The sequence below is a fragment of the Novipirellula rosea genome, assembly GCF_039541335.1.
Lineage (GTDB): Bacteria > Planctomycetota > Planctomycetia > Pirellulales > Pirellulaceae > Novipirellula > Novipirellula rosea.
In genome coordinates this window covers 576,714-668,742 of record NZ_BAABGA010000035.1, presented here as the reverse complement: position 1 = coordinate 668,742, position 92,029 = coordinate 576,714, and the positions used below count along the sequence as shown (strand labels likewise).

Here is a 92,029-nt window from a genome sequence, read left to right as displayed (position 1 = left end):
TCTCCTGTCAGAGAAGTCTGACATCTTCCGGTCCACTGTCAACTTTTCGTGGGCAATTCCATTCAGGTAGACGCACTGGTAGTCAGCTGATTGAACGTATGCATTGGCACGCTCAAACACTGAAGCCAGCATCTCTTCAAAATCGCCGATGTTTGGCTTGTGGTGGTGCGTCAGGAGCTTTGGTTTTGTCGAGTTCTGCATCAGTTTTCTTCCAGAGGTGGCTCAGGGGTGATTGGCTTGCATTGTCGCAAGGTTTCTGAAATAAATGTTGTCCAGGAGATTTCCGACAGAAACGCCTGGGCCTTGGCATGGTTAAAGACCTTCTCAGGCACAATCACATGAACAACGCGATGCCCTTTGGCAACTTTCCGGCCTGCCCCATTTTCCTTACTCATCGTCTGGTCCTGTTTTTTCGGGTTCTTACCGTTATTCTCGTTCTCTGATTTCACGATGATGTTGCTGGTTTTGGTTTGTTCAGTGGAATTGGCCAGCGATAGAAGGCATCGCCCTGGGCCAAGATGGCTTTTCGGATTGTTTCCGTTCCATACGTTGCCCCGTTACTAAAGTGCCTCTCATCCCACTTAGATCGAAATAGGCCACTCTGTCTAAACAGGTGGTCGATCTGTTGATCATTGGGACCACACCAGAAGGCTAGGAGACGACAGAGGCCAAGGTCTGCTTGGCTCTGATTTCCATCATGGCCCTTTGTTTCTCCGTTCCAAAGCTGAAGAAACTTTGAGCCGTTCCGAGAATTCGTCGCTTTGTCTAGGATTTCCTCGTCAGTGACGGTTTGTCGAACTCGGTCAAGCACCATCTGAGGCTGTGGAGAGGGTGGTTCAGGAAAGTAGGTGTCGGCCATAACTGCCAGCTCCTTCGTCCGATTGTTTATCTCTGGATTCGCTCCGATGATGCTGCCGGTAATGGTAAAGAACCGTGAGGAACTATAGATCTCGATTCCAGGTGATGATCGCCGACGGCTTCGGACTGGGCTATCCGTAGTGGCAATGGCCTTCACGCCCGTACCCGAAGGTGACACCTCGGTGTAGGTGTCGAGCGAGTCAAGAACACTTTGAGCCCAGTGAACAATCTGAAGTTGGACAGGATCGATCACGTCATCAAGATCGATACCGACAAACGGATCACCGTCAGTAAAAACGAACCCCACTCCTTCGAGTTGTTCTTTTGATGACAAAGCAAACTCCACGGCTTCATCAAAGCATGTCCATGTAGTCCGATCCGTCACCTTTGCGAAGCGTCCTGTCTTCGGGTTCACAGGTACCTTTCTTTTACGATCTTGCCCATTGCTTATGTCTGAATGGTACTTCCAGCCGACCCATTGATCGTATTGTCGAAGTTGACCAGGAATATTTCTGGCTTTCATCTGAATTGCAGCTGTCATTCTTTCTCCTTTGATGTTGTGTGCTTATTCATGGTTTGGCCTGTCTCTCTACCCTGTGAATTACTGTTGTTTGAACTGCTTGAAATTTTGCTAGTAATGAAAATGCTTTTGTTTTTTCAATCTCTTTGAATTGTTCTTCTTTTGCTTCTAGTTCTTTGAATTTTTCTGATTGATCAAGTTCGTTTCGAGTTGTGAGGCATTTGCCTCGCCATCCTGAGGCTGCTGTGATTGCACAAGGCTGTGTTCTCAGAATCCCTTCGCCAACATTCTTGATACCTTTCATTTCATTCCTTCACTCGCTTGGAATCAATGAAACGAAAAAGCCCCACCAGCCAATTTGACTGATGGGGCGGTGACAACAATTGACGTCGTGCAGCTTGACTCTCAGTTTTCAGAGTCGAGTTCTTCAAGAACAGCGAAAATGTTGCCATCTTCCGGTTGCACGGGATTCGCCGAGTAGACCTGCCACTTCCTTGCATCGCGTGTACGAGGCAACTGGCGTACTACTACTCCACGTTCATCCAGAGAGGAGATGAGTTCGCTGAGTCGCGAACTGAGCCATCTTGCCGATTTTGGTAGATCTGAGACAGCGAGCCTGTCAGCCGCATTTTCGGCGGCGTAGCGAAGACTTCGTAGGAGCGAATCTGCAGTCCCTTCCCAGGGTCTGTTTTCAGAATATTCCTGGGACATGGAGTACAGGGCGTTGGTCATCGGACAAGCTTCGAGAATTTCCTGGTGCTGGCATCCAATGTTCAGATCATAGGCCTTGTCGAAGTCATCCATCGGGCGGCCGAGAGCCATCGCCATCGCCCTGCCAAATTGTGCAAAGTCAGCCATTCTAAATGGGCTTTCTGGTGGCACGTCAGGCAGTTTCGCTAGAGTGCTGGACAAAAGGTCGAGCAGTGATCCAAAGATTCGACTACGTGCGTCCTCAAACTCTCTGTCTAATTCTCTGATCGCCTTGAATTCGGTAAGACGTTTGCAATGAACGACGATGCTTCGGTCGATGAAGTCAGGCCTCGTTGTCGGCGTATCAATCCCGTTGATGATAATTGGACGCTTGAACGAGTAGAGAACTTGATCAGAGTTGGTGAAGAGCTTTCGCCTTTCCACGCCATTTCCCGTGACTGCTCGGCAGAACATGTCTGCTTCTGAGCGGCTGAATTTCCCAACATTCTCGAAGCATGGGACAGCATGATGCTGGAATGTCAAAAACAGGGTAGACTTTTCCATTTCACCTAGCAGAGGCGTAACGCTAGGATCGATTACATCACGCAGACGTTTCGACCTAGTTGTCTTTGCCGATCCTTGGGGACCTGTGAAGAGTAGAATTGGGTTCGAGACATTCGGGTGAAATGCAGCGATCGCCCAGGCCTGGACTAGCATCCTCTGCTCTTCCGATTCGATTTCTACAAATCGGAAGAGCTCATTGGGGTCAGTTCCTTTAGCGGGAATGGGCAAAGGCTTTTGGTGCTTCATCCTAGTGAAGTGCGACTCTCGCTGAGGGGCGATGCCCCAGCCGCCCTCGTTCAGCTCAATGCAGTTCCAATCAGCATCCCCTAAGTCAACAAGTAACGTTCCACTGTCCAGCTTCTTGAAACGGTTACCGAGTTCAACCTGAGGCCATTGGTGACTCTGGAGTTCCGCCAATTCAATAGTTTGCTTCAGAGTTTTCGCCAGTAACTCTCCGGCAACATGTGGCCTTAGCAGCTCCAGCAAACGAGACCGGAACTCCTTCGTCGAAGTCATCAGGCTACATCTGTTGCCACACGCCGTGGGAATGTTCGCGAATTCGTCCATGTGTTGATTTCGGAAGAAGTTGACACCAAGTTTACACGCACGATCCAGAAGCTTTTCAGGTGTGGGCTTATGAATTCGCGGTAGCTCAATAGGCTCCTCGGCTGGTAGCGGATCGGACGTCTCCATTGCGAAAACTTCCAAAGGTGAAACCGCTTCGTCTTGCTCTTCGATAATCGTAAATCCAAACTTCTCTATCAAATCGTCCACCTTAAGACCTGTATTCTTGGCCAAAGTTTGTTCGTCTGCCGAACCATTCACTTCCGATGCTTTGCTTGCGTTGTCAGTAGGATGCTCATGCACGTCTGTGATGAGCTCCGACGAAGTCGTGCTGGTTTCGTTTGACTCGATAAAAGTTGACATTTTCTTCTCCAATAGCTAGATCTCGAAGCACCGCGGTCAGAATGTACTGACGCCTTTTTGAAATTGAAGCTCGGTAGTCTTCGGGATCTACCTATGGCTGCGATATGCCTCACCGAGGATAAAGAAACCCGAGAAATGAATTCCCAACCCCGTGTTTCACGGCTCTTACGCCAACTAATTTTTTGAATCAGATATTCCAGAGCGACCAGAACTTGGAATATTTTTTCGCCATGGTGTTGACGATTGGCTGCCATCGATTCGCCGGTTAGGCTCAAAACAGCAGTGAAGAGGTCCAACGAACGGTAAAGACGACGAGGAAGTTGAACGGACTTAACGTCACTAACGTCACGAATCCATAAGTCAATACGGGAAAACGACTTACGGTGTGACGCTATTGCTGGATGGCTTGTCACCTGTTGCGTCATGTTAGCGTCACACTTGCCCCGGCTGAATCACTAGATCAAGAACTGTCCTAACACCGACTGGTTAAGCTGTTTGCCTTCCCCGAACGCATTTCGCAGGCAACCACGATTCGAAGTCGTCGTAGTAGCGTCACTTGCGTCACAGAGTCACGTACTACTGTAGATTGGTGACGTTCGGCGTGACGCTAAATCTGAGCCTCGTGTCATGCATTGCATCACCGTGGCGTCACGCTCTGAGGTACGAGAATCGTCGTCTATATGGAAGCAAGTACTATGGGTACAGGAAGTGGAACTGTACCCACTTTCGCACTGAAGACGGCCTGGTGGGTTTCGGGCGAACCAAAGAGACCGCATAAAATTCCGCGTTAGCAACCTATCTGAAGTGCATCCGTGAGTGGTAAAAGCACTACGGAACCGAAGGTTAGAGGTTCGAATCCTCTGGGGTGTATTCTTGTGTGCTTCCACAACCATAAGCACCAATCAAGAGCCCAGTTTTGCTGGGCTTTTTTTGTGTCCTGATTGGCGTAGGGGCTTCCTGCTGCCCTCGTGATTGCCCTTCGTTTTGCCCCTCTGGATCAGGCTGCCCCTCGGGTATGCTCCGTCTTTGATGGCTCGAGGGGATCGCCAAGGGCGTTGGATGTTCCACGCCTGTTGCCTCCGTATAGTCGGCCTCAGTTGTCTGCAGGTAGTGCGTCTCCGCAATAGCCCCTGAATGTCCGAACCAGTCATTCAAGACGTGATTGGCAAAACGACCTGTTCGTTCGAGCTCGGTTCGGCGGCTAGCCCGCAACGCCATGAAAGGCTTGGGAAACACTCCTACGCCAGCCCGCTCTACGATTTTATTGAACGTCGTCCGCAAGTTAGCCTCTGAGTCACGGTATCGACGGATCACATAGGCATCCGAGGGGCAGCCAAGGCCTGGCTCGGCCAACGTCGAAAGATCATCCAACTCCGCCCGCAACTCGGGCCACAGCGGAACGATTCGCTCCCCCTTGCCGTAGCGTTCGGTTTTGGGAGCAGTGACCTTGAATCGTCCACGCTCCCATTGGATGTCTGACCAACGCAATCGCAGCACCTCCGATGGGCACCGAAGCCCGCCGAACCGGGCTAACGCGAAAATAGTTCGCCACTCTTGATCAGGACACGCATCGAGAATTGTTGTCGCCATTTGCTCGTCGACGAACCGGTTCTTGGACGTGTCACTTCGCAGGTCGATCTTGATCCCTTTAAAGGGATTGGACTCAATGAGTCGATCGTCAATTGCTTCCTTCATCATCTGCCGGCAGCGCTTGACGTGTTGCCCAGCTGTGTTTGGTGAGAGACCGGGGCCCTTGTCGGCGTCCATCATCCAGCGATGCCAGCGCTCCGCTTCTCCTTTTGTCATTGCGGTAAGCGGAATGTCTCGCTTCAAGAACGTCTCTAAGTGGTCGGCCGACTGTCTGTAGTTTTCGGGTTTCTTCCAGTCAGTGCGGCTTTCGATGTATGCCCGCATGTAGGCAAGTACCGTTCGCGGCAATTCGCAACGCTCCCGTGTTTCGCATAGAGCCAACGCGGAAAGCCGGTCGTGGATCTCGATCGGCAACGTCTCTAGCCAAATCAACGTCTTATTGCTTGGGGGGCGGTTCCTTTTCTGCTGGCCAATCAAATGCTCAACATGTTCTTTAGCTAACGCCGCAGACGTTTCGTCGAAGTCACCTAGCCCGATTGTTTTCCGTCGCCTGTCCACCATGAATCGTATTCTGTAGTGGTTTCTACCATTTTTCCTCACGTGTTCAATTGTTGCCATTGGTTTCGAAAACCCTTCCAAATCATAAAGAAACACCAAGCCTAAGACTGGAAGGACTGCGTTCCAGCCGATTCCATAACACCTTTCTTCCAATTACATTCGCGACCTGTTCAGCGTTGACCGAATGCTTGCTGCGCAACCGCATGCATCTGACTCACGATAATTATCGAACATGTTTGCTTCAACAGCCCCTTATCGCATTCAGTGGTTCCAACTAGATGAGAGGGCCATGTCCGCCTATTAAATTAGCCTCGATCTGTCCACACTCTTTCGTGCCTAGCGAATCGAGAATACGCGACTTCCTTTGTAACAGCTCAGACGTTCGTCGACGGATCGCCTCGACACCAGGATCGCAATACGAGCATCGCCAGCTGTCGTCCATGAGTTGCACGTCGCAGTACTGGCTGCAGCGTTTGCAGACCGGCACCAATTCAATGTCAACCTCGTCACACTCGAACCATTTTGCGACACTATCATCTGCTGAAAGACCATTTGCCACCCGCAATTTGCGAATGATGTCACGCTTGCTCTGCTGCAATGCATTGATATCGTCGTTGGATAGCGAATTGCGCGGCGCATCAATTTCTAGTGATTCACCACTGAGCGTCACGACCACGTCGCGAGCCGCCAACTCATCAAGCAGTAGTGCGGCACTCATATCTTAAACGTTGACCTTTCTTGTCGTGATATCCCAGAATCCGGTGACAATGGTGACAATGACGCTATCGGTACATTCGACGATTCCGCACGAAAACGCGGAGATACGTCGTAGGTAACTTTTCCCCCTTTCTCAGCGGACGACCGCCTCCTCAAATAATTAGCCTGCTCAAGCAGACTCAGGACGTTATCGAGTCGCGTAGCGTCGTTGTTGAACCGACTTTGGCCGTGCCTTTGAATATTGCGTCGCGTCACTGTAGAGGGAATCTGGGCACTGTCTTTCGTCAGAGAGCGGATAACGTGTACCGCATCACCGACGCACTCCGGCACGATATCGCACGACAACAGCTCGAACGTTGCTGCGGCGTGAGGTATCGCCCATTTGGCGATGTGTTGCGCGTTGCGCATGGTTTCGACATCGATTGAATTCGATAGGGGATCGGAGTTAGCATGCTTGACGCAGTGCATAAGACCGGCAATGCGAAGCGTCAAACCTGCCAATTTCCCTCCCCAATCCCGCATCATTTCCAACTCGCCTGCCCCAAGCTCGTCCTCGATCCAGCGACAATACTCCTCAAACTCGTTAGCCGCCTCGTCATTCAACCTAACTATATTTGGTGATCCATCAGGGCGGGGCTGTATTTGGAACAATCGCTTGATTAGCGACTGATACTCCAACTCCAACGCCTTCGGCATCGGTACTGTTCTGATTTTCCGTTTTCCGATCCAAGATTCAGGATAGGCATAGATGAAACGGCCAAGCAGTCCACGGCCTCGAAACGCACTTTTTCCGGCCAATCCTCGAATGACTTCCGGTTGTATTGCAAGCCCAATGGTTAGGGCAGGGCTCTCCAAAACGACTGGGGAACGACTTATCCGGTGCACTTTACTTGAGTCACCGGCATGAGCCTTTAGGTACATCTCGAAATCATCCGCTCCCCCCTTTGCCGAGTACCGGCCGCCCATGGCAGCGAAGATGCCTCCTTCCGCGGACAGAACCGCCAATCGTTCGCCATTTTCATGCATGAGCAAGGCAAGTTTCTCAGTGGTTGTGTCTTCCACCACTAGTGTTGGCATCACTGGTTCTGGAGTCGTCGCCAACTTCTTCGCTAGCGTGGACGCCTCCTCACTAGCGGCAACCCGTTTCTCAGGATCCTTTTCATCTGCGGTCTTCTTTTCCAGTTTGTTGAGCCGGAGCTGGTCCTGACGACGTTCGCTCTGTCGCTCCGCGACGGACTGCAAGGCTGCGTCGTGCAATTCTTGTTCGATCAACTCGATGGGCCTTTTGGCATCAGCAAATACCGCGCTTTTGCGATTCGCGGGATCCAGCAAGGTTGCCGAGTAGATATTGACCGGTTCGCGGTACCCAGCCCATGGTTCAACCAGAACCTTTTTCGCTAGGACAACAGAGGTAGCCGTCAAGGCTAACAATGTGGCCATATCGGGTGGGGTTTGCGTCGCTTCCGATTCAGATGACACCCATCCACGAAGTGGCTCAGGTAAGGCATCTATTGGGAACCGTTGTAGCGGGGGCGGCCCGAACCGCTCCAACGGCGGCCATTCGTCCGCGTCAACGTCGACACAAGTCACGCCAACTTTAGCGATTGTTTCTGGTATGCAAGAAATAGCGTTCACGAGAGTTTCTCCCCTTTATTTCGAGTCAAAGCTTCAATGGTTAATTCCGGGATATAGACACGACGTCGATTGAGGAGAAAACTCGGAGTCTTCCCCTCTCGGGTCATGCGATCCAGAGTGGCGACACCAATGCCCAGCCATTCAGCCATTTCGTCACGACTCTTTGGTCTTTTCAAAGAGTCTGAAAGCATGGGTTCGATTGCCTTAACCACGCGAGCGGTGATTTCAGCGCAAACCTCGTCCAGATCTACGTTCTGAATAAGTAACGAATTACTCAACGGAGCCCTCCCGTTCGACAACGTGGGCTGAGCTTGCAACGTCATTGCAATCGGTTCTTGACCGATCGCTGTACGACCTCGGCTTTTGACTAGCCGCTACAGATTTGCACTTTTGCCCACCGGAAGTTTCCGCAGCAGCTAACCATTCAAGAAGTGCATGACCGAGCACAAGACGAACGCGGCCCAGGCGGATGATACGGATCCGCCCATTGCGAATCTCGTCGTCCAGACGAGCTCGTGATACACCGAGTTCGCCAGCAACATCATCGATCGCATAAAGGGCTTCAGGCTTAAATACATATTCCAACACATTCACGTAACCAACTCCTATGTGGTATGAGTTGGCCGAATCGTAGAACGTTTTTGTTGGAATTCCTAAGCTAAGAGGCGTCCAATGAGGCTGGACTTGTCAAGATTTGTCATTTTCGATTTCTGCGGCATTCTCAAGCCAGCCCACCAACTGCGAGGGATGGCAAACATCACGCCAGTCCTTGCGTGGATTGAGACCAATTTTCGGCTGGTCGTTGATCGCCTTGGTGACCTCATCGCTATACCAAGTCTTCTCGCCAAACGGCGAGGGTGCGGGCCACCATTCGGCTTTCCTCCAATTGCCAACCTGCTGTCGGCTCACATCGTAAACACGCTGAATATCACGGTGACGAACCCAGAATCGTTCACATGCGACAGTCGACCCGATGGTCTCGTAGAGATTTCCGAGATAGCGTTTCAGCCGTACTCGCAGTCTCAGCTTCATTTGCTTGGTCAGAGGCAAGACCCCTTTCTCACTTGTCGTTTGCTCAAAAGATTGATCCCAAATTGCGAAATTCACGCGTAGCTCGGAATCCGAAGTCGATGTGACTGGGGACTCGATTTCCTCCACCCCCATTGCATCCTGGCATAGCTTCCAGATCAGCAGATCAAGTTTCTCGTCTGGGAGTTTGTCATCATCCTGCAAAGCGTCTGGATAGCGAAGGGATTTGCGAGCAGACTCCATTAATTTTGGCCGAATTACGTCATTGTTGTAGCAGCGGGTTGCGTTCAGTCGCAATTCGTCGATATGTGGTTCAAGCATCTGCGCGGTGAGTGTCGGTGATCGATCAGTGAGGTGGTTGGTGAAAGTGGTGCTAGTCCCATTCGCTCGATTGAAAGCCCAGAGACTTCGTGTTCTCAGAGAGGAATTTCGGCGATGACCATGAGGGTTCCCCTCAAGACACCGTTCGGGGCTCCCGCGAGAATGGTGAAGATTTCATCCGAGATGTTGGTCATTTGCAATTACGCTTCTGAGGGGGAGTGTACGACCCCGATATACGGTTTTGCGGTACTAGGAGCCAGCTTCCTTGATTGAAGCAACTGGTCGCTTAGGGGCGAAGCCAAGCTTCAATCGACTTTTCGATCAAATTGATCCAAAATCGTCCCACATCAATTGTCACCATTGTCACCACGTTTTGTAGAGACGCAATTTAGTGAGGCACCACTATGAGATCATCACTCCTTGAGGAAGGACCGATTCTGGGGTCTCGATCATGGACACCCAAAACCCGTTTATTGTGAGGAGGGTGGGCTGTTAGTCGCTGTAATGGAAGAGAACCAATGTCTATAGAATCTAATTTGCTTTCGGTTCGAGGCAGCGTTTTGCAAAAAGCGGTGACAATGGCGACAATGGATGCGAGAAGCTTAACAAAGCGACTCGCATTGTCCTCCGATCTTCGTTCTGGCATTGACGAATACCGAGTGACCTTCCGAATGCACTTGTTGCTAACAGCCCCAATGTTCGTGCCGGACAGGAAGCCGATTGAGCGCGTCGCGTCGAAGTTCCCAGTTTGGCATGCGCTGCTTCATTAGCGATTAAAACCGTGCGTTGTGCGTTGGCTCGATGAGGTGAAGCAGCCCACGGAGCACGATGTACTCCAGACACTCGATCGGCCTTTTCGCAAGTTCCATAATGAGCCGAACGGTTCGTCGCTGCGAGTTCCTGACGAATTGAGCGACACGCACCGAGACTGCGAATCCCTCAGGATCTGTCTTGCACTATGTGGGGATTGGCATCGGTCAGATACGTAGAGGTTTGTTAGAGGAGGACGCCCGGTTGCACTGAGAGGAACGCAATTGAAAGGGCAACTCGCCGCACTGCGACAAATGCGTCGACACCAGCTGTGATTGTTGAATCACTATTTCGACCAATCGTTCAGTCTTGAAGAAATCAGTGGCACAGTTTCAATCATTGACTGGTAAGAGGCTTGAACGTCGGATTCTTGTAAGACTACTTTTTCACCGCTCCCTGGAACTGGGCTTCGAGCGAAACTGCTGCCGCTCCAATTCCTGGTCTGTTCGTTGGCGAATTTCTCATCGACTCGACCGTTTCCGTGTTCAATGAGATGCCGGACACCGAAGGTTATTGCGATTTGAGGCCAGAGTCTGCCCGCTACAGACGGCAACTTGATATCGGTAACGTCCTCAAGGGCTCTGCCAAGACGTTGGAGTCCGTGCTGAGGGACTAGGCCGTCAACAAACTCCTCGATGTCTTCTTCCGTTACAAGAGCACCGACCTTTCCCATCATGACCTCTAGTGGTCGTTTCCTCGGAATCTGACTGAGATACTCCAGCCACACCTGTCGCAGACTTCGCATAAGGAATAGCTCGAAGTTCGTCTTTAGAGCCACAAAGTGAATATCATTGACAAGCTGCTTCCTTTTTTCTTCGTCAGGGTTTTCTAGCGTTGACGCTAGTACGTCGCTTGGCGCAGCGAAAGCGCAGGCGTGCGAGATCATCACACGGTCGAGATGCTCCAGACATTTGTCTCGATAGTAGTCGTGAGATTTGAGCATTACTTGGACCCTTCCAAGATTTGATGGATAAGGGCGGTGAGGAGGGCGTCGGTGGTGGACTGGCGGGAACGCAATCGCGCGGACAACTCGTCGAGCTGCGACAAGAGGACCGACACCTTCGACACGATCCGCTTTTGTTCGGCGCTGCTAGGTAGCCCAAAGCCAAGTGCCTTCATGTCGCGCAACAAGAGGTTACGCACTGCCGACCCTTGGGCGCGACGCAACAGCACATCCAGTCCGGCGTTTAGTACGATCTCCAAATACCGATTGTCGAGGTACTTTCGGACTGGCTTCAGGATTGCGACGCTCTTTTGAAATGTTGTTCGTTCGGTCTTGGGATCATCGGGGACGATGGCGGTTTTGCCAATTGTCGCTCCCGTGTTTACGACAACAACGTCACCCGCTTCCAGTTTCGTTCGCCGGTGGACTTCATCGAACTGTTCGGCGACGATCTGCCGCGCGTGTTCATATCGTAATGAACCATCCGATACATCTTTTGCGCTCAGGAAGTAGTAGCCGGAGTCAGTCTCGTTCTCGCAATCACCATGTTTCCCGTCAGTGACAAGCGTTGTAGCTTCGTGAAGCGAGACTCGCATCCATGACGAAGGTACGGTTCCGATGAAGTTGGCGTCGTTAGAGGTTATCAATTTGCCAGTCTGCCGAATTTCGCACCGCTCCATTTGTGAAGCCCGTGCATTCAAGAGATTCTGTTTTTCCTCGTCGCCAAAGTTCTCTTGAGGAACGAGTTTGCCTTGGACGGCGAGCTGGAGGATGGACTGGCGGAGGTGGGCGGGGCCAGAGGGCTGGTCGAGCAGGACCTCGAAGTGATCGCTCAGACGCTGCCACGCACTGGCGAGCGTTTCCACTCCACTGGCTTGGCGCTTAGGAGCGGCTTTGGGCCGCTCACGCGTGGAGGCTGTGCGGGGCGCGCTGGTCAGGCTCGCAAGCACGCTGCGGCTGGCTCGCTCTCGCACACTCTCTCGCGCCCGCCGATGCGATTCCAACGTATCGCATAACGACATCAGACCCTCCACCTTCGACACGATCCGACGCTGTTCGGCTAAGGGGGGAAGTGGCGCAGCGGTGCGGACAATCTTCTCTTTGGAGTAGTTTGGCTGTGCAGCGCCAGAACTCTTCTTAATGAAGTGGCTCTTAAACGCTTTAAGCAACAAGAATAGATACTCATTGAAAACACCATCGAAGCAAGTGCATGCGCAAACGGCTTGGTTCGTAGTGCATTCAACCCCAGCAATAGCGAGCTTGCCAATCGTTGCGCCGTACATAGCGATGAGTACGTCGCCGGGTTGGTTTAGACGAAGCGAACAATCGTCCATTGCCGCCTGAGTGACTTTCTCCTCAGAGTCGGTGACGATCCCGTTATTTAGCTCGCCAGACTTCAGCCACACAATGTCGCCGTCGTAGTATCTCGCATCTCCTCGTCGTGGCGTTGAACCAGCGCCCCAATCGCCGAGTTCACCAAATTGGACCCATTCCCATTTTGTCGGAATAGAAAAGGTATGTTCGCCCGGATTGATCGCTGGTGGTTGCTTGCCACGACGAATCTTCTTCTCCGCAATAAGCCGTTCTCGTTGTTCGCGAATTTGGGTTACTAGTTCTGCCGCGGAAGGATCGTCTGGAGAGCTGGTTAGCAATTGTCCTCGAACAGCCAAACGCAAGATCATCTCGCGCAGCTTTTTAACTCCCTCCGGCAACGCCACAAACGACTCAAGGTTGTCGAAGAACGGCTTTAAGCCGGGATTCTGGCGGACCGCTTCCTGCCACTCCGGCGACTCCCACGGTGGAGCTGACGTCTGAATGGATGCGGTGGCGGATGCCTGGCTTCGCGGGGCTGCGGCGGATTCGGGGGCGACACTCATGCTGACTTGCCTTCTTCCTCTGCAGGCATCAGCTTTTGAAAGACGCTGACGTAAGGTTGATACTGATACAGACGATTGCGTTCTTGCCCGGTGATCTCGCGAAGCAGGCCCATCTTCTCCAATCGCTCGACAACGGAGGATGCCGTCGCGAATGCACATCCCATTGCTTCCTTGGCTTGATTGATCGAAAACGTTGGTTTCTCGAACATGTGGTCAAGCAGTTTATGAGCATTGGCTGCCGAAGTGATTTCGGTTGAAATCAATTGGCGATGCTGCTCACGCATTTCCATGATCTGGCGAGCAACATTCGTGGCCGAGATACTAACTTCATAAACGCCACGTAGGAAAAACTTCAGCCAGCCTTCCCAATCGCCGCTGACGCGAATCGCCATCAGTCGATCGTAGTATTCGGCTTTGCGTGCTTTGAGATAGTAACTCAAATACAACAGAGGACGTTGCAAAATCTCTCGCTCGCAAAGCAGGAAGGTGATCATCAGGCGCCCAACGCGACCGTTGCCATCAAGGAACGGGTGAATGGTTTCAAATTGGGCATGGATCAAACCGCATTGAACCAGCACTGGCAAGGAGTCGCGGTCATGAATGAAGTGTTCAAGGTTGTCGAGAGCCTGCATCATCTCATGAGGTGGCGGGGGCACAAAGTCTGCAGTGGCTAATGTGCAGCCTTGTGGACCAATCCAATTCTGGCTTTTCCGAAAATCGCCGGGTGACCATTCACTTCCACGAACCCCGTGAAGAAGCTTTTCGTGAATTTCTTTCATCAACCGCAGACTCAGCGGTAGATCGGGTAGTCGCCGAAGACCGTGGTTCATCGCCGCGACATAGTTGACGACTTCCTCAACATCGCCCGGTTGCGTTGTTTGCTCCGCATCGGCTTCATAGGCGAGAATGTCCTGCAAAGTACTTTGCGTTCCCTCGATCTGCGAACTAAGCACAGCTTCCTGCCGAACAAACATCGCAACAAACAGGTCTGGATTGGGTAGTACAGTGGCAACACCATCTAACCGGCCCATCGCACGATCCGCGTCTGAGAGCAGTTTTATCAGCTCCGCATCGAGGTTAATGGCTGGATTGGGGGGCAGGTTCGCCGGAATAAATGCCCGGTAGTCGGTCGGCTGTTTGACGTAACTGCCTGATCTCATTGTGGTTATGCTTCTGTGGTCTTAATGGGTGTATCGCTTATTTCAGGCGCCTGAAATACTGGTCGCCAACCGCCTAGCTTATTTTAAATTACGTCGCCATTTTAAAATAAGCGTCAGTTTTGATTGGCGAGCGCTGCTGCGAGTTCACTCTTGAGCTGGTCGAGCGTCTGGCTGCTGGCGGTACGGATCGATTCCAGTTCAGCCAGCAGATCGTCGGGATCGCCCGGGCCGGTGTCGGAGTTGTGCGGGTTCTTGATGTCGAGGTTGTAGCCGTTCTCTTTGATCTCGGCGGCTGAGACTTTCCATGCTCGCTCGCTTGCCTTGCGGCCTTTGAATCCGCCTCGTGTGTCGGGCTGGCCCCACCACTTCTTCTCCGCGTCAAACTCTTCGATGCGGATCGGCTTGGTTTTGTTGTAGCTCTTTGCGCCAGGCGGGTAAGGATGCTCGTAAAACCAGATGTCTTTGGTCGCGCCTTTCTTGCCTTTCTGCCCCTTGGTGAAGAACAGCAGGTTGGTCTTGATGCCGGTGTAGGGAGCGAAGACTCCGTTGGGCAGGCGGACGATGGTGTGCAGGTTACACTCGTCCAACAACCGCTCTTTGATCCGCGTTTTCACGCCTTCGCCGAACAGCGTGCCGTCGGGCAGTACGATGGCTCCGCGCCCGCCATCCTTGAGCAGGTGCGTGATGAGGACGAGGAACAGGTCGGCGGTTTCGCGGGTTTGAAATGCTTTGGGGAAGTTCAGCTCGATGCCGTCCTCTTCCATGCCGCCGAAGGGTGGATTGGTGACGATGACATCCACGCGATCTTTCGGGCCGTAGTCTCGCAGCGGTCGGCTGAGTGTGTTGTCGTGTCGGATTTGCGATGGGACGTCGATGCCATGCAACAGTAGGTTGGTGGTGCAGAGGATGTGGGGCAGGTGCTTTTTCTCGACGCCGTGGATGCTCTCTTGCAGCGTCTCTTCGTGGGCTGGCTTTTTGACTTGCCCGGATTCTTCGCGGATGTAGTCGATGACGGCCGTCAGGAAACCGCCGGTGCCGCAGGCCGGATCAAGGACTCGCTCGCCCAACTGCGGGGCGGTTTGCTGGACCATGAACTGGGTGACGGCTCGCGGTGTGTAGAATTCGCCCGCGTTGCCTGCGGATTGCAGGTCTTTGAGGATTTGTTCGTAGACGTCGCCGAACAGGTGCCGGTCCTTGCTGTTGTTGAAGTCGATCTCGTTGATCTTGTTGACGACTTGGCGCATCAACGTGCCGTTCTTCATGTACTGATTGGCATCATCGAAGGCCCCACGAATGACTACGCTTCGCGGATTCTTTGTCGAAACCGGAAGTGACTTCAACTTCGGTATCAATTGGTTGTCGATGAAGTCCAACAAGGTGTCGCCGGTCATGCCTTCGTCATCGGCTGCCCAGTTGCGCCAGCGGTACTTTTGCGGGAGTGGCGACTTGAAATCGTCGTCAAGTAATTCCTCTTCGGTCTCGCGGTCATCGAGAATTTTAAGGAAGAACATCCACGCAAGTTGCTCGATCCGCTGGGCGTCCCCGTAGGTGCCCGCGTCCTTGCGCATGATGTCTTGGATCGATTTGATCGTGGTGGATATGGACATGTTGTGTTACTTCCCTGCATTACTTTCGATGCCAAATGTTTGGCAAACTTTGTCAATCGTATTTTGGTCTTTTAGTTTGCAGGCGGTATGAGTGGTGGCAAACAAGCCGGTCTCCCAAAATGCCTGATCTCTCGAAACGGTTTTGATCCATTCCACGCGAACGAGGTTGGAGCACATGTCAGGGTCTCCAATATTGCCGCTCATATCCTTTGCCAATAGCGGAAGTTCAAGCAGGCATTTTGCTTCAGTTCCGTCCTGCACCATAAACTTGTCGATGGTTTGGTTTTTCTCTTTGACGATGCCTACGCCGACGTAACCGCGTTTAGGGATGAGTACAAAAACGCGTGCGCCGACAAATAAGTGGTCCAAAGTCCGGGTGTACCAACGCCCACCGCTGCCGGCAACGAAGCCGTACTTTCGACAATCGTCCCAATTGGCATCGTCGTATTCGCCCAGCGACACATAGAAGTCATTCCCGTTCCAAACGGAAACTGCGCTGTTATCCTTAGCTGCTTGCTTGTGCCGAATTTTGATCACATACGCTTCCGCTTCCGGAAGTGGAATGATGGTCTGGACATCTAAAAAAAGTTCGTCCTTGGTTCCGTATGGTTTAATTCGTATACAGGTAATATCGATCCCCTGTTCACGTAACCACAGGACTGACGTCGTGATCTCCCTCGAAAACTCTGCGGATGCCAACACGATTCGCACCTGGTTTCCGAACTCATCTTCACGGGGTTCATCCCAACCAAGAAACTTGAGGATTGCGTCTCTCGCAACACGTTTGTCTCCGCGTTTCGCAAGGTAGTTCGCGAAAGTCTTTTCCGCATCCGTGAAGGTCATCGCACTGACCATTGCCGCGTATCGGAGTGACTGCAGCTCCATATGTCCGCCGTCTTCGGTTCGCTTGAGTTCAACGACAACGACGTTCGCATCTCGGTCGATTGCAAGAAGGTCGATTCGTCGCTTGCTATCGTCCCAATCGCTGAATTCCTCCGAGATCACGAGTAGGTTTGGATCGAGGATTTCAATTCGATCTTGAAGCAAACGCTGCAGATCAGCCCGTTCAGAGATTGCGACTTCAGCAAAGTTCGTTGGCGTTAGAGCCACGATGTCGTCTTGGGTGTATCGATAAATTGACATTATTATCAAGTCGCACTTGCGTAGAGTTGAGCTTCTAGATCTTTGATCGCGGCGAGATAGGCGTTTTTTCCGCCGAAAAACTTTATGATCTCTACCGGTGTTCCGAATGCGTCCAGCGGATCGACTTTAAGCACGTCCATACTTTCGATGCTCAAGATTCCTTGATTGGCATACTTCTCTAGCAGTGCTTCGAGGACGGCCCGTGCCTGATCGCCGTACTTGGTAAAATAGTCTCGTTTCTTGACGTCATCGGCCCGTTCACGGCGGGTTTTCGGCGGTTGATCGTAAACGACATGACATAGCAAATCGAAGGGGTCCAGGTCAGTGCCAATTTCGTCCGCGAGTGCTTCGAACAAGACGCCTTGTTCCTCGAACTCCGCGACCACGACGGCCTTTTTATTGGCTTCCGTCCATGTTTGCAGAAACTCATCCAACGATGCGAAGCGGGAGAGTACCTTCTTCTTGGTGTAGTCTTTCAACGATTCGGTGATCAGTTTACCGTCGGGGCCGTAATACTGGACTCTTTCAGCAACCACCATCACGGGAGCGTTGTGAACGTAGTATTTCTTAGGTTTGCCGCCCTCTTCCCCGCTAGGGTCACCAGAATCGTCTCCGCCATCGCCGGGATCACTTTCGCCACCGTTCTCCCCACCGGGCTGGAAACTGTCGTCAGGGATCGGGTCGCCATCAAACTCAGGATCGGCAAACAGTTCGGTTGCCTTCTTGAAATCCATGATGGTGAAAAACAGCTTTCCGTAGTCTTCATCGATCCGTGTCCCGCGTCCAATAATTTGTTTGAACTCGGTCATTGATTGGATGCGTTGATCTAGAACCACCAGCTTGCATGTTTTGGCATCGACTCCCGTGGTCATCAATTTCGATGTCGTCGCGATGACAGGGTAACGCGACTCGGGGTCGATAAAGAAGTCGAGTTGAGCCTTGCCTTCCTCATTGTCCCCTGTGATTCGGACGACGTATCGATCGTCTTCCTTCGCGAGTTCCGGATTGCAGTTGATCAGTGCTTGTCGCATCCGTTCGGCATGGTCAATGTCCTCGCAAAAGACGATCGTTTTGTCGTAGGGATTCGTCGAGTGAAGAAACTCCGTCACCTTCTCTGCAACCAACTGAGTTCGATGCTCCAGAACCAATTGCTTGTCAAAATCACTTTGGTTATAGATGCGATCCTCGATTTCAATTCCGTGTTTATCGAGTTGGCCTTTGGTTGGCCGCCAACCTTGTAGGTCTTTGTCAAAGTCGATGCGAACGACCTTGTAAGGAGCGAGGAACCCGTCGTCGATCCCTTGTCGGAGCGAATATGTGTAGACGGGCTTGCCAAAGTAGTGACTGTTCGAAACGTATTCGGTTTCTTTGGGCGTAGCGGTCATTCCGACGTGGGTGGCCGAGCTGAAGTAGTCGAGGATTTCGCGCCACGCCGAGTCGTCTTTGGCACTTCCACGGTGACATTCATCGATGACGATCAAATCAAAGAAGTCTGGCGAGAATTCTTTGTAGACTTTGTCGGCCTCATCGGGTCCGGTGATCGCCTGATAGAGCGATAGGAAGATCTCGGACGACTTGTCTGCCTCACGGTTGCGGATCTTGGTCATCGCACTACCAAACGGCTTGAAGTCGTTCGTTTTGGTTTGATCGATCAGGATATTACGATCGGCGAGAAATAGGATTCGCTTCTTCGCACCTGACTTCCAAAGCCGCCAAATGATTTGGAATGCGGTGTACGTTTTTCCTGTGCCCGTCGCCATGACGAGCAACACCCGGTCTTTGCCGTTTGCGATGGCTTCGATCGTGCGGTTGATCGCTTTGAGTTGGTAGTAGCGAGGGGCCTTGCCCAGCCCGTCTTCGTAATAGTCCTGGGTGACGACCGGTTCCGCTATATCAGTGATCCCACGCCACTTTCGGTAACGATTCCAAAGATCTTCGGGGCTGGGGAATTCATTGAGCGGCAGTTCGAATTCGGTCTTGGGGAAGGTGCCCGTACGATCATGGATTAGAAAACCGTCGCCGTTGCTGCTGATCGCAAATGGAACGTCGAGACAATCGGCATGCGTGTAAGCCAACGCTTGCTGCATCCCGTCACCGACGCTGTGCGTGTTGTCCTTGGCCTCGACGATCGCGAGCGCGATTCCTGGTTTGTAGTAAAGGACATAGTCGGCACGTTTTTTCGGGCCACGGGATGTTGTCCGTCCGCGCACGATGACTCGCCCGTCAGTGAAGGTAACTTCTTCACGAACTTGAGTTAGCAGGTCCCAGCCGCCGTTTTCGATCGCTGGGGTGATGAATTTTGTGCATATGTCGCGCTCGCTCAGCGCCCGCTTTTGTATTGAGTCCATAGTTCCTACCTGATAAACCGGGCAGAGCCAGGGCGGTGGCGCAGTCAGGTAGGTCTGCGTCAATTCGCCGTAGGCTCACGTTTCAAGCATCCCAGTGGCCAACCGGAAGCTCCCGAGGCGAACAGTCTAACGGATCCGCAGCACGTTGTGTTACGGGAGAGCGATCCCCCAGACCGCGGAAATAAGCTTGGTAGGCCCCTAAGCTACTTCCAAAGAAGATCGACTTCTGCAAACGGCATGGGGTCGCGTTCATTCCGACTCGCATGCAAACACCACGTCACACGAGAAAGGTCGAGCTTGGAGTCGGCTACTCACTGCAGCACGCCGTCGACTTCGTCACTGCCAAGCACGGCGGGCAATCGCTTGGATCGCTTGCCGAATGGGATCCTTGCCACCGGCCACAGCTTGAGGGAGGTGGTCCAGCAGCTGTATCCGCAATTCAGTGAAGCAACGCATGACGCTTCGCCATTCGCGTAGGTGCTATCATGGAGTCACATTTCCGAGCCAATTCCAATCCACCTGAACCAAAGACGCCACGCATCAATTGTCACCATTGTCACCGGTTTTTGCGGAGACACAATTCAGTGAGGCAATAACATGAACACCGCTCACCCCGTGGACGGACCAATTCAGCGGTCTCGGTCATGGATACCCAAGTCAGTCATTGTGGGGGAAGCAGATGCTAGTCTTTGTAATGGGGGAATCCCAATGCCTAGGTCCCCCAATATGATCACCAAATGAATCGTGGTTTTACAATAAGCGGTGACAATGGCGACAACAGGCCTTCTCGTCGTTCATTTCCTTAGAGCTGACTATCCGAAACAAAGCGTTGATTCAGACGTGCCGAACGTTTCATCAACCGCTGTGTTACAAAGGACCTCGCTTATTCACTGTCCAACTCGGCAGAATGAGCCTCACAATGAATCGGTGCCTGAATCCAGCAGAAGAAGCCACGACCAGATCGACTTGCACCTTCATCCAGGCGGGGTCTCCCCCTGCTCGTCAGTCAGACTTTGACATTCCGCAAGAGCATGTGATGATTATGTGCCTATTGCGGTCTAAACGTCTCGGGAAAGGCGCAGGCGATAGTGTCGCGAAGTTCTGGGTAATGAGAGTAAACCAATCTCAACCAATGTTCAATTTTCGTGAGTCGAATGTATTCGTGTTTCTGCTGCCAACTGCTCTGGATCGCAGCTAACTGCGAAACACCAGGATGCCATATTCCAGACGTGTCCAACCGGTGAACCCAGTAACCACCTCCACTGAGCCCGTGGGGATCAGGCAATGTGGATCTAAGCCCCTTTTCGTCACGGATTGTGTCGTTGTCGTTTGGGTATCGTGCGATGATGTCAATTGCGGCATCGAACGGATTCGTTACGTTAATCTTTGGCCATGCATCTTGACGCAAACCCGCCGTCGTGAATCCAGCCAAGATCCCACGGATACCATTCTCAAACACCTTCACTTCTTCACTCGGAGCGCCCATAACCGTCGCAGGATACTCGTCAGGGCAATCAACAACAATGTTGTCGATGGTCGAAACGGAGTGTGAGTACGCGGATTGAAAGCGAGATCTATCTAGCTCCAATATGCCGACATCTGGGCGATCGTTGTCCATAGCGATAGTCCGTCGAATCACGGAGGCATCGACCGCATCAAACCGACCGTCGTGCGACATCAACATGAATCGAGTTGGATTCTCGAAGTTATCAATGCAGTGTGAAGCAGTCGCAAAAAGAAGTCTCTCACCAAAGTCGACGACGGTGCCACTAAATATGGACCACCGGTCTTTTTGCGATTGCGGTTTGTCTTTCGTGTCGATCACTACGACTGTGCGGTCATACAAAAACGGAAGCATCATGTTCCCGATTTGATGAATCAGTTGGGATGATGAATCAAGCGTCATGGCAATTCAAGGATCTGACGAGATTGGATTACAGCGGCATACGGCACGGGCTGTGTTTTAAATTGACGCTGACTCGGATTGTGTCGCATAAGGTTGGAATTCACGGGGTTGCGGGAGTTGATCATCGACTCTGAGAAGCACGTTACCGCCACTCCCGTGCAGTTATATGGTCAGCCGCCGCCTTGGTTTGGGGGCGGTGTGGTAGAGGATTGGATTGCAGAGTGGACGCCAGATAGCCGAGCGTCATAGACAGCTTTTTCAACACGATTGTTGACCTCACGCTCGAAAGAATCAGGGAAGTCCGACGACCCCCAGAGCTTTGGAGGCGCAATCGAAGAAATGATGCATTCAGGAGATTCGCCGTTTTTAATCCGTAAGATTGCATCATCGTATGCCAAGCGTTGCACACGAGCGCGTTTGTGGCGAAGCTCCGATTCGACGCGGGTCTCGATGTCCTCTCCGCGGGCCTCGCGGCCCCAACTGGTATTCGGGTATTTTGGTTGCATTTTACGAGCCATATTTGAACCTCAGTCGGATAACTTCCAGGATCACGCGGTCCGAGCGGTTGAGCAACCATTGTCCAAGAGGCACTCGAGGACTTGGCGTGCATCCATTGAATCGCCGCTCCGATTTGTAGTTGCGTGAATCAATCAGGCCACACCACGGCTTCAGCAAAACCAAACTCATCGGCAATCGCATCGAAACGATCACGATCCATCGAGCAGAAAGGAAGATAGCCGAAGATTTGGCGTCCAAAGTCAAGGTTGCGTGGTTCGTCCCTCCAATCCACGCCGATGTGGTTGGGATATGCGATGTCGTCAGGAAAAACAGAAACAGTTAGTTGGTCGTCATAATAAGGCATGCGATTGACAGTGCCGATCGCCGCTAGCACTTTCGTTCCACGCCGGGCGAGAACGACATCGTCCAATTGTATCTCGGAATAGAATCGAGCAACCTGGTGAGCGTCGCCGCTTTCGCGGCCCTCCCAGTCAGGGTAGGCATCGTAATGTCGTTTGATAATCGTATCGACATCAAGCTCCGAACAGTCGCCCAGCTTGCGGAAGCCAAGAGACGCAATTCCGTACTGAAGGTTGAATTGCAAAACACGCTCCCATTCTTCCGGATACTCGTGAGAGAATGGAGAGATTACCCATATGTTTATCATGTGTCGCCCCAATTTTATTGTGTCGGCGAACGTCCGCGATAACCGAGTTGCGGGAGTTGATTGACCATAGCGAAATCGCCCGGCTACCGCGACGTCGGTTCATCGCAAGGTTCGTTGCCTATGTGGCCTTAGGTTACGAAGCCTGAAGCCTTCCATGCTCGGGACACTCACCGTTGTCACATTCTGCACCACACAGCTCACAGTATCTTCGATGCGGCCATCCTCCTGAACCGTCATGAGAATGCGGACCACAGGTAGTCTGGTTGCAATGAGGGCATGATTCTTCGCGTGCACAACCCACCGTCATGTTGTTGAAGATGATGGTCTCACCACAGCACCGACAGAAACGTCCGCGCCAGTAGTCTCGGACCTGTTGCCCACAGCATGGATTTGGATTCGTCATGTTCAACCTTTAGTTGGCGTCGAATCTTCTTCGTTCTCATCCAGCACAAATACATATTTGTGCACTGTTCGATTCCCAATTTCGCGCCGCGTATCCACTACTGATTCGAGACGGTACCGATCCCCATTGCAGATGTGGTCGGACATAGGGAAATTTGCCTCGAATACAAGGGTGCGGGCTGGTGCGTTTAATTTTTCGTTCATGTGTCATCCTTGATTTGCGTACGGTTTAAATTCAGTTTTTGACGAACGCCCGGCATCACCGGGTACGAAGAGTAAAATCAGCCAAAAGACATCGCCCGCAAGTCGTGCTCCGTTTTTTATGCCTTGGTTATCCCACAAGTTCGCTAAGTTGCGACCTAAGCTCGCCGACCAATCCACGCTCCATCGCTTGAAGTATTTTTCGTCGAGCCCGAACCCGGGTCCGAAGCCGATAGTTGATCAAGAGAATGGCAAAGGCGAAAACAAGGATCCAGACGGGGAGCCACGAACGAACGTAAGCCGTTGGTCCGAAGATTGCATCAACGTAATACTCAGCTCTCGCGTCGTATAGGATTAGCGGGATTAGCAGAATCAAGCAGCCAATATGATAAACTGCAGAATTGATTTCCATGACCGTTTGGCTGAAACGCCTCTGCGACAGCATAGACTGGTAATAGATAAACAGGTCTTGGCGTTTCCCCTGCGTGGTTGCCTTTCTAACTCGTTCGGCAATGGACTCAGTAGTCTGCAGAAGCTCAGAATTAAGCTCAGCTCGCTTCTCCGATGCACTTCGGATCAGGCGGAGTCCAAATGATACTGCAGTCGCGAATACGGCGAGGATCGACGCAATGCCACCCCAGAAACTAACGTTGTCGAGCAGATATTGAGATTCAGGCATTCTTAGTTGGGATAACTTTTTTTCTGCGGTGGGTGAGGGTGAGAACATGTCTATTTGGGGGGTCTCACCCTGGGCCCGGACATGCCTCCAAGACCTGCTCCTTTCGGAGCAGGCGCCTGCGGTTACCAGTATGCCCCTCTGCAGAGATGGCGTCAAGGTTGTTCTAACCGCATAGTACATACTCGGGTGGAATGATTGGACACAGGCCGATCCGCATGGAATCAGCATGCTGAACCATCGAAAGAGAGATGCAATGCACCAAAGTAGGGCAAGGGTGCGGTGACCACCTTGATTTTTGCGCGTGTGCCACACGGGGACGCCAATTTCCGAGCCCTTGACCTTGAAGCGGGGAACCCATTGGATGCAAGTGCTGAAAAACCTTGGAGCGATACACTCAGAATAACCAAGTACCCGAATAGCAGAGGGAAGGGGGCCCGGGTCAAAAAAAAACTGGCGATGGATCAGTCAATTGGATCGTCGAAATCGTCGCGGTGGCTGGCTGATGTTCCCCCGGACCAAGACGGAAGTCGAGCGAACGGCGTTCCTGTGGCCTGAAACGATCGCGGCCATTGAAGCGAGTATCGAGCGGCGTCCAAAGTCAAAAAAGGGATTTGAGGATTTGTTGTTCGTCCATCGCGATGGCGCCAGTTATGATCGTACAGACAACTGCATCAGTAAGTCTTTCCGATCTGCGGACAGTCGGGCTGGCTTGCTTGCGTCAACACACGTTCTACTGGCTCCGTCACAAGCTTGAAACGATCTCGGGTAATACCGGCGATCAAGATGCGGTCAACGCCGTGATGGGCCGTGTCGATGCGTCGATGTCCGCCGTCTATCGGCATGAAATCGATGGCCATCGAGTCGTAAAGGTTTGCAACCAAGTAAGGAGCTGGCTCAATGACAACTAACGAACTGATTATATTTACAATCGACGCTGCCTTTCGTTTTGTGCACGCGATGATTATCGTTCCCGTTTTGTTCGGGGTCGGGCTGCTGGGCGTGTTCGCGATCAAGATACCGATCGTTCTGACATTCGCGTATTTACTGGACTCGCCGCTGAGCGATGACGCCGCGTCTAAATTGCACTATGGAGCGATTTACGTCACCTCGGCGTTCTTGCTCGCGTTTTTGGTTCCGAGTTTCATCGAACCAGAAGCAAAACGAGTTTAGCGCGCACCACTCCCACTTCCCCGTGATCTTAGAGACAAGACTCTCAGTTCCTGAGTGCAGACGCGGGGGAGGGTTGGTGGGGCAGCGAACCACGGGTTTAGGCGTTGTCGTAGCATCGCCTAATTGAGCACGACGGTCGATCACGGGGACAGTTCGACAGGCTGTGCGCCAGACTTCAAACGGTGTTCCCTTGGGGAGGTCTTGTTGTTTACGGTTTCTTCCGCTTACGACCCGATAGACACCGAGCCTCTTCGCCCGTGTTCCACCATCACCACAGAAGGTAACAATGTAGTCGCATTTGCCGAAAATGTCCTTCGACTGGTGTGCTTGGTAGAGATCGAGCCAGCCACAGCGACTCCCTGCTTTCGTCCTAACGCGATTTGTTCGCCATCATGGCTCGGGCAGCCTAAGTCGCCCGAGGCTCACCAGGCTGCGTCGAGAGCCGCGGTACCACTTGATAGCTTCGGTTGCCACATCTTTAATGGAGTGACGCGTGATGTTGCAACTGCGTCATAGAGGAGGCCTCCTAGCCAAGCCCCTCGCGATCGCCAGCAGATCGGCTTGAGTGCCGATGTCCATAGACTTCATTAGCGATAGCGTTTCAGACTGCAGATCGTTCAAGATTGCCACTGATTGCCCCTCCCATTGCCCCTCGAAACACTCTTTTTCGCGATCAGACAATTCCTGCGTTATTGGTGTCGCGTCCTCTGGGGTGTACTTGCCGAGAAGCCATGAACCGTGAAGGTTTATGGCTTTTTTTGTTGGGCGACCGGTGGCTCAGGAAAAATTTTTCTGAGCGTCTCGCTGTTCCGTCGCCATTGGAATCGACGGTTGCGGTACTGTTTCCAGTAGGAACGGCAGTTCTGCGGACGGGTGCCGATCCTCGGCCGTGACTTCGCTGAATGGGCAGCAGTTGGAAAATATCTAAGCCCGGTTTAGCGACGGCTTGAGTTCTTGCCAGCCGCATTTGTGATCAGCAGCGGGTCGATTTTCGTGTGATACCTTCTGCCACAACTGCATGGTGGTCTAGTTGCGGCTGTCCTGGTTTCCTGCGGTACGCTGCTTGGTAACGCTATTCTTGACGATACTCGCGGATCCACTCCGAGTGACTCTCCTTCCAGCGACGACCCTAATGAAAAATCATGCATGATTCGTCGGTGTACTGCACAAGATCAGTCTCGCGAAGGAAATCTTTCATGCCTTCCTCGGAGACTTTTTCAGTTCCAGAAAGCCAAAATCGTACACTATCGCCGTCGAGGTCGAGTGACAATGAAATTCCACCACCCTCCTTCCCTCCATTCCAGTATTGCGCATAGGGGACAACGCCTCTGGGAACGAACGATGATTTGCTACTGAGAAAGTCGATGGCGGAATTCGTAGGGAACCCTTGAAATTGATATTCGTATGCAGCCTCTCGATGCACGAAGGTCTCACGCCAGGCTTCGTAGTGATCTCGTAAAAGGCTCATGCGAACAACGACCCTTCCTGTAAGTTGAAATTGCCTGATATAAGCTTTCAGCGCATCGACAAACAGCGGCGTCTCTCGGTTTTCAGCGCGTATGACGAGGCGGTGCTGCATTCTTGCATCGCCAAATCCGAGATTCCCATCGTCACAATATACCCGCGGGTTTGGCCCTGGGTGAAACTGCAAGTGGCCGTCAACGATCTCGAAGTAGCACTCGCTCTGACCAAAGGGTCCCGCTAACGCTCGGACAAGTCGGTCGAACGCTTCTTTCTGCGATTCGACGGAGACACTTCCCCTTCGAATGGCTTCGTTAAAAGTATCCGTATAACACTTCCAACTCCGATTGTCTCTTGATCGTTCGACGCCAATAAATGGTGCGATAGACCCTTCAAACATGATGCTGATGTTTATCGAAAAGTCGCTTTGCTCCCATCGCAAAACCTCATCGACAGTCGTTAACAACTGATGATCTAGGTCAGCGGGGGCCGCTTGCCGATGGCTGTAACGCATGAGCACCACGAGATCTTCGCTTTCATCCGCAAAATTTTCTAGGGGAATAGGTTGAATAAAGGCACCTGTGAACGCAGTCGTGGCATTAACCAGTTTCTCAGAATCGGCAAAGCGAATATCCTCTGTGGTTCCCCTATTGCTATTGGCGATTAAGTGGTTCACTCGTTGTAAAACACGAAGACTTGAGTCGATCGGAACGCCGTGACTTTTAACGATAATATGATACGGAACGTCTGCCATGCTGTAAATTAATCTCACTAAGAGTATTCATATCCCCGTCCCCTTAATCGGCCCAAACTGATTTGTGTCAGCGAGAAGCGAGACTTTTTAAGTCAGTTACAAGAGACTGATTCTGGGTAGTAAAAGGCAACGTTCGTTGACGAATTCTAAGATTGACTTGCTTGCAACGATGACGAGCTTGTGACAACTTCAATCGTCTGGGGATTGGTAGTAACGCGTTGTAGCAAATGCCAGCAACGCCAGAATCGTGACGGTGACGGCAATTGTCGGATGCGAATTCTAGAGCGGCGTACGGACACGTAAACTCCATTGCCAACGTTGGCATTCACGGGGTGGCGGTGGATGGGGCATCCATTTCGACTGCAGATGCAATGACTGGCTGCTAGCACTGCGCCGCTAAAACGTCTGCCGGCAGACCATTCGGATTTAGCTCTCCAAGAGTTAACTATTTTGTTGACAGCCAAATATCCGTCTCCTATAAAAGCCCAACCCTCCTCTCAGTCCGTTTACAACAGGATACGGTTGTATGTCGTTTTTGAAAAATAGTATAGGTAAGTCGCTCCGTCAAAACACTGCCCTGAACCGGCTCTCACGCAAACCCCGTGCAATCAAGCGCACACGCCGACGGCTGCGAATGGAATCGATGGAAAGTCGCCGTCTATTGGCCGTGATGGTCGACACCTTTGACGACATTGTCGATGACAACGATGGACTGACGAGTCTCCGTGAAGCAGTCGCCGTGGCGGCATCGACTGCTGGGAATGACCAAATCCACCTTCCCAGCGGAGTGTATTCGATGACGATGGGGACGCTGGTGATCGATGACTCCAGTGGATCGTTAACAATCAAGGCGCCGCAAGGTACGGCAACCATTGATGCCGCTGGTCCGTGGCGAGCGATTTTGGTCACCGCGGACAGCACGGTAACAATGCAAAAAACAGCTGTAACGGGAGGTTTAGCCGACTTCGGTGGTGGCATTAACAATGCGGGGAACCTCACCATCAAGCAAGGAACGCTATACGGAAATGTTGCCGGACAACGCGGCGGCGCGATCTTCAATAGTGGACAATTAACCCTGAAGCAAACTGCGGTCGAGGCCAATTCCGCGGGAATCGATGGCGGCGGAATTTTCAATTCCGGACAACTCTCAATCGCTGACTCAACATTCCTCGGCAATTCCTCGAACTCAGCCGGTGGCGCGATCTTTACCGAAGGTGCAACGTCGCTAGCGACGGTTAAGTCGAGTACATTCGACGGAAATCAAACTAAGTTTGCTGGCGGCGCAGTGTTCAGCGTGTTTGGAACACTCGACATCAAGAGTTCGGAAATCACCAATAATACTGCGACCAATGGAAACGGTGGCGGGGTGTTGGCCATCCGGGGACTCGAAGCATCCATCAAAGACACGCTGCTGGATGGGAACTACGCCAACGATTCCGGTGGCGCCATTTCGATTGAAGCAGGTTCGATGGAACTAAAGGACTTGGTCTTCACACACAACGAGGCAGGAGCAAACGGTGGCGCGGTCGCGGTCCGATTCGAAGCCTCGGTCACCATGAAAGATGCGATCTTCGAGGACAATCTGGCTGCTCAACTTGGCGGCGGATTGTATCTAGAAGATTTCAGCACAGCTGATATACGCGATACGTTGTTTACCAGCAATCACGCCGCTGACGGAGGCGCCATCGGGGCATTGAGCGACAGTTCTTATTCAATCAAGGATTCGGCGTTTGTCAGCAACTCGGCTGATTCCAGTGGCGGCGCTATCCATAATCGTGTTCGTGTGACCCTTGATGTAACGGACAGCTCGTTCATTGATAATGAAACCAGCCAACGCGATGGCGGTGCAATTCTGCAAGAAGATGACAGTTCGTTATTGGTCGACGCGGTGCTTTTCCAAAACAACTCTGCGAGACTCGCTGGAGGCGCAATCTCGAACAAGGATAGCATGTTGGAGTCCATTGATTCTGTGTTCGCCGACAATGAGTCCAGAAATAATAACGGTGGGGCGATTGGCAGTAATGCAGGCAACGTCGTCGACGTAGGAAGCGTATTCACCGGGAATCGTGCGGCGAATCTGGGTGGGGCGATCTGGAGTGTTCGTGCGTCTGCTGAATTGACCGATAGCGATTTTTCCGACAATCAAGCGATCGGTGGTGCCGGTGGTGCAGTCTTCTCTGGCAATAGCAATACGTTGGATGTCAGCGGTGCGAACTTCCAAAGCAACCAGTCAGCAACCAACGGAGGCGCGATCATGAGCAACAATAGTGATTTAGCAGTCGCAGACGCGTCATTTGCTGACAATGATGCCGTCGGAGGATTCGGCGGTGCGATTGGCATCGTGCGTGGAGCTTCCATCGTCTCCGGCAGCAGCTTTCTGCGCAACCATTCGTCCGGTAACGGGGGAGCAATCGCATTGGTCAACGGCGGCACGCTAGATCTTTCCAATAGTCTCTTCGACGCCAACGAAAGCGATCGATGGGGGGGAGCGATTTTTACCCAGGGGGATGTTTTCGTTGTTGAATCGATATTCAAATCGAACGTTGCGACGCACAACGGAGGCGCTATCTTCATCGCCGACGGAGCGAGTGTTGACATCGCCGATTCGTCCTTCGACGGAAATGACAACTTGGGTTCTAATCTAGGCACGGCGATCTATATTCGACCAATGGGGCTATTGGACGCCGACGCTGCCACCACGTTTATCAACCACACCGGGGTCGCGGTTTATCAAGAGCCTTGAACCTAATCCAGACTGAGAAGCGTGAGTCGCAGTTGGGGAAAGCGGTGACGGGCGAGTGGCCCAACCGCTGCTGGACGCTGACGCTGCAGTCACGTCGTAGCACAATCAACGGCCTCGCGTGAAACGGCGTATCGGCTATTTCGTGGCACGAACGGCGACCCTTACTGGGGTCGGCGTGTTGATTGTCCCTACAAAAAAAGCCGATGCCGTCCTCCGTATGCACGGCATTGTCGTTCGCCGTCTTGGGATCAAGACGTGCGGTCACCTTGAGTCCCACCCTCGCTTCACGGTCATCCTCTCGCCAACGATCAGGCTGCACGAGTTGTCCATTCAGAAAACAAAATGCATGTGAATGAGAAGGTTTGATCAAAGAAGCGGTGCCGCTTGGACATTCGACCTTGATCAGGATGTTATTGACCGACATTCTAACGGGACTGACGGGTATTCGAGCTTGAGGCAACCTTACACGAATTTGCTTACCATTTCTTGAACGCTACGAAGAACTCTTGGCGAAGCTCTTGACTACGACGCGACTCCCGCTTCCAACGGTCTTGGGTGCACCCGCAGATCGGCATTCGGTGGATACCACTTGTTGTCCTTCGAGGGATCTTGCAACCAAGTCGTAATGCGACGACGGCAATTCGATGCGTTCAACTGCGGCGGTTGGGGGTAATTGCTCCGCCGATCAATAGACGGGGGCGAGGCCGGCGTTTAAAATTAGCGGCGGATCGGGCGGCCCGAGTTCCGGTTTCTCGCTGCGCCAACTCTCTTCGATGGATCACTGACATGGTTCGAGGGTACCTAATGCGTCCTGCCGTGCTGGCTTGTTCAGTTCTCCGTCTACTCGGCATGCATTTGGCAATCACGCTGTTTGTCTTCTCTGCGATCGGCACGTCGATCAACGTCTTTGTAGGTGGCTCAAGATTTTGTCATGCAGACGAACCGGTTGTAGAGCAGCTTACGCCGGAGGAGAGCAACAGCGATTCGCGGGTTCGCCGCGCGGAGCTGGCAGCACGTCAAGCACGACTGCGACAGTACGCTTCGGACATTGCGCTTGCGCAGCTCTGTTGGCAGCAGGGCCGCTTGGATCGAGCCGTCGCATTGCTCCAGCGTCATCGGCCGCTAGCCGACGGTGAAGACTTGCGAGGTATCGAATGGCACTTGCTGTGGAGACAGATGCACGCGGAAGAGAAAGTCTTTGGCGGACATGCCAACCCGGTACGCGCGTTAGCGTTTCTGCCGGACGATTCCGCTGTGGTTGCCAGCGATGCGTCCCACACCTATGCGACGGCTGGCGAGATTCGCGAATGGTCGCTGTCAGCAAACTCGGCCAACTCGATGATCTACAGACAATCCCCGCCCCAACCAGCGACGGCAAACTACTACAGCGGTTTTCGTTCGCTCGCCTTAGCCCCGGATGGACTTTCGGTCGCGGTACCGGATGGTTCGAAACTGCAAGTTGTTGATCGCAAGACACGACGAATGAAATGGACAGCACAAGGACACAACGATTTCGTGATGGCGGTGGCGCATTCGCCGGATGGCCGGATTCTTGCTTCCGGTGGACTCGACAAGGTTGTCAAATTGTGGGACTCGGGCAGCGGGAAGCTGATCGCCACGCTGGCTGATCACGAGTGGGGTGTATTGACGCTGGCGTTCTCACCCGATGGCCGAACCTTGGCGACCGGCTGTGGTGACGACCGCGCTCCCGACTGGAGTCGACGCACCCACGGCGAACTCCGGCTATGGGACGTGCCGACGAACCGCCTTTCTCGAACGATCCCGGTTACCTCATCGGTCGGTTCGGTTGATTATTCCAGCGACGGTCGGTGGCTTGCGGTCGGCATGTTCGATGGTTCGCTGGTGGTCGTCGATATTCGCGACCATCGCACCACCAGGATCGAAGCTCCGTCGTCCAGTCCGATCAATTGCGTGCGTTTTTCACCCGATGCGACGTCCTTGGCCAGTGCCTCCTCCGACGGCCGGGTACGCCTGTGGGAAGCCGGCAGCGGATCCAAAATCGCGACCTATCGAGGCCATCGTGGATCGGTCGATTGCTTGGCCTTCAGTCACGACGGTCAAGCGTTGGCCAGCGGTGGATCCGATTGCTCCGTCCGCCTATGGGACACCCAGGTTTATCCAGATCGAACTCGCGTTCGCCTGCCTGCTATGAGTCTGCACACGGTTGCGTTTACCGCGGACAGTCAGACGTTAATCGCGTCGGATTATCACCGCGTGTGGCGGATCGACGCGATGACGAATCAGGTCCACAGTTCGTGGGCAACGGAACACTGGACCCAGACCATGGCGATGTCGCCCGATGGCACCTTGCTGGCCACCGCAGGACAACGAGATGCGAAAGGTGGAGGCGGTCCGATGTTGCAGTTGTGGAACGTCCAGCTCGCCGCGCCGATTCGCGACATCACTGTCGAATTGGATGCGGTCGATCGGGTTGCGTTTTCACCCAACGGTCAGCTGATTATGGCTCGATGCTCTGGTGACAAACGAAGTCCGTCAATCACCGGTGTTTGGCTGGTGGATTCGGGACAATGCATCGGCACTTGGAACGATTCGCATGGCGTTGTGTTTTCGCCCGATAGCCGCTGGTTGGCTGCGATCGACTCAGATCAGATCGAATTGTTTGATATTGAGATGCAACAATCGATGGCGACACTCCGCAGCGATGCAGCGCAAGTGCTCGCGATCCAGTTCTCACCCGACGGATCTCATTTGGCATCCGCGTGGGACGATCACTCGGTAAACATCTGGAATGTCGAAACACGGCAGATCATCAGCACGCTCCGGGGTCACAAGGGGCGGGTCGAGCGGTTGCTGTTTAGCCCTGACGGACAGGGGCTGCTCACATCCGGTCCAAGCGAAACACAGTTTTGGAACTTGGCGGGTAACACGTTGCGATTTACCATCCCGCATGGAAATTGCCCTCTTGCATTCACCCCTGACGCTCGCACGCTGATTTCCGCTCCTGACGAAGTCTATTTTTGGCAGGTGGCAACGGGCGACGAGTTGCTGGTCTATCCACGCTACGGCTACGATTCTCGTAGCCTGGCAGTTTCAAGCGACGGCAACTCGGTCGCGCAAGCCGGTGGTAATCGCGATGAAACCGCTGGCGTTTGGCTGTGGCAGACGAGACGCCATCCCTTAGCCAAGAGATCTGAGGTAGATGGGGTACCGGACTAGCGGAACGTGTGTGCACGATGCAATCTACTTGAGGTAGGGTGAATCGGTTCCTGAATCGGTGCCAGCCACCACCTTGATTTGTTCGCTGTCGCTATTGCGATCTAGGGCATCAGGAGCGAATCGTCGTTGACACGAGTGGATTGCTCTGTTTCGATCGGAAGCATTGGCAACGCGAGTACAATGATGGAAAGAGGGAGCATGTCGGGTGCTCCTTCGAATGTTTTTTGCGTGGCCGTTGCGGTTGGGGAGGAGAGTTCGTTTGCCTGCGAAGCACTTAACGAAAGCGTCGATGATGTGCGAGCTATGCGAGGTGGATCATGCGTTTAACGAGCACCATCTGATCCCTCGACATTGCCATCGCAAAACGTGGTGGAAACGTCGATTCACGAAAGAGCAGATGCAGCAAACGATCTCGGTTTGCAGGATGTGTCACCGTTCGATCCATGATTTGATTCCCGACGAAAAGGAGATCGGACGGCACTATTACTCGATTGAGAAACTCAAATCGCACCCCGCCATGGCAAACTACTTGGCTTGGAAACGACGGCGGCTTCGCTAGTGGCGGATGGGGGCCTGCGAGCCTGGGGGTTGCGCCGGCACTCCATCTCTCTCTCATCTGCCTTCGCCGTTTAAGCTCGATGCGACTCACCCTCCGAGAGGAAAATACCGTGGCAGAGACCTGTGAATCCTAGCGTGATTCAAGCTCGTCTGGCCGACGCATGGTAGGCGTGTGGAATTACCCACACAAAGTTGACAGTGGACAGGAAGTTCGGATGCCCCGGCATTCTTTGATGTTCCTGCCCCATCCATCTTCCTGCCCAGCGCGTCGGCGCCGCTGGTTGGATGCGGCGGAACTGGGAGTCGACTGAGCGGCGGCGTTGCGTCACCGAGGGCGGCGTTGGTGACTGATTTGGGCAGGAAAATGACGGGGCAGAAAGATGGGAAACCGCAGGGTGCTCTGGCTTTCTTTTATTTTCCTGCCCCTTCCATATTCCTGCCCGCCGCTGTGGCGGCGCTGGTTGGGTGCGGCGGAACCGGGGGAGTCGATTGAGCGGCGGCGTTGCGTCACCGAGGGCGGCGTTGGTGACTGATTTGGGCAGGAAAATGACGGGGCAGAAAGATGGGAAACTGCAGGGTGCTCTGACTTTCTTTTATTTTCCTGCCCCATCCATATTCCTGCCCGCCGCTGTGGCGGCGCTGGTTGGGTGCGGCGGAACCGGGAGTCGACAGAGTAGCGGCGTTGCGTCACCGAGGGCGATGTTGGTGACTGATTTGGGCAGGAAAATGACGGGGGCAGGAAGATGGGATTCCGCAGGGTGCTCTGACTTTCTTTTATTTTCCTGCCCCATCCATATTCCTGCCCGCCGCTGTGGCGGCGCTGGTTGGGTGCGGCGGAACCGGGAGTCGACAGAGTAGCGGCATTGCGTCACCGAGGGCGATGTTGCTTACTGATTTGGGCAGGAAGATGACGGGGGCAGGAAGATGGGATACTGCAGGGTGCTCTGGCATTCTTTTATTTTCCTGCCCCATCCATCTTCCTTTCCGCCGCTGTGGCGGCGCTGATTGGATGCGGCGGAACCGTGTGTCGACTGAGCGGCGGCGTTGCGTTACCGAGGGCGGCGTTGGTGACTGATTTGGGCAAGAAAATGAAGGGGGCAGGAAGATGGGATACTGCAGGATGCGCCGGATCTGTTTTTATGTTCCTGCCCTTTCCATCTTCCTGCCCGCCGCGTTGGCGGCGCTGGTTGGGTGCGGCGGAACCAAGTGTTGTGCCGTGGATTGTGTGCAGCGCCATCCTTGTGTAGCGCAGATGACTTGACTTTCGCTTGCTTCGATCGTCTCGATGCGGCAAAACGACCCTGGTCGCGAATCGACCGTGATTTACTCTTGCGTCGTTGTGGTTTGTGTACGTCTATTGATTAATACGGTGGCGTGGTATCACCAAGGGGCCATCATCAAGCCATTGCCGCTGTATCGTGATGTTAAGTTTAATACGCAGGGTAAGCTATGGGATCGTCAACCAAACACAAGTTGGACTTTCATACAGGTGATGAAGTTGTCGCGGAGATCGAGCGACTGCGACGCGGCGGATACACCCGATCGAAGAATTGGAACTTGACGCAAATTTGCGAACATCTGACTCACACGATGACCGGTGGCATGGAGGGATTTGGTTTTCGATTGCCATGGATTTTGCGGGCAACGATCGTCAACTGGATTGTCAGACGAATCCTGCGGACGCGACGGATGTCCAGTGCACCAACAATTGAGCGTTTGAAACCCAAATCGCCATCCGGTGCGGATGACGATCGCATCATCGATCACTGTATCGAAGTCATCAGACGAGCCGAGAAGTACGAAGGCTCCTTCGAAGACTACCCGTTTATTGACAACTTTACGGCGGACGAGTGGCGGCAATTCATGTGGTTGCACGCAGCCCACCACCTCGGCTTCTTGATACCCAAAGACCAAGCGAAATCATAAACAAACGCGATGAGGCTGCGAATCGACGCCAAACAACGCGGTCTATCGGCCGGTTTAAACGGTGCAGGCTCGATGAATCGTTTCGAACATTTCTGGAGAACCGAATGTGAGCGATCGCAGCCGTTTCGGCGGTCGCGAAATTTGTCTATTCCTCGAGCACGGTTTTCAAGACGCGATAGGCTTCGATACTCTCTTCGACTGCCGCTTTTCCGCCAGCCTGTTCGACGTGTTCCAAAATCAACAGCAAGTTTTCGCTGCCGCCGGCCGCCAGAACCGCCGCCTTCAGATTTTCAAGTTGCTGTTCGGAGGGGAGTAGTGAACCGTTTTTCGCAGCGGTTCCCGTTTTTTTCGAGCGAGCAGGACTCTCTTTCTTAGTCGTGGTTGTGGTCGGAGTCGTCTTTGCGGGCTTGGTCGCCGCTTCTTTTACGGGCTTTTCCTTCGCGGACGTTTCTCGGGGCGGAGTTTGCTTCGCCGGAGTTTCTTTGCCAGCTGGATCTTTTGCAGCCGTTTCTTTTGCTTCCGTCTCGGATTCGGGTTTCGTTTCTTCGGCAGTCGTTTCTGATTTTGGTTGTGGTTTTGCCATAGGAGTTTGTGTCGAGTCCGATTGGGGGTCTGAGGAAATCAGGGTGCGAAATAACGGGCGGAAACATTGCGGCGGTTCATATCAACATCTGGAAGCTCGAGCAAGTGAAAATGGTGAACGCTACCACGGCCGCCGTCGCTGTGGTGATAACACCCTCGATCAAAGCACTCTTCACAAAACTCGCGTCCACTGTTTGATTTAGCACTGCTTGTGGGTGGTGGAGGTGAGAGTCGAGGGAGCAGCGGCGCTGCACGATTGGTGGCGACGTCGCCAATTAGTTTTGGCAGGAAAATGTGGAGGGCAGGAAAATGGGATGCCGCAGGGTGGGGCAGTGTGCTTTATCTTTCTGCCCAAATCTATGTTCCTGTCCGCCGATTCATCGGCGTTCGTTGGGCATGGCGAACGCGAGAGTCGAAGGAGCAGCGGTGTTGCACGATTGGTGGCGACCTTGGCAATTAGTTTTGGCAGGAAGATGTAGAGGGGCAGGAAAATTTGATGCCGCAGGGTGGGGCAGTTTGTTTTATTGTTCTGCCCAAATCATATTCCTGCCCGCCGATTCATCGGCGTTCGATGGACATGGCGAGCGCGAAAGTCGACGGAGCTGCGGAGTTGCACGATTGGTGGCGACGTCGGCAATTAGTTTTGGCAGGAAGATGTAGAGGGGCAGGAAAATTTGATGCCGCAGGGTGGGGCAGTTTGTTTTATTGTTCTGCCCAAATCATATTCCTGCCCGCCGATTCATCGGCGTTCGATGGACATGGCGAACGCGAAAGTCGACGGAGCTGCGGCGTTGCACGATAGGGGGCGACGTCGGCAATTAGTTATGGCAGGAAGATGTAGAGGGGCAGGAAGATGGGATGCCGCGGTGTGGGGCAGTGGTTTTATTTTTCTGCCCAAATCATATTCCTGCCCGCCGATTCATCGGCGTTCGATGGACATGGCGAACGCGAGAGTCGAAGGAGATGTGGCCTTGCGCAATTGGTGGCGACGTCGGCAATTATTTTGGGCAGGAAAATGAAGGGGGGCAGGAAGATGGGACGCCGCAGTGGGGCAGTGTGTTTTATTTTTCTGCCCAAGTCATGTTCCTGCCAGGCGATTTATCGTCGTTCGTTGGACATGGCGAGCGCGAAAGTCGACGGAGCTGCGGCGTTGCACAATTGGTCGCGACGTCGGCAATTGGTTTGGGCAGGAAGATGAGGGAGGGCAGGAAGATGGCATGCTGGAGGGTGGGGGCAGTATCATCTTTTCTCCTGGCACGCTTTTTGGGGATTCTGTAGTCCGAATTCGATGAGTGCGCGATTGGCGACCAAACATCGACTCTTGGGGCTTGTTTGCGAATAATTGGAGACAGACCTCTAGCCTCGAGGGTTGTGAAACGGAAGCAAAATTCAATGCCAATCCTGTTGCCTATCGACTTGCCGCGAATCACTGAGAGTCAGATGCGTGAGATCGACTACCAAGTCATGGGCTACGCGTTCTCGATACACAACGAGTTGGGGCGTCTTTGTGATGAGCAGGTCTACCAGTCCGACTTCGTTCAACGCATTTACGAGGCCAGCTTGTGCCCTGTTTACCGAGAGCTCCCCGTTGTCACTGCGTTCAGGACATTTTCGAAAACGTTTAAACTCGATTGTATTGTTGCCGGTGGCTCAATCTACGAATTGAAGACGGTTGCGAGGCTCAATCGCAATCACTTTGCTCAATTGCTGAACTACTTACTGTTGACCAATACCACTCGTGGGAAACTAATCAATTTTCGGCCAAAGCGGGTGCAAACGAGATTCGTAAACACGTCGCTGACTCTACAAGAACGTCGAAGGTTCTCGATTCAGACAAGTGATTGGCAGGGGAATGATTCGCTGGTAGATCTCGTCGACGATTTGTTGTCGGATTGGGGCACTGGGCTGGCCACCAGCCTCTATCGTCAAGCGATCTTGCATTTCCTGGGCGGTTCGGAAAATCTCTATCGCCTTGTCCCGATGAGCAGAGGAGGCCATTCGCTAGGAAACCAGCACTTCTATTTGATTGACGATATTAGTGCGTTTTTCGTGACAACGATGAATCAAGCCAAGCGTCAGCAGCATTGCGAGCACTTGGTTTCCTTATTGCGGCATAGCCCCATTCGCTATGGCCATTGGGTCAACATCGACCTTCATGCTGTTCAGTTCACAACGCTGGTTTCAACCTAATTAGCTGAACGCGATTGCGGTCAGCAGCACGGTCCCCGAAACTCTATTGCCTCGCCTGCAGATACATCGGCGCTGCTAGTGCATGACGGATGCGCGAGTCGAACACGCTGCGGAGTAGGACGATTGGCGACATCGGCAATTATTGTGGGCAGGAAAATGAAGGAGGGCAGGAAGATGGGATGCCGCAGGGTGGGGCAGTGTGTTTTATTTTTCTGCCCAAGTCATTTTCCTGCCCGACGATTTATCGTCGTTCGTTGGACATGGCGAACGCGAGAGTCGAAGGAGCTGCGGCGTTGCACGATTGGTGGCGACCTTGGCAATTGGTTTGGGCAGGAAAATGTGGAGGGGCAGGAAGATGGGACGCCGCAGTGTGGGGTAGTGTTTTTTATTTTTCTGCCCAAATCTATGTTCCTGCCCGGCGTTTTATCGTCGTTCGTTGGACATGGCGAACGCGAGAGTCGACGGAGCTGCGGCGTTGCGCTATTGGTGGCGACGTCGGCAATTAGTTTGGGCAGGAAAATGTGGAGGGGCAGGAAGATTGGATGCCGCAGGGTGGGGCAGTGTGTTTTATTTTTCTGCCCAAACCTATGTTCCTGCCCGCCGTTTCATCGGCGTTCGATGGACATGGCTAACGCAAGGGGCGACGGAGTTGCGGCGTTGCACGATAGGGGGCGACGTCGGCAATTATTTTGGGCAGGAAAATGTGGAGGGGCAGGAAGATTGGATGCCGCAGGGTGGGGCAGTGTGTTTTATCTTTCTGCCCAAATCTATGTTCCTGCCCGGCGATTTATCGCCGTTCGTTGGAAATGGCGAACGCGAGAGTCGAAGGAGCAGCGGCGATGCACGATTGGTGGCAGCGTCGGCAATTAGTTTGGGCAGGAAAATGATGGGGGCAGGAAAATGGGATGCCGCAGTGTGGTCCAGTGTGCTTTATCTTTCTGCCCAAATCTATGTTCCTGCCCGCCGATTCATCGGCGTTTGTTGGAGTTGAGGGAGGTGAGAGCCGAGGCAGCTGCGGTACTGCAGAACTGGTGGCGACCTCGGCAATTGGTTTGGGCAGGAAAATGAGGGGGGCAGGAAAATGGAATGCCGCAGGGTGGGGCAGTGTGTTTTATCTTTCTGCCCAAATCATATTCCTGCCCGCCGATTCATTGGCGTTCGTTGGGCATGGCGAACGCGAGAGTCGACGGAGCTGCGGTGTTGCACGATTGGTAGCGACCTTGGCAATTTGTTTTGGCAGGAAAATGAGGGGGGGCAGGAAGATGGGACGCCGCAGTGTGGGTCAGTGTGTTTTATTTTTCTGCCCAAATCTATGTTCCTGCCCGCCGATTTATCGGCGTGGATTGGAGGTGGTGGATTTGAGAGCCGAGGCAGCTGCGGTACTGCAGAACTGATGGCGACGTCGGCAATTGGTTTGGGCAGGAAAATGAGGGGGGGCAGGAAAATGGGAGGCCGGTAGGCTTGGCTTCTTTCTGTTACTGCCAGCTGTTTTGGCGGGGTTTGCTCGATAAGAGGGCGTCTTGTGGACGGACGACAGTTGCTACGTTGACCGCTGGATCAATCTGCAGTTTTCTGAGAAAATGCGTTGCATATCTGATAAGCCGGGTAACCGTGGTGCAACTTCCTCTGTGCAACAGCGTGATGCCGTGGTTACAACGTGCTTTATTCTTCTTATTTACGCCTCATCATTCACGAGATATACGCTATGGGTCGAAGCTTTGAAGTTCGCAAGGTGTCGATGGCCAAGACTGCGGCACAGAAAACAAAGGTCTACTCAAAATACGGAAAACAGATCTATGTAATGGCGAAAAATGGCGGCGGGCCAGCCGCGAATTCGTCGCTGCGTAGTTTGATCGAGAAGGCGAAGAAAGACCAAGTTCCAGCGCATGTGATTGAAAAGGCACTCGACAAAGCCAGTGGCGTCGGTGGCGAGGACTATGTCGCGGCTCGTTACGAAGGGTTCGGCCCCGGCGGATGCTCGGTCATCATCGATTGCTTGACCGACAATAACAATCGCACGATCACCGATGTTCGCAACTGCTTTACCAAAACGAGTTCGAAAATGGGAGCCCCTGGATCGGTCGCTCATGCGTTCGAGCATTTAGCAATTTTGTCCTTCAAAGGCGATAGTGCCGATGAAGTCCTCGAAACGCTGTTGATGGCGGACGTCGATGTGACGGATGTCGAGTGCGAAGAAGGTCAGGTGACCGTGTTTGCTCCGACCACCGAATTTTATAAAGCCAAGCAAGCGATTTTGGACGCACTGCCGGAAACCGAGTTCGATGTCGAAGAAATCACCTTCGTCCCGCATACACGCACCGAACTGCTTCCCGACGACATGCCGATGTTCGACAAGTTCATGGCGATGCTGAACGATTGCGACGACGTCCAAGAAATCTATCACAACGCAACCCTGCCGAGCTGAAAGCTGTTTTTCTATCGACCGACTGCCGTCGCCGCAAAAATCGGCGAACCTGTTGCATCGTGATGTGTCTGTAGACGAGACATTGTTTTCATGTCAACTTGAATGAAGGTTCTCAGGCAACGGATAAGGGCTCTCACCATGGCGAATGGGCGTCTCGACAAGTTCAAGGCAGTCGTTACAGGTGGTAGTGATGGTATCGGATTAGCCATCGCCACCGCGTTTGCAAGCGAGGCGGCCGAGTTATGGCTGATCGCGAGGAACGGCGATAAATTAGCGGCCGCAGCAGATGATCTCCGCGCCAACGGCGCTACCGTCAACTGCACCGCTGCCGATCTTACGGACCCCGCCGCGATTCAACAGGTTCACGCTGAGATCACGCGGTCTTGGGATGCCATCGACGTGTTGGTCAATAATGCGGGGATGGCTCGGTTCACCGATTTTGCCAACGTCAGCCACGATGAGCTCCAGGCCCAGGTGCAGCTGAACCTGTTGACACCGTTTCTGTTGACCCAAACGCTGTTACCGTTGCTGGTCAAAGCACAAGGCAACGTAATCAACATCTCCTCCACTTCGGCGCATCGGTTGATCCCTGGACGTCCCGCGTCGGTCTATGCAATGACCAAAGGAGGACTCAATTCACTGACGAAAGCACTTGCGTTGGAACTCGGCCCCGTCGGGGTGCGTGTCAACGCGATCGCCCCAGGTACGATCAACACACCGTTGACACAAAAGATGATCTCGTCGTTCTCAGAACAACGCAAAGCCGAGTATGACGCGTTTGTTCGTCAATCGTTCGCGTTAGGACGACTTGGGGAGCCCGAAGATGTGGCGAAGCTGGCTGTTCATTTGGCGTCAAGTGATGCAAAGTGGATGACCGGATCGGTTTGTCTGGTTGATGGCGGTTTGAGTACAAACTGATTCTCGTGGTGAAACGCTTGCGGTCTTGCCCGCGCAAGTTCGGTTGCAGCGGTTGTCCCTCGGTTCCGCTAGAATAGACCTACAGATTCCGATGGGTTGCAAGGTCATCGAGAAATTGCGACCGTCGTGACACGTTCATTGATTGCGAGGGTGCGGCATCATGCTAATCCAGAACGCTTGTGTGCTGGTGACTGGCGGCAGTTCCGGTTTGGGGGCTGCCTGTGTAGCCAATTTAGCTCGGCAACACGCACGTATTGTCATTGCCGACATGAAACCACCCCCGGATACTGTGCTTCGCGAATATGAGGGGCGAATCGTGTTTTCGCAAACCGATGTGTGCAGCGAAAACGAGTTGCAGTTGGCAATCGATGCTGGCCAGCGGCAGTTCGGCCCCCTACGAGCCGCGGTGACATGCGCAGGAATCTTGCACGCTGAACGTTTATTGCCGCGTGAAGGAGTCGCATCGCTGGATGCATTTCGGCGAGTGATCGATGTCAACTTGGTTGGCACGTTCAACACGCTGCGGTTGTGCGGAGCCGCGATCGCAGCGGGCGAAGCGGATGCGGATGGCGAGCGGGGCGTGATGGTGACGACGTCATCGGTTACCGCGTTCGAAGGCCAGGTTGGGCAAGCTGCCTATGCGGCATCAAAAGGAGCGGTGGCGTCGTTGACGCTTCCGCTGGCACGAGAACTAGCGCAACATGGAATACGGGTCGTGTCCATCGCGCCGGGAGTGTTTGAGACTCCGATGATGCAGGCCGCCCCGGAGAAAGTTCGGCAATCGCTGATTGACCAATCCGTTTTCCCTAAGCGATTAGGTCAGCCTGCCGAATTCGCAGCATTGGTATCGCATGTTTTCGAGAACGCCATGATTAACGGATCGACGTTGCGGCTTGATGGCGGGGTGCGGTTGGCGGCGAGATAGAAAGTTATTTGTTAATTATAGTTCTCGGGCGGCCGCTAACAAACGCTCGTCATCATTGTCACGCAGGCTGGCAAAACAGTGGTCGACGTGCCGCAGCGAATCGGCGATGAAAAATTGGGCGGCGGCATCGCGGCTGCGATCGCCATTAACCCATTCGCTATCGAGCCGACTTAGCGTGCACGCCGTGGCAAACAGTTCCATCGCGATCCAGGCAATCCGTTCGAGAACGAGTTGACGTTCGAGGACCTCTTCGCGGTGTCGCACCAGTGTCGCTTGGACGGTCGTTCCCAACCGTTTGACCTGCTTTCCCAAGCGGTGGGCGATTGGCTTCAGTTCGGCCGAACGTACCGGTACGGGCGGGGTGCGCAGCCGCATCCGCACCGCGGCCGTTGCAAAGTGGGTGAACGTTCCGAAGCCACTAAAGGGATGTTTCATCGCATCGTCGACCTCCTTCATCTGCATGCCGGGGCCCCGCATCCCGGTCAGTGCGATGAAGGACATCAGCACTTCGTTGGCTCCTTCGCCAATCTGGTTGATGCGATGATCGCGGAGCATGCGCTCGAGCGGTTGATCGGTAAAGTAGGCGGCGCCGCCATAGATTTGAAAAGCATCGTTGACGATAGTCCAGAGACGCTCCGTGCTCCAAACCTTCAGCATCGCCGTTTCCAACATGTAGTCTTCCAGGCCGCGGTCGATCAGCCCCGCGGTCACGGTCGTGGTCGCTTCCATCGCATAAGTCCAAGCCGCCATACGTGCCAGTTTTTGCTGGACCAACTCGAATTCGGCAAGCGATCGACCAAATTGATGGCGTTTTCTCGCATGCTCGGTTGCCAAGTGCAGACACGTTTTCGCCGCCCCGGTACAGCAGGCACCAAAGGTGGTGCGTCCAAAATCGAGCACCGTCAGCGCGACTTTCAAGCCTTTGCCGATCGGACCGAGAATGTTTTCCCGTGGCACGTGCAGATTATCGAACGCCAACCTTGCTGTCGCTGTTCCGCGAATCCCAAGCTTTTCCATCCGCGGCTCGGTGACTTGGAATCCAGGCATGTCTGGCGTCACCAAGAATGCGGTGATCGCAGAGTCGTTTGTCCCTTCGACTGGCGTGCGTGCCATGACGGTCAACACGTCTGCGATCGCGCCGTTGGTGATGTAGCGTTTCTGGCCGTTCAGTACAAAATGGCTGCCATCGGCGGTCGGCGTCGCGGTGGTTTGTACATTCGACGCATCGGACCCGGCATCCGGTTCCGTTAAAGCAAACGCGGCAAGTTTTTTGCCAAGTACCAAATCGGGCAGCCATTTTCGCTTTTGCCCATCGGTGCCAAACAGCAATAAACCACGCATCCCGATTGAGTGATGGGCATTGACAAAGATCGAAGTCGAACTGCATCGCGCTCCGATCACCTCGAGCAACCGGCAATACTGTTTCTGCGAGAAGCCGCGTCCTCCGAACGACAACGGGGCTGTCATCCCAAGCAGTCCCAATTCCGCGAGACCGTCGATCACGTCACGAGGAATGTCGGCGTTGCGATCGATTTGCACTGGGTCCAGGTGTTGGTCGCAAAATTGGCTCAAACTGGCTACCGCCGCGGTGACATCGGCATTCTGTTGTCGCGACAACGATGGATAGGGAAACACCCAGTCGTGGATAAATTGGCCATGGAATAGTCCCTTGGCGACGCCGGTTGCTTGCGGCAGTGACCCTAGCAGCTCTTCGGCCTGCCGCATCTGTTGCTCGCGTTGTTCTAAACGTTCCGTTGTTTGGGGTGGATGTTTTAGGGCCATTTTGGGTCTCGCTTTTCATTAAACGCCGCCAACCCTTCGCGAGCTTCGTCGCTATGTCGAGCGGCTAAGTGCAGATCGATTAAATCAGGTTCCCCGGCGGAGTCATGTTCTGCAAAGGCAGCACCGAGCAATGCCTTCGTCTGTCGTATCGTTTCGGGGCCGCCGGCCAACACCGAACGAGCGACCGCGACAGAGGCGTCTCGCAGTTGTGCCGCGGGGACGATGCGTTGGACGAGTCCGATCTGTTGTGCTCGCGCCGCATCGACAGGTTCACCGACAAGCAGCAAATCGCTGAGGTCACCTGCGCGAACCTTGTGCCGCAACACCTCCATCACCAGCGCGGGCAACAACCCTCGGCGTGCTTCGGGAAAACTGATGCGGGCATCCTCCGCAGCGATCACGATGTCACAAGCCGCCATCACGCCAGCGCCGCCAGCAAACGCACCGCCGTGTACCGCGGCGATGACGACAAGTGGTGTTGACCGCAATTGGCTCAATGTCTGTTTGACTGCACTGGCCGAACGCTGCACGAGCGTCGTGTCCGCGGCCTCACGCAAATCCAAACCGGCCGAGAAAACTTTTCCCTCGCCGCCGAGGATGACAACGCGGTTCTCTTCGTCTTGCTCGAGCTGATTCAATTCGAGACAGAGAGATTCGAGCAATTCAATACTGAGTGCGTTGCGCCGATCGGGTCGGTTGAACGATACCGCTCGGACGCCCCGAGTGATACGTTCGCTAAGAATCAACTTCGCCATGGTGGTCGTCTCCGTCGTTTGAAACATCAGAAACCGAGGCTGAGTTTGGCAAGGGCATTTCCAGCACGATTTGACCGAGCGTCTTGCCTTGTGCGTCGGTCCGCAATCCCTGACGCAAGATGCCGCGAATCACAAAGTTGAGTGCTTGCAGATTCGCCAATTCAAAACGCTCGACGGATTCGATATCTCTTTGACAAAAAAATTCGGCGATACGTTCCGCGGTCAGCCAATCTTGCAGAAACTTCCACGCAGCGTCGTTTCGTGCAATCACGCCGATATTCGCACCGGTGCCTTTGTCTCCGCTGCGGGCGATTGCGATATCGTATAGATGGGCTGCGTCGGAAATGTCGAAAGCGGCGTGCTCGGGTATTCCCGATGCATTAAAGGTGCCATGTTCCGGCGGTCGCGACGCAGTCGTCGTCATCGCATCAGCCTGTGGCCAAATTGATTTTGTGTCTGGCGTGCTTTGGGTTGGCTTGGTCAGCAGCGATTCGACGATTGGCTGAACCGAGTCTCGCGAGATCAAGCAGGGCCAATAGCGAATCACGGGACGGATTCGCGGTCGTCCCTCTGCATAGCCTGTCGTTCCTTGAGCCCCGGCGGTGACCAGCGGAATCAGCTCGCGAGCGAATCGTTCTGCGTCTTGTTGTGTGTCGACTTCGACGGCGACACGCAGGACCACTTCGTCAAAAGAAGTTGCATCAATGACGGGAGACTTCCCGGTGAACGCTTCGACGCATGCCCCCGATCCGAGACATTCGATCAGGCTATTGCGAATTGGGACGTCGGCGTCACGCAGTCGGTTCAGCACGATCTCGCCCGCCCGTTGCGTTTTGGCGCGGGCACCACGACCGACGATGGTTAGCATTCCGGCCGCTCGGAAACCGTCACGAAACGTTGCGCTGACCTTGTATTGGGATGGCGGTGGTTTTCCGATTGCACCACGGACTCGCACTTGATCCGGCCCGATTTGCTCGACATTTAACTCGCGAAACGATACGGTCACATCGGGGCTGAGATAATTTTCGGGGTCGCCGATCTCGTAAACCAGTTGTTCCTTGACGGTCCACGGTGTCACTCGGCCGCCTGTGTTTGCTGTTTTTGTCACAATGCAATGACCGTCTTCATAGACTTCGACGATCGGGAATCCGAGATGCGTCGGGTCGGGCACCTCCATCCAATCGGTGCTGATCCCTCCGGTGACTTGAGTGCCGCATTCGATCAAATGCCCGGCCACGGTGGCACCGGCGAGGCAATCGAGATCATCGTCGTTCCATCCAAAATGGTGGACGCAGGCGGCTACGACCATCGACGGATCCGCGACACGTCCGGTAATCACGACATCCGCCTGCTGCGTAAGTGCGTGGGCTATCGGTGCGGCGCCGAGATAAGCATTGGCGGTGACGAGCCGGTCGGCAACGGTGCCGAGTGAATCGCGATTATCCAGATTGACGAACGAGTCCGCGCTGGAATGACGTCCGGCGGCGCGAAGGTTTTCTAACACATCATCACCGCTGACGATTCCAATGCGAAGTGATCGGCAACCGGCATTTTCGATCACTTCGCGGCATGCACGCGCACATCCGCTTGGGTTGAGCCCACCTGCGTTCGCGATCACTCGGCATTTTCCACCCGCCGCCCAATACGGCACCAGTGATCGGACGACGTCAACAAAGTCTTTCGCGAACCCGGCTTGCGGATCACGTTGCCGCTGGGTCGCCAAAATGGACATCGACACTTCGGCCAGGTAGTCGAGTGTTAGAAAATCAAGCTCCGGTTCACGCGCGAGCATCTCGGCTGCGGCGATGCTACGATCACCCCAAAAGGCTTGCGCATTTCCGATTCGAACCGAGCGAACCATTTTTCAAAGTCCAAGTGGCTGGGATTGAGTTAACGTTTCCGACTTCGATGACTTATTTCTAAACCTGCAAGACTCCGGTTTTAAATTCACGATTTGTTGACGGGGGAAGGAGTGCGAGGGCGGTTTGCAACCACAGCCGCGTGTCGGCCGGAGGGATGATGGCATCGACCCATCCTCGTGCGGCACCGAAACGAATATCGGTCTGCTCTTGATAACGTTTTTGAATCGATTGACGTAGTTCGGCAACTTCGTTTTCACTAAGCGTTCGTCCCGCTCGCTGTGCGTCACGCAGCTGCAACGACAACAAGGTCTCCGCCGCCTGGTTGCCGCCCATGACCGCATACTTTGCCGACGGCCACGCTAGAATCAGTGCCGGATCATACGCTTTGCCGCACATGGCATAGTGTCCAGCCCCAAACGAACCGCCCACGATAACGGTGAACTTTGGCACGACTGAATTACTGACGACATTGACGAGTTTCGCGCCGGCTCGAATGATTCCCGCCTGTTCAGCCTGCTTGCCCACCATGAACCCTTGCACGTCTTGAATGAACAACAGCGGCAGCTTTGTTTGGTTGCAATCCATCACAAAGCGTGCCGCCTTGTCGGCCGCATCGGGATAGATCACGCCGCCCACTTGAATCTCGCCACTCGCAGTACGGCAGCGGCGTTTTTGATTCGCAACGATCCCGATCGGGTAGCCCGCAATTTTCGCAAACGCGGTTACCAGTGTCTGCCCAAATTCGGCCTTGTATTCCTGCAGCGTGTGTTCGTCGACGAGACAGCGAAGCAGATCACGGACGTCATATTCATCGCGTCCATCCGCCGATACGATGTCGTACACTTGGTTATCGGACGCATGGTGATCGAACGCGTGGTGATCGGACGCGTGGTGATTGAAGGCGTGGTGATCGGACGCGTGGTGATCGGACGCGTGGTGATTGAAGGCGACGTTATCCAGTGTCCCTGGTGGTATGTTCGGTGGCAACAGATCGACTAAAGCACGGAGTCGCTTCAAGCAGGATGGGTCATCGGCTTCGTGGAAATCCACGGTGCCGCTGATCGCCGCATGCATCGACGCGCCACCGAGTTCCTCGGGATCGACCACCTGTCCGATCGCGGCTTTCACGAGTGCGGGGCCCGCCAAACAGAGTTGACTGCCGTCGGTCATGAGCATTTTGTCGCACAGCACGGGCAAATAGCCGCCGCCCGCAACACAGTTGCCCATGACGGCGGCGTATTGAGGAATCCCGGCGGCAGACAACACCGCGTTGTTGCGAAAGATCCGACCGAAATCGTCTTCGTCCGGAAAGATCTCGTCTTGCAGCGGCAGGAATACTCCGGCGGAATCGACAAGGTAGATCAGTGGCAAGCGAAATTGGGCAGCAATCTTCTGAGCTCTTAGCAACTTTTTCACTGATTGCGGAAACATTGCTCCGGCTTTTACCGTGGCGTCATTGGCCGCAATCAAGCAAGTTCGGTCGGCAACGAAACCAATTCCGGTGACGATGCCGGCTGCGGGAACGCCTCCCCATTCCTGGTACATTCCATCCGCAGCCCACAACCCAAGTTCAAAGAAGGGGCGATCTTTATCAAGCAGCAAATCCAAACGAGCACGCACGGGTAAACGTCCGTGTCGCAATTGCCGCTGCTGGCCATCTTCGCCGCCTCCTTGACGAAGCGTCTGCTCTTGGCGAATCAAATCGTCGGTCAGCTCACGCAAAGTAGGCACCGAATTCTCCTGAGCATTCCGCAGCACGGTCCTCCCCTGAAATTTCGCTTATGACGCGATCGCCGTCGCTCGCGTCGTAGCCATGCGAGTGACGCATCGTGTTGATAATGCGATTGTTAAAACGTCACGATTCTGTCAGGGGGAAAGCGGGCTGTCTTGATTAGTAAACGCGGGGGACGTGATGAGACGCTCGCGGCGTATCCCACCTCTGCCTATTGTATGTTTCAGCTCAGCGAACCACAAACTTGTCGATAAACTCGTCGACCGGTAGGTCGTCGATCGCATCACTTGCAAACAACGATTCCAGTGACGCGGCTCGCACGCTATCGAATCGGGTCGCGACGTTGTTGCGGAATTTTTCTCGAAGCAACGGTAACGCTTCGTCACGTCGCCGCCGATGTCCGAGCGGGTATTCGATTTCGACCCGTTCACTGTGCGATCCGTCGCTAAAAAACAGCTGAACCGAGTTTGCAATCGATCGCTTTTCGGGATCGAGGTAGTCGGTGGAATAGTGAGGTTGCTCGACCACCTGCATGCATTCACGCAGCTTGTCGATTCGCGGATCCTCGGCGGCCGCTTGTTCATAGTGATCCGAGTCGAGGCGACCATGCAACAGCGCCGCTGCCACGATGTACTGCAGACAATGATCGCGATCGGCTGGATTGTTAAGCGGACCTGTTTTGTTGATGATTCGCATCGCCGATTCCTGCGTTTCGATCCGAATTCGATCGATCTCGTCCCAACGATTTCCGATTTTGGGATGCAGGGCGATTGCTGCTTCTGCAGCGGTTTGGGCATGAAACTCGGCGGGAAAGGCGACTTTAAACAGGATGTTCTCCATCACGTAATCGTCAAGCGAACGCGTGAGCTGGATCGCCCGCCCGGCGAACAAGACGTCCTCGAAACCCCAGTGTTCTGCGGTCAACGCGGTTGCATAACCCATTTCGCCCGTCAAGCTCCACAACGCTAATTGGACACCACGCCGCGTGGCATCTCCGGCCGCCCAACTTTTGCGTGAACCGGTGTTGGGTGCATGTCGATAGGTCCGCAGCGTCCCACCGTCGATCCATGCGTTGCTGAGGGCATTCATCACTTGGTCACGAGAACCGCCCAGCAGCTTTGTCGTGACCGCGGTCGTGGCGACTCGCACCAGCAGTACATGATCGAGTCCGACTCGATTGAATGAGTTCTCGAGTGCCAACACTCCCTGGATCTCGTACGCTTGGATTGCCGCACGAAGCACGTCACGGATTGTGACGGAGTCACCGAGGCGGCTGCGATATTCGGCGACCGCCAAGATGCCGCCAAAATTGTCCGACGGATGTCCCCATTCGGCAGCTAACCAGGTGTCGTTGTAGTCGAGCCAACGGATGATACAGCCGATATTGAATGCTGCCGTAACGGGATCGAGCTCCAACGATGTTCCGGGAACACGAGCGCCTGGTGACAATGTCGCCCCCGGAACGACAGGCCCGAGCAGCTTGCTGCACTGTGGATAGTTCAGTGCCAATAATCCACACCCGAGGCTGTCCAGCAGACACAAACGAGCGGTGGTCCAGGCTTCGTCGCTGAAATCGGTCGAATCACAAACATAGTCGGCGATTTGCTGAAGCACGGCATCGGTATGACGTTGGGATTCGGACATGTTGGATCTGCCGGACGGGGAGGATGACGGGGAGGCGGGTAGGGATGTGCGACTTCCATTTGATCCGTCATCATCGCGTTCCTTAGCAGACCGATCAACCAAATTCTGCATCCGTTTTATTGTGTCACAGAGTGCCAGGATGCCGGTGTCTTGGGCCGAGGACACTTTGGCGATTGGAACCGAACCGCCATCTTTTGCGGGGTTCTGTGCTTGAATTTCGGCAACCGTTTGGTCGGCGCCCGCTAGATCGGATTTGTTTACGACAATCAGATCAGCGATTTCGAAAACGCCTGCCTTTTCCCACTGCAGTGCGTCGCCGGTTTGCGGCTGCACCACCAATACCACGCTATCGGCGAGCTCTCGCACCGCGACGTCGCCTTGGCCGCTACCCACGGTTTCGATAAAGATGCGGTCAAAACCAAAGGCTTTCATGATCCTCAGCATCACGGCAAGGTTGGCGGCCACCCCTTGCTTGCCCGATTCGGTCGACAAACTGCGAATGAAAACGCGATGGGACATTTGTAGCGAATTCGTTCCGCCTGCGATGCGGCAGCGATCCCCCAGCACGGCGCCGCCTGTGAGCGGGCTCTCAGGATCGCAAGCGAGCACCCCGACGTACTCACCTTGTTCAGCAAACTTGCTCGCCAATCGGGATAGCAAACTACTCTTGCCCACTCCGGCGCTGCCCGTCACTGCGAAAACCGGCGCGTCATTGTCCGCTGTGATGAGCGAATCGTCTTTCGAAAGCTCAGCCATCAATTCCGAATGCAAATCGGGTGACAATGCCAGCGTCAACAGACGTGCTAGCGACCAACGATCACCTCCGCGGAGCCGCTGGACTAATGTGGCAACGTCGTTACGTAGCAAGTGGGGCGACATGGTTAGACGAACCTAACTTAGAAATTGCACAATCGACTCGATGGAAGTGCCGGGGCCGAAACAACCGCGAGCACCGAGCTGCGTCAGTTTCTGTTGATCTTGTTGCGGAATAATACCGCCAACGATCACGCCGATATGGTCCAAGTCTCGATCATGCAACGCATTGATTAACGCGGGAACCAAGGTCATATGGGCGCCGTTGAGGATGCTGACGCCTAACCAATCGACATCCTCGTCCTGAGCCGCCTCGGCAACCGCATCAATCGATTGCCACAACCCGCTATAGATCACATGAAAACCAGCGTCCCGCAGTCCGCGAGCGACCACTTTGACGCCGCGGTCATGACCATCGAGTCCAACTTTGGCAAGCAAGATCCGTTTGGGCATCGTGCGATTGCCGAAAGTTGCATTGCCATCTGTTTTAGCAATAACCATTTTTGAAGTCCCTCACCAATTTACCGGTGGGCGAAATCGACCATACACATCGGCCATGGCATCCATACATTCTTGCACAGTTGCTCGATCGTCCGCGCACTGCAGTAACGCGGGCAATGTGTTTTCACCTGCCTCCGCCGCTTCCCGGAGCCGAGTCAGTGAACGAGCAACGTCCTGTTGACTACGCAACGCTTTGATTTTTCGCAGATTTGCGACGTGTTCCGATTCGGTGGATTCTTCAAACTGCATTAGTGCAATTTCAGCAGCGCCAGATTGTTGGAATTCATTGACACCGACGACGACTTTCTCTCGCGAGTCGACCGCTTGTTGGTAGGCGAACGCGGACTCCGCGATTTCGCGGCGGAAAAAGCCGTTCTCCACTGCAGCGATCATGCCGCCATTTGCTGCGATCTTGCCAAAGTAGTCCTGGGCCGCTGTCTTCATTTGTTGCGTGAAGGTCTCGACAAAGTAGCTTCCGCCAAGCGGGTCGGCCGTATTGGTCACCCCGGTTTCAAACGCCAAAACCTGCTGAGTCCGCAAGGCGAGCGTGGCCGCGTGTTCACTGGGTAAGGCAAACGTTTCATCCATCGAATTGGTATGCAACGATTGGCAACCGCCAAGTGCGGCAGCGAGTGCTTGATAGCCGACGCGAACCAAGTTCACCTCCGGCTGTGTCGCCTGCAACGAACAACCCGCAGTTTGCGCATGGAAACGCAACTTCCAAGATGCTTCTGATTTTGCACCGTATTGATCTCGCATCATTTCGGACCACAGAACTCGAGCGGCACGATATTTGGCAACTTCTTCAAACAGATCGTTGTGCGCATTGAAAAAGAAACTCAGCCGTGATGCGAATGCATCAATGTCGAGTCCACGGTCGAGACACTGCTGGACATAGTGTTCCCCATCGGCCAAGGTGAAGGCCAATTCCTGAGCCGCGGTCGAACCCGCCTCGCGAATGTGATAACCGCTGATCGACACGGTGTTCCACTGCGGGACATGTTGCGAACAGAACTCGATCAGATCGACGACCAATCCGACGGAGGGTTCGGGCGGAAAGACGAACTCGTTTTGTGCATGGAACTCTTTCAAAATGTCGTTCTGAATCGTGCCTCGCAATTGCCGCCAATCATCGCCACGCTGCTTTGCCGCCGATAAGTAGAACGCCATCAATACGATTGCGGGCGCGTTGATGGTCATCGAAACCGAGACTTGGGCAAGATCAATACCGTCAAACAAGGCTTGCATGTCCTCGACCGTATCGATGGCCACTCCAAGCCGACCTACCTCGCCAATCGATTTCGGGTCATCGCTGTCGAGTCCCATCAACGTTGGCAAATCGAATGCCGTACTGAGTCCCGTTTGTCCCTGGTCTAGAAGAAAGCGAAAGCGACAATTGGTATCGCTGGGGCGACCGAATCCCGCAAATTGACGCATCGTCCACAAGCGTCCACGGTACATCGATTCGTGGACGCCGCGAGTGTAGGGGAATTGGCCGGGGTGCCCGAGCTGTGTGGCGGGATCCCAGTCCGCTAAATCGTCATCGGTGTAAAGCGGCTTGACCGCAACACCGCTGACGGTGGTCCGCGTCGGAGTGGGGTTGGTGGAAACGGAAGTCATCAAAATACTCCTCCCTCCAGGTGATACAATTGATTATACGCGATTTTTCAGACGGTCGTCTGACGAACTTTGATTCCCACGGTGACCCCTGCAATTGGCTCTCTTTCCGAGTAAAAACCATGTCGATGTCCGAGTCCTCCACGGCCGGGGCGCGTTTACGTGCAGCGTTGGATCATGAACGACCGCTGCAGGTTGCTGGAACGGTCAACGCGATCACGGCTTTGTTGGCAAAACAAGCCGGTTTTCGTGCGATTTATCTGTCGGGGTCAGGCGTCGCGAGCGCCTCGCACGGGCTGCCTGATTTGGGAGTCACGACGTTACAAGATGTGTTAGAAGACACGCGACGGATTACGGCCGCGGTTGATCTGCCGCTGCTAGTCGATGCCGATACAGGATGGGGCAGTTCGCTGATGATCGAGCGAACGGTCCGCGAGTTGATTCGGGCTGGAGCCGCAGGGTTGCATTTGGAGGACCAGATTGATGCGAAACGTTGTGGCCACCGTCCCGGCAAGCAACTCGTTGCGACCGCGGAGATGTGCGACCGTTTGAAAGCGTCGTTGGATGCCCGTACCGACGCCAGCTTTGTCATCATGGCACGCACCGACGCGGTCGCAGTAGAGGGAATCGCAGCGGCGATTGAACGAGCCAACTGTTACGTTGATGTCGGGGCCGAGATGATCTTTGCCGAAGCGATCACTTCGCTCGAAGACTATCTGCGATTCACCGAATCCGTCGCGGTTCCAGTGCTGGCAAACATCACCGAGTTCGGCAAGACGCCGCTGTACAGTGTGGATGAACTACGCGAGGTCGGCGTCAAATTAGTGCTCTATCCGCTCACCGCGTTTCGCGCCATGAATGCCGCAGCCGCTCGGGTGTATCAAACACTTCGTACGACCGGAACGCAAAAAGAGATGATCGAGGCCATGCAGTCGCGTGACGAACTCTATTCACTGTTGGACTATTATCGTCAAGAACAATGACAGTGTCCGTAGCGAAAGTCACGAACACTTGCGGGCGTCGAGAGTGCGGCGAGACGATATGCTTTCGGATCATTAAACGATGACGTTGTTCTTGATCAAATTTCAGCAAATCCGTTCGTGAGATGCTGGTTAATGCTGTCGCGAAACTCTTGGCGAGTTTCGCGACGTGGTTGGTCGTCGTCGGGATACGGGCGGCTTAATCCTTGGCACTTCCCCACCAATTGGGGCTAGGCTTTTTGCTTTTATCGAGATAGTCGGCGTGTTGTTTTTCGAGCCTTGGCATCAACTTTTCACGGACATTTTTCATGCGGGCGTCGAACTTCGCCTGCGTGAATCGCGGATCCGGCTGTGGGATTTTTGCTCCGGTCTCGGCCAACCAACCGTCAAGCCGTTTTTTTAGTTCCGCTACCCGTTCAGGATGTTTCGCGGCGACGTCGTTTTGTTCACTTTCGTCACTCTGAAGGTTGTACAGTTCATTGCGTCCATCTTCGTAGTAATGAATCAGTTTCCATTGCTTGCTGCGGATGATCGATGACGGCTCACCCCCTTGATTGCCATAGTGCGGGTAATGCCAGAACAAATCTCGGTCGTCGATGTTGTCGCCCTTCAGTACAGGTACGAGACTGACGCCGTCGACATGCTGTTCAGGTCGCGGCGGTAAGCCAGCCAAGTCCAGCATCGTTGGATAGAAGTCCATTCCGATTGCGGGGACCTCGGTGGACGATCCCGGCGGCGTCATCCCAGGAACGTGGATGATGTAGGGTTCACGAATGCCGCCTTCCCACTGCATTCCCTTGCCGCCACGCAACGGCAGCAGACTGGTTGAAAACGCGTCGCCCGAGGAAACACCACCGTTGTCAGAGGTAAAGATCACGACTGTGTTTTTATCGAGTCCCGTTTCCTTCAATTTGTCGAGCACAATCCCGACGGCATTGTCGAGCGTTTCGACCATGCCAGCGTAGATCGGATTATCCTGAACTTGGCGAACGGGCAATCGACGTTGCAGTGTGAACCGCGTGTCGTTATCGGTCAGCCCCATTTTCGCGGCTTTATCACGGTACTTATTACAGAGTTCTTCGGTCGTTTGGATCGGACCGTGAACGGTGTAGAACGACAGGTAGGCCAGAAACGGTTTGTCCTTACTCGATTCGATGAACGATGCGGTTTCATTGGCCAAACGCAACGTCAGCGATTCACCGTCAGGACCACTTTCGAGTCGCGGGTTTTCCCATGGTGCAAAGTAGCCGCCCTTGGGGCTGCCGACATCCCAGCCGCCCTTGTTGATCATAAATCCATGATCCTCGGGCCAGGACCCCTTGGTTCCGAGATGCCACTTGCCTGCGAAAAACGTGGTATAGCCGCCCTCTCGAAACGCTTCGGCCAGCGTCGTGTCGTCCTTTGGCAAGACGTGCTCGTAGTCTGCGGGCAGTACGCGATCGTCGCGATTCCACTTCATCCCGCTCGCCGCTCCGATCCAATCGGTGATTCCATGCCGCGGCGTTGCCTTGCCCAACATAATGCTGGCACGCGATGGGCTACAGACTTGGCATGCCGCGTAGCCGTGGTCAAATCGCATCCCCGACGCCGCCAACGCATCAATATTCGGGGTTTCATGGAATTCGCTGCCCTCGTATCCCAGATCTTTACAGCCGAGGTCGTCGACCAAAATAAACACAAAGTTTCGCTGAGCCGCGGCGGATGATTGTGCCGGGGGCACCACAGCGAGCACACACAAAGCAAACGCAAGACAGGCCGAAGTTTTCATATTTGTTAGATATACACGCGAAGTATGCTGGTAAGTCGGGAAGCACGAACGTCTATCTTATACATAGATGCTCGTCATGTCGGCGATGTCGCACGCTGTTTGGACTGATTTCGGCGTCGGCGAGGGGCAAGTCAACGAGTCGTTGCGGGTTAGAGTTCGATCACGACCTTGCCGACATGCTTTTGCGAGGCAAAGTACCGGTAGGCTTCGATCGCCTCGTCGAACGAAAACGTCTTGTCGATTACCGGAACGATCTGGTTCACGGTCATGGCCGCAAGCATTTTCTCGTGCATTTGTCGACTGCCGACGTAGATTCCTCGCACCGTCAACAAGTTGAAAACGCTGAGCATCGGACTGACTTTGCCTGCGGGCGAATCGAGCAACCCGATCAAATGGACGTGACCGCCGACCGAAGCGGATTTAAGCGACCGTTCGAGTGTACCGGGGCCGCCCACTTCGACAACGTGATCGACTCCGTTGCCAGCGGTCAATTCGCGGATATGTTTGTGCCATTCCGGATGTTTGGCATAGTTAATGCCGAGATCCGCGCCTAAGGATTTTGCTTGTTCAAGTTTTTCGTCGCTGGACGAGGTGATGATAACACGAGCACCGGCAGCCTTGGCAAGCTGCAAAGCAAAGATCGAGACGCCCCCCGTTCCCAATAACAACACGGTTTGACCAGGCTGCAAATTCCCAGATTCGAACAAAGCATGCCATGCGGTCACTCCGGCGCACGGCACCGTTGCTGCTTCGGTGAACGACATCCCGTCAGGAATGGCGACCAACGACTGTTCTCGCACGATCATCGATTCCGCAAGTACGCCATCAACTCCGCCGCCTAGACCCGTTTTTAGCTTGGCATCGTCCACCGCGCCGTCGATCCAATCACGAACAAAAATTGGGCTGACCCGGTCGCCGACTTTCCAGCGAGTCACGCTGTCCCCCACCTCGAGCACCTCCCCGGCACCATCGGACAACGGGACGACGGGACGCGTGTCGTTTCGCATGTAGCCGCCTGCAGCAATGACGAGATCGCGGTAGTTCAGCGAGGCTGCCTTGATGCCGATTTTGACTTGGCCTTTTCCTGGGGTGGCATCAGCCGCGTCTACTTTTCGGATGGCGTCAATGCCTTTGTCGGAATCGATCAAGTAGCTTTTCATCGCAGTCTCCTAGAGTTTTTTAAATGTTCATATCATTCATCGCACCCTTGATGACCAATCTACCGCCGTGGCGTCAGTGGACGCGGATTCGAATCTTATTTGTAGGGAACTACTCGCAAATCGCATCCCCCCTTACAGCGAATGAAGTATATCGCTGCAAATTCTTGGCTGACTTCGTTTATTGACGGCTCGAAGGCCGGTTTCCCTTCCAACCGGCATCGAACTGTCGCAGCAATTGAGCTACCTGTTCAGGCGACGCGTCGGCGATATTGACGGTCTCATTCGGGTCTTCGAGATGATCGTACAGCTCGACATCGACCGGATCAGCTTCGGGGTGTTCGGTGTCTTTCCAGACCACCAGTCGATAGCGGTCGGTTCGCATCGTGTAACCCATCAAATGATTTTCGAACAAATCACGATCCCACTTATCCCCCTGCTGCGTGATGATTTTCGATTCGACTTCTTGGATCAGCGGTCCGAAGAAGGTTTCTCGCATGCTGGGCTGAAGCGGATTGGCCGCCCATTCGCGGAGTGCCGGGTTGGGGAACTGACTAAACGTCGCGGTTTTCCAATCGCGACTCGGCTCTTCGAGCAGCGGGGTGAAGCTGGTGCCTTCCAAATGAGACGGTTTCGATAATCCAGCCAGATCACAGAGCGTTGGATACATGTCGACAAGTTCAACGAGGGCGTCGGTGGTTTTGCCACGACTTCCCGCTGGCATATCCGGTGTCCAGATCATCAAGGGGACTCGCGTTGCGATCTCGTAATTGGTCGCTTTGCCCCATACGCCCATGTCACCGAGGTGCCACCCGTGATCGCCCCAGACAATGATTATAGTGTTCTGCCGCAGTCCTTCAGCGTCGAGCGCGTCGATCATCCGCCCCACTTGCGCATCGATGTAGCTGACGCACGCGAGATAAGCGTGTTTTAATGTTCGAGCTAAGTCGGGGGCGATATCGCCGCTCTTGGGAATCCCGTCGCGAACGCGCAGTTCAAAGGAAGCATGCAATCCCATCGCGGCGCCGTTGACGGGGGCAGTGTCATTCGCGGCCAACGGTATCTTGGCTGGATCGTAGAGATTCCAGTAACGTTTTGGTGCAATAAATTCGAGGTGGGGTTTGAAAAAGCCCAACCCAAGAAAGAAAGGCTTATCACCGCTGCGAGCCATCTCTTTCATCGTCGCAATCGCGAGATCGGTGTTGTAACCATCTCGGTACGCCTGATCGGGCACATCGGCACACTCATAGGCGGGGCCGTGAACAAGCCCGGTTCCGCTGATGCCTGGACCGTATTTGGCTGCCAGGATTTCGCGGTTCTTTCTCTGAATCGCTTGGTTCTCGGGTAATGCATAGCTGGGGAACGGAGCCTTCAAATTCAGCTTCTTTTTTGACGGTTGGCGACTCCAGGAGTTCTCTATATCCGCGTGTTCAGGGTTATGAAAAATTTTCCCACAATGAACCGCTTCGTAACCAGCGGCGATAAAGTGCTGCGAAAGCGTGACAATGTCCGGATTTAAATCACGAAACTTGGCCGTGTTCTCGACCACGCCGATGGTGTCCGGGCGAGCTCCGGTCATCAAACTAGCGCGTGACGGGCTGCAGATCGCTTCTTGGCAATAGGCACGATTGAACAGCAATCCATCGCTCGCCAATTTGTCCAAATTTGGGGTGATCGCAATTTCGGATCCGTAACAGCCCAGCTCGGGACGCAAATCATCAATCGCGATGAACAGCACGTTGGGTTTTGAGGACCCGTTGCTTGGCGTGACGTCAGAGCGTGGTTCGTCTGCCGGTAACGGAAAGGATGCAAGCAGGACTGCAATCAGTGCGAAGTATTTCATGATTTCTTGTCTCATTCGTTACCAGTTGATGAATCATGCTCACCGTCTGAAGCGGATGTGAGCATCCTTGGTCCCTCGTCTGCAAGAAGGCTTGCCAATTCTCGCAGCGGTCACTCTCAAATTCACGTTGCCGTGAAAGCGATAGCGATTGCGAAACATTCCGTTGTGTCCCTGCAACTTTTTCCGCGTGATCATGTCGTTACTGTCCGAGGCAGACGGAACACTCAAACCGCTTACCTCACCACGCGACCTGATGCCGATCCACCCATTAGCGATTCGACTTCGCTTCGTGTCGCGTAGTTAAAGTCACCTTTGATCGAGTGTTTCAAACACGACGCCGCTACGGCATAATTGACTGCAGTTTGCGGTTCGCTCAGCTCCGACGTCGTCAAGGCAAAGATCAGCCCGCCCGCGAACGCGTCGCCTCCGCCCACTCGGTCGACAATGTTTTTGATTTCATAGGGACGATAGTTCCCCTGTTCGTCCAACGGAGCAAAAGCGGCCCGATCGGCTGCCGCGTCGTATAACATTGCGCCCCAATTGTTATGGGTTGCTGACAAACTTTCTCGCAATGTGATTGCGACCTTGCTGATATTCGGAAATTGCCGCACCACTTGTCTTGCCACATCGGGGTAACGCGACGTATCAAGCGATCCTGAATGCACGTCCGTTGCGCCCGCTTGAATTCCGAGCACGTCATGGCAATCTTCTTCGTTGGCAATCACCAAATCGACGAACGGCAGGATCGTTCGCATTGTCGCGTTCGCCAATTCACGAGCCTTCTTGGTCTTGTCCCAATTCCACAGTTTGCCGCGGAAATTCAAGTCGATGGAAACCTGCAGCCCGGCGGCTTTTGCAATTTTCGCAGCCACAAGCGTTGCGTTCGCCGCGTTTTCGGACAGTGCCGGTGTGATCCCGGTCAGATGCAGCCACTGAGCCCCCGTGAAGATCTGGTCCCATTCATAGTGATCCGCCGGAGTGATCGCGATCGCCGAGTCGGCACGATCGTAGATCACATTGCTGGGCCGTTGATTGGCACCGGTTTCGAGGAAATACAGTCCTAGCCGTCCCTCGTCGGTACGCAAGATAAATTGTGTGTCGATGCCCATGCCGCGAACCGAGTCGACGGTCGCGTCGGCGAGGGCGTGTTTCGGAAGCGCAGTCACATAGCGGGCAGATCCACCAAAATTGCAAATCGAGACCGCGACACTGGCTTCCGCACCCGCATAGGTGACTTCCAACTCGCGAGTTTGACGAAGACGAAGATGGTCGGGCGCCGCCAAACGGCCCATGATCTCGCCGAACGTGACAACCGGTTTACTCATGGCTTGGTCCCTTCGCAATTTCGACGACTTCGGCGGCACGCGCCGTGATACCATCCCAATCATGATTTTCAACAAGCGTTTGTTGGACGATCCATGATCCACCGATCGCCAGCACATTGGGCTCGTTTAGATAATCCGTCATATTATCTGCGTTTAATCCGCCTAGCGGGAAATATTGGATGCCCAGATGTTTGTAGGGCGCGCTCATGCTGCGTAGATACGGAACTCCTCCGGTGGCGGCGGCGGGAAAGAACTTGACGAACCGGCACCCGAGTTCAATCGCGGCTTCAATTTCCGAGGGAGTAGCAATCCCCGGTGCAAATGGCAGCCCTGCTTCGACGGCCGCACGCACCACTCGCGGATTCGTTCCTGGAGCCACTCCGAAATCCGCGCCCGCCATTTTTACCTCGCGAACCGTTTGCGGTGTCAAGATGGTCCCCACGCCAACCAGCATTCCGGGAACGCCGGAAACGATCGCTTTGACCGCTGCTAGGCCTGCGGGGGTCCGCAGCGTCAATTCAATGGCATCGATTCCGCCAGCCAACAGTGCTTGGGCCAAGGGAACCGCGTGCTCGGCTTTCTCGACTGAAAACCCCGCGACCACGCGTGTCTCTTTCAGTCGCTGCAAAATTTCAGTAGGAAAGATCTGTGTCATTGTGGTTTGGTGTCTTTTCAAAAAACATTCCGTACGAAATAGGGAATTGGTTCCTAGCCGGTTAGGAAAGTGCCGCGTCACGCCCTGCACCCATCATGCGTATGATGCTTGATCACACGCTGGAAACCTATCCCACATTGACACGTCAGCAGCCTATCTCTCGTTCGCGGAATCATTCTTTAGTGAAGTCCTTTTTTTCTCGAACCAAGCTTGTCGCTCCAGCCCCGATGCGATGCCGTCCTGATTGGTATCCATTTCGTCAAAATTGGATTCCACCTTGGCTTGATTCCATGGCCAGCCTTCCTTTTCCCATTTAGCCTTTTCCATTGCGACAAAATCGGCCTTGGTCGTATCCGTCGAGGATTGGTTCTTTGCCGGCTTCATCGCAGTGGAGGGTTTTGCGATGCGAGGCTTGTCGGTTTGTGGTTGATTGATTTTCGACTCGCTCTGTTTTGCGGCACGATTCTGCCAAACGCGGACGTAGTCCACTGACATTGCCGTCGGAAATCCGTCGTTGGTGGTTTTTTCGTGCACAGGAACGCGATTCCCGTTTTGGTAGCCTTCGAACGGATAACGAAGTCCCAGTGAAAATGTGACGTGCATCGGAAGGTGCCAGTACAGGTTGGGTTTCCTGCCGATTTCTTTTCCATCAATGTACCATACGACCCAATCCTCTGTGTTTTCGACTGCGTAGATGTGATAGTCGTCGCGTGGATCCCACGGCGCCACAAACTCGTTTTTGCACATTGCCGGATTGGTGTTGGGACGGATCCACACTTTCGCTCCATTCTTTAAAAGCTGGGTGTGCAAGTTGCAATCGATGTGATTCACACCGTGGTGCTGCTTCGTCAACGCGTCGTATTCGCTCTGCTGTAATTCGATCACGTCAATTTCGGAATAGGTGACGGTCTCGCCATCTTTCGCTTGATAACGATTCTGGGGGCCTTTGCTATGCAGCCAAAATGCGGGAGACGCTCCGGGGAAACGTGAACAACCTTTCACGCGAGCCTCGAAATACCCGTAGGTTATCGTCTTGTGAGTTCGGGCGATCCCTGATTTGTAGTCGAGTTTCTGGTTGCCGCGCTGATGTGTTTGCTGGACCATCTGTAAATGCAGTGAACCATTGTTCTGGCTCGCGTTTTCGGGTTCCCAGCTCCAAGTGCCCCAGTCCTCGGTATTGGTGTTCCATTTTTGCGAGTTAATAGTATCGCCGTTGAACTCATCGGAGAACTCGGGCACCAATTCCCACTCACCGGGACTGGCCTGCAAAATGTCTCCGACGGGTAGCGGCGCATCCGCGATCACCGTTGATGAAACCGCGATCGAGAGGATCACGAACAGCATGCTTCTAAATACAACGATCATTTGGGATTCCAAGTGGTAAAGAGCGGGGGGGCAATTTGTTAACGGTCACGAGAATCGACAATTCGATCATGGCTATCGAGCATCCATTGATCGTTTGGCTACAGAACCACTTCCGAGCGACCGCAAATTGGACAACGATTCTCACGCATTTGCGTAAATCGTTGGTCGTTGTTTGCTGCATCGAGGGATGAATCACGCTCAGTTTTATTGCGATCCATCGATTGAAAACATCGACTCGTAATTAGGCATGTTATTTTGCTGCCACTGTTCGCCTTCCTTTTCGGTATAAAACCACAATGGCTGGGTGTGACTGTGGCTCCACTTCTCCGCCGCCGAGATCATGGTTTGCAGCACTTCGGGATGCGAGCGGCTGATGTCGTTGTCTTCGTGAATGTCGTTGTCGATGTTATAGAGTGTCCATCGTTTACCGATGCAAGTTGCTTTCCACTGGTCTTGCCGAATACCCACGTTGCTGAATGTTGCGTAATGACGCAGCGCAAAGATCGGTTGTCCCTTGCGGGAACTGCGGTCTGCTAGAAAGTCGTTCCAGATATCTTTGCCATCAAGTTCTTTGTTTTCCGGAACGCTTGCTCCCGCCAATCCGGCAAAGGTGGGATAGAAATCCAAAGCGGATACGGGATGATCAAAGCGTTTGCCTGCGGGGACCACGTTGGGCCAATGAAAGAACATCGGAACACGGAATCCACCCTCGCAAACGCTTCCCTTTCCTTTTTTAAGTGGAGTGTTGTCGGAGCCTGCCCCTTCTTTGCCCCCATTGTCACTTAAAAAAACGATTAAGGTGTCGTTCAATTCGCCGCTTTGTGTGAGCGCGGCAACCACATCGCCAACCCCACGGTCCACCGCATGCACCATCGCAGCATAGGTTCGGCGTTTCTCGTCTTTGATGTCCGCGTAATGGGCGAGGTCTTCGTCTTTGGCTTGCAGCGGTGTGTGCGGCGCATTGTAAGACAGATACAGGAAAAACGGAGTGTCCTTTTCTGACGCCTCTTTCACGAATCGCACGCCTTCACGCGAAAGCGCGTCGGTCATGTACTGCGTTTCGTTGACCTGGCGGCCATTGTGTTCGAGCGGCAGAATATAGTCATTGAAAGTGGTTTTCCCAGCCTTCTTTTGCCGTTCGTAAGTCGCCGTGTAATTCTCGGGAAAATAGTCGTGTCCTCCGCCCAAGAAACCGTAGAAATCGTCGAAGCCTCGGTTGTTTGGGTGAAACGGTGGATCAATGCCCAGATGCCACTTTCCCATCACTCCGGTGTAATACCCAGCGTCTTGCAGCACGGTGCTGATTAACGTTTCTTCAACCGGAATGCCTTGGTGGTTGTATTCCTCGATCCCGAGTCCTGCATTGGGCAAATTATAGGGGGCCCCAAACTCGTGCGGATAGCGGCCGGCCATCAATCCCATTCGACTCGGGCCACAGAATGGATGCGTCACATAGGCGGACGTAAAAATCGTTCCGTTGCGGGCTAAACGGTCAAGCGATGGCGTTTTGATGTCCTTGGCGCCGTTGAATCCTACGTCCGCATACCCAAGATCGTCACAGATGATGACCACGATATTGGGTCTTGGTGGCTCGGCTGCAAATGCCGTGGCCGACGTCACGGCTAGCGTCAAGACAGCAGCTGCGCACCGCAATCGATTTGATAAGCAGTGCGACGATCGGTCGATAGAGACGCGGTTGGGCATGGGGGGGATCCGAAAAGGGTGGTGAGGTTGCGAGTAGAAAGACACAGCGGTGCGGAGTTTTGGATGATCCAAGTGCAGGTAAATCGATTCGAAACTCGCGTGGCGTCCGCTTGGGGCAACACACGGTTTGGGGCATCATGCCGCTTGGTCAGACAGGTGCTTTTAGGCCAACACGTCCTTGATGACATGACCGTGGACATTGGTCAGACGTCGCTCGATACCGTTGTGATAAAACGTCAAACGTTCGTGATCGAGTCCCATCAAGTGCAACAGCGTCGCGTTAAAGTCATAAACGGTCGTCGGATTGATCGCCGCTTTGAAGCCAAACTCGTCACTTTCGCCATAGCTATACCCCTTTTTCACTCCGGCACCCGCTAGGAAGCAGGTGAAGGCGCTTGGGTTGTGATCGCGGCCCGTACCATTGCCCTGCAAAAACGGCATCCGTCCGAATTCGGTGGCCCAGACCACCAGCGTATCTTCGAGCATGCCTCGTTGTTTCAAATCGGCAAACAACGCCGCGGTCGGCTGGTCCATGATTTCGGCTTGCATCGCATGTGTTTTTGCGATGTCCGAGTGAGAGTCCCAGTTCGTGATCCCATTTCCGCCTGACGGGTCGCTGCCGTTGAACAGCTGAACCACGCGAACCCCTTTTTCCAGCAGACGTCGCGCGAGGATACAGTTTTGTGCATATTCGCCTCGCAGCTTGCTTCCGCCTTCGACACCGTATGCTTTCAGCGTTGCAGCGGATTCGCCGGAAATATCCATCACGTCGGGCACCGTGGTTTGCATCTTGCCCGCTAACTCGTAACTCGCAATTCGCCCGGCCAGATCCGCGTCGCCTGGATACTTTTCCAGGTGGCGGGCATTCAGTCGCTGCAGCAACTCGACCGTGCCGCGATCGGCGGCGGCGGTGAGCGATTCGGGGCGACGCAAGTTATTCGGAGGGGTCGTTGCGCTAAAGTCAGTCCCTTGAAAAGCGGCCGGCAAAAATCCGTTACCAAAATTGTTCTTACCGCTGCGCGCCATCCCTCGCGGATCATTGATCGCGACAAATGAAGGAAGTTCCTCGTTCTCGGTCCCCAATGCATAGGTCACCCAAGCGCCAAACGACGGAAATCCTTCCATCGTGAACCCCGTGTTCATGAAGTTCTCGCCTTGCGGGTGCGCACTGGTGTCGGTGGTTAACGCGTGAAAGAAACAAAAGTCGTCAACATGCTTCGCGAGATTTGGCAAGAGATCAGAAACCATCTTGCCGGTTTCACCACGAGGTTTGAAATCCCAGAATGGTTTGGCAATGTTTCCGGTCGGACCTTCAAATGTTACCTCGGGGATCCCGGGTGGCTTTTGGCCATGCAACTTTGCAAGTTCCGGTTTGTAATCAAACGTATCGACGTGGCTGACCGCTCCCGGCAAATAGATCACCAATACCTGTTTAGCAGGCATCGGGAAATGAGAGGGGCGAGCTGCATAGGGTTGACTTGGATCGATCACAGGGCGGATTGGATTCTTGCCAAACGCGGCTGTGTTTTCCGAGGCCAGTAATCCATCTTTTTGCAATAGACTCGAAAGTGCCAGTGCACTCGTCGACAGCCCTGCGGTGTGCAGGAAACCGCGGCGATCAAGCAGACGACGTCCGAGTGGCGATAATTTTTCTGGGTTGGTCATGTTCCGGTTCCTATGGCTTAGGAGCGTGCTGCCAATAAGTTGGCGTCGCTGAAAGAGTGAGGATCGATATTGCTAAGACGGGGGCAGGGACTAGTTAGGCGATAATCGTGTGGCATTTCGCGATCGTTAATCCAGAGCGGATCACGGCAAAAAGGCGAATTCGTTGGTGTTGATGATCGTTCGGCAAACCATCGCCAAGTCGGTCCGTTGAGCCAACTGTAGACACGCCGCGAACTCCGCGTCGGTCGGTTGGCGAGTGAGCAGCAATTCGAAGCAGCGGCGTACCGCCTTTGTCATTTCGCCATCACTTTCGTCTTCGGCTCGTTTGGCAATACGTTGAGATTGATCGATCACAAAGTCGCTGTTCAGCAGATTCAGAGCCTGCAGCGGTGTGGTGGAAACCGGTCGTTTCGCCTGGACTTGCCCACAATCGGGAAAGTCAAACGCAGTAAATAACTGGTCATCCACACGTCGCATCCGCTCTTGGTAAATCATCCGGCGCCACGTTTCGGGACCATAGTTGTCAACGACTTCCCACTGAGAGTATTTCTTTTTGACGTTATGAATGCGAAAACTGCGGCCGCCCACCGACGTGTTTAACACTCCGGAGGCTTGCAGGATGGAATCGCGAATCACTTCGGCCTCGACTCGTTTGGGCGGAAAACGCCACAACAGTGCCGAGCCGGCATCAATGTCGAGTCCTGCTTGACGAGGCAAGCTGGATTGGCGAAACGCATCGGACATCACCATTAAGCGAATCAGGTGTTTCATCGACCAAGCCGCGGGGGTGGTGTTCCGAGTGACTTTGGATTGGCTGTTCACCGTTTCCACCGATGCTGGACCAGACCGCATGCTGATCTCGCTAGGCTTTACGAATTCGGCGGCCAACCAGTCCAACAACTCCGGATGCGTCGGAGGTGCTCCGGCAGCACCAAAGTCGGCGGTGGTCGGCACAATACCCTGTCCGAACACGTGATGCCAAAAACGATTCGCGGCGACCCGCGCCGTCAACGGATTTTCTGGATCGGTCACCCAATCGGCGAACGCCTTGCGTCGTTGTTTGCCGGGTGCGTTGGAACCTAACCCCAAATCGCCGTCGAGTTCACTTAAACCAGCGGGGACAACTTCAACGCCTGGGTTTTCGGGACTGCCGCGACTGAACACATAGGTGGTTACGGGTTTGACAAAACGCCCGACAAAACTTGGCTTGGGGCCTTCCTCGTTTGCCAATTCAATTAGCCGCTGCAATTCCTTGGTAATCGCGACGCGTTGCTGGTTCTGTTTGTTCAGAGTTTGATGTTGTTTTGTCCCGGCCACCTCTTTCCACTGGCCGTCTTCGGTTTGTACTTCGACGATGTACGGATCGGTGCCGACAAAATTTAAGCCGGTGAGGTAGTCGGTTTCTAGAAAGTCGCCCCGATTCGAGCTCATCCGAATCCGATCGATTTCCTGTGGTTGCGTGAAGGTCAGCTGGACCCAGGGATAGTCCTGAGTACCCTCAGGTTTTTTGCCGGCCCAGCCATCGGTTCCGTATTCACCATCATTGATGTTGGATAAATCACCCCGCAACACCGCCATTTCCTCGGGGCTGTAGCTCTTGGTCCCTTCGGAAGCCAAAGCAAAATTACGGTTACGTTCTTTTTTGCCGAAGATTTCTAGCTCATCGACTCGCACCGAATTCTTTGTAAAGGTCAAACGAACCGACTGAGTTATCGTGGCGGGAAAGCGAACTTCTTTGTACCCAATCCAATGTTCATCCCAGGGGCCCATTTCTCGCAGCTGACGACGCAGGTTGTTGATTTGGCCATACAGTTCTTTGCCGCGAATACGGCGAGGATGGTCGTCGGAGAGTTCCGGGAACCGGCTGCCAAATTCAACGTCTTGGAATACTGCCGCCATCGAGTAGTAATCTTTGATCGAGATCGGATCAAATTTGTGGTTGTGACACCGCGCACAGCCAATCGTCATCCCCATCGCGGTTGCGCCGACCGTCTGCAGAACCTCGTCCATCCGATCGGCACGAGCTTGCCGACGCGCGGTCGCTTCTTGTCCGACAGTGGCCGCAGGCACGTGTGGACCAGAGACCAGGTAACCCGTCGCGTCGCCTTGGCCGACCGTATCGCCAGCGATTTGCTCGAACAAAAATTGATCGTACGGCTTGTCTTCGTTGAACGCGCGGATCACATAGTCGCGATAGATCCACGCGTTCTTGCGATACATGTTGCTCTCGGATCCGTTGGTCTCGGCCCAGCGAATGACATCCAACCAGTGTTGAGCCCAACGTTCGCCAAATTGAGGCGAGGCCAGCAATCTCTCGACCAGATGTGAATACGCCTGCTCGGAATCATTCTCGTGCTCTGCGACAAAGTTATGTACCTGTTCGGGAGTCGGCGCGAGCCCGGTCAACACAATAGACACACGCCGGATCAGCGATCGCGGGTCGGCGGCTGGCGAGTATTCAAGTCCCTCTTCGCCTAAACGGTCGAGCAAAAACGCGTCGATGGAGGAGCGTTTAGGGTTCTCTTTGTCTGCAATCGCCGATTGTCGATGGCTGCGGACGTCGATGTGCGGTACCTCGGGGCGGACGACGGGTTGAAACGACCAATGGTCCGATTTTTCGCGTACCAATTTGGCGTCCATTTGCCCGGGCCACACCGCTCCTTGTTTTACCCATTGGCGAATGAGTTCGATCTTGTCATCGCTCAGCTTTTCGTCGGGCGGCATTTGTAAATCGGGATCTTCGTACGCCACCGCTTTGACCAGCAGACTCATTTCGGCGTTTCCCGGCACGATTCCAGGATCACCATAGTCACCTCCTTTCAGCAGTGCGACGCGGCTGTCGACTCGAAAGTTCGATTCCTGTTCATCGGGTCCGTGACAATCAAGACAGCTCTCATTGAAGATCGGTAGGATGTCCCGCTGGAAGTCGATTTCGCCGGCAAACGTCGGTGCGTGCAGCCACATGACGCCGACGACAGCGGCGAGCAAGGTGCGAAGAGTCGATGTGATACTTTTGAGAATCATGATTTGCAATCTTGGGAAATCAAAAAGTCGTATTGAATTGTTGGCGGTTGTTTTGAATGTCGCGGGTGGGTCAGTATCCGGACGGCTTGCCGTTTTCGTACATCGTTTGAATCTCTTCGGAACTCAGTGCCGCGTCAAAGATCGCTAACTCGTCAATCGTTCCATTTAAATTACGAACGGCAAAGCGTGGCGTTTTACGAAAGGGCTGTCCCCAGTTTCCGAGCTCGGACGCACCGATATGCAGCTTGTTGACCAGCAGGTCGGGGCGAATGGAATCATCGCTGACGATTTTGCCATCAACGTATTGCCGGACTCGTTTCTCGGCGGGGTCGTAGACGGCGACAATTTGCATCCAACGACCTGCTTTGGATGGATCCCAGATTGACGGCGTGCGATAGACACGATGTCGCCCCGCGTCGCGGACCACCGCATCTTCGACTTTGCTGTAGTACATCACTTCGGCACTGTCATCGACCATGACCGAAAACATCACGCGGCCTTCACTATCGATTTGCCAGTGAGGCTCGCCGTTTTCGTAGCCGTCGGCCATGAACAACGCGTTATAGACGTGACCAAGGCTGTCAATTCGGACCCAGCACATAAAAGTGAATGCTTGGAATTCGCCATCAATTAGTGTACGGACGCGTGCACCGGGGCGACTAAAATCAAGTCCCAACGACTTGCCGCCGACCCGTCCCGTGGTTTGGTTGACCGAACCGACGATCGCACCGTCAAATTTGCTGCCGGTACGAGCCCGATTCGGAACGCTGCGTTCGTCCCTCAGTTGGGCGATGGGGTAGTAGGCGATCAACCGATCGTCGTTTTGCAGTTGTTCGGAGTACGATTCCCACTGCGAGAAACGCTCTTGTTGCTCGAGTTCATGCCGCATCCGCACATCGGTCACCGTACTGAGATCGGCAAACGTGTCCTCCTCTTCCTCGGTTCCGGCCAATCGTCGGGCTTGTCCCGTGGTCAAGTGGTTCCCGTCATGTTCGCCGCCGCGAAGTTTGATCTCCCCGTCAATCACCTTCACGCGAGCGGTTTCGGGGCCCACTTCCAAGGCGAACTCGGTTCCCAAGTCGATGATTTCCGAGTCGGCCGCTTTGACAACAAATCCTCGTGCGGCGGGAGGGACATTTGCACGCATGCGGCCAGCTAACATTCGCACGGACCAATCGGATTCAAGGTCCAATTTGGCCGGGCCTTCGACCACCAGCGTTGCGCCACAGAAGAAGTCGATTTCAGCAACCCCCTCATCAAACTCCAGCACCCCGGCCGGTAACACGTCACCTTCGCGGTACGAGCCGTCGATTTGTGTCCACTGAATATCAGCAACACGGCGAAGCGTTGCATAGCCGGCAATGGTGCGTTCGGTTTTTGCCAGTCGAACATTCACGTTCTCAGCCCCTGAACGGTCGATCCCAGGCACCGCTGCGACGGAGTCCGACAAATGGGATTTGCCGAGTTGATAAGCCACCCCGCCGACCACCAAGATCAAGGACGCGGCAACCGCCATCTGGAAAACGGAAAAACGACCCGGCTTGTCTTGTGGCACCGTTTGCGGTGTCACGACATCCTGTGATTCGACAGGTCGCGAATCGAACAGCCCCTTGGCCGCGATGTCCCCGCTGGCTATCTCGCGGAGCTCTGCATCGAGTCGCGAATATTCGCGAAATGCCGCTCTCGCTTCGCTTGAGTCCCGTAACCGCTGCTGCAGCATTTCGGAATCGGATTCGCTGATTCGGCCATCCAGCCAAGCCGCGATCAATCGGTTCAGTTCAGTATCAGGCATCAAAGCCGCTCCGCAACAATCGACAGGAAAATTAGGGGAATAATGACGATCCGGCAGCTGGCAACCTTCGGTAAAACGAACGTTTGGTTGCGGTTTTGCGAGCCAATTGCGGCATCGATCCTTGATCGATGTTGCGTCAATCGGGGCCGAAATGTCTTCCCTTACCCTATCACTCCATCTCACCGCGGAATTGGACAGAGAATTTAGCCTTAAAACAAAAATGATCCGATTTTTTGAAATCGCAGGACGCGAAAGGTCCCTCGTTTTGCTTAGCGGTCGATTGCGATCCGCAGTGCCAACGGCGAGAATAGAGAAGAAAATGAGCAGGCCACCAAGCAGGCCACTGCGGGCGTTTTGCAGAGACCATCAAGACTCGGGGCATGCACCGCCGAGGTGCCAGGATGTTTTGCTGAGCCCCACTGCGAGGACGGTGCGATAAGAGCGAAGGAATTCAGATCGAAGTGAGATGTCGAAGCTAAACTCGATCGATTGTATACGCCTGCGAGACGCCGCCCTTCGCCAGTCTCATCGCGGGACGTTCATGAAAGGCGTCCTGAATTTGCGCTGCCACGTCGTGATCAATCGCTCCAGCGTGGGCATGCAGCAGGTAACGCCAAGTCGTCGGTTTGTCTTTGTAAAGCATCACCGCACCATCGCGACATACCGAGGCTCCTATCCATCCATCGTCGCGGACGTGCCACTTGCTCGGGAATCTTCCGTTACTTGGATGATCAAAATAGGTAATCCCTTCAACAACGCCTTGGTCGATGGATCCACTGTAATCGATCCAGGGCGAGGCCATGCCAAACAATTCCTGCTCGCCTCGCTTGCCGTTGGCTCCGGTGATTACACCGTCACCGAAACGGACTGAAATCGCTTTGGCCACTCGTAAGGCGAGCAATCCAAATTTGGTTTGTTCTAACTCGAGCGTGTCATCTACCGATCGCAACGAAGTCTGCAGTTCGACAAACAAACCTCCGCTGGGGGCTGGAGCGACGGCAACGAATAGGTCTTGTTTGATCAGTCGCTGGGAATTCGATTCACCGAACCATTCAAGCTGGACGGCCATCCTCGCTTCGTCATCGCCATCGTCATACGCCATCCACTGTGTTTGTCGAATTTGGGTACCCGTGGTGTCGGCCCAAAAATTATTGCCTGCCACTTTGTGATGGGCAAACCACACCGAACGATGATGATCATGATCCGGAGCCCCTGGGTGGCCCATCCGCGTCAAGGGAATGCCCGAAGGACCCGTCAAAGGAAAAAAGAACGGGCGAGGCGAATCGGCCGAGGCGTGCCAGCGAAGTCGCTCGGTACCGTCGATTGCAAAGGCAACTTGGCTGCTGGGCAGCGGAACAATCTGACAGCGCGGCGAAGCGGAATACACAAAGGGGGCCATGAATCGTGCTTATTGGGGAAATGTTGTGAAAGAGTTGTGAAAGAGTTGTGAAAGAATCGAAGCTTGGTTTTTGTAGCGGAGCGAGTCCAAAACTATCTACTTTGACACTAACCGAGTGGGGAGATAGCGGAGCGGCGCGGGGCCTCGCTCGGTCAATTTCGAACGTTTTACTCGCTGCATTCGGGCGGCACACGTCTCGATCGCTACCAACGTCGATCGTTGTCGGCGGTTCCGCGTTAGGCGAACAACTCGTGAACGACCTTGGCCTCTTCGTGACCAGTCAATCGATGCAAGCGGCCGCCATGCTCGAACGTCAGCTGTTGATGGTCAATCCCCAACAAGTGCAAGATGGTCGCGTGCAAATCGCGAAAGTGGACTTTGCCTTCGACCGCTCGCGATCCTATTTCGTTGGTCTTGCCATGCGTATAGCCTTGCTTTGTTCCGCCTCCGGCTAACCAGAATGTAAAACCGCTCGAGTTATGCCCGGACACGTCCTTGCCATCGCCGGGCACCAATCCAGGCCGACCAAATTCGCCACCCCAGACGACAAGCGTGTCTTCCAACATTCCCCGGGCGGCCAAGTCTTCGAGCAATGCCGCAATCGGGGCGTCGACCGTTTCGCAATTCGCTTTTAAGTCACGTCGATGGTCGTTGTGTTGATCCCAACTGCCATGATTGACTTCGATAAAACGCACGCCTGCTTCGGCAAAGCGTCGGGCGAGTAAACATTGACGTCCAAAATCGGTCGGCCGACAAGTTCCGACTGACAATTTCTTTCCGACGCGGTAACGCTCCAGCGTCGCTTCGGTTTCGTTGCTCAGATCCAATAACTCGGGCGCGGTCGACTGCATGCGAAAGGCAAGTTCCATCGACTCAATCACACCGTCCAATACGGCGTCGCCGGGTCGCGCATCGAGATGATCACGGTTCATCGCTTGCACAAAATCCAATTGCCGGCGTTTGATGTCCTCCGGCAAATGCGTGCCTGAGATATCGCGGATCCTCGCTTGGGACATATCTTCGCCGTTCGTCCCAATCGGAGTCCCCGCAAATTCAGTCGGCAAGAAGACGCTGCTATACACCGATGGTTTGGCTGCATTCAGACTAACAAAGCCCGGCAAATTGGCGTTCTCGGTACCTAATCCGTACGAGATCCATGATCCCATACTAGGCCGTTTTCTCAGCTTTTCGCCGGTGTGCAATTGCAAAAACGATTGTGCATGGTTTCCTGTATCCGCGTGCATGCCGTTTATCACACACAAACGATCCGCATGTTTTGCCGTTTCTGGCATCAAATCTGAGATCCACAAACCGCTCTCACCACGCTGCGCGAACGGGAACACCGAACCCGGATGCTTTTTCTTGCCTGTTTGCGGTTTGTAATCGAACGTATCCATCTGCGCAGGTCCGCCGCTCATGCACAAAAAGATGACACGTTTTGCGCGAGGGCGAACCGTTGGATGCGAGAGCGAAATGGGGGTGGCGGCGTTAGCCGTCGTGGCCTGCAACTGACACAGCGACTGCATTGCCAAATAGCCGAAACCGCACGACGCGGTTTGCAGCATCGTTCTTCGTGAAATCATCTGCGTCCTCAATCCACGTATCGAAATTCGTTGGTCATCAACAATGCTTGACAAAAGCCTGCCCAAGCTCGGATTTGTCTCTCCGCCGCTGGTACGGTGTCGGCATCTTCGCCCACTTCGTTTAACTGCTGAATGAAAGCCAACGCTGCATCTAGCTCGGGACCCGTGGCGGGACGATGCAGAACGGCATCAAAAATTTGCTGGATACGATCGCGATGGTCGTTGCAGTCCGAACTCAACACGTTGCTGGCTAGACGCTCGGATTGCTTGGTCACAAACGAGCTGTTCAGCAAGAACAACGACTGTGTTGGAAGCGTCGTGACATCTCGTTTCCCCGTGATTCCAACTCCATCAGGTAGATCGAATGCAGCGAGTTCTTTCGGTGGCGAGTGCCGAAGCATACACAGATAGATACTGCGATGGTTGCTGTCGCGATGCAGGTCCGTTGCGTTCCCAGGAGGCCAATTGATCAACGCATCGACGTTTTCGATCGCGGATCCTTGTTCGGGTGAATAGTCGATCGATCCACACGCCTGCAACACGCTGTCGCGAAGTGATTCCGCATCCAATCGTCGACGTTCATGCCTCGCGAGATATTGATTGTCGGGATCGATGCGAAGATGCTCGCTGTCGGCTTGACTATCCAAGCGATAGGTGCGAGACAGCACAATGGCGCGGATCAAACGTTTGATCGACCAACCCTCCCGGACAAAACGATTCGACAAATGATCCAACAATTGTGGATGCGTCGGTCGAGCGCCGTAGACGCCAAAATCATCGGGTGTCGTTACGATGCCTTGCCCAAACAAGTGTTGCCAAATGCGATTGACCATCACACGCGCCGTTTGCGGATGATTCGGGTCGGTTAGCCATTCCGCCAACTGCAGGCGACCACTGTGCTGGGGTTCGATCTCGATTCCCTTCGCCTTAAATGGGTCATCGGCATCGACCATTTGATAGGCGGTTAGCGTGCCTCGCGGCGCCAATGGCCCGAGTTTGTTGCTTTGGCCGTTGATATGGATTTTGCAATCAACCGGCTTTGCTTTTTCTTGCACTCCCATTGCAAAACCATAAGGCGGAATCACTCGAACGCCACGTGGTTGCCCCGACGTCGCGTGAAGCTTCACTGCATCGTCGTTAGTTAATGCTTGAGGATAGATTGCAAACTCGGCGATGTTGCCCGTCAGCGGTGCAAAGTTGTCGCTGCGGTTCGCCACACAAAATTCTGTATTGTCACCGAAGGTTGATTTGAGTTCGGCTTCGATTTCAAGCTGTCCATTCAGAAACACCTTCACTTGATCGCGATTGCGGACCAAGACGATGTGATTCCAACTGCCCGTGGGGATGACGGTGCTGCCGGCGACGGACGTCGTGTCTTTGTCCCCGTTAAAGACGAACAATTTGCCGCTACGCGATGAATCGTGCTTGCCGCCGATGCCGAGATGATCGCCGGGAAGTCCGCTGGCTCGTTGTTTGCCTCGGGAAAACAAGTAAGCCGTAATCGCGCGTGCATCATTTTTGAGCGTGTTTCGGAACCAAAGCGATACCGAATACGTCTCGGTCGATTTGGCCACTTTGCCAACAAATGTCGTCTCTTTCACCGACGCAAAGGTATCCGGCGAATAGCTCGCCGCTGGGGTCACGGTTAACTCGTCGGGCGCCTCGTCGAGCCGGAAGTGCAGTTCGGGCTCGAGCGAATCGATCGCAGCGGGATAGTCGTTCGGAAAGACGGGAGGACTCGAACGATCCGGCTCGGTTTGTTGGGTTGGCCAATCCGATCTCAGTTCATGCAGCGGAGTCGGCGGGGCTGTCAATTTCTGATTCGCTGCGGCGCCATAGAGCGTCTTCGTGCTCGAAAAAATCCCGGCCAAGGCATAATAATCGCGAGTCGGAATGGGATCATGTTTATGGTCATGACAACGAGCACATGCAACGCTCAATCCGATCACGCCGGTGCAGACGACATTAATTTGGTCATCCACGACATCCATCGCAAAGTTGTTGTTCATCGCTACTGCCGGTTTCGATCCGATGGCAAGGAAACCGGTGGCGATCAATTTGCGATTGCGCTCCGCTGGCGACTTCGACGGCAGCAAGTCGCCTGCGATCTGTTCTTTTAGGAACTGGTCATAGGGGATGTCGTTATTGAACGCATCGATCACGTAGTCGCGGTAACGCCAAGCATGAGGAAAGGTCGCGTTGCGTCCCAAGCCATCATCACCATTGGATTCGCCATAGCGTGCTACGTCCAACCAATGCCGGCCCCATCGCACTCCGAATTGAGGACTCGCCAACAATTCGTCAACGAGCTGCTTGATCGCGGCGTCGGCGTCGTGTTCGTGATCGGCGACAAACGCCGAGATCTGTTCGGATGTTGGTGGCAGACCGATCAGATCGTAGAAAATTCGACGCGCCAAGGTGCGAGGATCCGCGTCGACGGTGGGAGAAAGCCCCGCATCCTGCATTCGCGCCCAAACGAAGTGATCGATTGGGTCGCGTGGCCACAGTGGATTGCTGATGTGTGGAGTCGCTGGCGATTGCCGAGGAAAGAATGACCAAAGTGCCTCGGCATCAATCTCGCTGGTTTCCGCAACTTTGACGGTGTCATCACGCGGGTCGGCGGCCCCCATTGATACCCAAGTCTCGAAGTCTTTGATGACCGTTTCGGGCAAGGGAGCATCGGGGGGCATTTCCAGATCATCGTAACGCAGGGCCTGGATGATCAAACTCTTATCGGGAGCTCCCACCTGTAAAGAGGGCCCTGATTCGCCGCCACTTCGCATCGCATCGCGGCTATCCACTCGCAATTTGCCGCCGATGTCTTCGGACTGCGCTGAATGACATTCATAGCAGTGCTGAACTAAGACGGGGCGAATCTTCGTTTCAAAAAACGCGGTGGCATCCTCTGCTGCATTGACGTTGTCGCAAACAACGACCGCGAACGCCAACCACAACGCATCGCTCAGGATTCGCTTCATGACGACGGGGGGGAATGAGGAGAGTTCGAAAGGTGGGAACCCCGATTGTTAGGGATTTGCCAAGCAAATGCAAACATTTTTGCGAGACAAACGCTGCTTTTATCAATTAATCTATAGAGCAGAGTAGGCCAATCAGGACTCAATCCGCGTCGCTGTCGATGATTTTCCAGCGAATCGCACGCTCCGAACTCCGCTCTGCTTTACTCACCTCAATCTCGCCAATACGATGGCGAACATGCTGCGATCAACCACGATCCGTAGTTCACTCCCACCTTTCTTTCGAAAAGCACACCTCCGATGACACGATCACTCTTTGCTTCTGGACTGGCTTTTGTATTGGCTGCGTCGTTCAGTGTTAATACAACGACATGTTCCGCCGCGGACGAATACGACTACGACCTTGTACATTCATCGGTCAGTTTCAAGGCACGTCATCTCGATATCAGTTGGATTCATGGTCGATTCAATGAGGTCTCGGGGAAATTCTCGCTCGATCGAGAATCGCCTTCGCAATCGACCTTTGCGTTGACAATCAAAGCCGACAGCGTTGATACCGCAAACGCGGCCCGCGACGAACATCTTCGCCAACCCGATTACTTCGACACCAAGCAATTCCCAACCATCACCTTCAAAAGCACAAGCGTCAAACCGATTGAGGGTGGCTACGAAGTCAAAGGTGACTTTACGATGCATGGCACCACGAACGAGATTACGCTGGTGTTAATGGGGGGCAAGGAACATGATTTTAAGGGGACAAAACGGGTCGCGTTCTCAACCGAATTGTCGCTCAAACGCAGCGACTATGGCTTTGACAAAAACGCAATCGGACCGATCGGCGATAAGGCGTTAATCATGATTGATTGCGAAGGCGTTAAAAAGTAGCGGATGCCTGAACCGCTGCTGTATGTGAAGTCGTTCGCGGTCGCGTTGATCACCAGTGCATCTTTGGTGCTGGTGATCACAAGACTGCGTCGCGATCTGACAACAAACCTGAATCTGATTTCCACGCCAGCCATCGGTGTGGGGATGGCAATCGGATTGATGGTGATGAACGTACAGTGGGCATGGCCACCCGCCAGCGCATTGGATCGCTTCTTGACGATCATTTTACCCGCTGCCATTTGTATCCAGTGGATCGCGGCCGCCCGATACACTCCCCTTTGGCTAACCTGGCTAATGCGGTTGTGTCTCGTCGCTGCATTGCCCCGTATCTTGCTGCACCAATCGGTGTATATGATCGATTCGGCTGAAGGGACGCTGTGGCAAAGCTATCTTGCGATGGTCTTTTGCAGCGGTGTTTTAGGAGCTGTTTGGTTCTTACTGTGCCGATTGTCAAAGCGATCCACAGAATCCGTCTCGGTTCCGCTTTCGCTTTGCATATCGATTCAGTCCGCCGGTGTTTGCGTGATGTTGGCGGGCTATTTAAAGGGTGGCGCCGTCACAGTTCCGATCACCGCAGCGATAATCGGGACGGCAATTTCCACGACCGTTCTGCGCACACGTGGTGAGACCAAGGTTGCATTCCACTCGGACGCTTTGATTGGCATTGCCGTGGTGAGTCTGTTTTCGGTGCTGTTTTTTGGACACTTCTTTGGCCGCATCACGATGACGATTGCATTGGCGATGATGATCGCGCCAACGCTTTGCTGGGTCACCGAATTGCGGGGCCTCCAGCCGGCCAGCCCGTGGCGTATCGCGGTGATTCGGGTGACCGCGGTGACGATGCTGTTGCTCGTTGTCTTGGTGCTAGCGAAACGCGACTTTGATCGCAGTTTTGCTCCGTTGCTGAAAAATCAAGAAATGGGCGAATTGCAATCTCGTCACGCACAGACGTTTCCAATTGAGTTAGAATCGAGCTCCCTCCGATAAACATCCCTCCAACCAACGGAACCTACCTATGGCTGTTACACACAATCGCCGTTCGTTTCTAAAAGCCTCTACGATCGCAGGTGCAGCGATCACATTACCGGCACTGTCATATTCTCGAGTCTATGGAGCTAACAGTCGGTTGGGGATTGCCAGCATCGGGACCGGCGGCAAAGGATGGAGCGACCTGAATGGCGTGGCGGCCAGTCCGCATGTCCAAGTGGTTGCACTGTGTGACATCGACAGCTCGGAAAAACATCTTGGCCAAGCGGCACAAAAATACCAGGAAGCACGACAATACGACGATTGGCGGAAATTGTTGGACAAGTCCAAAGAGATCGAAGGTGTGTTGGTATCGACGCCCGATTTCATGCATGCCCCGATCGCATTGCCCGCAATGCAGTTAGGCAAACATGTCTTTTGTCAAAAACCGCTTACCCATTCGGTTCACGAAGCACGCCAAATGACACTGGCGGCCCGCAAGTTCAACGTCGTGACTCAGATGTGCAACCAAATTCAATCCCATTCGGCCTATCGCACCGCGGTGCACATGGTGCATACCGAAATGATTGGTAAGGTCAAAGAGGTGCATTCATGGCAGAGTGGAAAGCCATCGTGGCCGCGGCATTTGAATCGCCCCAGCGGCAATGACCCTGTGCCGCAGAGCGTGCGATGGGATTTATGGCAAGGTGTTGCGGAAGATCGTCCTTACAAAATCGGGATGTATCACCCCTTCAATTGGCGTGGATGGCAGGCTTACGGGACCGGACAGCTAGGCGATTTCGGTTGCCACATTTTGGATCCGGTGTTTAAATCGCTGAAACTAGGGTCGCCCACAAACTTGACAGCCGAAGCGCCAAAATTGTTTCCGGAATCATGGACCGACCAAGCGACGGTTCGCTACGAGTTCCCTGGCACCGAGTACACCGCGGGTTCGACGCTGAAAGTGACTTGGTATGACGGCGTGGGAACGCGGCCTCCGCGTGAAAAATTGGGCGATGTGCCAGCCGACTATGCGTTACCCGCAGCCGGTTCGGTGCTGGTTGGCGAAAAGGGATCGCTCGTGATTCCTCACGTCGCGATGCCGAAGTTGTTCCCCGAAGACAAATTCCCAGCCGACAAATCGCCCGTGATCGAAGGCGTCGATCACTACACGCAGTGGGCGGACGCGTGTCGCGGAGCGGCTGAGACGACTTCACACTTTGATTACGCGGGACCGCTGACCGAAACCGTCTTGTTAGGCACGATCGGCATCCGTTTTCCGGGGCAGGAACTGAAATGGGACGCCAAGTCGCTGGCGATCACAAACAATGCGACCGCCCAGACCTACATCACCAAGCCATATCGCAAAGGCTGGGAACCCGCCTGGGTCTAAAAAAGGTGTCCGACACCTTTTTTGCTGACTCCAAATCGCCTAAACCTCCAAAAAGGTGTCCGACACCTTTTTTAGGGGGCGAGGCGGACTTTGGCTAGGTAAATGCTCGTCTTGCCTTCGTGTGACGAGTAATAACTGACCCAAAGGTGATCGTCGTGCCAGACCATTCCGGCGTAGCTGGTGTCGCCGCCGGAAGGCAATGCCAGAGCTTCGGTCAATCGCCCCGCTTGCGGATCGAGCCAGCAGAGAGACGTGCGAACTTTTTTGTCGTACAGACGAACCGCAGCAATGATACGACCATCGGGTAAACGAATCATCTCCGGACCCCCGATTCGTTTGTCAAGGCTCTTCCAGTTCCACTCGGTATAGGGTGGCTGTGATGTGCCGAGGTTGCCAGAATTGGGTGTTCCGTCTTGACGCAGCAGACAATAGGCGGTGTCGTCAGGCAGAAAGAGAACCGAGGATTCATTGGGATAGGTTCCGGCAACATCAACCTTCTCGATCAAGGTTTCGAAATCGTTGCCGTCCTCGCTGTGAAAAAGACTCAGGTCACCTTGTTTATCTCCGGTGCCGTAGCCGAATCCGTAGGCATGCCCGTTGTGCCACGTGATTCGCCACAGCCAATTGTCGAGCGTGCCAACTTTGTGTTTCGCTGTCCACGTGCTGCCGTCTTCGGAGAACCAAACCGCGGATTGGTGATGGCGTCCGGTTGGCGTTTGGATCGCTTCGGCGCCCGCCAATAATAGGCGGTTGTCGGGAGTCACGGTGATTTTCGCGTCGCGAAGATCCGAATCCTCCGACGTGACCAAGGCGGCAGATTCCCAGTGGACTGCATCGGTCGAGGTCAGCACACGCAGGGCTCCGTCAGGCGAAACATGGCCAGAACCTTCGCGAAACACGCAGTACCAGCGATCTTTGAAACGCACTAAATCGGTGAACGCGTTGTGAGGCGCGGCGTCCCAAATTCGCTGGGCATCGACCAGCACGGCTTTGCCTTGATTTCCTGTGTTGGGAATCGCCGAAGAGGAATTGTCGGCCGCGTTACCCACGACCGGAACAAGAAGGAACGCGAGCATAAGGAAGGTGTTTTTCATGGTGAGTCATTTCACGACAAAGGGTGGGAAGATTTCGCAGCGAATGCGAAAAAAGAGGGGGGGAGGCGACGCGATAAAGCAACCGCTTTGACAAGTGTAAGCTTTCACGGGGTGTCCGTGGGGTTTGCACATCGCCGTCGGACTTTTGGGGTCGCCCTGGCCGGCGCCGAGGTGGGATGAGTCTGGCGAAATTCTCTCTTTTGTCACGGTTCTCTCCTGCAAATTTTACCGCCCGCCCGAACGCCTGCTCGTTGCACGACTTGTCGACCAGCGAGGGCGTGGTAATTTACAATTCAGGTGGTTGCCGCCGGCTGACGTTTTTCGGTTCGCAATTCATTTTCGCCAAACACCATTTTCGCCTGAACACAATGACAACATTTTTCGCAACGGGCTCAAAAAACACCTCCCTCACCAGTGAAGACCTTCGCAACGCCCTGTTGCAGACGTTTTCTGCGATTGGAAAGCCCGAGCGAGCATTGTTGTTGCCGCCGGACCACACGCGATTGTTCAGCCGTGCAGGTGAATTGACCGTGTTATGTCACGAGATTCTTGGTGACCGCGTCAAAGACATCATGCCGGCGCTGGGGACGCATTCACCAATGCCACCCGAGAAGCTAAATCACATGTTTCCCGGCATCCCGCATGATTTGTTCCGCCCTCATCTGTGGCGAGACGATGTTGTTCGCTTGGGAACCGTGCCCTCGGAATTTGTTTCGGAAGTCACCGGCGGCATGTATGACCGTCCCTGGGAAGCTCAGGTCAACCGACTGTTGCGGGATGGTGGGCACGATTTGATCTTCTCGCTCGGCCAAGTCGTGCCGCACGAAGTGATCGGGATGGCCAATTACAACAAGAACGTGTTTGTCGGTACCGGTGGCAAAGATGGCATCAACGAAAGTCATTACCTGAGCGCTGTGTACGGCATCGAACAAACGCTGGGACAAGCCAACACGCCACTGCGTCAGATTCTGAACTACGCATCGGACCATTTCTGTAAAGAGTTGCCGTTGGTCTACGCGTTGACCGTGATTGAGCAGTTGCCGGATCGCAGCATGCACACGCGTGGACTGTTTATTGGCGACGATCACGATACGTTCTTTCAAGCGGCGGAGCTCGCCAGTCAAGTCAACATCACGATGATTCCCCAGGCACCCAAACATGTGGTTGCCTATCTGGATCCGAACGAATTCAAGAGCACATGGCTCGGCAACAAAGCGATCTATCGAACGCGACTGGCGATTGCCAACGGCGGACGTTTAACCGTGCTGGGGCCTGCAGTCGAAGAATTTGGCGAAGATGAGCAAATCGATCATCTGATTCGCAAATATGGATACCGCACGCGAGAAGAGGTGATCCGCTTGGTCGCTGAGAACGAAGATTTGGCAGCCAATTTGTCGGCCGCCGCTCACTTAGTGCATGGATCACCCGAAAACCGTTTCGAGGTCGTCTATGCGGCGGGCCATTTGTCGGATGAAGAAATCCGATCCGTGGGATATACGCCAGGCAATCTGTCAGAACTGATGCGTCGTTATGATGTTGAAACGCTACAGAACGGTTTCCACACCGACGAAGACGGAAGTGAGTTTTACTTTATTCAAAACCCATCGCTGGGATTGTGGCAATCCGATCGCGGCGAGTAAGTTTCGGTCTGCCGATGCTCAGTCTGCCGAGTTTGCGAGCCGCTTACTCGAGCGATTGAAAAAGCGATGGTGTGGATGAAAATTTACCAACGCTCGGGGGAATCCGCTCTAGCTGACTTGGACTTCGTTACAAACTTGGCAAAGGATACCCGCTTGGCGAATCGTGGGAACCAGTTCTCCGCGGAGTTCGTCCGAGGGAAGTTCGCCACGAAGTACGACCGAGCGATTCTCGAATGAAATCTCTAGCGAGGCTAGGTAGTTGCCTAGACGACGATTCAGCCGGAACATCGATTGAATCCGGTCAAGCGTCCGTTTGATATTCGATTCGGTGTTATTGATTGCATACATTGTATTTGCCTCCGAATTCCCGGTTTAGGTAGGTCACTACCATGAGTAAGCGGGAAATGACGCAGGAATGTGTCTGGAAAAAAGTGACTATTTTAAAGTTTCGTTACCCTTAGGTTCTAAGCTCAAGAATTCTCGAATTTTCCAGCAAACTTCCTTGACGTTGACAAGCTACACTTTGGTTTGTCAGGCCGTCGCATCGCTTAATCAGCAAGGCTTTATCAGCAAGATTGACGACAAAGTTGTGGGTTGCTTGTTCAAAACGTGTACGATAGCGTCACCTGTTTGTAAGGCCGAACATGCTTAGCCCGGCAACGTTCGCTAACGCTAACGAAAATGCTCTAAATTCGAGGCCTTTCCTTTGGAAGGAATGACCGCTTGACTGAACCAGTACCAGATCATGCAAATGACGTTCCAACGCAGATTCCACAACCTGCGGTGGGACGGCTGAGCCTCTATTTTCGCGAGCTTTATCGGCTTCGCGACTCCGAGATCACGACGATAAACAGCAAAGAATTGGGCAAGCTGGTGAATGTTTCATCGCCTGTGGTCCGCCGCGATCTCAGTGCACTCGGTACGATCGGACAGCGGGGTGTGGGCTATTCGGTCGACGCGTTGATCGAACGCATCGGTCAGGTGCTCGGTTCAGGAAAACAGTGGGAAGTCGTCTTGGTTGGTGTCGGATCGCTCGGCGACGCGTTGTTGCGTTATCGAGGTTTTAGTCGGCTTGGGTTCAAATTAACCGCAGCGTTTGATGTGGATCCAACGCGAATCGGATCGACCATTGGCGGCGTCGAGGTGCTCGATGCAAAAGAGTTAGAGCGAGTCGTCACAGCGGCGCCACCAAGTTTGGCGATCCTTGCGGTGCCCGCCGACAACGCAGCCGAAGTTGCAACGTTGTTGGTCAAATTAGGCGTCTCGGGGATTCTAAATTTCGCCCCGACGACGTTGAAGCTGCCACCGCGTATCGCGGTCGTCAACGTGGATCTAGCGAGTGAGTTGCAGCGTCTGGCATTTGCGGTGCAAAGCGGTAAATGACACACGTCTCTACTTGGCGGATGCACCGCGTTTCGATTGACGTCGCGAAAGATCGCGATTGAGTCTCGGCCGGTATCGCATCGCGGACGTGGGGCATTTTGTCTCCGCTGTCCTTTTCCGGTGCCACCCCTGCTGCGTGATCGTCCGGCATTACGGCACGCAAATCAAGATTTCCGTGCTCGGAAATGCGGATTTGAGATTAACCGTGAACTATGTTTCAGCGAGCGAGAGCGTAAGTGTCTCTCGAAGGTTGCGTGTCTCGCATGAGCCGCGCCCGCGCAATCCGCGAAACTGTTACGACCGGAACGAGAGACGTGCGAACCGAGTTGTCCGCCGAAACCAAGCAGACATTTCAAGTTGTTGCCTTTTTGGCAACGATCTTTGTTGTCGCGATCCATTATCAGTCTGCTGCGCCGTCCTCGCCATCGCTCGAAAAGGCATCCGCGAACCAACTAGCTCAAGAGTTTCTGATCGGAGGTGTCGCGAGGTTTTCAGTTCCGATGTTCGCGTTCGCTGCAGGATTTTTTTATTTCCGCAGTGATGACGGAACGTTTCGAACTTATCTACGAAAACTTCGTCAACGCTCTCGCAGTGTGCTGTTGCCTTATTTGGTGATCGGATTCGTGGCGACGCTGTTTTGGGTGGTTGTGCGGCTGCTGGACGGAAAATCTTTGGAAGGGTCGCCGCTGGAGCTGATTGCCACGTGGCTGCTGCGACCTCCAGCGGAGCAATTGTGGTTTTTGCGCGACTTGATGGTGTTGGTGATCGCCGCTCCCATTATCCGCCAAATCGCTGGCTTGCCATACAACCTTGGTGTGGTCATTACCGGATTACTATGGCTGAGTCATTATCAGCCGTTTCCCATTGTTCATGGATGGTACCTGCTGCATACCGAGACACTGTTCTTTTTTTGCGTTGGCTGTGCAGCAAACCAACACACCGACGTTTTCGACCGGATCGGTCGTTTTAGCACACCGACGATGTTCGGCTTTGTCATCGTCTGGTTCGATCTGATCATCGCGCGAATCATGCTGCGTCCTGATTTTGATTGCTGGTACACGAGCGACTACAGCGTTGAGAGTTTGCTGATTCACAAAGCTTCGATCGTAGCCGGATGCTTTTCGATTTGGATGGTGGCCTGGAAATCACGGCACCCCGCGGTGATTCGGTTATCGGGCGCTGCATTTTTTGTCTATCTGATTCACGAATTTCCGCTCCGTGCCACGGTGGAGCGTGTGGCGGGGCCGCTGTTAGAGAAGGGAGCCTGGTTTTGGGGGCTTTTCCCGCTCGTGACGGTGAGTTGTTTCGCGGCTGCGATGCTGCTGAATCGATTCGCACCACGTGCAATTGCTTTTCTTACCGGCGGCAGAACCCCCGATTCGGCAGCCAAACTTGCCGGGGCTGAAACGCGACGCCCCGCCTATTCCGCGAATTCTCACAGCTCCGCAGCAACGACTCACTAAGGCGACCTTCTATTATGATGCTACTTGTTGTCTTGTTTGCTCTCGCAGCGATCGTCTGGATGCTTCCGTTGATTCAAGCAGGCCGAACGTTTCAGCTGGCGACATTGGTGCTGGTGATCGGAACTGTATTCGGTCCGTCGTTTTTTGCGATCAACGGCCCAATCCAACTGAGTTTGGATCGTTTGTTGTGGGTTGCGATGTTTGCATTTGTGGCCATTCGTTGGCGAATGGGCGAACTGAAAATTCCCGAACTCAACCGTGTCGATGCGGTGATCGCCGCAATCACGGTGTGGTTGTTGATCAGCGTGGTGATTGGCGGCGAGAATCCGCCAAAAGAACCACCGCCTATCGCAAAATGGTTGTTTTGTATCGCCATGCCGGTCGGAATGTACGTGATCGCCCGCATCAGCGAGGTGAAAGAGTCGGATCTACAGTGGGCCTATCGTGTGTTACTTGGACTCGGTTTGTACCTTGCGGTAGTGGCGATCTTTGAAGTCTCGGGGATGCATTCGCTCGTTTTTCCTCATTACATCGTCGACCCCAATGATTGGGAATTCTTTGGTCGTGGTCGAGGACCGCTTTTGAATCCGTCCGGCAACGGGATTGTGATGTGCGGAGCGTTAGCGATTGCAGTGCTAGGGGTGATTCGATCTAGCGTTCGCATGCGAGCGTTCTATATCGCCCTTTGCACCGTTTTGCTGGTGGGGGTGTACTGCACCTTGACGCGGAGTGCATGGATGGGAGCGATTGCCACGATCGCGGTGGTCGCGTTGATCTACTCGCCTCGCTGGGTTCGAGTGCTTGGACTTGCGACGGCCATGTTGATTGGAGGGGCCGGGGTACTGGGACTAAAAGACCAATTGCTAAGGATGAAACGTGACAAGAACCTGACGTCAGCCGATGCGGAAAAATCGATCCAGCTGCGTCCCTTGCTGGCGGTGGTTGCTTGGGAGATGTTCAAGGATCGTCCCATTACCGGTCACGGTTTCGGTCATTATTTTGCCCACTCCAGTAAGTACCACAGCATTCGCAGTTACGACATGCCGCTTGAGAACGCGCGGCCGTATGCTCAGCACAATGTGTTCTTGGCGATTTTGGTCGACTCGGGGTTAATCGGGTTGTCGATGTTCATTGTGATGCTCGTCACGATCACTAGCATGGCTTGGAGTTTGGCTCGAGATGAAGGCCATTCGGTTGCCATTCGCTGTGGGGGGCTCGTTTGGCTTGGGACATTTGCGGCCTATTTTTGCAACGGCATGTTCCAAGACGTGACGATCATCCCGATGGTCAATATGTTTCTGTTTTTTGCCGCCGGAGTCGCCGTTTCGCTCTACGAACGAGGCGTGGAAACCCGCCGCGTCGAACGACCGATGCCGATGGAAAGTTTTTCTGGCGCGTCGCTGGCGCAGTAGAAACCGCCGCCAGCGTGTAGGATGTTCTCACTGGCATCCACACTCATCAATCGGGGTGTGGTGAATTGAATATCGACTCGGCAATATTCGATTTGGCCGGTCGTTAAACATGGCAACGGGTTCGCCGACCGCCTGCCACCCGCCGTCCCCGCGTCCCCATCCCCCCTGTCCACGCCCGCCTACCCACGCCTGCCTGTCCACGCCCCCCTGTCCACACTGACCGCCAAATTCATGGAATCGAATCTTCGACAACGTGTCCGCGACACGCTTGATCAATTACGTTGCGAACTTTTAGAGCAGCGAACCGCCGATGGTCACTGGGTCGGTGAATTGTCGGCGTCCGCGCTCAGCACGGCCACCGCGGTTAGTGCATTGTCGGCCACATTGATTCACGCACCGGGATCCATCGACGGTGCGGATGCGATCGAAGACCAGATCGTTTGCGGAATGCAATACCTTTGTCAGCAGCAAAATGCCGATGGTGGTTTCGGCGACACCGATCGCAGCCATTCCAATATCGCGACCAGCTACTTGGTTCTTGCGGCATCATCGTTGGCGAAGCAAAGCGGATCGGCGGGGCTTGATTCGAAACAGCTCGCCGCGTTACAGACCTACATTGAAGCCGAAGGACAAATCGAGGGACTGCGTCGACGCTACGGCAAGGACAAGACATTTGTCGTTCCGATTTTGGCGAACATGGCAATCGCGGGTCTCGTTTGCTGGGACGATGTTCCCCGATTGCCGTTCGAGGCGGCTGTCTTTCCGCAATCGATGTACCGTGTGCTGCAGATGCCGGTCGTTAGCTATGCGATTCCGGCGCTCGTGGCAATCGGCCAAGCACGGCACTTTCATGGTTCCAAAACTTGGTTGCCTCTGCGGCTGATTCGCGCCGCTTCGGTCGATCGTTCGATGCAGGTGCTTCGCCGCATGCAACCCGATAGCGGTGGCTATCTGGAGGCGACGCCGCTGACATCCTTTGTTCTGATGAGTCTGGCGGCAACGGGGCGTGCCGATTGCGATGTCAGTCGCGATGCGATCCGTTTTCTGCGTGAATCGATGAACCCCGACGGCAGCTGGCCGATCGATACCAATTTGGCCACCTGGATTACGTCGCTGTCAATTTCGGCCTTGGCGGGCGACCCGGATGACGACGGATCTTGGTTTACACCGTCGCTGGCCCATTGGCATCTCGGGTGTCAGCATCGCCAACGCCACCCTTTCACCGGCGCTCAGCCCGGCGGTTGGGGGTGGACCGATTTGTCCGGCGCCGTTCCCGATGGCGACGATACCCCGGGTGCGGTGTTGGCGGTAAAACAGATGCAGCGTCATTCGTCGGCGACCGAGATCGCGAGGATGGACGTTGCGATCAAGGACGCTCAGCAATGGCTGATTGCTTTGCAAAATCGCGATGGCGGTTGGCCAACCTTTTGCCGTGGTTGGGGAAAACTACCGTTCGACCGCAGCAGTACCGATTTGACCGCTCATGCATTGCGAGCGTTCGGCGAGAAAGGACTAAGCGACGCGGCGAAACGCAAAGCCGAACGATTCTTGACTCGCAGCCAGGCCGATGACGGCAGCTGGCTTCCGCTCTGGTTCGGCAACCAAGATCATCCGGCCGAAGAGAACCCCGTCTACGGAACTTCGCGAGTATTGTTGGCGGGGGCGGCCGGCTTTTTGAGTGAGGAAACAATCCGACGGGGGGGTGACTACCTCTGCAATACGCAGAATTCCGATGGCGGATGGGGTGGTGGCAGATCCATTTTACCCTGGATGAAGCGGGAATCACTCCGCGACGCTGGCATTCGGGCTGGGGATGGATTGACCAGCAGTGTCGAAGAAACGGCGGTTGCGATCGAGGCGTTGACGGCAATTTTTAGTAAAAATGGACGTCTTAGCACGAATGATCAAGGAAAAATGCCAAAGGATTCCACCGAGTTGGCTCAAACCGGCCCGAGTGCTGGGAAGAATGACCCGAAACAAGTTATAATCCGTGGCGTTGAATTCCTACTGCAAAGTGTCCACGATGGACGTCATCGTGTGCCTTGGCCGATTGGATTTTATTTTGCCAAACTTTGGTACCACGAAAAACTCTATCCACACGTGTTCACGGTCGCTGCGTTATCGAGCTACCTGCGATCCGAGTTGGATTGAGCTGGCAAGAGATCCCATCGGCTCCATCCCTTGATGATCCCACCTAAGGAATCTGGTTTGTCGACCGCAACCACTTCAAATAATACGTCCACCTCGGCGGATACTCGCGCCGATTCGGCGGCGCGACCGGCGCGTCGAAAAACGAGCCACTTAAAAGACGTTCCTGCGACGCTCGAACTTCGCGAAAGTTTGCGCTCACGCTGTGCCGAAGTCGCCAAGCGTATCGACCGCTCGGTCCCCCTGACCAAGGACCAAATGGAACAAATCGCTCGGCGTTTCCTCGAGGAAGCCGATCTGCCCGAAGGTTACCTGGGGTGGATGATGGTGATGATCAGCAGCGAATTCTGGAAAGACCAATTGGCGTCGGTGCCACCGGAGCGGCGATTGTTTTTGCTGCCCCACTGCTTGAAACATGCCGAAGGGTGTCCCGCTGAATACGACCAATTCGGGATGAACTGTAAAGAGTGCGGAGCGTGCAGCATCGCCGATTTTCGCTCGATCGCCGAAGAGATGGGCTATCGCGTGTTGGTCGCCGAAGGTTCTCCGGTGGTGCTAAAAATCATCATCGGCGGTTACGTCGATGCCGTTGTCGGCGTTGCCTGTTTGAACGTGCTCGAAAAAGCGATCGATAAAGTTTTGCTGGCCGGTATCCCTTGCATGGCGGTGCCGTTGTTGAGCAGCGATTGTCGTAACACCAAGGTCGACGAGTCTTGGGTCGAGCAGATGATTCGGACTCCCTATGTTCCGGCAACGCATCAAACGAAGAGCTATGTCCACTTGATGCGGGCGGCAAGCGAGTTGTTTGCTCCCGACGCGATGGACGAATTGGCACCCCGTGTTCGCGATCAATCGCCGCTTGGCGTTAGCGCGGTGACCGCCGAATCGATCGAAAAACTCGACACGATTGCCGCCACCGAACATATCGCCTACGACTTTTTGGCTCGCGGCGGAAAACATTCACGGCCCTTTATCACGTTGGCCGCCTATGACGCGATGACCGGCGGCGATTGCACCGGGGAAAATGGCGCCGCTGCGGTCGGTGCGTTGCCGATCACCGTGCGACGGGCCGCGATGAGTATCGAAACGTTCCATAAAGCCAGTCTGGTTCATGACGACATCGAAGACGATGATGCGTTTCGTTATGGGCAACCGGCGGTACATCATCGTTTTGGTTTGCCCACCGCGATCAACGTGGGCGACTATTTGATCGGATTGGGATATCGACTGCTCAGTCGACGTGATGCTGACGATGCGATTTCATCCGAGGCACGCGTCGATGTCCTGGACGCGTTGGCCACGGCCCACACGCGGCTAGCCGAAGGGCAAGGGGCAGAATTGCTGTGGCGAGATTCTAAGAGTCGCCAGCTGTCGCCGCTTGATGCCCTGAAAGTCTATGCACTGAAAACGTCACCCGCGTTCGAGGCCGCGTTGTATAGCGGTATTCGCTTGGCCGGCGACGCGGAAGCGTACCGCAAATCGATCCGAGACTTCTCACGTAACCTCGGCGTGGCATTCCAAATTTTGAATGACATTGGCGATTGGACCGGCGACGATCACAACAAACTTGCTGCCGGTGGCGACTTGTTCGGCGGACGTCCGACCATTTTGTGGGCACTTGCACTCGAAGCGCTTCAGGGCGACGAGCGTGCCTTGTTGATCAGCCTAGTCGAGAATCCCGCTGCCTACAGCGACACGGAACGGCTGGCGATCGCCACGCGGCTGTACCACTCGGCGGGCGTTTTTGACACGGCGATGCAGTTGGTCGATAAACATCAGGCCCGAGCCGAAATGGTTGCCGACGAACTCGAGCCCGAGTCGCTTCGCCGACTGCTTTACTTCCTGGTCGACACGGTGCTCGAGCGTCCCGAGGTTCCCACCCCCAACGTAATTTCGTTAAGCAGCGTTCCCGTCAATTCGTTGCCTGTTGTCTGATACGATTCAATGGCATAGGGCTAACGAAGTCACCGCAGCGGATATCCGACGTTTTACCGGCATCTGCCGAACGACCTGCTTGGCAAATGCTCGGCGGCGAATTTGATTACTCACCACGCATACATGAAGGGTTCGATGTCGCCTAAAAAACTTAGCATCGAAATCGAGCATCTCGTTGGTCAATTCTATTCGCTGAGCGAAGAAGCGGATCGTGACGCGGCAACACGGCTCGGTTCTGACTTAGCCACATTCGAGTCGATCACGAGCGCCCCGCCGCCGTTTGACCAATTGCTTGATCATCACAAACACATGACCGTCACGGTCGAGGCGTTTCATGGTCAAAAAGTCGACGTGGTCGTGCACCGTACCAAGCGAGTCGACAATTGGTACTCGCGTGAAATCACCTTGGTGACGCAGCAAGACAAGAAAATTGTTCAATACGGAATTGTCCGCTTGAACGTCGACCAATTAAGCGAACCGGTATGGAGCCGGATTGAGAGCGAAGCTATTCCGCTGGGCCGCGTGTTGATCGAGCACAATGTACTTCGCCAGGTCCAATTGTGCGGATTGTGGCGAGTAAGTGCAGGCCCCTCGTTGGCTTCTCTCATGCAAGTGGAAAAAGGCGAGACGCTTTTTGGGCGAACCGCATTAATCTATTGCGATGGCGATCCCGCGATCGAACTGCTCGAAATCGTTGCACCGGTTCCCGCAGACTGAACCCTCTCTCCCATCCGCTGAGGCCTTGGAAATGCATTTGCGTCTCGTCTCAAAACGCCACTCGACTTCTTTTTTGTTGGGCGTGGCTGCATCCGTCGTGATGCAGATGACATGTTTTTCGTTGGCCAGCCATGGCCAAGATGCCGATTCGATGTCGGTTTCATCCTTGAGAGCAACGGGGCTGAAAGCACTGCAGGAAGGGAACCGCGATCTCGCGATCGAGTCCGCAGATGCAATCGTTCGCCAACACAGTAATGATGCCCGAGCCATTCGCTTGGCAGCGGATATCTATCTACGTAGCGGTAAAGTCGAGTGGGCCACACGTCTGTTTAATCGCTACGCCAAAGTCGCTCCCGAACAGATGCCTGAGTTGTGGCAGCGGGGCATCGCCTTGTATTTTTCGGGGAACTACGGCGAAGCGGCGAAACAATTCGAAGCTCATCGCAGCGTCAACCCAAACGATGTCGAAAATGCCGCATGGCACTTCCTGTGCGTTGCCAAAGCGACATCGTTTGACGAGGCCAAGAAGCTGATTTTGCCGGCTCCTGGCGA

67 protein-coding genes (1 of these 67 running past the window's edge) are annotated in these 92,029 nt (G+C 54.1%); 22 read left to right on the top strand and 45 right to left on the bottom strand.

The genetic code is table 11. From position 1 onward, the window contains the following. From ABD971_RS15110 to ABD971_RS15010, 21 genes are all read right to left on the bottom strand, one after another. On the bottom strand, positions 1-201 hold a 201-nt coding region (locus ABD971_RS15110), incomplete at its 3' end, for a hypothetical protein (RefSeq protein ID WP_345323377.1). Then, positions 201-449: a hypothetical protein gene (locus ABD971_RS15105; protein ID WP_345323375.1), complete on the bottom strand. Its 249-nt coding sequence runs from the start codon at positions 447-449 to the stop codon at positions 201-203. The genes ABD971_RS15110 and ABD971_RS15105, both read right to left, overlap by 1 nt. Next, on the bottom strand, positions 446-1,399 hold the full coding sequence (locus ABD971_RS15100) for a phage NrS-1 polymerase family protein (protein ID WP_345323373.1): 954 nt from the start codon (positions 1,397-1,399) through the stop codon (positions 446-448). Before ABD971_RS15100 ends, ABD971_RS15105 begins: the two co-directional genes overlap by 4 nt. 28 nt (positions 1,400-1,427) lie before the next feature. Next, entirely contained in the window at positions 1,428-1,682 is a 255-nt protein-coding gene (locus ABD971_RS15095) for a hypothetical protein (RefSeq protein WP_345323371.1), read from the bottom strand. Between the two features lie 101 nt (positions 1,683-1,783). Continuing rightward, a complete protein-coding gene (locus tag ABD971_RS15090) occupies positions 1,784-3,559 on the bottom strand; it encodes a hypothetical protein (RefSeq protein WP_345323369.1) in 1,776 nt (591 codons plus the stop codon). An 843-nt stretch (positions 3,560-4,402) separates the two neighbouring features. Continuing rightward, a complete protein-coding gene (locus ABD971_RS15085) occupies positions 4,403-5,803 on the bottom strand; it encodes a tyrosine-type recombinase/integrase (RefSeq protein ID WP_345323367.1) in 1,401 nt (466 codons plus the stop codon). A 178-nt stretch (positions 5,804-5,981) separates the two neighbouring features. After that, positions 5,982-6,425 carry a TubC N-terminal docking domain-related protein gene (locus ABD971_RS15080; RefSeq protein ID WP_345323365.1) on the bottom strand — a complete coding sequence of 148 codons (444 nt, stop codon included), beginning with the start codon at positions 6,423-6,425 and terminating at the stop codon, positions 5,982-5,984. Next, complete coding sequence (locus tag ABD971_RS15075; protein ID WP_345323363.1) at positions 6,422-7,903, bottom strand: YfjI family protein; 1,482 nt, start codon at positions 7,901-7,903, stop codon at positions 6,422-6,424. Before ABD971_RS15075 ends, ABD971_RS15080 begins: the two co-directional genes overlap by 4 nt. A 152-nt stretch (positions 7,904-8,055) precedes the next feature. Further along, positions 8,056-8,337, bottom strand: a complete 282-nt coding sequence (locus tag ABD971_RS15070) for a hypothetical protein (protein WP_345323361.1) — start codon at positions 8,335-8,337, stop codon at positions 8,056-8,058. Continuing rightward, positions 8,330-8,653, bottom strand: a complete 324-nt coding sequence (locus tag ABD971_RS15065) for a hypothetical protein (protein ID WP_345323359.1) — start codon at positions 8,651-8,653, stop codon at positions 8,330-8,332. Before ABD971_RS15065 ends, ABD971_RS15070 begins: the two co-directional genes overlap by 8 nt. Positions 8,654-8,746: 93 nt before the next feature. Next, on the bottom strand, positions 8,747-9,409 hold the full coding sequence (locus ABD971_RS15060; protein ID WP_345323357.1) for a hypothetical protein: 663 nt from the start codon (positions 9,407-9,409) through the stop codon (positions 8,747-8,749). A 773-nt stretch (positions 9,410-10,182) separates the two neighbouring features. Continuing rightward, a complete protein-coding gene (locus tag ABD971_RS15055; protein WP_345323355.1) occupies positions 10,183-10,332 on the bottom strand; it encodes a YgjP-like metallopeptidase domain-containing protein in 150 nt (49 codons plus the stop codon). Positions 10,333-10,505: 173 nt separating this feature from the next. Beyond that, complete coding sequence (locus ABD971_RS15050) at positions 10,506-11,162, bottom strand: hypothetical protein (RefSeq protein ID WP_345323353.1); 657 nt, start codon at positions 11,160-11,162, stop codon at positions 10,506-10,508. Next, positions 11,162-13,039, bottom strand: a complete 1,878-nt coding sequence (locus ABD971_RS15045; RefSeq protein WP_345323351.1) for a restriction endonuclease subunit S — start codon at positions 13,037-13,039, stop codon at positions 11,162-11,164. Before ABD971_RS15045 ends, ABD971_RS15050 begins: the two co-directional genes overlap by 1 nt. Beyond that, complete coding sequence (locus ABD971_RS15040; protein WP_345323349.1) at positions 13,036-14,199, bottom strand: Fic family protein; 1,164 nt, start codon at positions 14,197-14,199, stop codon at positions 13,036-13,038. The genes ABD971_RS15045 and ABD971_RS15040 overlap by 4 nt, the downstream gene beginning before the upstream one ends. A 113-nt stretch (positions 14,200-14,312) precedes the next feature. Beyond that, positions 14,313-15,806 (bottom strand): type I restriction-modification system subunit M, encoded by a 1,494-nt coding sequence (locus tag ABD971_RS15035; RefSeq protein ID WP_345323347.1) that lies wholly within the window; start codon positions 15,804-15,806, stop codon positions 14,313-14,315. A gap of 6 nt (positions 15,807-15,812) precedes the next feature. Further along, positions 15,813-16,949, bottom strand: coding sequence for a hypothetical protein (locus ABD971_RS15030; protein WP_345323345.1), 1,137 nt, complete (start codon positions 16,947-16,949; stop codon positions 15,813-15,815). Between the two features lie 5 nt (positions 16,950-16,954). Beyond that, positions 16,955-19,297: an EcoAI/FtnUII family type I restriction enzme subunit R gene (gene hsdR, locus ABD971_RS15025; protein ID WP_345323343.1), complete on the bottom strand. Its 2,343-nt coding sequence runs from the start codon at positions 19,295-19,297 to the stop codon at positions 16,955-16,957. 1,048 nt (positions 19,298-20,345) lie between these two features. Beyond that, complete coding sequence (locus ABD971_RS15020) at positions 20,346-21,203, bottom strand: hypothetical protein (protein WP_345323341.1); 858 nt, start codon at positions 21,201-21,203, stop codon at positions 20,346-20,348. Between the two features lie 646 nt (positions 21,204-21,849). After that, positions 21,850-22,380, bottom strand: a complete 531-nt coding sequence (locus ABD971_RS15015; RefSeq protein WP_345323339.1) for a hypothetical protein — start codon at positions 22,378-22,380, stop codon at positions 21,850-21,852. A gap of 721 nt (positions 22,381-23,101) precedes the next feature. Continuing rightward, the gene (locus tag ABD971_RS15010; protein WP_345323337.1) at positions 23,102-23,650 is read right to left on the bottom strand and encodes a hypothetical protein; all 549 of its coding nucleotides are present in this window, start codon (positions 23,648-23,650) and stop codon (positions 23,102-23,104) included. 650 nt (positions 23,651-24,300) lie between these two features. On the opposite strand from ABD971_RS15010, the gene ABD971_RS15005 reads away from it, so the two are divergent. Together ABD971_RS15005 and ABD971_RS15000 are read left to right on the top strand one after the other, a co-directional pair. Continuing rightward, entirely contained in the window at positions 24,301-24,558 is a 258-nt protein-coding gene (locus ABD971_RS15005) for a hypothetical protein (protein WP_345323335.1), read from the top strand. Next, on the top strand, positions 24,548-24,820 hold the full coding sequence (locus ABD971_RS15000) for a hypothetical protein (RefSeq protein WP_345323333.1): 273 nt from the start codon (positions 24,548-24,550) through the stop codon (positions 24,818-24,820). Before ABD971_RS15005 ends, ABD971_RS15000 begins: the two co-directional genes overlap by 11 nt. Before the next feature lie 1,129 nt (positions 24,821-25,949). Here ABD971_RS15000 and ABD971_RS14995 read toward each other — a convergent pair. Beyond that, positions 25,950-27,035, bottom strand: a complete 1,086-nt coding sequence (locus tag ABD971_RS14995; protein ID WP_345323331.1) for a hypothetical protein — start codon at positions 27,033-27,035, stop codon at positions 25,950-25,952. Between the two features lie 643 nt (positions 27,036-27,678). On the opposite strand from ABD971_RS14995, the gene ABD971_RS14990 reads away from it, so the two are divergent. The 4 genes from ABD971_RS14990 to ABD971_RS14975 all read left to right on the top strand — a co-directional run bounded on the left by ABD971_RS14990 (position 27,679) and on the right by ABD971_RS14975 (position 35,460). Further along, positions 27,679-29,778, top strand: coding sequence for a beta strand repeat-containing protein (locus tag ABD971_RS14990; protein WP_425571308.1), 2,100 nt, complete (start codon positions 27,679-27,681; stop codon positions 29,776-29,778). A 786-nt stretch (positions 29,779-30,564) separates the two neighbouring features. Next, positions 30,565-32,976: a WD40 repeat domain-containing protein gene (locus ABD971_RS14985; RefSeq protein WP_345323327.1), complete on the top strand. Its 2,412-nt coding sequence runs from the start codon at positions 30,565-30,567 to the stop codon at positions 32,974-32,976. Between the two features lie 289 nt (positions 32,977-33,265). Then, positions 33,266-33,535: a hypothetical protein gene (locus tag ABD971_RS14980; protein ID WP_339946458.1), complete on the top strand. Its 270-nt coding sequence runs from the start codon at positions 33,266-33,268 to the stop codon at positions 33,533-33,535. A gap of 1,448 nt (positions 33,536-34,983) precedes the next feature. Continuing rightward, positions 34,984-35,460, top strand: a complete 477-nt coding sequence (locus ABD971_RS14975) for a DUF1569 domain-containing protein (protein WP_345323325.1) — start codon at positions 34,984-34,986, stop codon at positions 35,458-35,460. A 145-nt stretch (positions 35,461-35,605) separates the two neighbouring features. Here ABD971_RS14975 and ABD971_RS14970 read toward each other — a convergent pair whose 3' ends face one another. Beyond that, positions 35,606-36,043, bottom strand: coding sequence for a hypothetical protein (locus ABD971_RS14970; protein ID WP_345323323.1), 438 nt, complete (start codon positions 36,041-36,043; stop codon positions 35,606-35,608). A 1,391-nt stretch (positions 36,044-37,434) separates the two neighbouring features. Between ABD971_RS14970 and ABD971_RS14965 the strand changes: the two genes are divergently transcribed. The 4 genes from ABD971_RS14965 (at position 37,435) to ABD971_RS14950 (ending at position 42,500) form a co-directional block, all read left to right on the top strand. Continuing rightward, positions 37,435-38,232 carry a GxxExxY protein gene (locus ABD971_RS14965; protein ID WP_345323321.1) on the top strand — a complete coding sequence of 266 codons (798 nt, stop codon included), beginning with the start codon at positions 37,435-37,437 and terminating at the stop codon, positions 38,230-38,232. A gap of 1,705 nt (positions 38,233-39,937) precedes the next feature. After that, positions 39,938-40,657, top strand: a complete 720-nt coding sequence (locus ABD971_RS14960) for a YebC/PmpR family DNA-binding transcriptional regulator (RefSeq protein ID WP_339943447.1) — start codon at positions 39,938-39,940, stop codon at positions 40,655-40,657. A 138-nt stretch (positions 40,658-40,795) separates the two neighbouring features. Beyond that, on the top strand, positions 40,796-41,575 hold the full coding sequence (locus tag ABD971_RS14955; RefSeq protein WP_345323318.1) for an SDR family NAD(P)-dependent oxidoreductase: 780 nt from the start codon (positions 40,796-40,798) through the stop codon (positions 41,573-41,575). Positions 41,576-41,735: 160 nt separating this feature from the next. After that, on the top strand, positions 41,736-42,500 hold the full coding sequence (locus ABD971_RS14950; RefSeq protein ID WP_345323316.1) for an SDR family NAD(P)-dependent oxidoreductase: 765 nt from the start codon (positions 41,736-41,738) through the stop codon (positions 42,498-42,500). A 15-nt stretch (positions 42,501-42,515) separates the two neighbouring features. On the opposite strand, the gene ABD971_RS14945 is transcribed toward ABD971_RS14950, so the two are convergent. From ABD971_RS14945 to ABD971_RS14915, 7 genes are all read right to left on the bottom strand, one after another. Continuing rightward, complete coding sequence (locus ABD971_RS14945; protein ID WP_345323314.1) at positions 42,516-44,282, bottom strand: acyl-CoA dehydrogenase family protein; 1,767 nt, start codon at positions 44,280-44,282, stop codon at positions 42,516-42,518. Beyond that, positions 44,273-45,037 (bottom strand): enoyl-CoA hydratase/isomerase family protein, encoded by a 765-nt coding sequence (locus tag ABD971_RS14940; protein WP_345323312.1) that lies wholly within the window; start codon positions 45,035-45,037, stop codon positions 44,273-44,275. Before ABD971_RS14940 ends, ABD971_RS14945 begins: the two co-directional genes overlap by 10 nt. Next, positions 45,018-46,898: an acyclic terpene utilization AtuA family protein gene (locus ABD971_RS14935; RefSeq protein WP_345323310.1), complete on the bottom strand. Its 1,881-nt coding sequence runs from the start codon at positions 46,896-46,898 to the stop codon at positions 45,018-45,020. Before ABD971_RS14935 ends, ABD971_RS14940 begins: the two co-directional genes overlap by 20 nt. Positions 46,899-46,956: 58 nt before the next feature. Next, positions 46,957-48,630 (bottom strand): acyl-CoA carboxylase subunit beta, encoded by a 1,674-nt coding sequence (locus tag ABD971_RS14930; RefSeq protein ID WP_345323308.1) that lies wholly within the window; start codon positions 48,628-48,630, stop codon positions 46,957-46,959. 229 nt (positions 48,631-48,859) lie between these two features. Further along, complete coding sequence (locus ABD971_RS14925) at positions 48,860-51,154, bottom strand: bifunctional 2-methylcitrate dehydratase/aconitate hydratase (RefSeq protein ID WP_345323307.1); 2,295 nt, start codon at positions 51,152-51,154, stop codon at positions 48,860-48,862. 12 nt (positions 51,155-51,166) lie between these two features. Continuing rightward, positions 51,167-51,589: a cobalamin B12-binding domain-containing protein gene (locus ABD971_RS14920; protein WP_345323305.1), complete on the bottom strand. Its 423-nt coding sequence runs from the start codon at positions 51,587-51,589 to the stop codon at positions 51,167-51,169. Between the two features lie 12 nt (positions 51,590-51,601). After that, positions 51,602-53,209 carry an acyl-CoA mutase large subunit family protein gene (locus tag ABD971_RS14915; protein WP_345323303.1) on the bottom strand — a complete coding sequence of 536 codons (1,608 nt, stop codon included), beginning with the start codon at positions 53,207-53,209 and terminating at the stop codon, positions 51,602-51,604. A gap of 119 nt (positions 53,210-53,328) precedes the next feature. On the opposite strand from ABD971_RS14915, the gene prpB reads away from it, so the two are divergent. Further along, on the top strand, positions 53,329-54,189 hold the full coding sequence (gene prpB / locus ABD971_RS14910; RefSeq protein WP_345323301.1) for a methylisocitrate lyase: 861 nt from the start codon (positions 53,329-53,331) through the stop codon (positions 54,187-54,189). A 196-nt stretch (positions 54,190-54,385) separates the two neighbouring features. Here the strand turns inward: prpB and ABD971_RS14905 are convergent, their stop codons facing one another. From ABD971_RS14905 to ABD971_RS14845, 13 genes are all read right to left on the bottom strand, one after another. Beyond that, positions 54,386-55,954, bottom strand: coding sequence for a sulfatase (locus ABD971_RS14905; protein ID WP_345323299.1), 1,569 nt, complete (start codon positions 55,952-55,954; stop codon positions 54,386-54,388). 149 nt (positions 55,955-56,103) lie between these two features. Continuing rightward, positions 56,104-57,114: a zinc-dependent alcohol dehydrogenase family protein gene (locus ABD971_RS14900; protein ID WP_345323297.1), complete on the bottom strand. Its 1,011-nt coding sequence runs from the start codon at positions 57,112-57,114 to the stop codon at positions 56,104-56,106. 178 nt (positions 57,115-57,292) lie between these two features. After that, the gene (locus tag ABD971_RS14895) at positions 57,293-58,954 is read right to left on the bottom strand and encodes a sulfatase (RefSeq protein ID WP_345323295.1); all 1,662 of its coding nucleotides are present in this window, start codon (positions 58,952-58,954) and stop codon (positions 57,293-57,295) included. Between the two features lie 233 nt (positions 58,955-59,187). Beyond that, positions 59,188-60,279, bottom strand: coding sequence for a sugar kinase (locus ABD971_RS14890; protein ID WP_339943474.1), 1,092 nt, complete (start codon positions 60,277-60,279; stop codon positions 59,188-59,190). After that, entirely contained in the window at positions 60,272-60,934 is a 663-nt protein-coding gene (locus ABD971_RS14885) for a bifunctional 4-hydroxy-2-oxoglutarate aldolase/2-dehydro-3-deoxy-phosphogluconate aldolase (protein ID WP_345323293.1), read from the bottom strand. The genes ABD971_RS14890 and ABD971_RS14885 overlap by 8 nt, the downstream gene beginning before the upstream one ends. A 153-nt stretch (positions 60,935-61,087) precedes the next feature. Continuing rightward, entirely contained in the window at positions 61,088-62,299 is a 1,212-nt protein-coding gene (locus ABD971_RS14880) for a kappa-carrageenase (RefSeq protein ID WP_345323291.1), read from the bottom strand. A gap of 204 nt (positions 62,300-62,503) precedes the next feature. Beyond that, the gene (locus tag ABD971_RS14875; RefSeq protein WP_345323289.1) at positions 62,504-63,871 is read right to left on the bottom strand and encodes a sulfatase-like hydrolase/transferase; all 1,368 of its coding nucleotides are present in this window, start codon (positions 63,869-63,871) and stop codon (positions 62,504-62,506) included. Between the two features lie 294 nt (positions 63,872-64,165). After that, positions 64,166-65,668: a DUF1501 domain-containing protein gene (locus ABD971_RS14870; RefSeq protein ID WP_339943483.1), complete on the bottom strand. Its 1,503-nt coding sequence runs from the start codon at positions 65,666-65,668 to the stop codon at positions 64,166-64,168. A 141-nt stretch (positions 65,669-65,809) separates the two neighbouring features. Then, complete coding sequence (locus tag ABD971_RS14865; RefSeq protein ID WP_345323287.1) at positions 65,810-68,692, bottom strand: DUF1553 domain-containing protein; 2,883 nt, start codon at positions 68,690-68,692, stop codon at positions 65,810-65,812. Positions 68,693-68,762: 70 nt separating this feature from the next. Beyond that, a complete protein-coding gene (locus ABD971_RS14860; protein ID WP_345323285.1) occupies positions 68,763-70,484 on the bottom strand; it encodes a LamG-like jellyroll fold domain-containing protein in 1,722 nt (573 codons plus the stop codon). A 475-nt stretch (positions 70,485-70,959) separates the two neighbouring features. Continuing rightward, the gene (locus ABD971_RS14855; protein WP_345323283.1) at positions 70,960-71,883 is read right to left on the bottom strand and encodes a DUF6807 domain-containing protein; all 924 of its coding nucleotides are present in this window, start codon (positions 71,881-71,883) and stop codon (positions 70,960-70,962) included. Positions 71,884-72,119: 236 nt separating this feature from the next. Beyond that, positions 72,120-73,466 carry a DUF1501 domain-containing protein gene (locus tag ABD971_RS14850; RefSeq protein ID WP_345323282.1) on the bottom strand — a complete coding sequence of 449 codons (1,347 nt, stop codon included), beginning with the start codon at positions 73,464-73,466 and terminating at the stop codon, positions 72,120-72,122. Between the two features lie 8 nt (positions 73,467-73,474). Continuing rightward, positions 73,475-76,444, bottom strand: a complete 2,970-nt coding sequence (locus ABD971_RS14845) for a DUF1553 domain-containing protein (protein WP_345323280.1) — start codon at positions 76,442-76,444, stop codon at positions 73,475-73,477. Between the two features lie 297 nt (positions 76,445-76,741). Between ABD971_RS14845 and ABD971_RS14840 the strand changes: the two genes are divergently transcribed. The 3 genes from ABD971_RS14840 to ABD971_RS14830 are packed head-to-tail and all read left to right on the top strand — an operon-like array spanning position 76,742 to position 79,685. Continuing rightward, positions 76,742-77,326 (top strand): YceI family protein, encoded by a 585-nt coding sequence (locus tag ABD971_RS14840; RefSeq protein ID WP_339943493.1) that lies wholly within the window; start codon positions 76,742-76,744, stop codon positions 77,324-77,326. A 3-nt stretch (positions 77,327-77,329) separates the two neighbouring features. Then, on the top strand, positions 77,330-78,313 hold the full coding sequence (locus ABD971_RS14835; RefSeq protein ID WP_345323278.1) for a hypothetical protein: 984 nt from the start codon (positions 77,330-77,332) through the stop codon (positions 78,311-78,313). A gap of 28 nt (positions 78,314-78,341) precedes the next feature. Next, on the top strand, positions 78,342-79,685 hold the full coding sequence (locus tag ABD971_RS14830) for a Gfo/Idh/MocA family oxidoreductase (protein ID WP_345323276.1): 1,344 nt from the start codon (positions 78,342-78,344) through the stop codon (positions 79,683-79,685). A 71-nt stretch (positions 79,686-79,756) separates the two neighbouring features. Here the strand turns inward: ABD971_RS14830 and ABD971_RS14825 are convergent, their stop codons facing one another. Continuing rightward, positions 79,757-80,761, bottom strand: a complete 1,005-nt coding sequence (locus ABD971_RS14825) for a glycoside hydrolase family 32 protein (protein WP_345323274.1) — start codon at positions 80,759-80,761, stop codon at positions 79,757-79,759. A 386-nt stretch (positions 80,762-81,147) separates the two neighbouring features. On the opposite strand from ABD971_RS14825, the gene ABD971_RS14820 reads away from it, so the two are divergent. After that, on the top strand, positions 81,148-82,419 hold the full coding sequence (locus ABD971_RS14820; RefSeq protein WP_345323272.1) for a nickel-dependent putative hexonate epimerase: 1,272 nt from the start codon (positions 81,148-81,150) through the stop codon (positions 82,417-82,419). 108 nt (positions 82,420-82,527) lie between these two features. On the opposite strand, the gene ABD971_RS14815 is transcribed toward ABD971_RS14820, so the two are convergent. Then, positions 82,528-82,767 carry a hypothetical protein gene (locus ABD971_RS14815; RefSeq protein WP_339943503.1) on the bottom strand — a complete coding sequence of 80 codons (240 nt, stop codon included), beginning with the start codon at positions 82,765-82,767 and terminating at the stop codon, positions 82,528-82,530. A gap of 375 nt (positions 82,768-83,142) precedes the next feature. On the opposite strand from ABD971_RS14815, the gene ABD971_RS14810 reads away from it, so the two are divergent. The 7 genes from ABD971_RS14810 to ABD971_RS14780 all read left to right on the top strand — a co-directional run. Continuing rightward, positions 83,143-83,802, top strand: a complete 660-nt coding sequence (locus tag ABD971_RS14810) for a redox-sensing transcriptional repressor Rex (protein WP_339943504.1) — start codon at positions 83,143-83,145, stop codon at positions 83,800-83,802. Between the two features lie 263 nt (positions 83,803-84,065). Beyond that, positions 84,066-85,265, top strand: coding sequence for an acyltransferase family protein (locus ABD971_RS14805; RefSeq protein WP_345323268.1), 1,200 nt, complete (start codon positions 84,066-84,068; stop codon positions 85,263-85,265). Positions 85,266-85,279: 14 nt separating this feature from the next. Continuing rightward, entirely contained in the window at positions 85,280-86,677 is a 1,398-nt protein-coding gene (locus ABD971_RS14800; protein ID WP_345323266.1) for an O-antigen ligase family protein, read from the top strand. Between the two features lie 231 nt (positions 86,678-86,908). Next, positions 86,909-88,828: a prenyltransferase/squalene oxidase repeat-containing protein gene (locus ABD971_RS14795; RefSeq protein WP_345323264.1), complete on the top strand. Its 1,920-nt coding sequence runs from the start codon at positions 86,909-86,911 to the stop codon at positions 88,826-88,828. 33 nt (positions 88,829-88,861) lie between these two features. Further along, the gene (locus ABD971_RS14790; protein WP_345323262.1) at positions 88,862-90,760 is read left to right on the top strand and encodes a polyprenyl synthetase family protein; all 1,899 of its coding nucleotides are present in this window, start codon (positions 88,862-88,864) and stop codon (positions 90,758-90,760) included. Positions 90,761-90,895: 135 nt separating this feature from the next. Further along, the gene (locus ABD971_RS14785; protein WP_345323260.1) at positions 90,896-91,477 is read left to right on the top strand and encodes a hypothetical protein; all 582 of its coding nucleotides are present in this window, start codon (positions 90,896-90,898) and stop codon (positions 91,475-91,477) included. A gap of 31 nt (positions 91,478-91,508) precedes the next feature. Further along, positions 91,509-92,029, top strand: the 5' portion of a protein-coding gene (locus tag ABD971_RS14780) for a tetratricopeptide repeat protein (protein WP_345323258.1). Its footprint extends 292 nt past the window's final position; the window shows 521 of its 813 coding nt (coding positions 1-521); it begins with the start codon at positions 91,509-91,511; its stop codon lies off the right edge, out of view.

Coding starts and splice junctions, on each gene's coding strand:
- ABD971_RS14950 (WP_345323316.1), top strand. CDS start 41,736: ATGCTAATCCAGAACGCTTGTGTGCTGGTGACTGGCGGCAGTTCCGGT.
- ABD971_RS15020 (WP_345323341.1), bottom strand. CDS start 21,203: ATGACGCTTGATTCATCATCCCAACTGATTCATCAAATCGGGAACATG.
- ABD971_RS14830 (WP_345323276.1), top strand. CDS start 78,342: ATGGCTGTTACACACAATCGCCGTTCGTTTCTAAAAGCCTCTACGATC.
- ABD971_RS14890 (WP_339943474.1), bottom strand. CDS start 60,279: ATGAGTAAACCGGTTGTCACGTTCGGCGAGATCATGGGCCGTTTGGCG.
- ABD971_RS14815 (WP_339943503.1), bottom strand. CDS start 82,767: ATGTATGCAATCAATAACACCGAATCGAATATCAAACGGACGCTTGAC.
- ABD971_RS14850 (WP_345323282.1), bottom strand. CDS start 73,466: ATGATTTCACGAAGAACGATGCTGCAAACCGCGTCGTGCGGTTTCGGC.
- ABD971_RS14795 (WP_345323264.1), top strand. CDS start 86,909: ATGGAATCGAATCTTCGACAACGTGTCCGCGACACGCTTGATCAATTA.
- ABD971_RS14905 (WP_345323299.1), bottom strand. CDS start 55,954: ATGAAAACTTCGGCCTGTCTTGCGTTTGCTTTGTGTGTGCTCGCTGTG.
- ABD971_RS14925 (WP_345323307.1), bottom strand. CDS start 51,154: ATGTCGCCCCACTTGCTACGTAACGACGTTGCCACATTAGTCCAGCGG.
- ABD971_RS14920 (WP_345323305.1), bottom strand. CDS start 51,589: ATGGTTATTGCTAAAACAGATGGCAATGCAACTTTCGGCAATCGCACG.
- ABD971_RS14880 (WP_345323291.1), bottom strand. CDS start 62,299: ATGATCGTTGTATTTAGAAGCATGCTGTTCGTGATCCTCTCGATCGCG.
- ABD971_RS15095 (WP_345323371.1), bottom strand. CDS start 1,682: ATGAAAGGTATCAAGAATGTTGGCGAAGGGATTCTGAGAACACAGCCT.
- ABD971_RS15050 (WP_345323353.1), bottom strand. CDS start 11,162: ATGCTCAAATCTCACGACTACTATCGAGACAAATGTCTGGAGCATCTC.
- ABD971_RS15030 (WP_345323345.1), bottom strand. CDS start 16,949: ATGTCAATTTATCGATACACCCAAGACGACATCGTGGCTCTAACGCCA.
- ABD971_RS15040 (WP_345323349.1), bottom strand. CDS start 14,199: ATGAGATCAGGCAGTTACGTCAAACAGCCGACCGACTACCGGGCATTT.
- ABD971_RS14985 (WP_345323327.1), top strand. CDS start 30,565: ATGGTTCGAGGGTACCTAATGCGTCCTGCCGTGCTGGCTTGTTCAGTT.
- ABD971_RS14935 (WP_345323310.1), bottom strand. CDS start 46,898: ATGGTTCGCTCGGTTCGAATCGGAAATGCGCAAGCCTTTTGGGGTGAT.
- ABD971_RS14870 (WP_339943483.1), bottom strand. CDS start 65,668: ATGACCAACCCAGAAAAATTATCGCCACTCGGACGTCGTCTGCTTGAT.
- ABD971_RS14855 (WP_345323283.1), bottom strand. CDS start 71,883: ATGGCCCCCTTTGTGTATTCCGCTTCGCCGCGCTGTCAGATTGTTCCG.
- ABD971_RS14895 (WP_345323295.1), bottom strand. CDS start 58,954: ATGAAATACTTCGCACTGATTGCAGTCCTGCTTGCATCCTTTCCGTTA.
- ABD971_RS14825 (WP_345323274.1), bottom strand. CDS start 80,761: ATGCTCGCGTTCCTTCTTGTTCCGGTCGTGGGTAACGCGGCCGACAAT.
- ABD971_RS14885 (WP_345323293.1), bottom strand. CDS start 60,934: ATGACACAGATCTTTCCTACTGAAATTTTGCAGCGACTGAAAGAGACA.
- ABD971_RS15000 (WP_345323333.1), top strand. CDS start 24,548: ATGACAACTAACGAACTGATTATATTTACAATCGACGCTGCCTTTCGT.
- ABD971_RS14970 (WP_345323323.1), bottom strand. CDS start 36,043: ATGGCAAAACCACAACCAAAATCAGAAACGACTGCCGAAGAAACGAAA.
- ABD971_RS14955 (WP_345323318.1), top strand. CDS start 40,796: ATGGCGAATGGGCGTCTCGACAAGTTCAAGGCAGTCGTTACAGGTGGT.
- ABD971_RS15005 (WP_345323335.1), top strand. CDS start 24,301: ATGATCGTACAGACAACTGCATCAGTAAGTCTTTCCGATCTGCGGACA.
- ABD971_RS14940 (WP_345323312.1), bottom strand. CDS start 45,037: ATGGCGAAGTTGATTCTTAGCGAACGTATCACTCGGGGCGTCCGAGCG.
- ABD971_RS14835 (WP_345323278.1), top strand. CDS start 77,330: ATGCCTGAACCGCTGCTGTATGTGAAGTCGTTCGCGGTCGCGTTGATC.
- ABD971_RS14900 (WP_345323297.1), bottom strand. CDS start 57,114: ATGAAAAGCTACTTGATCGATTCCGACAAAGGCATTGACGCCATCCGA.
- ABD971_RS15035 (WP_345323347.1), bottom strand. CDS start 15,806: ATGTCCATATCCACCACGATCAAATCGATCCAAGACATCATGCGCAAG.
- ABD971_RS15080 (WP_345323365.1), bottom strand. CDS start 6,425: ATGAGTGCCGCACTACTGCTTGATGAGTTGGCGGCTCGCGACGTGGTC.
- ABD971_RS14800 (WP_345323266.1), top strand. CDS start 85,280: ATGATGCTACTTGTTGTCTTGTTTGCTCTCGCAGCGATCGTCTGGATG.
- ABD971_RS15060 (WP_345323357.1), bottom strand. CDS start 9,409: ATGCTTGAACCACATATCGACGAATTGCGACTGAACGCAACCCGCTGC.
- ABD971_RS14960 (WP_339943447.1), top strand. CDS start 39,938: ATGGGTCGAAGCTTTGAAGTTCGCAAGGTGTCGATGGCCAAGACTGCG.
- ABD971_RS14785 (WP_345323260.1), top strand. CDS start 90,896: ATGTCGCCTAAAAAACTTAGCATCGAAATCGAGCATCTCGTTGGTCAA.
- ABD971_RS14865 (WP_345323287.1), bottom strand. CDS start 68,692: ATGATTCTCAAAAGTATCACATCGACTCTTCGCACCTTGCTCGCCGCT.
- ABD971_RS14975 (WP_345323325.1), top strand. CDS start 34,984: ATGGGATCGTCAACCAAACACAAGTTGGACTTTCATACAGGTGATGAA.
- ABD971_RS14965 (WP_345323321.1), top strand. CDS start 37,435: ATGCCAATCCTGTTGCCTATCGACTTGCCGCGAATCACTGAGAGTCAG.
- ABD971_RS15090 (WP_345323369.1), bottom strand. CDS start 3,559: ATGTCAACTTTTATCGAGTCAAACGAAACCAGCACGACTTCGTCGGAG.
- ABD971_RS14915 (WP_345323303.1), bottom strand. CDS start 53,209: ATGACTTCCGTTTCCACCAACCCCACTCCGACGCGGACCACCGTCAGC.
- ABD971_RS14820 (WP_345323272.1), top strand. CDS start 81,148: ATGACAACATTTTTCGCAACGGGCTCAAAAAACACCTCCCTCACCAGT.
- ABD971_RS14945 (WP_345323314.1), bottom strand. CDS start 44,282: ATGGCCCTAAAACATCCACCCCAAACAACGGAACGTTTAGAACAACGC.
- ABD971_RS14860 (WP_345323285.1), bottom strand. CDS start 70,484: ATGCCTGATACTGAACTGAACCGATTGATCGCGGCTTGGCTGGATGGC.
- ABD971_RS14840 (WP_339943493.1), top strand. CDS start 76,742: ATGACACGATCACTCTTTGCTTCTGGACTGGCTTTTGTATTGGCTGCG.
- ABD971_RS14790 (WP_345323262.1), top strand. CDS start 88,862: ATGATCCCACCTAAGGAATCTGGTTTGTCGACCGCAACCACTTCAAAT.
- ABD971_RS15100 (WP_345323373.1), bottom strand. CDS start 1,399: ATGACAGCTGCAATTCAGATGAAAGCCAGAAATATTCCTGGTCAACTT.
- ABD971_RS15010 (WP_345323337.1), bottom strand. CDS start 23,650: ATGCCTGAATCTCAATATCTGCTCGACAACGTTAGTTTCTGGGGTGGC.
- prpB (WP_345323301.1), top strand. CDS start 53,329: ATGTCGATGTCCGAGTCCTCCACGGCCGGGGCGCGTTTACGTGCAGCG.
- ABD971_RS14805 (WP_345323268.1), top strand. CDS start 84,066: ATGAGCCGCGCCCGCGCAATCCGCGAAACTGTTACGACCGGAACGAGA.
- ABD971_RS15045 (WP_345323351.1), bottom strand. CDS start 13,039: ATGAGTGTCGCCCCCGAATCCGCCGCAGCCCCGCGAAGCCAGGCATCC.
- ABD971_RS14980 (WP_339946458.1), top strand. CDS start 33,266: ATGATGTGCGAGCTATGCGAGGTGGATCATGCGTTTAACGAGCACCAT.
- ABD971_RS14990 (WP_425571308.1), top strand. CDS start 27,679: ATGGAAAGTCGCCGTCTATTGGCCGTGATGGTCGACACCTTTGACGAC.
- hsdR (WP_345323343.1), bottom strand. CDS start 19,297: ATGGACTCAATACAAAAGCGGGCGCTGAGCGAGCGCGACATATGCACA.
- ABD971_RS14845 (WP_345323280.1), bottom strand. CDS start 76,444: ATGAAGCGAATCCTGAGCGATGCGTTGTGGTTGGCGTTCGCGGTCGTT.
- ABD971_RS14995 (WP_345323331.1), bottom strand. CDS start 27,035: ATGGCAGACGTTCCGTATCATATTATCGTTAAAAGTCACGGCGTTCCG.